This window comes from Paenibacillus spiritus (genome assembly GCF_008710135.1).
Lineage (GTDB): Bacteria > Bacillota > Bacilli > Paenibacillales > Paenibacillaceae > Paenibacillus_AQ > Paenibacillus_AQ glufosinatiresistens.
The window spans coordinates 1-109,940 of record NZ_VYKK01000004.1; the positions used below are offsets into that span (position 1 = coordinate 1).

General features: G+C 40.9%; 164 protein-coding genes and 2 tRNA genes (1 of these 166 running past the window's edge). 8 read left to right on the top strand and 158 right to left on the bottom strand.

Annotated elements, in window-relative coordinates; translation table 11 throughout:
* Window positions 1-64: 64 nt before the first annotated feature.
* From F4V43_RS01445 to ypeB, 11 genes are all read right to left on the bottom strand, one after another.
* Window positions 65-433: a 2Fe-2S iron-sulfur cluster-binding protein gene (locus F4V43_RS01445; RefSeq protein WP_150456468.1), complete on the bottom strand. Its 369-nt coding sequence runs from the start codon at window positions 431-433 to the stop codon at window positions 65-67.
* The gene (locus F4V43_RS01450) at window positions 430-1,050 is read right to left on the bottom strand and encodes a hypothetical protein (protein WP_150456469.1); all 621 of its coding nucleotides are present in this window, start codon (window positions 1,048-1,050) and stop codon (window positions 430-432) included. Before F4V43_RS01450 ends, F4V43_RS01445 begins: the two co-directional genes overlap by 4 nt.
* A gap of 120 nt (window positions 1,051-1,170) precedes the next feature.
* Window positions 1,171-1,446 (bottom strand): stage VI sporulation protein F, encoded by a 276-nt coding sequence (locus F4V43_RS01455; RefSeq protein WP_150456470.1) that lies wholly within the window; start codon window positions 1,444-1,446, stop codon window positions 1,171-1,173.
* 75 nt (window positions 1,447-1,521) lie between these two features.
* Window positions 1,522-2,562, bottom strand: a complete 1,041-nt coding sequence (locus F4V43_RS01460) for an NAD(P)H-dependent glycerol-3-phosphate dehydrogenase (RefSeq protein WP_150457029.1) — start codon at window positions 2,560-2,562, stop codon at window positions 1,522-1,524.
* A 28-nt stretch (window positions 2,563-2,590) separates the two neighbouring features.
* Window positions 2,591-3,208: a glycerol-3-phosphate 1-O-acyltransferase PlsY gene (gene plsY / locus F4V43_RS01465; RefSeq protein ID WP_150456471.1), complete on the bottom strand. Its 618-nt coding sequence runs from the start codon at window positions 3,206-3,208 to the stop codon at window positions 2,591-2,593.
* Window positions 3,209-3,220: 12 nt separating this feature from the next.
* On the bottom strand, window positions 3,221-4,543 hold the full coding sequence (der, locus tag F4V43_RS01470; protein ID WP_150456472.1) for a ribosome biogenesis GTPase Der: 1,323 nt from the start codon (window positions 4,541-4,543) through the stop codon (window positions 3,221-3,223).
* Between the two features lie 122 nt (window positions 4,544-4,665).
* Window positions 4,666-5,991 (bottom strand): 30S ribosomal protein S1, encoded by a 1,326-nt coding sequence (rpsA, locus tag F4V43_RS01475; protein ID WP_150456473.1) that lies wholly within the window; start codon window positions 5,989-5,991, stop codon window positions 4,666-4,668.
* Window positions 5,992-6,124: 133 nt separating this feature from the next.
* Window positions 6,125-6,712: a lysophospholipid acyltransferase family protein gene (locus F4V43_RS01480; protein WP_150456474.1), complete on the bottom strand. Its 588-nt coding sequence runs from the start codon at window positions 6,710-6,712 to the stop codon at window positions 6,125-6,127.
* Window positions 6,709-7,419 carry a (d)CMP kinase gene (gene cmk, locus F4V43_RS01485; protein WP_150456475.1) on the bottom strand — a complete coding sequence of 237 codons (711 nt, stop codon included), beginning with the start codon at window positions 7,417-7,419 and terminating at the stop codon, window positions 6,709-6,711. Before cmk ends, F4V43_RS01480 begins: the two co-directional genes overlap by 4 nt.
* A 128-nt stretch (window positions 7,420-7,547) precedes the next feature.
* Window positions 7,548-8,201 (bottom strand): flagellar brake protein, encoded by a 654-nt coding sequence (locus tag F4V43_RS01490; RefSeq protein ID WP_191089426.1) that lies wholly within the window; start codon window positions 8,199-8,201, stop codon window positions 7,548-7,550.
* 221 nt (window positions 8,202-8,422) lie between these two features.
* Window positions 8,423-9,775, bottom strand: a complete 1,353-nt coding sequence (gene ypeB / locus F4V43_RS01495) for a germination protein YpeB (RefSeq protein ID WP_150456477.1) — start codon at window positions 9,773-9,775, stop codon at window positions 8,423-8,425.
* A gap of 62 nt (window positions 9,776-9,837) precedes the next feature.
* Between ypeB and F4V43_RS19550 the strand changes: the two genes are divergently transcribed.
* Window positions 9,838-10,083 carry a hypothetical protein gene (locus F4V43_RS19550; protein ID WP_191089427.1) on the top strand — a complete coding sequence of 82 codons (246 nt, stop codon included), beginning with the start codon at window positions 9,838-9,840 and terminating at the stop codon, window positions 10,081-10,083.
* Here F4V43_RS19550 and prsW read toward each other — a convergent pair.
* The 3 genes from prsW to F4V43_RS01510 form a co-directional block, all read right to left on the bottom strand.
* A complete protein-coding gene (prsW, locus tag F4V43_RS01500) occupies window positions 10,073-10,768 on the bottom strand; it encodes a glutamic-type intramembrane protease PrsW (RefSeq protein ID WP_150456478.1) in 696 nt (231 codons plus the stop codon). The genes F4V43_RS19550 and prsW overlap by 11 nt on opposite strands.
* A 22-nt stretch (window positions 10,769-10,790) precedes the next feature.
* Window positions 10,791-11,405, bottom strand: a complete 615-nt coding sequence (locus F4V43_RS01505; protein WP_150456479.1) for a genetic competence negative regulator — start codon at window positions 11,403-11,405, stop codon at window positions 10,791-10,793.
* Window positions 11,406-11,591: 186 nt separating this feature from the next.
* The gene (locus F4V43_RS01510; RefSeq protein WP_150456480.1) at window positions 11,592-11,942 is read right to left on the bottom strand and encodes a hypothetical protein; all 351 of its coding nucleotides are present in this window, start codon (window positions 11,940-11,942) and stop codon (window positions 11,592-11,594) included.
* An 85-nt stretch (window positions 11,943-12,027) separates the two neighbouring features.
* Here F4V43_RS01510 and F4V43_RS01515 point away from each other — a divergent pair, with 85 nt between their 5' ends.
* Entirely contained in the window at window positions 12,028-12,954 is a 927-nt protein-coding gene (locus F4V43_RS01515; protein WP_411898439.1) for a polysaccharide deacetylase family protein, read from the top strand.
* An 88-nt stretch (window positions 12,955-13,042) separates the two neighbouring features.
* Here F4V43_RS01515 and F4V43_RS01520 read toward each other — a convergent pair whose 3' ends face one another.
* The 3 genes from F4V43_RS01520 to F4V43_RS01530 are packed head-to-tail and all read right to left on the bottom strand — an operon-like array spanning window position 13,043 to window position 14,969.
* Window positions 13,043-13,921: a metallophosphoesterase gene (locus tag F4V43_RS01520; protein ID WP_150456482.1), complete on the bottom strand. Its 879-nt coding sequence runs from the start codon at window positions 13,919-13,921 to the stop codon at window positions 13,043-13,045.
* Window positions 13,915-14,379, bottom strand: coding sequence for a hypothetical protein (locus tag F4V43_RS01525; RefSeq protein ID WP_150456483.1), 465 nt, complete (start codon window positions 14,377-14,379; stop codon window positions 13,915-13,917). The genes F4V43_RS01520 and F4V43_RS01525 overlap by 7 nt, the downstream gene beginning before the upstream one ends.
* Window positions 14,376-14,969 carry a CPBP family intramembrane glutamic endopeptidase gene (locus F4V43_RS01530; RefSeq protein ID WP_150456484.1) on the bottom strand — a complete coding sequence of 198 codons (594 nt, stop codon included), beginning with the start codon at window positions 14,967-14,969 and terminating at the stop codon, window positions 14,376-14,378. Before F4V43_RS01530 ends, F4V43_RS01525 begins: the two co-directional genes overlap by 4 nt.
* A gap of 56 nt (window positions 14,970-15,025) precedes the next feature.
* Between F4V43_RS01530 and F4V43_RS01535 the strand changes: the two genes are divergently transcribed.
* The 3 genes from F4V43_RS01535 to F4V43_RS01545 all read left to right on the top strand — a co-directional run bounded on the left by F4V43_RS01535 (window position 15,026) and on the right by F4V43_RS01545 (window position 19,563).
* Window positions 15,026-15,928: a hypothetical protein gene (locus F4V43_RS01535; RefSeq protein WP_150456485.1), complete on the top strand. Its 903-nt coding sequence runs from the start codon at window positions 15,026-15,028 to the stop codon at window positions 15,926-15,928.
* A gap of 548 nt (window positions 15,929-16,476) precedes the next feature.
* Window positions 16,477-18,069, top strand: a complete 1,593-nt coding sequence (gene serA / locus F4V43_RS01540) for a phosphoglycerate dehydrogenase (RefSeq protein ID WP_150456486.1) — start codon at window positions 16,477-16,479, stop codon at window positions 18,067-18,069.
* A 243-nt stretch (window positions 18,070-18,312) separates the two neighbouring features.
* Complete coding sequence (locus F4V43_RS01545; RefSeq protein WP_150456487.1) at window positions 18,313-19,563, top strand: methyl-accepting chemotaxis protein; 1,251 nt, start codon at window positions 18,313-18,315, stop codon at window positions 19,561-19,563.
* A 112-nt stretch (window positions 19,564-19,675) separates the two neighbouring features.
* Here F4V43_RS01545 and glpK read toward each other — a convergent pair whose 3' ends face one another.
* The 75 genes from glpK to F4V43_RS01890 form a co-directional block, all read right to left on the bottom strand.
* Window positions 19,676-21,172: a glycerol kinase GlpK gene (gene glpK, locus F4V43_RS01550; protein ID WP_223879741.1), complete on the bottom strand. Its 1,497-nt coding sequence runs from the start codon at window positions 21,170-21,172 to the stop codon at window positions 19,676-19,678.
* A 103-nt stretch (window positions 21,173-21,275) separates the two neighbouring features.
* Window positions 21,276-22,745, bottom strand: a complete 1,470-nt coding sequence (locus F4V43_RS01555) for an ATP-binding protein (RefSeq protein WP_150456489.1) — start codon at window positions 22,743-22,745, stop codon at window positions 21,276-21,278.
* Window positions 22,746-23,462 (bottom strand): response regulator transcription factor, encoded by a 717-nt coding sequence (locus tag F4V43_RS01560; protein ID WP_150456490.1) that lies wholly within the window; start codon window positions 23,460-23,462, stop codon window positions 22,746-22,748.
* Window positions 23,463-23,780: 318 nt separating this feature from the next.
* Window positions 23,781-24,530, bottom strand: a complete 750-nt coding sequence (locus tag F4V43_RS01565) for a pseudouridine synthase (protein WP_150456491.1) — start codon at window positions 24,528-24,530, stop codon at window positions 23,781-23,783.
* A 46-nt stretch (window positions 24,531-24,576) separates the two neighbouring features.
* A complete protein-coding gene (locus F4V43_RS01570) occupies window positions 24,577-24,894 on the bottom strand; it encodes an N-acetylmuramoyl-L-alanine amidase (RefSeq protein WP_223879742.1) in 318 nt (105 codons plus the stop codon).
* Between the two features lie 82 nt (window positions 24,895-24,976).
* Window positions 24,977-25,510 (bottom strand): spore maturation protein, encoded by a 534-nt coding sequence (locus F4V43_RS01575; protein WP_150456492.1) that lies wholly within the window; start codon window positions 25,508-25,510, stop codon window positions 24,977-24,979.
* Window positions 25,489-26,154 (bottom strand): nucleoside recognition domain-containing protein, encoded by a 666-nt coding sequence (locus F4V43_RS01580; RefSeq protein ID WP_150456493.1) that lies wholly within the window; start codon window positions 26,152-26,154, stop codon window positions 25,489-25,491. Before F4V43_RS01580 ends, F4V43_RS01575 begins: the two co-directional genes overlap by 22 nt.
* Window positions 26,151-27,392: a D-alanyl-D-alanine carboxypeptidase family protein gene (locus F4V43_RS01585; RefSeq protein WP_150456494.1), complete on the bottom strand. Its 1,242-nt coding sequence runs from the start codon at window positions 27,390-27,392 to the stop codon at window positions 26,151-26,153. Before F4V43_RS01585 ends, F4V43_RS01580 begins: the two co-directional genes overlap by 4 nt.
* 181 nt (window positions 27,393-27,573) lie before the next feature.
* Window positions 27,574-27,981, bottom strand: a complete 408-nt coding sequence (ytfJ, locus tag F4V43_RS01590) for a GerW family sporulation protein (RefSeq protein WP_223879743.1) — start codon at window positions 27,979-27,981, stop codon at window positions 27,574-27,576.
* Between the two features lie 41 nt (window positions 27,982-28,022).
* Window positions 28,023-29,510 carry a recombinase family protein gene (locus F4V43_RS01595; protein WP_150456496.1) on the bottom strand — a complete coding sequence of 496 codons (1,488 nt, stop codon included), beginning with the start codon at window positions 29,508-29,510 and terminating at the stop codon, window positions 28,023-28,025.
* Window positions 29,511-29,790: 280 nt separating this feature from the next.
* Window positions 29,791-30,351 carry a hypothetical protein gene (locus F4V43_RS01600; protein WP_150456497.1) on the bottom strand — a complete coding sequence of 187 codons (561 nt, stop codon included), beginning with the start codon at window positions 30,349-30,351 and terminating at the stop codon, window positions 29,791-29,793.
* On the bottom strand, window positions 30,342-30,518 hold the full coding sequence (locus tag F4V43_RS19555; protein WP_191089428.1) for a hypothetical protein: 177 nt from the start codon (window positions 30,516-30,518) through the stop codon (window positions 30,342-30,344). The genes F4V43_RS01600 and F4V43_RS19555 overlap by 10 nt, the downstream gene beginning before the upstream one ends.
* A 35-nt stretch (window positions 30,519-30,553) precedes the next feature.
* Window positions 30,554-30,814, bottom strand: coding sequence for a hypothetical protein (locus tag F4V43_RS01605; protein WP_150456498.1), 261 nt, complete (start codon window positions 30,812-30,814; stop codon window positions 30,554-30,556).
* Complete coding sequence (dnaE, locus tag F4V43_RS01610) at window positions 30,795-33,968, bottom strand: DNA polymerase III subunit alpha (protein WP_223879770.1); 3,174 nt, start codon at window positions 33,966-33,968, stop codon at window positions 30,795-30,797. Before dnaE ends, F4V43_RS01605 begins: the two co-directional genes overlap by 20 nt.
* 63 nt (window positions 33,969-34,031) lie before the next feature.
* The gene (locus tag F4V43_RS01615) at window positions 34,032-34,427 is read right to left on the bottom strand and encodes a hypothetical protein (protein WP_150456500.1); all 396 of its coding nucleotides are present in this window, start codon (window positions 34,425-34,427) and stop codon (window positions 34,032-34,034) included.
* A gap of 49 nt (window positions 34,428-34,476) precedes the next feature.
* Window positions 34,477-35,919, bottom strand: coding sequence for a zinc-ribbon domain-containing protein (locus F4V43_RS01620; RefSeq protein ID WP_191089429.1), 1,443 nt, complete (start codon window positions 35,917-35,919; stop codon window positions 34,477-34,479).
* 101 nt (window positions 35,920-36,020) lie between these two features.
* Window positions 36,021-36,215 (bottom strand): hypothetical protein, encoded by a 195-nt coding sequence (locus tag F4V43_RS01625; protein WP_150456502.1) that lies wholly within the window; start codon window positions 36,213-36,215, stop codon window positions 36,021-36,023.
* An 83-nt stretch (window positions 36,216-36,298) separates the two neighbouring features.
* Window positions 36,299-36,688 carry a hypothetical protein gene (locus tag F4V43_RS01630; RefSeq protein ID WP_223879771.1) on the bottom strand — a complete coding sequence of 130 codons (390 nt, stop codon included), beginning with the start codon at window positions 36,686-36,688 and terminating at the stop codon, window positions 36,299-36,301.
* A gap of 83 nt (window positions 36,689-36,771) precedes the next feature.
* The gene (locus F4V43_RS01635; protein WP_150456504.1) at window positions 36,772-37,269 is read right to left on the bottom strand and encodes an IDEAL domain-containing protein; all 498 of its coding nucleotides are present in this window, start codon (window positions 37,267-37,269) and stop codon (window positions 36,772-36,774) included.
* Between the two features lie 38 nt (window positions 37,270-37,307).
* On the bottom strand, window positions 37,308-38,057 hold the full coding sequence (locus F4V43_RS01640; protein WP_150456505.1) for a hypothetical protein: 750 nt from the start codon (window positions 38,055-38,057) through the stop codon (window positions 37,308-37,310).
* 166 nt (window positions 38,058-38,223) lie between these two features.
* On the bottom strand, window positions 38,224-39,675 hold the full coding sequence (locus tag F4V43_RS01645; RefSeq protein WP_150456506.1) for a glycosyl hydrolase: 1,452 nt from the start codon (window positions 39,673-39,675) through the stop codon (window positions 38,224-38,226).
* A 68-nt stretch (window positions 39,676-39,743) separates the two neighbouring features.
* Complete coding sequence (locus tag F4V43_RS01650) at window positions 39,744-39,932, bottom strand: hypothetical protein (RefSeq protein WP_150456507.1); 189 nt, start codon at window positions 39,930-39,932, stop codon at window positions 39,744-39,746.
* Window positions 39,922-40,275 carry a hypothetical protein gene (locus tag F4V43_RS01655; protein WP_150456508.1) on the bottom strand — a complete coding sequence of 118 codons (354 nt, stop codon included), beginning with the start codon at window positions 40,273-40,275 and terminating at the stop codon, window positions 39,922-39,924. The genes F4V43_RS01650 and F4V43_RS01655 overlap by 11 nt, the downstream gene beginning before the upstream one ends.
* A gap of 238 nt (window positions 40,276-40,513) precedes the next feature.
* Window positions 40,514-41,119 (bottom strand): hypothetical protein, encoded by a 606-nt coding sequence (locus F4V43_RS01660; protein WP_150456509.1) that lies wholly within the window; start codon window positions 41,117-41,119, stop codon window positions 40,514-40,516.
* 34 nt (window positions 41,120-41,153) lie between these two features.
* The gene (locus tag F4V43_RS01665) at window positions 41,154-41,369 is read right to left on the bottom strand and encodes a hypothetical protein (RefSeq protein ID WP_150456510.1); all 216 of its coding nucleotides are present in this window, start codon (window positions 41,367-41,369) and stop codon (window positions 41,154-41,156) included.
* Window positions 41,370-41,575: 206 nt separating this feature from the next.
* A complete protein-coding gene (locus F4V43_RS01670) occupies window positions 41,576-41,911 on the bottom strand; it encodes an AbrB/MazE/SpoVT family DNA-binding domain-containing protein (protein WP_150456511.1) in 336 nt (111 codons plus the stop codon).
* 55 nt (window positions 41,912-41,966) lie between these two features.
* Window positions 41,967-43,097 carry a hypothetical protein gene (locus F4V43_RS01675; protein WP_150456512.1) on the bottom strand — a complete coding sequence of 377 codons (1,131 nt, stop codon included), beginning with the start codon at window positions 43,095-43,097 and terminating at the stop codon, window positions 41,967-41,969.
* Between the two features lie 52 nt (window positions 43,098-43,149).
* Window positions 43,150-43,791 (bottom strand): sigma-70 family RNA polymerase sigma factor, encoded by a 642-nt coding sequence (locus F4V43_RS01680; RefSeq protein ID WP_150456513.1) that lies wholly within the window; start codon window positions 43,789-43,791, stop codon window positions 43,150-43,152.
* Between the two features lie 19 nt (window positions 43,792-43,810).
* Window positions 43,811-44,137 (bottom strand): hypothetical protein, encoded by a 327-nt coding sequence (locus F4V43_RS01685; protein ID WP_150456514.1) that lies wholly within the window; start codon window positions 44,135-44,137, stop codon window positions 43,811-43,813.
* A 30-nt stretch (window positions 44,138-44,167) separates the two neighbouring features.
* Entirely contained in the window at window positions 44,168-44,524 is a 357-nt protein-coding gene (locus tag F4V43_RS01690; RefSeq protein ID WP_150456515.1) for a hypothetical protein, read from the bottom strand.
* 39 nt (window positions 44,525-44,563) lie between these two features.
* Window positions 44,564-44,728 carry a hypothetical protein gene (locus tag F4V43_RS19560; protein WP_191089430.1) on the bottom strand — a complete coding sequence of 55 codons (165 nt, stop codon included), beginning with the start codon at window positions 44,726-44,728 and terminating at the stop codon, window positions 44,564-44,566.
* A gap of 373 nt (window positions 44,729-45,101) precedes the next feature.
* Entirely contained in the window at window positions 45,102-45,503 is a 402-nt protein-coding gene (locus F4V43_RS01695; protein WP_150456516.1) for a hypothetical protein, read from the bottom strand.
* The gene (locus F4V43_RS01700) at window positions 45,500-45,754 is read right to left on the bottom strand and encodes a hypothetical protein (RefSeq protein ID WP_150456517.1); all 255 of its coding nucleotides are present in this window, start codon (window positions 45,752-45,754) and stop codon (window positions 45,500-45,502) included. Before F4V43_RS01700 ends, F4V43_RS01695 begins: the two co-directional genes overlap by 4 nt.
* 29 nt (window positions 45,755-45,783) lie before the next feature.
* Window positions 45,784-46,104 carry a hypothetical protein gene (locus F4V43_RS01705; protein ID WP_150456518.1) on the bottom strand — a complete coding sequence of 107 codons (321 nt, stop codon included), beginning with the start codon at window positions 46,102-46,104 and terminating at the stop codon, window positions 45,784-45,786.
* 33 nt (window positions 46,105-46,137) lie between these two features.
* Complete coding sequence (locus tag F4V43_RS01710) at window positions 46,138-46,428, bottom strand: hypothetical protein (RefSeq protein ID WP_150456519.1); 291 nt, start codon at window positions 46,426-46,428, stop codon at window positions 46,138-46,140.
* Between the two features lie 149 nt (window positions 46,429-46,577).
* Complete coding sequence (locus F4V43_RS01715) at window positions 46,578-46,817, bottom strand: hypothetical protein (RefSeq protein ID WP_150456520.1); 240 nt, start codon at window positions 46,815-46,817, stop codon at window positions 46,578-46,580.
* 4 nt (window positions 46,818-46,821) lie between these two features.
* Window positions 46,822-47,190 carry a CPBP family intramembrane glutamic endopeptidase gene (locus tag F4V43_RS20060; RefSeq protein ID WP_150456521.1) on the bottom strand — a complete coding sequence of 123 codons (369 nt, stop codon included), beginning with the start codon at window positions 47,188-47,190 and terminating at the stop codon, window positions 46,822-46,824.
* Between the two features lie 235 nt (window positions 47,191-47,425).
* A complete protein-coding gene (gene thyX / locus F4V43_RS01725; RefSeq protein ID WP_150456522.1) occupies window positions 47,426-48,163 on the bottom strand; it encodes an FAD-dependent thymidylate synthase in 738 nt (245 codons plus the stop codon).
* A gap of 61 nt (window positions 48,164-48,224) precedes the next feature.
* Window positions 48,225-48,731, bottom strand: coding sequence for a dUTP diphosphatase (gene dut / locus F4V43_RS01730; RefSeq protein WP_223879744.1), 507 nt, complete (start codon window positions 48,729-48,731; stop codon window positions 48,225-48,227).
* 82 nt (window positions 48,732-48,813) lie between these two features.
* A complete protein-coding gene (locus F4V43_RS01735) occupies window positions 48,814-50,484 on the bottom strand; it encodes a ribonucleoside-diphosphate reductase subunit alpha (protein ID WP_150456523.1) in 1,671 nt (556 codons plus the stop codon).
* A gap of 6 nt (window positions 50,485-50,490) precedes the next feature.
* Window positions 50,491-51,636, bottom strand: coding sequence for a hypothetical protein (locus F4V43_RS01740; protein ID WP_150456524.1), 1,146 nt, complete (start codon window positions 51,634-51,636; stop codon window positions 50,491-50,493).
* 3 nt (window positions 51,637-51,639) lie between these two features.
* A complete protein-coding gene (locus F4V43_RS01745) occupies window positions 51,640-52,899 on the bottom strand; it encodes a ribonucleotide-diphosphate reductase subunit beta (RefSeq protein ID WP_150456525.1) in 1,260 nt (419 codons plus the stop codon).
* 59 nt (window positions 52,900-52,958) lie between these two features.
* Complete coding sequence (gene nrdG / locus F4V43_RS01750; protein WP_150456526.1) at window positions 52,959-53,462, bottom strand: anaerobic ribonucleoside-triphosphate reductase activating protein; 504 nt, start codon at window positions 53,460-53,462, stop codon at window positions 52,959-52,961.
* Complete coding sequence (locus F4V43_RS01755) at window positions 53,459-55,669, bottom strand: anaerobic ribonucleoside triphosphate reductase (protein ID WP_191089432.1); 2,211 nt, start codon at window positions 55,667-55,669, stop codon at window positions 53,459-53,461. The genes nrdG and F4V43_RS01755 overlap by 4 nt, the downstream gene beginning before the upstream one ends.
* A 368-nt stretch (window positions 55,670-56,037) precedes the next feature.
* Window positions 56,038-56,412 carry a hypothetical protein gene (locus F4V43_RS01760; protein ID WP_150456527.1) on the bottom strand — a complete coding sequence of 125 codons (375 nt, stop codon included), beginning with the start codon at window positions 56,410-56,412 and terminating at the stop codon, window positions 56,038-56,040.
* A 21-nt stretch (window positions 56,413-56,433) separates the two neighbouring features.
* On the bottom strand, window positions 56,434-56,664 hold the full coding sequence (locus F4V43_RS01765) for a hypothetical protein (RefSeq protein ID WP_150456528.1): 231 nt from the start codon (window positions 56,662-56,664) through the stop codon (window positions 56,434-56,436).
* Window positions 56,643-56,876 (bottom strand): hypothetical protein, encoded by a 234-nt coding sequence (locus F4V43_RS01770; RefSeq protein WP_150456529.1) that lies wholly within the window; start codon window positions 56,874-56,876, stop codon window positions 56,643-56,645. Before F4V43_RS01770 ends, F4V43_RS01765 begins: the two co-directional genes overlap by 22 nt.
* A gap of 50 nt (window positions 56,877-56,926) precedes the next feature.
* The gene (locus tag F4V43_RS01775; RefSeq protein WP_150456530.1) at window positions 56,927-57,136 is read right to left on the bottom strand and encodes a hypothetical protein; all 210 of its coding nucleotides are present in this window, start codon (window positions 57,134-57,136) and stop codon (window positions 56,927-56,929) included.
* A 398-nt stretch (window positions 57,137-57,534) separates the two neighbouring features.
* On the bottom strand, window positions 57,535-58,254 hold the full coding sequence (locus tag F4V43_RS01780) for a DNA-methyltransferase (RefSeq protein ID WP_150456531.1): 720 nt from the start codon (window positions 58,252-58,254) through the stop codon (window positions 57,535-57,537).
* Between the two features lie 85 nt (window positions 58,255-58,339).
* The gene (locus F4V43_RS01785) at window positions 58,340-58,615 is read right to left on the bottom strand and encodes a hypothetical protein (RefSeq protein ID WP_150456532.1); all 276 of its coding nucleotides are present in this window, start codon (window positions 58,613-58,615) and stop codon (window positions 58,340-58,342) included.
* Window positions 58,605-59,237 (bottom strand): HNH endonuclease, encoded by a 633-nt coding sequence (locus tag F4V43_RS01790; RefSeq protein ID WP_150456533.1) that lies wholly within the window; start codon window positions 59,235-59,237, stop codon window positions 58,605-58,607. The genes F4V43_RS01785 and F4V43_RS01790 overlap by 11 nt, the downstream gene beginning before the upstream one ends.
* 117 nt (window positions 59,238-59,354) lie before the next feature.
* Entirely contained in the window at window positions 59,355-59,726 is a 372-nt protein-coding gene (locus F4V43_RS01795; RefSeq protein ID WP_150456534.1) for a hypothetical protein, read from the bottom strand.
* A complete protein-coding gene (locus tag F4V43_RS19565; protein ID WP_191089433.1) occupies window positions 59,723-59,899 on the bottom strand; it encodes a hypothetical protein in 177 nt (58 codons plus the stop codon). Before F4V43_RS19565 ends, F4V43_RS01795 begins: the two co-directional genes overlap by 4 nt.
* Window positions 59,899-60,078, bottom strand: coding sequence for a hypothetical protein (locus F4V43_RS01800; protein WP_150456535.1), 180 nt, complete (start codon window positions 60,076-60,078; stop codon window positions 59,899-59,901). Before F4V43_RS01800 ends, F4V43_RS19565 begins: the two co-directional genes overlap by 1 nt.
* Window positions 60,079-60,112: 34 nt before the next feature.
* A complete protein-coding gene (locus tag F4V43_RS01805) occupies window positions 60,113-60,313 on the bottom strand; it encodes a hypothetical protein (RefSeq protein ID WP_150456536.1) in 201 nt (66 codons plus the stop codon).
* Window positions 60,313-60,492: a hypothetical protein gene (locus tag F4V43_RS01810; protein ID WP_150456537.1), complete on the bottom strand. Its 180-nt coding sequence runs from the start codon at window positions 60,490-60,492 to the stop codon at window positions 60,313-60,315. The genes F4V43_RS01805 and F4V43_RS01810 overlap by 1 nt, the downstream gene beginning before the upstream one ends.
* Before the next feature lie 11 nt (window positions 60,493-60,503).
* On the bottom strand, window positions 60,504-60,956 hold the full coding sequence (locus tag F4V43_RS01815) for a hypothetical protein (protein WP_150456538.1): 453 nt from the start codon (window positions 60,954-60,956) through the stop codon (window positions 60,504-60,506).
* Window positions 60,957-61,009: 53 nt separating this feature from the next.
* Complete coding sequence (locus F4V43_RS19570) at window positions 61,010-61,186, bottom strand: hypothetical protein (RefSeq protein WP_191089434.1); 177 nt, start codon at window positions 61,184-61,186, stop codon at window positions 61,010-61,012.
* Window positions 61,187-61,255: 69 nt separating this feature from the next.
* Window positions 61,256-61,543, bottom strand: a complete 288-nt coding sequence (locus F4V43_RS01820; RefSeq protein ID WP_150456539.1) for a hypothetical protein — start codon at window positions 61,541-61,543, stop codon at window positions 61,256-61,258.
* 87 nt (window positions 61,544-61,630) lie between these two features.
* Entirely contained in the window at window positions 61,631-61,942 is a 312-nt protein-coding gene (locus tag F4V43_RS01825; protein ID WP_150456540.1) for a hypothetical protein, read from the bottom strand.
* A gap of 36 nt (window positions 61,943-61,978) precedes the next feature.
* Window positions 61,979-62,779, bottom strand: coding sequence for a DNA-methyltransferase (locus tag F4V43_RS01830; protein ID WP_223879745.1), 801 nt, complete (start codon window positions 62,777-62,779; stop codon window positions 61,979-61,981).
* Between the two features lie 40 nt (window positions 62,780-62,819).
* Window positions 62,820-62,978 carry a hypothetical protein gene (locus F4V43_RS19575; RefSeq protein ID WP_191089435.1) on the bottom strand — a complete coding sequence of 53 codons (159 nt, stop codon included), beginning with the start codon at window positions 62,976-62,978 and terminating at the stop codon, window positions 62,820-62,822.
* Window positions 62,975-63,214, bottom strand: a complete 240-nt coding sequence (locus tag F4V43_RS19785; RefSeq protein WP_223879746.1) for a hypothetical protein — start codon at window positions 63,212-63,214, stop codon at window positions 62,975-62,977. The genes F4V43_RS19575 and F4V43_RS19785 overlap by 4 nt, the downstream gene beginning before the upstream one ends.
* 5 nt (window positions 63,215-63,219) lie before the next feature.
* Window positions 63,220-63,441 carry a hypothetical protein gene (locus tag F4V43_RS01835; protein WP_150456541.1) on the bottom strand — a complete coding sequence of 74 codons (222 nt, stop codon included), beginning with the start codon at window positions 63,439-63,441 and terminating at the stop codon, window positions 63,220-63,222.
* Between the two features lie 53 nt (window positions 63,442-63,494).
* Window positions 63,495-64,946 carry a DHH family phosphoesterase gene (locus F4V43_RS01840; protein WP_223879772.1) on the bottom strand — a complete coding sequence of 484 codons (1,452 nt, stop codon included), beginning with the start codon at window positions 64,944-64,946 and terminating at the stop codon, window positions 63,495-63,497.
* Window positions 64,912-65,139 (bottom strand): hypothetical protein, encoded by a 228-nt coding sequence (locus F4V43_RS01845; protein ID WP_150456543.1) that lies wholly within the window; start codon window positions 65,137-65,139, stop codon window positions 64,912-64,914. The genes F4V43_RS01840 and F4V43_RS01845 overlap by 35 nt, the downstream gene beginning before the upstream one ends.
* 400 nt (window positions 65,140-65,539) lie before the next feature.
* Complete coding sequence (locus F4V43_RS01850) at window positions 65,540-65,830, bottom strand: hypothetical protein (protein ID WP_150456544.1); 291 nt, start codon at window positions 65,828-65,830, stop codon at window positions 65,540-65,542.
* 48 nt (window positions 65,831-65,878) lie between these two features.
* The gene (locus F4V43_RS01855; RefSeq protein WP_150456545.1) at window positions 65,879-66,130 is read right to left on the bottom strand and encodes a hypothetical protein; all 252 of its coding nucleotides are present in this window, start codon (window positions 66,128-66,130) and stop codon (window positions 65,879-65,881) included.
* 31 nt (window positions 66,131-66,161) lie between these two features.
* Window positions 66,162-66,359: a hypothetical protein gene (locus F4V43_RS01860; RefSeq protein ID WP_150456546.1), complete on the bottom strand. Its 198-nt coding sequence runs from the start codon at window positions 66,357-66,359 to the stop codon at window positions 66,162-66,164.
* Window positions 66,360-66,407: 48 nt separating this feature from the next.
* Window positions 66,408-66,785, bottom strand: coding sequence for a hypothetical protein (locus F4V43_RS01865; RefSeq protein ID WP_150456547.1), 378 nt, complete (start codon window positions 66,783-66,785; stop codon window positions 66,408-66,410).
* A 51-nt stretch (window positions 66,786-66,836) separates the two neighbouring features.
* Window positions 66,837-67,094, bottom strand: a complete 258-nt coding sequence (locus F4V43_RS01870) for a hypothetical protein (RefSeq protein ID WP_150456548.1) — start codon at window positions 67,092-67,094, stop codon at window positions 66,837-66,839.
* Window positions 67,095-67,136: 42 nt separating this feature from the next.
* Complete coding sequence (locus F4V43_RS01875; protein WP_150456549.1) at window positions 67,137-67,445, bottom strand: hypothetical protein; 309 nt, start codon at window positions 67,443-67,445, stop codon at window positions 67,137-67,139.
* Window positions 67,436-67,642, bottom strand: coding sequence for a hypothetical protein (locus F4V43_RS01880; protein WP_150456550.1), 207 nt, complete (start codon window positions 67,640-67,642; stop codon window positions 67,436-67,438). Before F4V43_RS01880 ends, F4V43_RS01875 begins: the two co-directional genes overlap by 10 nt.
* Before the next feature lie 38 nt (window positions 67,643-67,680).
* Entirely contained in the window at window positions 67,681-68,043 is a 363-nt protein-coding gene (locus tag F4V43_RS01885; RefSeq protein ID WP_150456551.1) for a hypothetical protein, read from the bottom strand.
* A 90-nt stretch (window positions 68,044-68,133) separates the two neighbouring features.
* The gene (locus tag F4V43_RS01890) at window positions 68,134-68,403 is read right to left on the bottom strand and encodes a hypothetical protein (protein ID WP_150456552.1); all 270 of its coding nucleotides are present in this window, start codon (window positions 68,401-68,403) and stop codon (window positions 68,134-68,136) included.
* A 130-nt stretch (window positions 68,404-68,533) separates the two neighbouring features.
* Between F4V43_RS01890 and F4V43_RS01895 the strand changes: the two genes are divergently transcribed.
* Window positions 68,534-68,728: a hypothetical protein gene (locus tag F4V43_RS01895; RefSeq protein WP_150456553.1), complete on the top strand. Its 195-nt coding sequence runs from the start codon at window positions 68,534-68,536 to the stop codon at window positions 68,726-68,728.
* Between the two features lie 111 nt (window positions 68,729-68,839).
* On the opposite strand, the gene F4V43_RS01900 is transcribed toward F4V43_RS01895, so the two are convergent.
* From F4V43_RS01900 to F4V43_RS02045, 32 genes are all read right to left on the bottom strand, one after another.
* Window positions 68,840-69,919 (bottom strand): toprim domain-containing protein, encoded by a 1,080-nt coding sequence (locus F4V43_RS01900; RefSeq protein ID WP_223879747.1) that lies wholly within the window; start codon window positions 69,917-69,919, stop codon window positions 68,840-68,842.
* Between the two features lie 2 nt (window positions 69,920-69,921).
* Window positions 69,922-70,752 (bottom strand): hypothetical protein, encoded by an 831-nt coding sequence (locus F4V43_RS01905; RefSeq protein ID WP_150456554.1) that lies wholly within the window; start codon window positions 70,750-70,752, stop codon window positions 69,922-69,924.
* A 10-nt stretch (window positions 70,753-70,762) separates the two neighbouring features.
* Window positions 70,763-72,181, bottom strand: coding sequence for a replication protein (locus F4V43_RS01910; RefSeq protein ID WP_223879748.1), 1,419 nt, complete (start codon window positions 72,179-72,181; stop codon window positions 70,763-70,765).
* Between the two features lie 94 nt (window positions 72,182-72,275).
* Window positions 72,276-72,860 carry a hypothetical protein gene (locus F4V43_RS01915; protein ID WP_150456556.1) on the bottom strand — a complete coding sequence of 195 codons (585 nt, stop codon included), beginning with the start codon at window positions 72,858-72,860 and terminating at the stop codon, window positions 72,276-72,278.
* Between the two features lie 14 nt (window positions 72,861-72,874).
* Window positions 72,875-73,198 (bottom strand): hypothetical protein, encoded by a 324-nt coding sequence (locus F4V43_RS01920; RefSeq protein WP_150456557.1) that lies wholly within the window; start codon window positions 73,196-73,198, stop codon window positions 72,875-72,877.
* A gap of 109 nt (window positions 73,199-73,307) precedes the next feature.
* On the bottom strand, window positions 73,308-73,925 hold the full coding sequence (locus F4V43_RS01925) for a hypothetical protein (RefSeq protein WP_150456558.1): 618 nt from the start codon (window positions 73,923-73,925) through the stop codon (window positions 73,308-73,310).
* A 41-nt stretch (window positions 73,926-73,966) separates the two neighbouring features.
* Window positions 73,967-74,830: a hypothetical protein gene (locus F4V43_RS01930; RefSeq protein ID WP_191089436.1), complete on the bottom strand. Its 864-nt coding sequence runs from the start codon at window positions 74,828-74,830 to the stop codon at window positions 73,967-73,969.
* Between the two features lie 370 nt (window positions 74,831-75,200).
* Entirely contained in the window at window positions 75,201-75,344 is a 144-nt protein-coding gene (locus F4V43_RS19580) for a hypothetical protein (RefSeq protein ID WP_191089437.1), read from the bottom strand.
* Between the two features lie 265 nt (window positions 75,345-75,609).
* On the bottom strand, window positions 75,610-75,882 hold the full coding sequence (locus tag F4V43_RS01935; RefSeq protein ID WP_150456559.1) for a hypothetical protein: 273 nt from the start codon (window positions 75,880-75,882) through the stop codon (window positions 75,610-75,612).
* Window positions 75,883-75,892: 10 nt separating this feature from the next.
* Window positions 75,893-76,129 carry a hypothetical protein gene (locus tag F4V43_RS01940; RefSeq protein ID WP_150456560.1) on the bottom strand — a complete coding sequence of 79 codons (237 nt, stop codon included), beginning with the start codon at window positions 76,127-76,129 and terminating at the stop codon, window positions 75,893-75,895.
* Window positions 76,130-76,141: 12 nt separating this feature from the next.
* Window positions 76,142-76,543 (bottom strand): hypothetical protein, encoded by a 402-nt coding sequence (locus F4V43_RS01945; protein WP_150456561.1) that lies wholly within the window; start codon window positions 76,541-76,543, stop codon window positions 76,142-76,144.
* 434 nt (window positions 76,544-76,977) lie between these two features.
* Complete coding sequence (locus F4V43_RS01950) at window positions 76,978-77,301, bottom strand: hypothetical protein (protein WP_150456562.1); 324 nt, start codon at window positions 77,299-77,301, stop codon at window positions 76,978-76,980.
* 59 nt (window positions 77,302-77,360) lie between these two features.
* Entirely contained in the window at window positions 77,361-77,537 is a 177-nt protein-coding gene (locus tag F4V43_RS19585; RefSeq protein WP_191089438.1) for a hypothetical protein, read from the bottom strand.
* A gap of 11 nt (window positions 77,538-77,548) precedes the next feature.
* A complete protein-coding gene (locus tag F4V43_RS01955) occupies window positions 77,549-77,869 on the bottom strand; it encodes a hypothetical protein (RefSeq protein WP_150456563.1) in 321 nt (106 codons plus the stop codon).
* Window positions 77,870-78,271: 402 nt separating this feature from the next.
* Window positions 78,272-78,559: a hypothetical protein gene (locus tag F4V43_RS01960; RefSeq protein ID WP_150456564.1), complete on the bottom strand. Its 288-nt coding sequence runs from the start codon at window positions 78,557-78,559 to the stop codon at window positions 78,272-78,274.
* Window positions 78,560-78,593: 34 nt separating this feature from the next.
* Window positions 78,594-78,932, bottom strand: a complete 339-nt coding sequence (locus F4V43_RS01965; RefSeq protein WP_150456565.1) for a hypothetical protein — start codon at window positions 78,930-78,932, stop codon at window positions 78,594-78,596.
* A 380-nt stretch (window positions 78,933-79,312) separates the two neighbouring features.
* Complete coding sequence (locus tag F4V43_RS01970; RefSeq protein WP_150456566.1) at window positions 79,313-79,492, bottom strand: hypothetical protein; 180 nt, start codon at window positions 79,490-79,492, stop codon at window positions 79,313-79,315.
* Window positions 79,493-79,535: 43 nt separating this feature from the next.
* Window positions 79,536-80,027, bottom strand: coding sequence for a hypothetical protein (locus tag F4V43_RS01975; RefSeq protein WP_150456567.1), 492 nt, complete (start codon window positions 80,025-80,027; stop codon window positions 79,536-79,538).
* A 394-nt stretch (window positions 80,028-80,421) separates the two neighbouring features.
* On the bottom strand, window positions 80,422-80,691 hold the full coding sequence (locus F4V43_RS01980; RefSeq protein WP_150456568.1) for a hypothetical protein: 270 nt from the start codon (window positions 80,689-80,691) through the stop codon (window positions 80,422-80,424).
* A gap of 121 nt (window positions 80,692-80,812) precedes the next feature.
* Entirely contained in the window at window positions 80,813-81,049 is a 237-nt protein-coding gene (locus F4V43_RS01985; protein WP_150456569.1) for a hypothetical protein, read from the bottom strand.
* Window positions 81,050-81,126: 77 nt separating this feature from the next.
* On the bottom strand, window positions 81,127-82,440 hold the full coding sequence (locus F4V43_RS01990) for a hypothetical protein (protein ID WP_150456570.1): 1,314 nt from the start codon (window positions 82,438-82,440) through the stop codon (window positions 81,127-81,129).
* A 35-nt stretch (window positions 82,441-82,475) separates the two neighbouring features.
* A complete protein-coding gene (locus F4V43_RS01995) occupies window positions 82,476-82,931 on the bottom strand; it encodes a hypothetical protein (protein ID WP_150456571.1) in 456 nt (151 codons plus the stop codon).
* A gap of 103 nt (window positions 82,932-83,034) precedes the next feature.
* Window positions 83,035-83,553, bottom strand: coding sequence for a hypothetical protein (locus tag F4V43_RS02000; RefSeq protein WP_150456572.1), 519 nt, complete (start codon window positions 83,551-83,553; stop codon window positions 83,035-83,037).
* 194 nt (window positions 83,554-83,747) lie between these two features.
* Complete coding sequence (locus F4V43_RS02005; protein WP_223879749.1) at window positions 83,748-84,143, bottom strand: hypothetical protein; 396 nt, start codon at window positions 84,141-84,143, stop codon at window positions 83,748-83,750.
* 39 nt (window positions 84,144-84,182) lie between these two features.
* Window positions 84,183-84,860 (bottom strand): SLOG family protein, encoded by a 678-nt coding sequence (locus F4V43_RS02010; protein WP_150456574.1) that lies wholly within the window; start codon window positions 84,858-84,860, stop codon window positions 84,183-84,185.
* Window positions 84,861-84,885: 25 nt separating this feature from the next.
* Window positions 84,886-85,308 carry a hypothetical protein gene (locus F4V43_RS02015; RefSeq protein ID WP_150456575.1) on the bottom strand — a complete coding sequence of 141 codons (423 nt, stop codon included), beginning with the start codon at window positions 85,306-85,308 and terminating at the stop codon, window positions 84,886-84,888.
* 9 nt (window positions 85,309-85,317) lie between these two features.
* Window positions 85,318-85,599 carry a hypothetical protein gene (locus tag F4V43_RS02020; RefSeq protein ID WP_150456576.1) on the bottom strand — a complete coding sequence of 94 codons (282 nt, stop codon included), beginning with the start codon at window positions 85,597-85,599 and terminating at the stop codon, window positions 85,318-85,320.
* Between the two features lie 178 nt (window positions 85,600-85,777).
* Entirely contained in the window at window positions 85,778-86,290 is a 513-nt protein-coding gene (locus F4V43_RS02025) for a siphovirus Gp157 family protein (RefSeq protein WP_150456577.1), read from the bottom strand.
* A 16-nt stretch (window positions 86,291-86,306) separates the two neighbouring features.
* On the bottom strand, window positions 86,307-86,543 hold the full coding sequence (locus F4V43_RS02030) for a hypothetical protein (RefSeq protein WP_150456578.1): 237 nt from the start codon (window positions 86,541-86,543) through the stop codon (window positions 86,307-86,309).
* Between the two features lie 48 nt (window positions 86,544-86,591).
* Window positions 86,592-87,671: a hypothetical protein gene (locus F4V43_RS02035; RefSeq protein ID WP_150456579.1), complete on the bottom strand. Its 1,080-nt coding sequence runs from the start codon at window positions 87,669-87,671 to the stop codon at window positions 86,592-86,594.
* A gap of 37 nt (window positions 87,672-87,708) precedes the next feature.
* The gene (locus tag F4V43_RS02040; RefSeq protein WP_150456580.1) at window positions 87,709-87,888 is read right to left on the bottom strand and encodes a hypothetical protein; all 180 of its coding nucleotides are present in this window, start codon (window positions 87,886-87,888) and stop codon (window positions 87,709-87,711) included.
* A 16-nt stretch (window positions 87,889-87,904) separates the two neighbouring features.
* Window positions 87,905-88,138 (bottom strand): hypothetical protein, encoded by a 234-nt coding sequence (locus tag F4V43_RS02045; RefSeq protein ID WP_150456581.1) that lies wholly within the window; start codon window positions 88,136-88,138, stop codon window positions 87,905-87,907.
* Window positions 88,139-88,234: 96 nt separating this feature from the next.
* On the opposite strand from F4V43_RS02045, the gene F4V43_RS02050 reads away from it, so the two are divergent.
* A complete protein-coding gene (locus tag F4V43_RS02050) occupies window positions 88,235-88,525 on the top strand; it encodes a hypothetical protein (protein ID WP_150456582.1) in 291 nt (96 codons plus the stop codon).
* A gap of 20 nt (window positions 88,526-88,545) precedes the next feature.
* Here the strand turns inward: F4V43_RS02050 and F4V43_RS02055 are convergent, their stop codons facing one another.
* The 32 genes from F4V43_RS02055 to F4V43_RS02200 all read right to left on the bottom strand — a co-directional run bounded on the left by F4V43_RS02055 (window position 88,546) and on the right by F4V43_RS02200 (window position 107,990).
* Window positions 88,546-88,833, bottom strand: a complete 288-nt coding sequence (locus F4V43_RS02055; RefSeq protein WP_150456583.1) for a hypothetical protein — start codon at window positions 88,831-88,833, stop codon at window positions 88,546-88,548.
* A 21-nt stretch (window positions 88,834-88,854) separates the two neighbouring features.
* Entirely contained in the window at window positions 88,855-89,082 is a 228-nt protein-coding gene (locus F4V43_RS02060) for a hypothetical protein (protein ID WP_150456584.1), read from the bottom strand.
* Window positions 89,083-89,116: 34 nt separating this feature from the next.
* Entirely contained in the window at window positions 89,117-89,824 is a 708-nt protein-coding gene (locus F4V43_RS02065; RefSeq protein ID WP_223879750.1) for a hypothetical protein, read from the bottom strand.
* A 37-nt stretch (window positions 89,825-89,861) separates the two neighbouring features.
* The gene (locus F4V43_RS02070) at window positions 89,862-90,329 is read right to left on the bottom strand and encodes a hypothetical protein (protein WP_150456585.1); all 468 of its coding nucleotides are present in this window, start codon (window positions 90,327-90,329) and stop codon (window positions 89,862-89,864) included.
* Entirely contained in the window at window positions 90,330-90,521 is a 192-nt protein-coding gene (locus tag F4V43_RS02075) for a hypothetical protein (protein WP_150456586.1), read from the bottom strand.
* A 417-nt stretch (window positions 90,522-90,938) separates the two neighbouring features.
* The gene (locus tag F4V43_RS19950; protein WP_263406086.1) at window positions 90,939-91,067 is read right to left on the bottom strand and encodes a hypothetical protein; all 129 of its coding nucleotides are present in this window, start codon (window positions 91,065-91,067) and stop codon (window positions 90,939-90,941) included.
* Between the two features lie 546 nt (window positions 91,068-91,613).
* Window positions 91,614-91,901: a DUF4326 domain-containing protein gene (locus F4V43_RS02080; protein WP_150456587.1), complete on the bottom strand. Its 288-nt coding sequence runs from the start codon at window positions 91,899-91,901 to the stop codon at window positions 91,614-91,616.
* 407 nt (window positions 91,902-92,308) lie between these two features.
* A complete protein-coding gene (locus F4V43_RS02085) occupies window positions 92,309-92,608 on the bottom strand; it encodes a DUF4406 domain-containing protein (protein WP_150456588.1) in 300 nt (99 codons plus the stop codon).
* 100 nt (window positions 92,609-92,708) lie between these two features.
* Window positions 92,709-92,954 carry a hypothetical protein gene (locus F4V43_RS02090; RefSeq protein ID WP_150456589.1) on the bottom strand — a complete coding sequence of 82 codons (246 nt, stop codon included), beginning with the start codon at window positions 92,952-92,954 and terminating at the stop codon, window positions 92,709-92,711.
* A 39-nt stretch (window positions 92,955-92,993) separates the two neighbouring features.
* Complete coding sequence (locus tag F4V43_RS02095) at window positions 92,994-93,317, bottom strand: hypothetical protein (RefSeq protein WP_150456590.1); 324 nt, start codon at window positions 93,315-93,317, stop codon at window positions 92,994-92,996.
* Between the two features lie 231 nt (window positions 93,318-93,548).
* A complete protein-coding gene (locus F4V43_RS02100; RefSeq protein ID WP_150456591.1) occupies window positions 93,549-93,821 on the bottom strand; it encodes a hypothetical protein in 273 nt (90 codons plus the stop codon).
* A gap of 1 nt (window position 93,822) precedes the next feature.
* On the bottom strand, window positions 93,823-94,002 hold the full coding sequence (locus F4V43_RS02105; protein ID WP_150456592.1) for a hypothetical protein: 180 nt from the start codon (window positions 94,000-94,002) through the stop codon (window positions 93,823-93,825).
* 10 nt (window positions 94,003-94,012) lie between these two features.
* Window positions 94,013-94,279, bottom strand: a complete 267-nt coding sequence (locus F4V43_RS02110) for a hypothetical protein (protein WP_150456593.1) — start codon at window positions 94,277-94,279, stop codon at window positions 94,013-94,015.
* A 189-nt stretch (window positions 94,280-94,468) separates the two neighbouring features.
* Window positions 94,469-94,876 (bottom strand): hypothetical protein, encoded by a 408-nt coding sequence (locus F4V43_RS02115; RefSeq protein WP_150456594.1) that lies wholly within the window; start codon window positions 94,874-94,876, stop codon window positions 94,469-94,471.
* 273 nt (window positions 94,877-95,149) lie between these two features.
* Window positions 95,150-95,314: a hypothetical protein gene (locus tag F4V43_RS19590; RefSeq protein ID WP_191089439.1), complete on the bottom strand. Its 165-nt coding sequence runs from the start codon at window positions 95,312-95,314 to the stop codon at window positions 95,150-95,152.
* A gap of 20 nt (window positions 95,315-95,334) precedes the next feature.
* A complete protein-coding gene (locus F4V43_RS02120; protein ID WP_150456595.1) occupies window positions 95,335-95,874 on the bottom strand; it encodes an AAA family ATPase in 540 nt (179 codons plus the stop codon).
* A complete protein-coding gene (locus F4V43_RS02125) occupies window positions 95,874-96,422 on the bottom strand; it encodes a 3D domain-containing protein (protein ID WP_150456596.1) in 549 nt (182 codons plus the stop codon). Before F4V43_RS02125 ends, F4V43_RS02120 begins: the two co-directional genes overlap by 1 nt.
* A 229-nt stretch (window positions 96,423-96,651) precedes the next feature.
* On the bottom strand, window positions 96,652-97,791 hold the full coding sequence (locus tag F4V43_RS02130; RefSeq protein ID WP_150456597.1) for an AAA family ATPase: 1,140 nt from the start codon (window positions 97,789-97,791) through the stop codon (window positions 96,652-96,654).
* Window positions 97,792-98,646: a GIY-YIG nuclease family protein gene (locus F4V43_RS02135; RefSeq protein ID WP_191089440.1), complete on the bottom strand. Its 855-nt coding sequence runs from the start codon at window positions 98,644-98,646 to the stop codon at window positions 97,792-97,794. It abuts the gene before it with no gap.
* A 114-nt stretch (window positions 98,647-98,760) separates the two neighbouring features.
* Window positions 98,761-99,921, bottom strand: coding sequence for a hypothetical protein (locus tag F4V43_RS02140; protein WP_150456599.1), 1,161 nt, complete (start codon window positions 99,919-99,921; stop codon window positions 98,761-98,763).
* A gap of 178 nt (window positions 99,922-100,099) precedes the next feature.
* Window positions 100,100-100,173, bottom strand: a tRNA-Ile gene (locus F4V43_RS02145).
* A gap of 4 nt (window positions 100,174-100,177) precedes the next feature.
* A tRNA-Leu gene (locus tag F4V43_RS02150) sits at window positions 100,178-100,258 on the bottom strand.
* A gap of 117 nt (window positions 100,259-100,375) precedes the next feature.
* Window positions 100,376-100,762, bottom strand: coding sequence for a hypothetical protein (locus F4V43_RS02155; RefSeq protein ID WP_150456600.1), 387 nt, complete (start codon window positions 100,760-100,762; stop codon window positions 100,376-100,378).
* A 220-nt stretch (window positions 100,763-100,982) separates the two neighbouring features.
* On the bottom strand, window positions 100,983-101,339 hold the full coding sequence (locus tag F4V43_RS02160) for a hypothetical protein (protein ID WP_150456601.1): 357 nt from the start codon (window positions 101,337-101,339) through the stop codon (window positions 100,983-100,985).
* Between the two features lie 227 nt (window positions 101,340-101,566).
* A complete protein-coding gene (locus tag F4V43_RS20065; RefSeq protein ID WP_150456602.1) occupies window positions 101,567-102,109 on the bottom strand; it encodes an accessory gene regulator B family protein in 543 nt (180 codons plus the stop codon).
* Between the two features lie 15 nt (window positions 102,110-102,124).
* Window positions 102,125-102,796: a hypothetical protein gene (locus F4V43_RS02170; RefSeq protein ID WP_150456603.1), complete on the bottom strand. Its 672-nt coding sequence runs from the start codon at window positions 102,794-102,796 to the stop codon at window positions 102,125-102,127.
* Between the two features lie 144 nt (window positions 102,797-102,940).
* The gene (locus tag F4V43_RS02175; RefSeq protein WP_150456604.1) at window positions 102,941-103,936 is read right to left on the bottom strand and encodes a hypothetical protein; all 996 of its coding nucleotides are present in this window, start codon (window positions 103,934-103,936) and stop codon (window positions 102,941-102,943) included.
* A 2-nt stretch (window positions 103,937-103,938) separates the two neighbouring features.
* Window positions 103,939-105,267: a DNA sulfur modification protein DndB gene (locus F4V43_RS02180; RefSeq protein WP_150456605.1), complete on the bottom strand. Its 1,329-nt coding sequence runs from the start codon at window positions 105,265-105,267 to the stop codon at window positions 103,939-103,941.
* A 46-nt stretch (window positions 105,268-105,313) separates the two neighbouring features.
* Window positions 105,314-106,108: a hypothetical protein gene (locus tag F4V43_RS02185; RefSeq protein WP_150456606.1), complete on the bottom strand. Its 795-nt coding sequence runs from the start codon at window positions 106,106-106,108 to the stop codon at window positions 105,314-105,316.
* Entirely contained in the window at window positions 106,105-106,581 is a 477-nt protein-coding gene (locus F4V43_RS02190; protein ID WP_150456607.1) for a hypothetical protein, read from the bottom strand. The genes F4V43_RS02185 and F4V43_RS02190 overlap by 4 nt, the downstream gene beginning before the upstream one ends.
* A 135-nt stretch (window positions 106,582-106,716) precedes the next feature.
* Entirely contained in the window at window positions 106,717-107,268 is a 552-nt protein-coding gene (locus tag F4V43_RS02195; protein ID WP_150456608.1) for an acyltransferase, read from the bottom strand.
* Window positions 107,269-107,594: 326 nt separating this feature from the next.
* Window positions 107,595-107,990, bottom strand: coding sequence for a type II toxin-antitoxin system PemK/MazF family toxin (locus F4V43_RS02200; RefSeq protein WP_223879751.1), 396 nt, complete (start codon window positions 107,988-107,990; stop codon window positions 107,595-107,597).
* A gap of 214 nt (window positions 107,991-108,204) precedes the next feature.
* Between F4V43_RS02200 and F4V43_RS02205 the strand changes: the two genes are divergently transcribed.
* Complete coding sequence (locus F4V43_RS02205) at window positions 108,205-108,675, top strand: RsfA family transcriptional regulator (protein ID WP_411898440.1); 471 nt, start codon at window positions 108,205-108,207, stop codon at window positions 108,673-108,675.
* Window positions 108,676-108,855: 180 nt separating this feature from the next.
* Here F4V43_RS02205 and F4V43_RS02210 read toward each other — a convergent pair whose 3' ends face one another.
* On the bottom strand, window positions 108,856-109,170 hold the full coding sequence (locus F4V43_RS02210; protein WP_191089441.1) for a nucleotidyltransferase family protein: 315 nt from the start codon (window positions 109,168-109,170) through the stop codon (window positions 108,856-108,858).
* Between the two features lie 229 nt (window positions 109,171-109,399).
* Window positions 109,400-109,940, bottom strand: partial view of a hypothetical protein gene (locus F4V43_RS02215; RefSeq protein ID WP_150456611.1) — the 3' portion only. It continues 263 nt past the right edge of the window; the window shows 541 of its 804 coding nt (coding positions 264-804); its start codon lies beyond the right edge, outside the window; the stop codon is at window positions 109,400-109,402.

Here is a 109,940-nt window from a genome sequence, read left to right on the forward strand (position 1 = left end):
GAGGGGTCACTTTTTTCAAAGTGTCCTTCTTGTGGGTCACAGTTCAGAGGCGCGGGGCTCTTCTCTACCACAGACTCTCTTCTTCGCCCCTGCGGGCGGCTTCCAGCTTCCTCCGGACCGCCGCCTTGAGCGGGTCCTCGGGTACCTCCGCTTCCACGTCTCCCGCGATGCGGGCCTGACAGGCGAAGCGGTAGCCGCCGTCCAGGAGCGTCCCAAGCTTGCGCTTCTCCTGAACGGAGGGCTCCTGAAGCCCCTGCCCGCCGCCGGCGGTGACCCGCACCTTGCACATCAGGCAGCCGAGCTTGCCTCCGCAGCGTACCGGAGGCGCCACGCCGGCTCTCCGGCAGGCGTCCAGCAGCGTCGTGCCTGCGGGAACGGCAACCGTACGGTCTGCCGGCAGCAGACGGACGCTGCAGGATTGGACGTTTCTCATATGGCCACACTCCTTCTGTATTCCGACCAGGAACCCCCGAGCAGGAGGGCCATGACCTCGATATGCCTCAAGGTCAGCTGATTGCGGGCAATCAGCGTTCCAAGCTCTCTCAGATGCCGCGCCGGAGCCATTCTCATGGCTTCCGCGACCGCGCCGGCGCGGTCGCGCCGCCCCCGAAGCACATTGAAGATTAGTTCATGGGCAAGCGGCATCAGCCTGACCGGGATTCCGCCGGCGGCGCTCGCTACGGGAGCCCAGGCCTGCAGCACTCCGGCTTCCGTCCGGTAGCGCGATCCCTCCGCTCCGATCTCGAAGCCGCCGACGAGCTCCAGGGGAAAGCCCGCGAGCCGGTAGCGGCTCCTTACCGAGTAGCAGCCCCTGCTGTAATCCTCCTCGGGCTGGCTCTCCGCACAGCCGATCAGCGCCCGGTGCAGCACGGCAGCCTCCTCCGTATCCGCATACAAATCCAGATCGCGCGGCGGAGCCGCCAGCTCTACGCCCTGGAGCACCAGTCCTCCGCTCCCTCCCAGCAGCCAGCAGCTTCCGTCGCTTGCGCCCTGTGCCTCCAAAAGACCTGCCGCAGCAGCCAGCGCAGCCTCCCACCCGAAATCTCCCATCTTAATTCACGCTCCGCCTGTCCAGAATCGCGCCTCTAAATCCAGCCATATTATAACATAAAAGGCAGCAAAGCAGGCGCTTCACGCGCTGCATTCGCTGCCCTTCAGTTCGGGTGCACCTTACTTCTTCATCATCATCTTCATCAAGGTCTCCATGCTGCTGGGATTGGTCCCGCTCTTCTTGACCGCGTTCACAATCTCCTGCACGGTATTCTCGGTTACGGGCACTTTGGCCATGGCCGACACCTGTTTGATCAATTGGCGGAGCTGGGCTTCGCTCTGCAGCGTGCTCGGCTTGACCGTGCTGGCCAGCTTCTTGACCGCACCCTCCGTGATGTGCTTGCCTGCTTTTTTATTGATGGCACTCAGGGCGTCCTTGGAAAAATTTCGGCTCACTTCTCATCCCTCCTCCGTCAATCCCAACATATGAGATTCGGCGAAAAAAGGTGTTGGGCGAACCGCCCGCCCTCTCTAGGTATACCACTGTTCCCAGGTCTCCTGGGACATGGTCTCCATTTCGGCCTTGGGATCGCGGCCCATCAGCGCCTCGACGGCGCTGCGGGGACTTTTGTTCTGGAAGAGAACCTGGTAGATCTGGACGGTGATCGGCATCTGCACGTTCATCTGTTGGGACAGCGCATACGCCGCCTGGGTTGTCCGTATGCCTTCTACTACCATCCCCATGGATTCCAGCACTTCATCCAGCGGCTTGCCCTGTCCCAGCAGCGACCCGGCCCGCCAGTTACGGCTGTGCCGGCTCGTTGCCGTAACCACCAGGTCGCCGATTCCGGCGAGGCCGGCAAAGGTAAGCGGGTTCGCGCCCAGGCCGACCCCTACCCGGGAGATCTCGGCAAGACCGCGTGTCAGCAGCGCCGCCTTGGCGTTGTCTCCGAAGCCGAGACCGTCGGACAGACCCGCACCAAGCGCAATAATATTCTTGAGCGCCCCTGCCAGCTCCACTCCGACCAGATCGCGATTCGTATACACCCGGAAGTCGTTGTTGTTGAACAGCGACTGCGCCCGGAACGCTGCCGTCTCGTCCTGGGAAGCGACCACTACCGTAGTGGGGCAATGGCGAACCACTTCTTCCGCATGGCTCGGCCCGGAGAGCACGACAATCTGTCCTTCCGGGCAGCCCAGCTCCTCCGAGATCACCGTAGACATCCGCTTCATGGATTCCGTCTCAAATCCTTTGGTAGCATGGACACAGAGCATGTCAGGCTTCCAGAACGCCTTCAGATCGCGGGACACCTGCCGCATGGCCGAGGACGGGGCCACGATGACGACCGCCTCCACTCCGCTGACCGCTGCTCCCATATCAGTCGTAGCGATAAGATTGTCCGGAAGAAGGATTCCGGGAAGGTAGTGCTCGTTGCTGTGGCGCCGGTTGATTTCTTCCGCCTGATCGGCACTTCTCGTCCAGATCCGGACCTCGGAATGATTGGATGCCAGTACGGAAGCCAGCGCGGTTCCCCAGCTTCCCGCTACCAGCACAGCTACTTTGTCAGACACAGCTACTTTGTCAGACACGGCTACTTTGTCAGACAACGCGTTTGCCTCCTTTGCTCTTGGAGCCGATCTTGTTCTCCCTGCCTTCTGCGATCTTCACGATGTTCGTCCGGTGTCTCCAGAACGCAAAAGCGGCAATAATCAGACTGCTCCAGAGCACCGGATATGTAAACCCGAACACCAGCAGGAACACCGGTGTCAGGGCCACGAAGATCAGAGAGCCCAGCGATACATAGCGTGTGATAAATATGGAAGCGATGGCGATTACGCCGGCGATCAGCGCCGGCCAGAAGCAGAGGGTTGCCATAACGCCGATGGTCGTCGCAATTCCTTTGCCTCCGCGAAAATGAAAGTAGACCGGCCAGTTATGTCCGATAATGGCCGCAATACCGCAGGCGGCCGCCACCCAGCTCCCGGACCCTTCTGCCCAGAAACCGAGCCAGACGGCGGCAATTCCCTTCAGTACGTCCAGAGCCAGCACGGCAATGGCAGGCCCTTTGCCCAGAACGCGGAGCGTATTGGTCGCCCCCGCATTGCCGCTGCCGTACTGGCGGATATCGATTCCTTTCAGCAATCTGGCAAGCAGCACACTGAAGCTGACCGAGCCAAGCAGATAGCTCACCACAATAACCACGATGTCAAACGCCACGCTTCTTCTCCCCTAACTCTCGTCGGATTTACGCCGCGTAAAGATGCGGATCGGCGTTCCTTCAAAATTGAATGCCGCCCGGATCTTGTTCTCCAAATAACGCTCATACGAGAAATGCATCAGCGACGGGTCATTCACAAACACCACAATGGTCGGCGGTTTCACTGCAACCTGGGTTACATAGTTAATCCGCAGGCGGCGGCCTTTGTCCGTCGGCGGGGGATTGATGGCCACAGCGTCGGAGACCACATCGTTAAGCAGATGGGTTGCAATCCGCAGAGCATGCTGCTGGGCCGCGTGCTGAACCACCGGCAGAAGCTTCTGGAGCCGCTGCTTGGTGAGAGCGGACAGGAAGACAACGGGCGCATAAGTCATGAACAGGAAATGGTCGCGGATCTTGTTCTCGAAGTGCTGCATGGTCTTGTCGTCCTTCTCGACCACATCCCACTTGTTGACGACGAAGATCGAAGCTTTGCCTGCGTCATGGGCATAGCCCGCGATATGCTTGTCCTGGTCGATAATGCCTTCCTCGCCGTTGATGACCACCAGCACCACGTCGGCGCGTTCAATGGCCCGCATCGCTCTCATGACACTGTATTTCTCCGTGGTCTCGTAGACCTTGCCGCGCTTGCGCATTCCGGCCGTATCAATCAGCACATACCGCTGTCCATCCCGTTCGAACGGGGTATCGATCGCATCCCGCGTTGTACCGGCGACATCGCTCACAATAACCCGCTCTTCGCCCAGAATCGCGTTGACGAGCGAGGATTTCCCGACGTTCGGACGGCCGATCAGTGCTACGCGGATTACGTCGTCGTCATACTCCTCATCCTTGGGCTCGGGAAGCAGTTCCACTACCGCATCCAGCAGATCGCCGATCCCGGTGCCGTGGCTTCCGGAAATTCCGATCGGATCTCCGAAGCCGAGGCTGTAGAACTCATAGATATCTTCGGCGCGCTTCATGTTGTCCACCTTGTTGATCGCCAGCACGACGGGCTTTCCCGAACGGAAGAGCAATTGCGCCACTTCCTCGTCGGCGTTGGTCAGACCGCTCTTCGCATCGCACATGAATACAATGGTATCCGCTTCCTCAATCGCAAGTTCCGCCTGCGCCCGGATCGACTTCAGCATCGTATCCTCGCCGTCGATCTCGATTCCGCCGGTGTCGATGACGCTGAACGGCTTGCCGTTCCATTCCGCCACTCCATAAATCCGGTCCCGGGTAATCCCCGGCTTATCCTCTACAATAGCCAGCCGATCACCGATCAGCCGGTTAAAAATCGTCGATTTCCCGACGTTTGGCCTTCCTACAATGGCCACAACGGGTCTTGCCATGCCCATTCCTCCTATCGTCCTTACGTTACCCATCATAGCAAAAAAGCGCTGTACAGCACAATCGGCGAACCCCAGCTCCGGGGTTCGCCGATGAGTATACCCTTTAATTGAAACCAAAGAAATTATTTCTCTTTGAATTTGTCCAGCTTGTCGCCAAAACGCTCAGCCAGCGTGAAGCTCAGGCCCTGGTTGTTCATGGAGACGTTCGGGTTGTCCAGAATCTCCTTCGGAGTTCTGTCTCTGTCGCGGTCTCTGTTTCTTTCCGGCTTGCGCTCGCTTTGAGCAGGCGCTTCTTCGGTTTCCTTGATGCTCAGGCTCACGCGCTTCTCGCCCGGATTGAAGTCCAGAACCTTGACCTGCACTTCCTGTCCTTCTTTCAGCACTTCATGCGGAGTGCCGATATGTTTGTGGGAGATTTGCGAGATATGAACCAGACCTTCTACGCCCGGAAGCAGTTCGACAAATGCGCCGAAGTTCACGAGACGCTTCACTTCGCCGGTTACGATATCTCCAATATGGATTTTGTCGGAAGCCGTGTCCCAAGGACCTGGGGAAGCGGCCTTGATGCTCAGGCTGATCTTGCCCTTCTCCGGATCGACCTTCAGTACCTTCACGCGAACCTTGTCGCCTTCGGATACAACGTCGGATGGCTTGTCGACATGGTTCCAGGCAATTTCGGATACGTGAACCAGACCGTCAACGCCGCCGACATCGACGAACGCGCCGAACTGAGTCAGACGCTGTACCGTTCCTTCGATGACCTGTCCTTCGGACAGCTCGGACATGATGCGCTGTTTGTTGGCTTCGAATTCTTCTTCCAGTACATCCTTGGCGGACAGAATAACTTTGCCGTTCTCGCGGTCCAGTTCCTTCACCTTAACGCGAAGCGTGCGGCCCTTGTAATCGCTGAAATCTTCAACGAAGTGGCGTTCTACCATGGAAGCCGGGATAAAACCGCGGGCGCCGACATCAGCGACGAGACCGCCCTTGACCACGTCGGCCACGGTAACTTCGATAACGTCTTGAGCTTCGAAATGCTGCTCCAGATCGTCCCAGGACTTCTCGCTGTCGATGGCGCGCTTGGACAGCACAAGGCTCTCCTTGTTGTCGTTGATGCTGACCACTTTGCACTCCACTTCCTGACCGACTTCTACCGCGGAAGCGGCATTGTCCAGTTGAACCGAGGACAGTTCGCGAATCGGGATGACGCCGTCGTATTTATATCCAATGCTTACATAAGCTTGGTTGTCTTCGATTTTGACGATCGTTCCCTTCACGGTGTCGCCTTTTTTGACGGAGATGATCTGCTCCAGGTCCGCCTGGCTGGTCATTTCCTCTTGATTGCTTGCTGCGGCTTCTTCTGCGGCAACGCTGCCCGCGGTTTCGGTCGCTTCTGCGGAAGACTGGTTCAGCTCCGCTGCTTCTTGATTTCTTGTTTCTTCAGACATGTGATTACCCTCCTCGATTCAAAACCCCATTTATTTAAACCCGCACCAAACGCAGGGTTCAAAACAAAAACCTCGCGGCCCTAGCCCGCGTCTACCCTCTTGCCTAGTATGTTCCAAATAATTCCCGTTAATGCTATTTGCCGCTCGGCACTCCCGTCTTGAGCATTTCGCGGATCTTCGACATGATGACGTCGGTGACTTCCTCCAGCGAATCGCTGCTCGCGCCTTCAAAGGCCGAGAGATCAATCGGGGCGCCGTACACGACGGTCATCCGCCGAAAAGGCTTATAGCTTCCGATGATTGCTGCGGGCACAACGGCCGCTCCGCTGCGGAGCGCAAAGCTTGCCGCTCCCTTCTTCGCGGTTCCCGTATCGCTGTTGCGGGTGCCTTCCGGGAAAATGCCCATCACCTTGCCGCTGCGAAGCAGATTCAGCGAAGTCTTGATCGACTCCTTGCTGACGCCGCCCCGCTTGACCGGAAACGCGCCCAGCTGCCGGATCAGCCAGCCCAGAACCGGAACCTTGAACAGTTCCGCCTTGGCCATGTAGTTGACCTTGCGCTGAAGCGGAATCCCCATTGTCAGCGGATCCAGGTTGTTCGTATGATTGCCGCACAGCAGCACTCCGCCCTCCGCCGGCACATTCTCCCGGCCAATCGTTCGGAGCGGAAAGACAATGGCATAGATCAAACGAAGCAATCCCCGGCAAATCACATAGATCATAAATGGTTTCTCTCCCCGTCTACATAAGCTCTGCAGCGAGAAACGATCGCCTCCACAACCTGTCCGATATCCATCGATGTCGTATCCAGCAAAAAGCTGTCCTCCGCGCGCCGCAGCGGCGAAATCTCCCTGCTCTCGTCGAGCCGGTCCCGCTTCGCGATATCGTTCTCAAGCTGCTCCAGACTGATCTGTTCCTTCCCGCCCAGCTCTTTGAAGCGGCGGAGCGCCCGTTCCTCCACGCTTGCCGTCATGAAGATCTTCACTTCGGCGTCAGGCAGCACGGTCGTGCCGATATCCCGCCCGTCCATCACCACTCCCCGTCCGAGCGCCATTTCGCGCTGCAGCTGGCTGAGTCTGGTCCGGACCGGCTCCAGCTTCGCATACTGCGAGACCTGGCTGCTGACCTGGAGGCTTCGGATATGAGGGGTAACATCCTCACTGTTGATGTACACCTGCTGGCCTTCCGCTCCCGGCACTAATTCAATCACCAGATTGCGCATCGTTTGACGCACAAGCTCGTGATCGTCCGGGCCAATGCCTTCGCGGAGCATATACCAGGTAACTGCCCGATACATCGCTCCCGTATCGACATAGATATAGGAGAGCCTGCTTGCTACCATTCGGGCTACGGTACTCTTGCCTGCCCCGGCAGGTCCGTCGATGGCGACGTTGATTCTGTCTTGTGTGTGTGTCCCCTGCCTAGCCAACGGGGCATTCCTCCTCAACTCTTGCATCAGGTACCCTGAATCATCAAGAAAAAAGCAGGCATTGCCTGCGACTTATGAAATTATACCACAGATTGCGAACCAGTGCAAAATCGCATAGACGATTTTTCTCAACGATTGCGGAAATCAAACTGCCGCTCAAAGCAATAACGGATGATCTTCTGCCGCTCCCCGTCGCTGATCCGGCTGAACTTCAGCATCGCCAGGGTGCGACCGCTCTCCAGTGTCTTCATCCGCACCACTTCCGCGTCGAACGCCGCATGGTCGATGTTTCCGTTGCGGAAGGCAAGAAGAACCCAGCACTCCAGCTGATCCCCGACCTGCAGCGCCACCCCCGGGTCCGTCAGAAAAGAAGCGCCTCCTCCGCCGACGTCTTCGGTCCTTACCAGGAACCGGCGTCCGCTCTTGGTCTTCGCCGCTAGCTCCAGTTCCGCATTCACGCGGAGATAGCTGCGGCGCTGAATCTTCACGATGGAATCGGGCGAAGGCTTGCGGATGCGCACCATCCGGATGACATCCTCCTTGAACCCCAGCACATGGCTGTAAAAATAATTCTTGATGCCGCCTTCCGTCAGGTAGTAGACGGACAGCTCATCCCCCATATTCAGCCGTTTCAGCCGGCCGCTGCTCTCCTGAATCGGGATTTCGATCAGGAAGGCGTCTTCTTCCAGCTCCGCGATCCGCGACCGGTACTCGGCCTCCGATTCGGAGGCGTCGCCGGATGATACCTGAATATATAAGTTGTCGTTAATCTTGGGAAGCAAACCGTTCACCGCCGCTGTAAGATGATATTTAACTATCTGCGATTATAGCATGGGCTCCGCCGGCGGTGGAGAAAAACTTTCCAGCCTGCCCGCCCCCTCCGCCGGTCCGATTTCCTGCCGCCCCCCCGCCGCGGAAACGGCGGGAGGGCGCAGCAAAAACCGGCAGAGCATAGGCTCTGCCGGCGTTCTGCAGCCGGAGTCCGGCCGCCTGAAAAGGCGTCTCAAGCGCCCTGCGCTCCGGAAGCGGTGCGGATCTCCTCCACCGTCTCTTCGATTCCCGTATCGGCATTCAGGTAGATCCGGTACTGGGAGCCGTTGATTTTGCCGCCGAATTCATACGTCAGCACTTCTTCGCCGTTGTCGTTCTCGATCCAGGCCATCCGGTGGTACAGCTCACGGAAGTCCCCGTTCAGCTTCGCCCGGGCGGCCTCAAGATTAAGCTTCGGCTTCGGTATCTTGCGGTTGTCCTGGTGCTCGTTCACATAATCGCTGGCCTGGAAGCCCGTAACGTCCCCCGTATCAAGACCGGCGCGGACGGTGATCTTCTCGGGGTAGATCAGCGTGTCTCCGGACCGGGTCACAAAGGTGATGTTGCCCAGATTGTCGTACCTGTCTGCGCTGACCGCCGTCATATGCGGGTAGCCCTTGAGCTTCAGGAATTCCCCCGCCTTCTCGACCGCCCGGGCCAGAGGCACATTCGCCGGTCCCACTTCACGGCTGTCCGAATAGGAGATCAAGAGCCCCCCGTTCACCGTGAAATCCATGCTGATCGGGCCTTTCGGAGCTTCCACCTTCGCCGTATAGGATTCCCACTCGGTTCCCTGTCCGTTATGGACCACCGATACCGGAGTCTGCGCGCCTGAATCGCTGAATTTTAGCGCTTTGCGCTTGATGTCTTCAGCCGATACCGGCACCCCGTCCAGCTTGCGAACCGAGCGTTTGTCATACATGCTGGCGACCGAGGGTCCCCAGTCAAGTTCCGGATAGGCGCCGACCCGTTTGTCCACCGTTTTGAATCCGTCGATAATCGTATTGTCCTCCGCCTTGTTATTCGTGGCGAGAGCGGATTCCACATCCATCCAGCGCAGCCGGTTGGTGATAACTTTCTCCTGTACGCCCTGAAGCTCTTTGGAAATTTCCGCCGAACTCTGGTACAGAGCCTTCAGATTCTTCAGTTCTCCGTCCGTGATCGGCTTATCCTTGAAATCGCGGATGGCGGCTTTGTAAGAGAAATTCGAGATTTTGGACAAAAACTCTTCCGTCTTGCTGAACGGCAGCAGCGTGAGCGGAAGCTGATTGATCTCATTCTGCGCCTCGCTCGTCAGTCTCCATACATTGACCAGACCCTTGCGGTGCATACCGTCCGAAGCGGCGTGTACAGCCAGGGTGCTCCCCAGCTCGCCATGGAGCTGTTCCACGTGATAGGACAGATCGTGAAAGGCACGCTGATACTGGTTCTCGGCTTTCAGCAGAATCGCATTCTTTTCCTGGTTCTCCCGGTACCCCCAGACGAGAGCTCCTACAAACAGGAGAGCGGCCAGCGGAAAGAGAACGGCACTCATACGCTTGTACATAAGGCGGCAAGACTCCCTTCAATCGCTTGTTGCCGTTAGTTTGACTGAAAGAAGGAAGACTTATGCACCAAGATTCAATCCTGTTCTTCGATCAAAAAGCCGCTGGTGCAGCTGCACAGGCACTGCTTGAATCCGGTCTGGATGACGCCGCGTTCCCTGACGCCCCGCAGCACGTAGCTCTCGCCGCATTGTCTGCAAATAATTCGGACTTTGACACGCAAAAAAGACACCCCGTTTCAAGAGAGATTTCCGGTGCGTTCCGGAAAAATATTCCTGAATACAGTGTGTCCTATTCAGCTACAGGTTAACCTCTTCCTCCCGCTTGGCAAGCCGGAAGGGAGAACGATTGTTGGCTCGGGCAACCTTGCCCATACCGCCATACCAGAGAACGGCCATCATCGGCACCATGAACCAAATCCAGTAATTCGGCGTGGCGCCGATAATGAAATCGTAAATACCGTGCCACAGCCAGGGCAGCACGAAGGACAGGGCCAGAATTCGGCGGGTTCTTCCCGAGGGCGAGAACTTGGCCCTTCCCAGATGGTATCCCATAATGATGCCGAACATGGCATGTCCGGACACGGGCAGCAGCGCCCGGACCAGCATCGGGCCCAGTGCCGCATGATTATACAGAGCGTACAGCACATTCTCTACGGTCGCAAAGCCGAGGGAAATCGCCACCGCATAGACGATACCGTCATACGGCTCGTCAAATTCCATATGATTGTAGATCATATGATAAAGGACGAACCATTTCAGCCCCTCTTCCACCCCGGCCGAAATCAGAAACGATTCGGAGTAAAGGTCCAGAGGCAGCCCTTTCATAAGGCCGTTCTGAATAATCATGACCGGGAAGACAATAAGAAACCCCAGCAGAAATACCTTGGCGACAAGCTGCAGGGGCTCCTGATCGTATTTATCTTTCAGATAAAAATAGGTCAGCAAAGCAAGCCCCGGTGCGACTGCCGACATCATGACCGAAAACAATAGCACCGATAAGGCCTCCCTGCTGTAGTTATTGCTGGCGCTTGAAATGCTCGCACAACTGCTCTACGGCGTTGTCCGCCATAACCGTCTTGCCGTACTCCGCCAGCACCGATTGGGTGACCGGAGAAGAATCGCCGAATTCGGACAGAACAGCGACCAGAGCCGCCAGCTCCGCTTCCTCGAAATCCTTGGGATCGAAATACAAATACCATTTATCGTTGTACGAATACAGCGTACCCGCCGAAGTGATCCGGCCGATGAGCACATGGGCGGCTTCGATCAGAACCTCGAAATCGCGGAATGCATAGACAACGGAATCGCTCTGTTCAAGCGTAACTTCCATCTCATAAATCTCATCGGGCATTTCTTCTTCGCCGGAGGCGCCGTATGAGTGGTGATCATATTTGCCCCTTGTGACAATGACAACCATGCCTTGGGCGGGCAGAGCGAACACTTCAACGGCAAGAGGACCGGTTGCGTCAAAACCGAGCTCTGTGTAGGCCTGATCCATCATTTCCGTAAAGAGGTCGTGTACCTTCGGTACTTCCTGCCACATGTCTTCCTTCTGGATTCCCCGCTCGCTAAGGTCGTCAAAAGTGAGGAAAATCCGTATCTTATCTTGACTTAAGCGCTCAATTCTCATGACAGGATCCTCCCTTTGCAAGCTCAATTTATTCTAGTGTATGATGAGTCCCGAGTTATGAGCCAAAAATGGATACTATGTATGTATGTTATCATTTTGGGACGGCAAATGCACGTAAATAAAAAAAGAATCATTTCGGAGCCGCCCAACGCGTCTCCAAAATGATTCCGGAGTCTCCGAACGCGGTTATAAACCCGGTACGGTTGTATGCGTCTCTCGGAGAATCCGCTCCACGTCATGCTTGACTTCAGGATTGCTGCGAATGAAATCCTTCAGCATCTTGAGATTGGCTTCATGGGATTTCGGCTCCGATTCGTGCTTGGCGGCATTGACGCCTTGTACGGAATGATCTGTCCCTTTATCGCGGTTCGCTGTGCTCCCGAACCCGGTCAGGGCCATATCCACAATCTTGTCTTTGGCTCTTCCGGCAGCTTGTCCCTGGCCCAATGCGTTCATCAGCATCGGCCGCTTGCGGGACATCATCATGCTTGCCGTCGCACCCAGCACCAGACCGCAGAGAAATGACGAAGTCTTCACATTTCATGCCTCCTTGTATGGTAGAATCATGACTAGTGTTCGCGGAATGGAGAGCGGGCATACAGCCAAGTCAGACGAAAGCGAGATGAAAAAAGTGGGTAAACCGACAGCAGCATTCCTTCTCGCCGCCTTATTGCTGGCATCCTGTTCCAGCGAAGGCGGCTCTACTCCCGTCCAGACTCCGGGCGCTTCTTCCGGCCCCGCCCAGACGGCTGCGGCTTCTCCCTCCGCCGCCTTGCCGACGGCATCGACTTCTTCGGCCGTTCCCTCCGTCCTCCCTTCAACTTCGTCCGTGCCGGCGGCTTCGGGACTACCTTCTCCGTCGCCAAGCCAAGAGCCGGCTGGAGCGGAATCGCCGATTCCCATCCAATATCAGATGAACAGCAATTATGACATCAAGCCGGTCGACGGGAACGCGAACAAGAAGGTCGTGCTTCTGACCTTCGATGACGGCCCGAAAGAAGCGGCAATGATTAACACCATCTTCGATACGCTCGACAAACATCAGGCCAAGGCCATCTTCTTCGTCAACGGCTACCGGGTCAAGGAGCACCCGGAACTGCTGAAGCTGATCCAGGAACGCGGAGGCATCATCGGCAATCACAGCTGGGATCATATTGTGCTGAAGAAGAAGCCCTATGCCGAAGTGAAGAAGCAGATTGAAGACGTCCAGAAGATCGTTAAGGACGTCACAGGCGAGACTCCGGTCTTCTTCCGGCCGCCGCACGGAGCAGGGGGCGACGTCGGCAAGAAGGTCGCGGCCGAGAACGGCCTGCTCTACATGACCTGGTCCAACGGTTCGCTGGACTGGACGATGAAGGAGAAGGAAGCCGGGAAGCCGGACAAAATTGTCAAGAACGTAACCAACCAGCTCCACGCAGGCAGCAATATTTTGATGCATGAGCTGCCCTGGACGGTCGAGGCGCTCGACAAGCTGCTGACCACGCTGGAAGGCAAGGGCTACAGCTTCGTCGATCCCCGCAGCATCAAGACTCCTGCGGCAGCGAATTAAGGAATGTGCATATCACTTGTATTATTAAAGAAGCGGCCGTTCAAGGAGGTAATCCTTGGACGGCCGCTTTCACTTCCCTTTTGAATTTTCAAGACCGCTCGGTCCCCTGCCCTTGCACGTCTTCCGTGTCCGGCTGTCCGCTGCGCAGCGTCAGTAGATGAATCTCCGCCGGACTGCCCCAGCGGAACGGCAAATGGGCCGTACCGTAGCCGCGGCTGATGAACACCCGGGTTGCGCCGCTTCCGTCCGGCCGGTCCGGCCAGCGAAAGAGACCTGCCGAGTACCGGCGGTAGAACGCTTCTTTTACGTGCCTTCTGCCCAGGACCGGGAGCACGATCTGTCCCCCGTGCGTGTGTCCGCTCAGGACGAGATCCGCCGGCACCTTCTCTCTGCCTTCCAGCCAGATCGGATCATGCACCAGAATGATCCGGTTATCCGCGGCGCTTCCCGGCGGAAGATGCGGCGGCGGCGCGGCTGAACGCCCGACTCCCCGCTTCGGATAATCAATTCCGGTCAGCCAGAGGCGGGTATCGCGTCCTTCCGCCAGCACGATGTTCTCGTCCTTCAGCAGCCGGATGCCCGTCTTCCGAAGAACCTCTTCGAACTCCGAAGGCGTTACCTTGACGTCATGATTGCCGCTGACCGCATAGACAGGAGCAACGGAAGCCAGAAGCCGCATGTTGGCCTTCATCCGCTCCAACTTATTGTCAAGCTCTGTAAGATCGCCTCCGGCCAGCACCGCGGCCGCCCGGCCCCGAACCGGGGCAATCAGCCGCTCCGGCAGCCGGCGGCTGTGAATATCGGTGACGAGCAGCAGCTGCAAGCCGTCGAAAGAACGGTCCAGTTCTTCCAGCGTCAGCTCCTGCTCGATCAACCGGCCGCCATGCGCCAGCGCATACATCCATCCCAGCAGCGCAAGCCCCGCCAATGCCAGAATCAATACGGCCCAAGCCAGAACCGTTACCATAGTTCATTCAGCGGCGGAGCGCCCTTGACTCCCCAGAGCAGCAGCATCGCCAGCAGCGCCAAGAACAGAGCCTGCAGGGAATTGACAAATATTTTGCTGAGCCGCACCCGCTCAGACGAATGCTTGCTGGCGCGGGAGGGGGTGCTTCCCTCCGTCTTCGCGGCCCGGCCGCTTCTGCCGGCGGCGGAACGCCGGCTGCCGGCTGCCGCAGCGGAATGCTTGCTGACCCGGCTACCGACGGCCGGTTCCTTCGGCTTCCGGACAGCCGGCTTGGACTCCGCAGCGCTCCCCGCTTCCCGGGGCGCGCTCCGTTTGCTGCGCGACAGCGCAGCGGCGGCTCCTTTCGTGTCCGGGATGCGCCCGGACGCGCGGCGGGAGGCCGTTTTGGCAGCAGCTGCGGGCTTGTTCGCACTCTTGGCCTTGGCGCGCGATTTAACCCGGCTGAGTTCCTCGCTCATGACTCCCTCCTGTAACGAATCACCAGACCTGAGAACAGGTCGATGACAAAATGGCATACAATCGGGGCCCACAGGCTTCCCGACATCACATAAATATAGCCCAGACCATAGCTGCTGAGAAAGACCCAGCCCGTCGGCAGCCAGTGGCGCAGATAGCGGACATGGATGACTGCGAACAGAATACTGGTCCAGTAAATGCCGAAGCCGTGCTGAACGGCTCCCCGGAACAGCAGCTCCTCGCATACGGCCACAATCGCGGACAACAGCACGATATGCCATACCGGACGGCTCCTGAACAGCAGCTCGTTGATGCCTCCGTCATCCATCGTATTCTCGGGTACAACGCGGGTCAGCAGCAGATCGACAAGCAGCATGGCCAGGGCAAGACCAAGCCCCCACGCCAAAAAATCGTAACTGTTCGGAATTTGTAACAATTCCAGCGGGTTGCGCTTCTGTAATATGATCCAGATCAAACCGATAATAAAGGTGAGAGCCTGCGTGAAATACAGGTTCGCCAGCAAAAGCCGGTCAGTCAGCTCCTGAGGAGCCGCCTTTTTAATCTTGATGTCGCCGAATTTGAATTTTTTCATGCTAACCTGCCTGTCTTTATGAAGGTTGTAATTCCGAGTCTAAAGGAGCAAATGCCATGAGCCGCCGCAGTAACCGAAGTCAAATGCTGTATACCCTTGGATTCCTGTTCTTGCTCGTATCCGCGTTCGCCGTGTTCTTCACCGGCGTTAAAGTCGGAGCCGACAAGACCGAAGCCAAATATGTAACCAAGAACGCCGAAACGCAGTCGGCCGAGGGCGGCGCCTATTCGCAGCAGGAACTGGTCAATTACTATCATAACGTATTTTCGCCCTATCGGGAATTCAAGGCCGCTTGGAACGGACAGTTGAACCGCCTTTCAGGCAGCCTGACCAGCCGCGAACGGGCCTCCGTTCTCAAGACGATGGCAGAACTCGCCGACAAATCGTACAGCGAAGTGACCCGGGAGTCCCTCTTCTCCGACTCGCCGCTGCTGGAGCAGGGACAGCTTAATTCGCTCAAGAGCATCCGCCTGTTCGCCGAGGCAGCCAAGGCTGCCCGGGACGGAGGAGCGGCGTCCCAGTCTGCGGATGCCCTCGGCAAAGGGGAGCTCTCTGTGGGAGCCGTCAAATACGGGCTGCTCGGTCAGAAGAATTATTACGACGCGATGGTTGTATGGGGCGGGCGCAACAATGCCCAGATCCCAGGCAGCTACAAGGCTTCCCGCACCATCAGCCTCAAGGAATGGAGCAGCATGCCGCTGCTGCTCAAGAACGCCATCTCTGCGGACATGATGCTGAACCGCAAGCAGTTCGAGAGCTACGAGCCGCAGGACCTCAGCGCCAAGATCGACGACCTGATCCACTCGGGCGCGGCCCAGTCGCTGAGCGTATCGAGCGCGCAAAAAGCCTTCTCGCTGCTTGTATCGACAGGAGCGCTGCAGGAGAATGATTACAGCCGGGTGCGCGTCCATTATTACAGCAGCGAAGTGCTGCCTCAGCTTCCGTTCTTCTATGAATAATTCCGGGCTTTTTATTCTAGCACAGGATGCGCGCAAAACCTATTGACACACCTTGCGCAGCCATGTTACATTATGAAAAAATTAATGACCCAATCGATGACGGAACAGGAACACTGAAGGTCTTCAGAGAGCCGGCGGGTGGTGCAAGCCGGTAGGCGGACAGTCTTTCCCAGCGCTCCCGAGATATCGAGCCGAACGTTCAGTAGGCCCGGTCGGATCATCTCCGTTACCAGTGTTCCTGTAATCAGGATAATGAGGCTGCCGCTCTCTTCGGGCAGCGAATTAGGGTGGCACCACGACAACTCTCGTCCCTATACTACGGCCGTAGTATGGATTCGGGAGTTTTTTTGTTGGCTTCTTCCATGCCATCCCCTTCTCCCCGGCTTGCAGGAGCGTCTCTGCAGCTTTCTTCTCTGCTGCGATAACGCGGTTGTCCAATTGAATATCAACGCGTTGAAGAAGCGGTGACCTTGCGAAGTGTTGGTAATGCGGAGTGCCTCGCGGCCCTCCTCTTATACAGGCTTTTATATTAAGGAGGAAGAGAAATCATGTTTAAAGTTTTGGTATCGGACCCAATCAGCGATCTGGGCATTCAGCAGCTTATGGAAGCTGCCGATGTCACGGTAGACAAGAAGACAGGACTTAGCGAAGACGAACTTGTGGCCATTATCGGCGACTATGACGGACTGCTCGTCCGCAGCCAGACGACCGTCACGCCCAAAATTATCGAAGCGGGATCTAAGCTCAAGGTCATCGGCCGCGCCGGCGTAGGCGTGGACAATATCAATCTGGAAGCGGCCACCAAACAGGGCGTTGTCGTAATCAACGCGCCGGACGGCAACACGATTACAACATGCGAGCATGCTTTTGCCATGATGATGGCCCTGGCGCGGCATATTCCCCAGGCCTATGCGAAGACTGTCTCGGGCGTATGGGACCGCAAGAGCTTCCTCGGCGTGGAACTGCGCGGGAAGACGCTCGGCGTGCTCGGCATGGGCCGGATCGGAAGCGAAGTCGCCAAGCGGGCCAAAGCCTTCGGCATGAGCATCCTTGCCTTCGACCCCTTCCTGACCGAAGAGCGCGCCGAGAAAATGGAAGTGAAGCTGGCCACCGTTGACGATATCGTCCGCAATGCGGACTTTATCACCGTCCATACGCCGCTTACGCCGCAGACGCGCAACATGATCTCCCGTCCGCAGTTTGAAGTCATGAAGAAAGGCATGCGCATCGTGAACTGCGCCCGCGGCGGCGTCATCGACGAGCTGGCGCTGGTTGAAGCGATCGACAGCGGCATTGTAGCCGGCGCTGCTTTTGACGTCTTCGAGAAAGAGCCGCCGCAGGCGGATCACCCTTTCCTTACGCATCCGAAGATCATTGTCACTCCCCATCTCGGCGCTTCCACGGTTGAAGCCCAGGAGAATGTGGCCATCGACGTATCGGAACAGGTCCTGCATATCCTTCGGAACGAGCCGTTCATCAATGCGGTGAACATTCCGCCGGTTGCCCCAAGCGTCATGAACAAGCTTCAGCCTTACTTTAATCTTGGCGAGAAGCTGGGCAGCTTCGCCTCGCAGCTCGTCGATACCGCCATCCGCGAGATTGTCGTCAGCTATGCGGGCGACCTGTCGGATGTGGACACGCAGCCGCTGACGCGCTATATCGTCAAGGGCGTGCTGACCCGCTACTTCGGTTCGGACGCCAACATTGTCAACTCCATGCATCTGGCCAAAACGCGGGATGTCAACGTCGTCGTCACCACCTCTTCGAAGACGCAGGGCTTCACGAATCTCCTGACCGTTCTGCTGAAGACCGAGGAAGGCGAAGAGCGCGTGGTCGCCGGCACGCTGCTTCAAGGCTATGGCGAGCGAATTGTGCAGCTCGGCAAGTTCTCCGTGGACATTGCGCTGGAAGGCCATCAGATCGTGATCTCGCACAACGACAAACCGGGCATTATCGGCCATGTCGGCACCCTGCTCGGCCAGAACGACGTCAACATCGCTTCAATGCAGGTGGGACGCAGCACAGCCGGCGGCAATGCCATCATGCTGCTGACCGTGGACCGCGAAGTGCCGGAAGAAGTGCTGGCCCATCTCTCCTCGCTGCCGGAGATCAATAGCGCCAAGGAAATTGCGCTCGTCTGATTCCATTATCACTCATAGCGTAGAAAGCCGCCCCCGGGCGGCTTCTTTTATTAGAAAAGCCGTTCCCCCAAGTTCCGATACCGGCCCCACCCCTGCTTACGGACCTACGAAACCGGCAAGGACCCAAGCTTGTGCGGGGATAGACAAATTTCTACCCGAATCCTGTATTTTTTACAATGGACGGCAGGTCTGACGGCCTATATACTGAGTCTGAAAGGAAAAATTTACAGGGGGAATGATTGTATGAACTGGTTCCACAAACTGCCGCTTCGCGACCGGGTAATCGCAGGCTGCTATATGGTGGCCGCCTTGTTCGCGCTGCCGTTTCTGGCGGTCTTGATGATGACAGGGAATTGGCTCCTGGGCGTGCTTCTGGTCTTGGTGCTCGGGGCCCTGACGTACCCGTTGGCGCGCTTTATAGAGAGAACGCTTACATCTTCATTTAGTGACCTGGCTTCCGTCACGCACAGCATCTCCAAAGGCGATTTCACCAGCCGTGCCGACGAGAAGGGCTCCATGGGCGATATTAGCCGCGCTTTTAACAATATGATCGACAAGCTCACCGGCATTCTGAACGAAGCGTCCCAGATTACGCGCCGGGTGATGGATGCGAGCCGCGGCATCGAAGAGAAGAATTCGCAGCTTCAGACCGTCATGCAGCAGGTGTCCATGTCGGCCAATGAGCTGGCGCTTGGCACCAACGAAATTGCCGGAGACATTGCCGGCATGACCGAATCCATCAAGGACATTGAGACGAAGGTATCCGACTATGCCCGCTCTACCAAGGAAATGGACAAGCGCTCGCGCCAGACGCTGGAGCTTGTCGAGCAGGGAAGGCAGTCCATTGATATCCAGGCGGAGGGCATGCGCCGCAACCTGGAGGCCACCCGCCAAGTGGCCGGCACCATTGATTCCCTTGCCAAAAGCGCCCGCGATATTTCCAAGATGACCGGTACTATCTCGGAAATCGCCGAACAGACCAACCTGCTCTCGCTGAATGCATCCATCGAGGCGGCAAGAGCGGGCGAGCACGGGCGCGGCTTCGCCGTTGTTGCCGATGAAGTCCGCAAGCTTGCCGAAGAATCCACACATGCCACCAAGGAAGTATTCGGGCTGGTCCGGCGCATCGAGGAAGACATGAAACAGGCGATTTCCAATACCGCCATCAACGAGGAGATCGTCAATCTCCAGAACCAGAAGATCGTGGAGGCAGGCGAGATCTTTGCCCAGTTGGTCCAGAGCGTCCAATACATAACCGAACAGATTGCCGCCTTCTCCTCGGAGAGCGATCAGATGCTGGACAGCGCGCTGAAGATTTCGGCGGCCATCCAGAACATCTCCGCGATCACCCAGCAATCGGCCGCCGGCACCGAGGAAGTCTCGGCCAGCATGAATGACCAAATCCATGCCATCCAGGTCGTCGCCGAAGAGACCGAGAACATGACCCGCGCGGTGCTGCAGCTTCAGAAGACCATTCATATCTTCAAATTCTGACCGCCGTCCGCAAGCCGCACAAAGCCCGCATTCTACCCGGAAGCTCCTGCTGCCGGCCCGAATGCGGGCTTTGTTGTCCTGACAGGACGGTTAACATGTTCCTGCCGGTCCTCTACCGGCCGTGCTTCTCCCATCCGACTGTCCGCGCCACCGCGTCCTGCCAGACGGCATACCGCTCCTCCCGCTCGGCCTCCGGCATGGCGGGCTTGAACACGCGCTCGGAACGGTTGAACGCCTCCAGGCCCTCCCGCGTCCAGAAGCCGGCGGACAGACCGGCCAGCAGCGCAGCGCCCAGAGCCGTGGTCTCGGCATAGACGGTGCGCGTGACCTCGCTGCCGAGCAGGTCGGCCTGGAACTGCATCAGCAGGTCGTTCCGGACGGCTCCGCCGTCAACCCGCAGGCCCGTCAGAGGCATGCCGGCGTCTTTTTCCATCGCCCCGATAACATCGCGGGTCTGGCAGGCGAGCGATTCCAGCGTGGCCCGGACCAGATGGGCGGCTGTAGTACCGCGGGTAAGCCCGAAGATGGCTCCTCTGGCGTACATATCCCAGTAAGGCGCGCCCAGTCCGGTGAACGCGGGAACGACGACCACGCCTCCGGTATCGGGCACCTCCATTGCTTTCTCTTCCGAGGCCATCGGGTTGTCGATCAGCCCGAGGCCTTCCTCGAGCCACTGCACCGCCGCCCCGGCCATGAACACACTGCCCTCCAGGGCATAGTACAATTCCTCTCCCATGCCCCAGGCGATGGTAGTCAGCAGCCCGTGTTCGGAAGCGACAGGTTCCGTGCCGGTATTCATGAGGATGAAACAGCCGGTGCCGTATGTGTTCTTGGCACTGCCGGCCTCCAGGCAGGTATGGCCGAACAGGGCCGCCTGCTGGTCTCCGAGCACGGACAGAATCGGAATCTCGGCGCCGAACCACTCGGCCCGGGCTATCCCGAACAACCCTCCCGACATCCGCACTTCAGGCAGCACCGCAGCAGGCACCCGCAGCTCGCGCATCAGTTCCTCGTCCCACGCCCGGCGGTGAAGGTCGAACAGCATCGTCCGGGAGGCGTTGGTCACATCCGTGACATGCTCCGTTCCGCCGGTCAGCTTCCAGATCAGCCAGGAATCGACGGTTCCGGCGAGCAGCTCTCCGCGTTCCGCACGTTCTCTGGCTCCTTCGACGTGATCGAGAATCCAGGCAATCTTGGTCGCGCTGAAATACGCGTCAACCACCAGCCCGGTCTTGCGGGCGATCTCTCCTTCGAGGCCGCGCGCTTTCAGAGCTTCGCAGGCGCCGGAGGTGCGGCGGTCCTGCCAGACGACGGCCGGGTAGACCGGTTCCCCGGTCGTCCGGTCCCACACCAGCGCCGTCTCGCGCTGATTCGTGATGCCGATGGCGGCAATCTGCTGCCCCGTCGCGCCCGCTGCGGCTATTGCATCCCGGGCGGCAGCCACCTGGGACTCCCAGATTTGGTTCGGATCATGCTCCACCCAGCCCGGCTTCGGAAAAGACTGGGCAATGTCGTATTGTCCGATTCCGCGCATGACGGCTTCGCGGTCGAACAGAATGGCCCGGGAACTGGTCGTTCCCTGGTCAAGCGCCAGGATATAGTTGCTCATGCACATGGCTCCTTTTGTAAATACTCCCTGCCTGTTTGTTCCACGGTGAACAAGATTAATCGGTCCGTTTCAACAAAAAGCACCTCTCTTGCAAGAGGCGCTGTCAGGACTTGGCCGGATTTGGCTGGCTTTCGACAGGAAGACGGAGCGTGAACACCGTACCTTCCCCCAGCTTGCTTCCGGCGGTTATAGTGCCGCGGTGGGATTCCACAATATTCTTGACGATGGCCAGCCCAAGGCCGGTTCCGCCTGACTCCCCGCGGACACGCGCCTTGTCGGCCTTATAGAAGCGTTCAAAGATAAACGGCAAATCCTCCGGCGAAATGCCGACCCCCTCGTCGCGGATACAGACCTCGATTACGGTCCGGCTCTCTATCGTCCGTACTTCCGCCGACAGGGCAATCTTCCGGCCCTCCGGCGTATGCCGGAAGGCATTGTCGAGCAGATTGGTCAGCACCTGCTCCAGCTTGTCCTCATCGGCCGCCTCAAGATGCAGTCGGTCTGAACGGCGATGATAGGTCAGGATAATGCCGCGCTCCTTCGCTCTCACCGAGAACTTGCGGTACATCCGCTCCAGCAGTTCGTTCAAATCCACCGGTCGAAGCGCCAGATCGCTGTGGCCGGCATCCATCCGCGCCAGATCCAGAAGGTCCTTAACCAGCCGCCCCATCCGCAGCGACTCCTCGTGAATGACCTGGATCAGCTCGCTGCTCTCTTCCGGCGAGGAAGCCATGCCGTCGAGCAGCGCTTCGCTGTAGCCCTGCATCATGGAGAGCGGAGTCCGGATTTCGTGGGAGACATTTGCTACAAAATCGCGCCGCATCTTCTCCAGCCGGACTTCCTCCGTCACATCGCGCAGTACCGCCACGGCGCCTTGAAGGTCGTCTTCGACATGCAGCGGAGCCATATGGACGGACCAGACCCCCTGCCGGACATGAATATTCGACCGCTGGTCTCCCCCGTCGCTAAGTGTCTGGCGGAAGAGCGGCAGCAGCGGCGGCGGCACCTGGTGGCGCCGGCCCGCAGCCTGACCCTCCTCTTCCTCCGCAGCCTCCGGCTCTCCCCTGTCCCACTGCAGGTCGCTCCATTCATTAAGCAGCGCCTGGCCCGGCGGGTTCGTCAGGATGACGCATCCGTCGGTATCGAAGGTAATGACTGCATCCGTCATGCTGCGAAGAACGCTGGCCAGATGGCTCTTCTCATGATCGAGGCTGCGGATGGTCGTCTCCAGCTCCGCCGCCATATGGTTGAAGCTGGTGGCCAGCTCCCCGATCTCATCGCTGGTAACGAGCTTCAGCCGTGTCCCGTATTCGCCGCGCCGAATGGCGTTCGCCGCCTCGATTACCCGCTGCATCGGCTGCGTAATCTTCGTGAACAGAAACAGCGCAAAAAAAGTCGTCATCGAAAAACCGATCATGGCCGTATACATAAACAACCGCTTGATAGCCCCGGAGTTGGAAAAATTGCTGTCGATGTACGGTAGCAGAAACAATCCCAGCGTCATCAGAACGACCGCAACGAGACAAATAATCGTCACCCACAGCTTGCCGACGAGCGATCTCCAGAAGTTCACTTATTTAGGCACCTCTAGCTTGTACCCGACGCCCCAGACGGTCGTAATCATCGCCGCCGATTCGGGCGACACTTTGTTCAGCTTCTCGCGCAGGCGCTTGACGTGGGTGTCGACGGTCCGGAGATCGCCGAAAAATTCATAATTCCAGACATCCTTCAGCAGCTCTTCCCGGGAGAATACCTTGTCCGGCGAAACGGCCAGATAATGAAGCAGCTCGTATTCCTTCGGCGTCAGGCTGACTTCCTGGCCGCCGGCCGTTACCCGGTGCGCATCGTGTTCGATCACGAGCTGCGGAAAGACAATATTGTTGCTCGAATTGCTCTCCTTGGACAGGAAAGCCGTCGCCGACGAGCGGCGCATAATCGCCTTGACGCGGTAGATCACTTCGCGCGGGCTGAACGGTTTGACCACATAGTCATCGGCGCCCATCTCAAAGCCCTGCACCCGGTTGATCTCCTCGCCCTTGGCCGTCAGCATAAGCACAGGGGTCGATTTGACGCCGCGCAGCCGCGTAAGCACTTCCATGCCGTCGATGCCGGGCAGCATGACGTCCAGCAGAATCAGGCCGTAATCGGCGGAAGTCGCCTTGCGGAGAGCCGTTTCTCCGTCTTCGGCTTCGTCGATCTCGTAGCCTTCCTTCTCCAAATACATTTTGAGCAGCCGGCGAATCCGTTCTTCGTCATCGACGACCAGGATGCGATTCAAATGATCTGCCATCTTCACAACAACCCCTTCATCAAGTACAAACCCTATAAATAATCGACCGGAATCGATTCTTTTCGCTAAAATCCGAATTCAACAGCAGGCCATCCTTGTCAGGCCCACTCTCTCTATTGTACTATCCCTCTGCCGTGTACTGTCAACGGTTGAGTAACCTTTTGTGGAGCCAGGCTCCCATTCAGCCCTCCGCAGCACAGCAAAAAAGCCCCCTCCGCTCCTTCCGATAATCCTGTTCATAAAATATGGAAAGTGTGTGAACATCCTATGAACATTATATCGAATGGCAGGGGGCTTCTTTGTGAACTTTCTGTGACGTTAACGCGGTCTTTGACTCTTGCCGAGTCCGGACAGGGCGAGCTGCTTGAGTTCGTTGACTTCGTCCTTGGTCAAATGGCGGAACAGACCCCGCTTGAGATTGCCCAGCGGCAGCCCGCCGTAGGAGATCCGCTTCAGCCGGGTTACCGGATGATGAATAGCTTCGAACATCCGCCGTACCTGGCGGTTACGGCCTTCATGAATGGTAATGCTGATAACCGCTTCCTTCTTCTCTTCGTCGATATCCTTGTATTCCAACTCGGCGGGAGCGGTCATGCCGTCTTCCAGCTTGATGCCCTGTTTGAGCTTGTCCAGCGAAGTTCCGTGCGGAATTCCTTCTACGGTTGCCAGATAGGTCTTGGGCACATGATGCTTCGGGTGGGTCAGGAGGTTCGCGAACTCTCCGTCGTTCGTCAGCAGCAGCAATCCTTCGGTATCATAATCCAGCCGTCCGACCGGATACACCCTCTCCTGGATCCCTTTCAGGTAGTCGGTCACAATCTTGCGTCCTTTGTCGTCAGAGGCGCTGGTGATGACTCCCTTCGGCTTGTTGAACATAATATAAATCTTCTTCTCGTTCTTGATCGGCTTGCCTTGCACCGTAATCGTATCCACAGCCGGGTCAGCCTTCGTACCGAGCTCCCGGACGGTCTCCCCGTTGACTTCCACTTTGCCGGCCAGAATCAGTTCCTCGCATTTGCGTCTGGACGCAACGCCGGCCTGGGCCAGTATTTTCTGCAATCGCTCCATTGTCGACTAGTCACCTCAGCCTAATGATAACCATCGTTCGGAGAAATCACAAGCTTGCTCCACGGAAAAAACTTCCCGGACAGACGCCGTCATGGGACCGGACGGCGCCGGACGGAATCCGGTAGCGCCCCGACAGCTCGAGAATCAGCTTGCCGGCGGCGAACATCTGCTCAGGCGGCGCCCCGTCCCGGCCAGCAGAGCCGCCCGGTCCGAAGTCCCCTTCGAGACAGATGTGGATGGATTCCGGGTCGGTCAGAAGCGGCGCGGCATGGATTCCGCCGTCCCGGGCGACCCAGAAATCGAAGCCTTTGCCGTTGATGGACGGGCAGGCGGAGTGATGGATGACAAACCCCTGATAAGACAAATCGGCGCCCCCTTCCCACATGCTGCAATAGCATATGAGCCGGAAAGCGCCGGGGTGCCTGGTGCCTGCAAGGCAGGGGGAATTACCTGAAGGTCAGCAGGCAGACCGCGATGGCGGCGGCAAAGCCGACCAGATCGGAGAATAACCCGACCTTAAGGGCATACCGCCCGTTGCGGATGCCGACTGCGCCGAAATAGACGGTCAGCACATACAGCGTAGTATCGGTGCTGCCTTGGATGGTGGATGCGATCATGCCGATGAGGGAATCGGGACCGTGAACGCGGATCAGCTCGGTTGTGTACGCGAGCGAGCCCGTGCCCGTAAGCGGACGCAGCAGGCCGAGCGGGAGCACTTCGGGCGGAACGCCGACCGCCTCCAGCGCCGGCGATATGAGACCCATGAAGAAGTCCAGAGCGCCCGAAGCGCGGAAGACGCTGATCGCCACCAGCATGCCGATCAGCGGGGGGATAATGCCGATGGCCGTGCCGAATCCTTCCTTGGCTCCGGTTACGAAGGACTCGTAGACCGGAACCTTGCGCGTATAGGCGTAGAGGGGAATGAAAGCGACCAGGACCGGTATGGCCCAAGAAGAAATCAGGCTGAGGAACGCGTACACGGAACGTCCTCCTTCCCCTGTCCCCCGCCCGACGCAGGCGGTCCCGGAGGCCGCTTGCGCTGCCGGCGGACCAGACGCCTGCGGAAGTACCGGTCGGCGGCAACCGCAGCCAGCGTGGCCACAAAGGTCGCCATCAGCGTAGTGCCTACAATGCCGGCCGGGTCCTTCGATCCGTAGTTCAGCCGGATCGCGATCAGGGTGGCCGGAATGAGCGTGATGCTGGCGGTGTTCAGCGCAAGCAGGGTACACATTGCGGGCGTCGCCGTCTCCTTGTCGGGGTTCAGCGTCTGCAGCTCCTGCATCGCCTTGATGCCCATCGGCGTCGCCGCATTGCCGAGCCCGAGCAGATTCGCGCTCATATTGCTGAGAATGTATCCCATGGCCGGATGGTTCTTCGGCACGTCGGGGAACAGAAAGCGGACGAGCGGACCCATCGCCCGGGAAAGAACGCGGAGCAGCCCCCCCTCCTCCGCGATCTTCATCATGCCGAGCCAGAATCCCAGGATGCTGATGAGCCCGAAGCTGACGGTTACCCCGTTCTTGGCCCCGTCGAATACCGCCGCCGTAAAGGCGTCCATCCGGCCGTTGACGGCGGCAAAGACGAAGCCGATCACAATCATGCCGAGCCAGATGGCGTTGATCATCCGGCTTCGCCTCCTTCAGGGCGAACGGTCAGCAGAACCCGCAGCGCGTCGGCAAGCGCCGCGCTCCAGCTCTTGGCCGGATGCACGCCGGCGCTGCTGCTTCGGACGCTCCCGGAGGGCGGCGCCTCCGGCGGCAGCCGGTCCGGGTCGTAGACGGGGACCCGGCCAATCTCCCGGCCGCCGAGCGTCAGCACCAGTCTTCCGCGCAGACCGAAAGCCGTATCGGCGGAAGTGCCCTGGGCCGAAGCGGCCCCGGGGGCCGCGCTCCCTTCGCCCTGAACCTTCGCGCGCTTCCCGGCGCCGCTCTCCAGCACCAGTTGGGTCTTCAGTTTCTCGGCCTCGCCGGCTTTCAGCGGGTAGGCGAAGCCTGTTCCGGCAGCCAGCGCGTAGCCTTCCACCCGGGCCCCGCGCTCGACAATCCGCTTCAGCGGATACTGGCTGAAGCCAAAATCGAGCATCGCCATATGGTCGTTCCAGTCGTTGCCGTCGTTGAGCGTGACGGCGACAAGCTGCTGCCCGCTGCGGGTGGCGGAGCTTACGAGGCAGCGAAGCGCTTTTTTGGTATAGCCGGTCTTGACGCCGTCCGCGCCCTCATACAGCCGCAGCATCTTGTTCTTGTTGCTCCACTTGTAATCCCACGGTTCGTTCGGATTGTCGGCCGTCTTCACCCGGGTCTTCACAATCTCCTTGAATACGGGATTGTGGAGCGCATAGGCGGTCAGGACCGCCAGATCGTTCGCCGTGGAATAATGGCCTTCGGCATCCAGTCCGTGCGGATTGGCAAAATGGGTATGCTTCAGCCCGAGCAGCTCCGCCTTGGCATTCATCAAATGGACGAACCCTTCTTCCGAGCCGCCGACATGCTCGGCGATGGCCGTCGCCGCATCATTGCCGGAGCGCAGCATGAGACCGTACAGCATAGTCTCCAGCGTCATTTCTTCGCCTTGCCGAAGATAGATCGAGGACCCCTCCTTGGCATAAGCGTTCTTACCGACCTTGACGACGCTGTCCAGCTTGCCGTTCTCAATGGCGACAATGGCCGTCATAATCTTCGTCAGGCTTGCGATCAGCATCGGCTCGTCGCCGTTGTGGCTGTACAGAATCCGGCCCGACTCCACGTCGATCAGCGCCGCCGCCCGCGCCTGGGTCGAGACGCCCTCGGCAGAGACGGCTCCGGGCGGCAGAAGCAGCGCCAGAATGCCGAGCAGCGCCGCCCATTTGGTAATCCATCGGTTCATAGGCAATTTCGGCTCCTTTATGCTCCGGGTATGGTATAACCGCGATGGTACAAGTGTATGCCTGGTCCACTTTCCTTATGTCACCGGAACGCAGCAAAGCCGCTCCCTCTGCCGGTCTGGGCATGGGGAGCGGCTTTGCTGCCCTTAGAGGGAAGCGGGGAATCACTGCATCCAGATAGGCTCAGAGCGGATTGGCAGGCGTAAAGGAGACCTCGCCTTTGCCGCTTTGAGATGATCCGCCGTCCTTTTTCCCGCCTTCGGAGGAACCTTCCTGGAACATGCGCTGGATGCGGTCCATCAGGTTCGGAGCAGCGTCGATAATTTTCTCAAAGATGTGGGTCTGGTTGTCGAGCGGCACAATGCGCACTCCTTCGCGGCCCACCACGAGAAACGCAATCGGCCGGATCGAGACCCCGCCCCCGCTGCCTCCGCCGAAGGGAAGGAGCTTCACGCCGCCCGCCGGAGCGGATGCCGATGTCGTCTTCTCATCCTCTTCAACGCGGAAGTCGCTGCCCCCGGCCGCAAAGCCGAAGGCTACTTTACTGATCGGCAGAATGACGCTGCCGTGTGTAATACACAAATGAACCAAATAGCAAGGCTGTATTATCAGCCGTTATACGCATTAAACCCCTAAAGAAAATTTACGTAAACTGTAGGGTCTGAATCAAAGTCTAACTTTGTCCATGTTATCTTGTTAATTATGCTTTTGTATGCCCTATTCAATTCCTTGGAGTCTGTTTCGGATTCAATACATTCTAAAACTTCATTTACACTCACCAGCATGTCTTCATTCTTTGTGCTTAGTGAATTGTCTAAAGTAGTCTTAATTATTGAATATTCCTCTTCAAGTTTTTCTAATGTCTCATTTGCTCTACTTAGTCTTTCATCAAAAATTTTCTCAGTGTACTTTCCTCGTTCAAAAAAATCATAAATACGCTCAATGGCTCTTTCTTGCTCCCTGATTTCCTGTAATTTTAAATTGGCGATTTCAGATAAGTTGGATAGTTCAGATGAGCTTAGCCCATCTTTAATTGCTTTTTCTATTTGTTTTTTCTTTAATTTTATAGCTTCGACCACTGCCCTTTTGAGAACGTCTGAACGATCACCTAAGTTCACACACCGTTCTCCAAAGTGGTCCCGGTATGTACAAGATCGAAGCGTATCATATTCTCTTCCCGTTCTTTTTTGTATGGTTAGTGTTCTTCCGCACACTCCGCAAGTAACCAACCCGGAAAACGGATTTTTGCCTGAGCGACTAGCTTTTGGTTTTTTTGATTGCACAGTCATAATGAATGCAATCTTGTCATGTTCAAGTTGGGTTTTCACTGGTTTGTGGCAATTATTATAAACAATCCATTCTTCCTTTGGCTTGATGACCAAATCACCTGTTGCCGATATCTTTCTTTTTTTACCTACTATTATTTTTCCTAAGTGAACTTCATCAACAAGCAACCTTCTAACAATTGAAGGATTCCACATTCGGTCTCGTGGGGATTTAATACCCATTTTATTGAGTTCCCATGCTATATCTGTATTAGACCAACCGCTAAGACATTTCTCAATCATAAACCTATATATAGGAAGGTTTTCTTCGTTGGGTTCTGCCTTACCCGTTAATGGGTTACGAACATAGGGGAATGGTGGAACTCCGTTGCTCCACAATCCCTGCTTGGCGTTTCTTGCCTTACCCTGTCTGAAGCGTCTCGAAATTTGTTTATATTCCATCCGAGCCATCATGCCTTCAAACTCAGCCATCAGCATATCGGTATCGTTATTGTAGTCGTAAACTCTTTGAGGAGTAACAAGCAAAGTTTCGGATTTGGCAAGCAATTTACTTATTGTTGCTCTATCCACTTCATCACCGCGACTTAGACGGTCAATATGAATAGCAACAACAGCGTCATACATTCCCTGTTCAATGTCTTGCATGAGCTCTTGCATCTTAGGTCGAACAGATAAAGAATCGGAAGTTCCAACTTCTGCATATTCAACGTAAGCCCAATCATTCTGTTCACACATTGATACAAGTTCAAGTCTGTGCTTTTCAAGATCTTTTTCTTCATCACCACGGGACTTTCTTAGATAAATAGCCACATGTTTAATGACATATTGATTCAATCTCTTTACTCCTTCCTTGGTTAAGTTATGAATCTCACACAATATAGTATGATGAACAGATTATAATATAAAAAAAGCCAAATTGCTAATGCAATGAGGCTTTTTTAACTTCTCTTTTTCGTTTTGCGTCCAATAGAATTTTTACGAATTGCTTACAGTTTTCAATTGATGGGTCTCCTTCGATAATAAGTGTGCATAGACCTGGAATATGATACGTTTCAGTTTTATTTTGTAGTTCCATTAATTCACCTCAATTACACTTTTTCCATTAAATTTTGTTTTATACTTTACTTCTATATGTATTAATGGCCTCCGTAATAAAATCGCTTATGTGATAATGCCAATTGACTTTCTTCTTAAATCCCTTAATCTCAATACCAATCTCTTCGCATATAGCAATTGGAATACTACTCTTATTTATTTTTGCTTTATACTTGTGATCCTTAATTTGATTCTTAGCTATGTATTGATAATCAATAAATTCTTTAATTGGCACGAAGAACACTTTGTTCGTTGGTTCACGAAAATTCATTATGAATCCAGATATCACATTTTCATATGTAGTTGCTTCCAACAACTTATCTATTTGATGTTGCTTAATAATACTTTCATCGAAACTAAACCTGTCTTCTTTAGTAGATTTCAATTCCAACGTAAATAGATGTGATCGAGCAAACATCATACAATCGTAATCATTTTTGGTCACTCTTACTTTTTGTCGTAAATCAGGGGGAATATAAGTGTCTTTTATCCGGCTGAAGAATATCTTTTCGTTAGATTGCTTAATTGATTCTTGAAGATTGTCTTCAAATGTTTTTCCTGGGTTCTTTTTTACAACCATTGCTTCATTGTCTCCAGGCGTTCATTTAACGCCTTTGTCTCAAAATCAACAAGTTCATCATATTTATTCTTCTTAATAAATCCCTTACGGTTATATAATTCAATACGCTTAAGCATATATTTCTTTAACTCTTCGATTAAGACCATATCATGTCCGACCAGATTCAAAATATCTCTCCTTTATAATTATTTTTGAGTTTAATTTAGAATTGCATAATATCATCCAATGTGATTACTCTTGCTTCGACTGCCTTTTTGATACATTCTCTGTCATCGTGAACACACATACCATAGATATCTAAGATATCCCTATTAATAACATCTAGTGTTGTTACCGTTTCACCACAACCGGCACAAGTAGAATAATTTATCACCTCCTTTTCTTGGGGATCGGGGAAGCGATGGTTGTAATATGGAGATGTGAATCGGTCAAGATTGTGATCGTTATTGGTATTTTTGTTCATTGACCGTATCCTCCTTTGTTTTGTACTTCGTGTAGCGAGTAATCCAGAAATCTATTTGATCAGTAGGTTTGAATCCACTATTTCCGTCAGGAACCTGTCTTTGTTTCTTCATGAATTCTGTAATTTCGATCATGTCACCTTTTTCAATCTTGAGTGATTTGTCTTTTGTGTTAAACGTTTTCTTATCCATCTTGAACATTTGCTCTTTACCTGTGCGAAGGTTATACAGTTTGAGTTTTGGGCTGTACTTCGTATCTAGTTCAGTAACAACACACCATCCTGACTCAATGTTCGGATATGTGATATCTGCATAACCCATTAGCTCTTTTCGTAGCATAACTTCTTCATTAGGTAGTAAAGGTTCAACAGGGTTAGAACGTATATCTCGTTCAATGCTTTTGAGTTCTTCGATTCGTTTTAATTTTGTCTTTTCAACATATGTTTTCTTGTATTGCTGCTTTCCGTTTGAAAATTCTTCGTAAATTTTCAGCAGCAAACCATTATTCCCAAACTTGAAGAAGAAGTTTAATCTGATAAGTATGTCTAATTGCCTTGTGTTAACAGAAGTGTTTTGAGTAATATCAACTAATAAATCAACGAATGTTTCATATGTATTTTTGCTTATATCAAGCAATTCATCTGCAATTTTTGCATTCAGGTATTTTATTGATTCTAATCCTTTGTAAATTATATTGTCTTCTTGATTGTATGAATACGTTGCTTGCGACTTTCCAAATTGAATCGGTGAAATCTCTATACCTCTTGTTTTTGCGTAATTAATGATTGCCCCAGTTTTGTCGATATCATCCTTATTGATATTTAACATTACAGTAAGGAAAGCTAGTGGGTAATAGTAGCGTAGGTATGCGTTGCCATAACCAATGTGTGAATATGGATTGGAATGATTATCGGAGAATCCATAATGCTTTGCCGAATCAATGACCTGTAAAAATGGCTCTAAAACAGCTAAAGCAACCTCTTCGGTTTCGTTGTAATCTCTATTCATTTTATTAACAAAGCGTTTTCTTATTTCAGGAAGAAACTTTTCTGTACCCTCTTTTTTTGATAAACCGCGACGAACAGAATCGCTTTCAGCCATTGAAAAATCACAAAATTCAACTAGGAAGTTCATGATTTGTTCTTGGTATACAAGATAGCCCATTGTATTTTTCAGAAAATTATTAAGCGCTTCGTGTCCGTGATCCTTAAATATTCCATTAGCTAAGTCTTGGCGATATGAATCTCCAGATGGTCGTATTGCTCCGTTACCAATTGAAAATAACTCAATATAACTAAAGTCGGGATGTTGCTGCTTAATTTTATGTATTGTTTCTGGACTGAGCAAATCCTTCAAATATGCTTGCGCAGACGAACTTTCCCATTGAAATATTCCAAGCCCAGATTCTCTAATTGAGCTCCATACATTTTCATCGTTAACATCCATGTTATCAGGGACCAATCTTTCAATACCTGCCAACTTACACGTTTCATTGATAATTTCGTTATTATCAAGACCAAGAATATCGAGTTTAACATAATTAAGACCATCTAGTTCTTTCATATTTATCTGACTCACTGGGTATTTGCTTTCTTTCGTATAGCATAAACCGATATTATCATCAAGCTCTATAGGAGAAACTACATACCCAGATGGATGAGAACCGATGCTGACAATTACTCCTTGAACTAAATCAACGAATTTGAACAACTCTGGATACTTTTCTCTATACCTTGAATCAATATCGTCTTTCCTGTCATCGTTTTTGAATACTGCTTTTGCAATCTCATCGACAACGGACAGATCCATATTTAATGCTCTACCAACTTCTCTTATAGCACCCTTCAGCGCTACAGTATTGAATGTTATAATTTCAGAGAAATGGATACCAGGAATAGTTGCCACATAATCAATAACGTCTTGCCGCTTTGAGGGAGGCCAGTCTTGGTCTATATCCGCGAGTGAGATACGTTCTGGATTCAAAAATCGAAAGAAATTCAATTTATGCTTTATACTATCCATCTCAGTAATTTTTAGTAGATATGCTATTAGACTGCCGTTAACTGAACCGCGACCATATCCCTGATAAATTTCATTCTTATGCGCCCAATCAACTACATCTTTTTGAAGTAGCATATAATCAATTGCTCCAACTTTTTTATATGTATTGAACTCTTCTCTAATTCGTTCAAAATATTTTTGCTTCTTTTCTGGTGGAAATTTATTAACTCCTCTTTCGACCACTCCGATATTAATTTTTTCTTTAAATACTTTTTCAGGATCATCATACAATTTTGGATACTTGGGAGAATCGTCTAATATAAATGGTTCAATCATCCCCGCCATTACATTCGTATTGTGTATGGCCTCAAGGTAGGCACTCCTTGGAATTGCATTCTGTTCCTCAAACATCCTTGCAAGTTCGGGATACGTTTTAAACGTTAAATCAAAAGCGTCCTCATCGCCATACGTTGCACCTTTGGCCTTCATTAGTATTGTTCTAGCTTGGGCATGGGCTTGATTAAGTGCGTGAGTATCAGTTCCTGCAATCAATGGAATGCCTGTTTCTTTAGATAGGTCGTATAGTTTGCGATTAAATTCCACCTGCTCAGGATGTTTATGATACTGGAGTTCGAAAAACATCCGATGTTTATTCTTCACGAAGAAATCCATTAAAAGATTAAACATCTGAGTATTATTATTTTTAATGGCTCTCCAAAGAGGTGAAGCTAGACAAGCAGAAGTCATAATAATGTTTTCTGAAGTATTGAAGAGTTCATCAAAAGTAATACGTGGATTGTAATAATAATGACCATCTTCTTTATTGTTTGAGATAGAAGTTAGCCGATTCAACTCTTTTACCCCGTCCCAGTTGCGAGCAAGAAGCATATAATGATAATTATCTCGAACTAAGCCCCGCTCTTTGTCATTATGTTCGGTCAGATAAACCTCATTGGCATGGATGTACTTCATGCCCTTTTCTTCTATGTATTGTTTCTTTTTTACCCAGTTAAAAACATTTCCATGTTCTGAGAAACAAATTGTACTCATTCCCGCTTCTTCGGCTGCTTTTATATACTGTTCAAACTTGGTTACAGAGTCCATTGACATTGAACTAGACGGATTGCTAAGGTGACTGTGCAAATGGTATATCACATAATTATCTATTGGTATATCTCCTTTCTTCAAACTCAGTAAAATATTGAGTTTATCAAACTTTCACCTGTTTAGATCTTGCCATCGCTTACTACCTTCCATAACAACCCACTCTCCATTGTGCCACATATAAATCGTACTAAACTGTTTGTTGTCGTTCAAAATTACATATTCATTGTCAAAGTAATCCCAGTATAAACGGTAGAGTTTGCCTATGGTTATAGCATCAGAGCCATCTTCTCTAGTATCGGGTAATGCTCTCCAATGGGTTGCTTGTTTATCATCATCAACGACTAAAGTTTGATATTCTTTATTTAAATTGTTATACGCTCGCCTCCACAAGTTCGAGTTGGCTTCTTTCATTTTATCCAGGATTTCTTTAAGAATTTTCTTCTTTTCTGGTGTAAGCCCAGATATTTCCCCGGTTTCTTTTAACTTCTTTAGTTTGTCGGCACTCATAAAACACCTCTTTCATCAATATTTATAATTCATATGTATTTAACTATATTTATTCATTAGATGCTTTTGCTATGTATTTATCGTAATCTTCTTTGTACATCCACTTATATCCACCAGCGGTTTTTTGTTTGCCTCTACAAGCGTTGCATATTGACTGAGCATGTACTCCAGTCAATAGTGCTGCTGTTTGAATGCTCTTATGCTCCTCTAAAACTGAACTATCTAAATGAATTTGCACGACGCAACGCTCTGTTTCTCTAGACTTGTGTTCACACAGTCCTGCTTTATGTCCAATCTTTAAATATCTATATATCGTGGTACGATGTAGATTTGTTTTTTTAGACAAAATATCTATATCTTTAACTCCATTGTTCCATAAGTCGCAAACTGTACTTATCAGTGATTTACAAGCATCTATATGGCATTTTATCCAACTAACGATTTCTAGATCAATTAATTTCGCCAGAATGTTATGGTTCAAAATATTTGTTTTAATAAATTCCATATTTGATTTTGAGCAGTTTATTACGATATAGTTAGATATTTTATTATCCAAAGCCATTTTTTGCTTAAACTTATCATTTTCTATTTCTTCTTGTAGCGTTCTCGATCTGCTCGAAGATCTTTTAGTTTTTTGGGTATAATGTTGTTCTCCGTGCGCCTCAATAATACTATTTAATGAGGGAATGTAAAAATCGTATCTTCGTCCTTGGCTCCATTCAAATACTTGTTGAGTGCGAAACTCTAAGTTGATTTGCTTTAAAAGAGAAGATATGAATTTTTCCGGGTAACTTATGCCATCTGAACATATTGGACATGAAAGCCCCTGCCTCGCTACAGAGGCGATCATCTTGTTTTTGATTATTAAACCACAGGTCATACAGCAAAAATCTATTTTTCTTTTACTGTATTTTGTATACAAACCCCCATCAATTTTGTTATAAAGTAAGTTGTATAGCGCTTCATCCGTTGCTTTGATACTGTTTGTATGATTGGTGTTTTGAGAAGAACAAAAAGGACATCCTGTCATTCCTCCTATTCTACTTGCCATTCTAGCCTTATATTCTGAGCCACAATGTTTACATTTCCAGATAAATGATCTTTGACTTTTGGGAAATATATGTTTTAAATCCATCTCATTTTTATCACTGTACTCCTCCATTAAATATTGTAAATTATTTTGTAATAAATATTTCTCAGCACTCGATTCATAGGTTGCATATGATAAAAAAAATGAAGTGCAGTTTTTACATCTGTCATCTCCTCCCGTTTTGTTTCTACTATACATAACATCTCTGTACACTTTCTTTCCAAGATTTTTTCCGCAACCGTCACAAATTTTAGTAACACTTGCCCCACTCCCAGGTGGTAAGTGTTCTATTTTTACTGAAATTTGAACACCTTTTCTTATGATTGCATATCCCAGTCTTTTATAGTGAGATATATTACTCGCCCCTACGGTGACTAGAACTTCTTTCTCCAATATTGCCAATCCACTTTCTCCTCCTACGTCTAGGAGGCGATGCATCGCTTTCTTTACACTAGTGTACTCCATTGTTATTTTTGTTTATACACCTTGATGAAACCCTGTTTTTACTGACTCTTTCTTAGCGATCTCTTATGTTCGGCAAGTTCTTTACGCAACCGATTCATAGCTTCGCTATCCGTCTTATCTTTGCTATTTGCACATTCCACAAAATTCTTCATATCCTCTAGAGTATCAAAATTGATAATCGTAGGGCCAATTCCCTTAATCTTCGTAATCTTATCGTGGTTATTATTAACCATTGAAGACCTCCTTTCCTCATAAAAGTTAAATTTCGTCATGGTCGATTATTTATCATATTTTTATTTTTACACTTTTGCGTCTATCACATCTTCAATTCCTCATATCCACCTTCTGGAGTAGAATAATAAACGGCCTTTAGATTAAACTTAGCTATGTATTTTTGACACACAGGGCATGGTTTAGAAGTAACCATATTATTTCCTCTACTCCAACCAGCCACATATAAAACTGATCCTCTGATTTGTTCTTCTGTCAGTTTACATAGAGCCATTAGTTCGGCATGACATCCTTTATTCTCATACAGTGGATCAATCAGGCTTCCGACCTTATTGTTATTGATACCGGTATGAATAAGCCTTCCGCCTTTTATTACAGCAGCAAAATGTCTGTAGTTGTCTATCTCATTTTCTTTTGCTTTCTTTAAACAGTACTTCATCCACCTAGTATGTTTATTCTTACTCTTAACCCCAATTGTCTACTCCTTTCCGTATTGTGTTATTGTCTATAACTGAATTATACACCTAAGTAACCTATATGTATATAATTATTTTTGCGCTAATTTAGCATTTCTTTGTGGTTGTTTACCAATTCATCAAACCACTCTCTGTCACCTAATACTAACGTTAAGTCTATCAATTCCTTAATATCATCTTTGTTTAATTCGCTCTGGTCATTATGGTGGATCATTGTTTTAATATCTATTAATTCCAGAACCTTTTCTTTTGAAGTTGTTAATCGTAATTTGTCATCGTTCTTAACTGTTACGCTAAATTCTATATCCTCCATATCTGGATATTCCTTAGCAATCATAGACTTAATCTGATTGAAGCTGATGTACTTAATGACTGGCATATCGTATAGATTGAAGAGAGTGTAATTCACAACAAATTCCCACTGATTTTTAGGATCAAAATACCAAACATCCTCAACACTGCTATATCTAAATTTATTCCAATCCAAGCATAACTTCAATGAAATCGGTACTTGTTTATGTACCTGTGTAACATACTCTTTAATTATATGAAGTAGTTCTTCCTTTTCAATTACAATCATAGGCTTCCTCCTAAACAAAAATAGGGGCCGCAGCCCCTTTATTCATCTGCGATATGATCTGTTTTAAATGCACTTGAACGCCCCGCCAATGTCAAATGAACATGATTACCTGTCCGATTCTTACCCCAATAAATATCTTTTTCAGTAAGAGCTTTGAACTTAATTCCTTTTGCTCTAATCATCTTAATTGATGCTCTTTCGTACCAAAGTTTATGAAGCCTATCACGTTTGTATAGATACCGTTTTTGGCCCTCCCATCTATCTCCAAAGCATATTTCTCCCAATTGGTCAATAGTCGGATCTTTGATATTGTGGTACTGAAGAATCCTTTCTAGGCTTTCGATAAACAATTGGTAGCTTCTTGCGTCTACACATTCATTCATCATCTCTTTGATTAAGCCTTGAACAATACTAATATGTTTCTGAAGTTTTAAGAAGTTATTAACCATAATTGTCCCCGTCTCAGCATCCACATTACCCTTCAACAATTTAAAACGAATGATACAATGTGAACCGACATTCAAAGTTTTTTCAGTATATGGATTATATATCACGAAACAGTATTTCAAATGTACATTGCCGCATAAATCACATATCCCAGAAAATCCTTCGGCATCTTCAAAGAGAACATATTGAAACTTCCATTCATCCTTGGCTTCATCGAATATATTAGATTTACTATTACCGATCACTGTCTCAACAATTTGCGGGCTTGGTTCACAAAGCTTAATATTAGGGTCAATCTTAATTCTCCCTATTTTTTTCTTACCCTGTATAGCTTGTACCATTATCTTATCGCCCTTTCTGGAACATTCGTTCCTGTTGATAAGTATACTGGTATGCTACCATACATTCTCACAAAACTCAACATATGCACTTAATATTATTTCGCCCACAACATATTGTGTATATGCTGTGAGCATCATGTGTATAAGTTTGTAGTTATCCACAAAATCACTGGCTATATAGTTGATTCTGAGGAACGATTTCAGTCTTCTGAGATTTACTTGACCACTGGAGCGAAACTGAAGCATTTCCTGTTCCCTCATAATACTCAAGCAGGACGGGATACTTTTTACCGGCTTCAAGCACAGCCTTTCCTGAAGATGAAGAAGCCCCATTTTTCCAACGCTCAATAATTTTCTGATTGTTGATTGTGAGTCGAATGCCATCATCGGAACCACAAGCAAAAGTGTATTCTTCATTGTACAGAGGGACAATGTAACCCATCCATTTTACAGAAAAATTATCGGGGCCAAGTGTATTATTAACTTTTCCTCCACCCCAATTGAAGTTGATTATAGGATCAATTTGTGTAAACGAGAGTTTATCAAAGTTTACTCCTGAATAATATTCTCCTTTAAGTCCGTCGCCATTTGCTATTTTGTTTACCATATCAAGTTGCTGCCCAAGCTTGAGAACATAAGAGTCTTTATATGTATTAATAATTGCATTGTCTTTATTGTTGTCTGTCAGCATCTTACCCCAGGTCAGAAACCATGAATACTTGTTCTGCGAGGATTTAATAGTATCCGAGTTGGGTAATTCGCCATTCTCACCAATAGCAATTAACTTTCCTCCACCAACCTTTAGGAGTTTGTCATGATGGGACTGTTTGAAGTCATTGTTGTAGATATCGAGCGCAAGTACATCTGTGCTATCGTGTCCAACATAATATTTACTAATGTCCTCAGCATATTGATTTTCAGCGTTCGGACACCAAACCCAAATTAGATTGTTGAGTTTATGATAATTGGTGTACCGATCATACATGATATTCCAGAGTTTTTTATAGTTGCTCTTCTTCCCCCACCAGAACCAGTCACCGTTCATTTCATGATACGGTCTCCAGAGCACCGGAATATCAGCGTTTTGAATCTTCTTAAGGTAAACGGCTACACTGTCAATATCTGAAATTAGTTTGTTATACATGGCGCTTCCAACAGTTACAATTTGGTCAAATTCTGCTTGTGTAGTTTTGCGTTGTACGTTACTCCATGTATTAGTTGAGCCTGGGTATGGTGCGTGATAAGTGGCGGTTAACATTCCGCCTTTGGACTTGGCCCACGAAATACAAGCATCGGTAAGCCAACCACGGAAATTAGCTAGAGTCGTAGCATCTTGGCCTGTGATTCCCCCAAATTCCATTCCTTTTAGCATAGGTTCATATCCGGTTTTAGATGCAATTTGATTACTGAATAGTTTAGAATCTTCAAGGTATTCATGTTGCCCAGATATAATCGTTTTACCTTGAATAGAGTAGAGTTTTGATAATAGTGCAGATGTAGATGTTGTTGCATTTGGATTAACAGGTTTAGTGATTGTCTTTCTATATTTGTCTTTCCAGGCGGTATCATTCGATTTTTCATTTGCTTCGCTTAATAGTTCCCAAAATTCATTACTCATTTTTTATCTCCTTTATTATTTCTCGGGTAATCGCATGTTTCTTATGTATTCGACAAAGTTAATGAAATTCAGTTTTTATCAACTACTTCATATTCTCCTTCAAAGATGGCATACTTATCTTCTAATCCATATCGGACATAGGCAATTCCGATATCCAAATCAGAGTTATCAACAACTTCAAACTCTTGTCCAATTAGATGTTCAATTGATTTGCAATCTGCCTCTTGGGGCTTGTTTTGTGTTATCTTAATTCTCATTAATCCACCCTTTCCCGATCAACAGTCTTTCGGTTTCTTCAAAAGAATGCCTCGAAGCACCGTCTCTTGCTAAACGCCATGTGCTATCATCAACATTTTTATTTCTTAAATCTTCAACTACCTTATTCATCAGTTGTTTGGCATAACGGTTAATTTCGGTGTACTCAACAGTATTGCCCGGAATTGCCTCTCCTGTTTCTCTATCAAATCCGCTGCAAATTCTTCTGTCGTAAACTTCGGTTTGATAATAATATTCAAGCCATTTCTTGAATGCATACTCGTAATGTGGATCTGGAGTAAAAAATACTGAATCGTATTCTTTAAAGAATTGTTTTCTGTCCATTACCTTCTCCTCTCACACTAATATCAAGTATATAAATCTCTCCGATAGGAATGGCATTATTCATAATCGCCATCGATTAAAACACTCTTGACCCCATTTTTATCAATAATGGTCCCACTCCATGCACCATTATGCACATAAAACTTAGTGTTGTACGGCAGTGTTCTAATATCTGTTGGTGTACCACCATATTTTCTATACATTTTTTCTTGATAAATGTCGCATTTCATAAAATCCGTTAGACTTGTACGCTCTCTATGCTCATATATGTATTTTTAGCACTTTCAAAGTTTGTGACTAGTTCTTTTCTAACTTTAGGCGAGTATGTTCTTGATTCGATAGTTTCTATAATACCTTTAATTGATTTTTGCACTTCCCCAATTTCGTTTGCTAAACCCCGATGTTTCTTAGAGAAGTTCATCAAAGGAGTCACCATTTCAATAAAGTTTTTACACTTTCTCCTTGCAACTCTAACTTGCTTCAAATCTTCTGTTAGTTGTTTCTCTTCTTCCTCCTTTAAATCGCACATTTCAAAGGCATGTAGAATATCCTGAGTCTCCTTATCCAGTAATTTTAAATCCCGATTGGCTTCATCATAAAGTGCAATAGAACTATTGATTGCTTCTACAATTCTTCCTGTTGCCGACTCAGGGTTGAATTGTGAGTAACTAAATTTCATTTCTTTATACTTTCTCTTAATTTCTTTTAATTTGGCATTCTCATAAACATTCTCAAAAGAAGCACTAGCCTTATTTATTCGCTCTTTCGTTGATTCACTAATTCTTGTTTTGGTGCTCAATTCAATCAACAGATTTCTAAGTTCAAACACCTCTTCATTGGTCAAAAGCATTGCCTCCTTTCTTGATAAAAGCAGCCTTTCATGATAATTCTATTCCTTCTGATTCGCATATTGATTTGATAGACTCACTATCGCTAATTTCATCAATATAAAAATCATCAAGGTTATTGGAGTTATATTCTCTTAAATATATTTCTGCTTCATCTCTGTCAGCATAGCAGCTATCGATGGTGTGAATATCTCCGTATTGAGTTCCACGATATACCCTACATACCGCATATAATTTATCGATCACTTCTATTTGCTCCTTTCTAATAAAATGCATCTTTGATTAATATGTATCTCCATTTACTTCCTTGACACTTCTAATCAACCATAGTCCAGCAGCTAGAGTAAAACAAAGCCATCCACTTGCATTATTTGAACTAATAAGAATAGAAATGATTGTGAATATACACAGCCAACAAAATAATGCTCCTGAAAACAATACTTTCATATGTATTAGATCGCCTCTTTGCATTTATCTTTTCTGATATATATCTTACCGCTTGATTCTTCGAGTTTAAGAAAGTCGCCTTTTTGAATCCTCCACTTTGAACACAGATGAGCCGGTAAAGTGATTAATCCTCCCTTCCCTATTTTGATCCCCAAATTATTTTTACTTTTAACCATAGCAACATCTTCGTTTTTCGTGCCAAATCTAACACATTGACCTATTGATAAGTTAAGATTTCGTCTAAGTGCTGCTGGCATAATGACTCGGAAAAGTCCGTCATTACGTTGGCTCACTTTTGTTCTGTATGTTGACGATGCAGTGAGCAAATTTACTGTACTCATATGTATTGTTCGGGTTCCCTTTCTTCATAAAAAGTAAATTTATAATTCTTCTTAATTACTCGACCATCTCATTGATGATATTTTGCAATTCTTTAATGGCTCTTTTAGATAAACTCTGTTTATGGTTGGTTAGCCATGTCTCCATTTTCGATTTTATTGATTGTCTGTTCATGTCCTCATGAACAGGATCTTCAAAATACTCACTGTTTCTAATTGCATTTTTATATGTTTCATTTACAAATACAGGCCGGTACTTACCAGTACTATTTATTTTCGTAAATTCATCATGGTTACTTACAGGAATGGCGTTTTCTCCATACTCATCTTTAAAAGATTCGTATGCTTTATTTGAAATAGACTTATATACTTCACTATCAGATCCCCAAGCACTCGTTCCTGTAGTGGAAACATACGCTACGTCTGCCGCTCCATCTTTGATTAGTTTTAGTGTTTTGTCTGAATCAACTCCACTTAACATTGTCGAAGATAACCATTTAAGTTGAAATGAATCGGCAAGCTTTCTATCACGATCAATTTTGATATACTCGGGCTTGAAATCATAGCCTTGTGTATAATCGGCATAGCTACAGACGTACAGCCCATTAATGAAAACTTTTGTTTTGTAACGCTGTTCTTCTAGTATTCGGCCATATTTACTTTCAATCGTCTGACCTACCACCTGGAGATGTAAGTTTGATTCAACAATTTCCTCGTATTCATGTGGATTGATCCCTTCAACTGTAATGGTTAAATTGTTGTCAGGAACCTTTATCCAAGGATATTTTTTATCAATAAAGAAAGTGAGAATTTCCTCCCCTTTATATCTTCGCGACTTCACAAAACGCGCGTTCCAAACTTCCTTTAACCCGTAATTATAAAATGTAACTTTTTTGTTTAGACGAGTAAGAACCAGAGTTGCGATCTTATAGCCTTCGCCAAACTGTCCAATAGTGTTAGAGTCGTTGCGCTTAGTCGATGCACCAAGAAGCAATGTTTTAACATCGAGCACTGATGATTTGTTACCTATGTATAGCGTTTCGTTTGATTCATCGTAGTTAAAGAACATCGCATTGTCTTTCGTTATGGTCTCTTGATCAAGGGCATTTTGAAACAATTCTCTCACTGCGTCAACATGAGTCCAGGACGGAACATAATCCCTGGATAGACTCAACTCATATTTACTCAACTATCTCTCCTCCAACTTCCTATGAAATATTAGTTTTACTTTATTAATTTTCTTATATTTCAGATTCGAATTCCTTTTTTAATTTATTTATTCCTCTAATAAAAGCCTGGTGAACAGCCTGTCTTGAAATGTTTAGGTCTTGGCCGATTTCTTGGTACCCCTTGCCTTCGAAAAAGTATTTTGTTGAAACTTTACGTTCAATAGGAGTAAATTGTGAATCAACAATCTTGTGGAATTTATCAATAAGCTCGTTTCTTATTGTCATTTCCGTAACGGGAAGTTGGTTATCATCTGCAATGGTATCTGCTATTGCTATTTGTTTATTTCCTCTCAATCTAATTTGATTTTCCATGCTTACAGACTTATATTTACTTCTACATTGATAAGTTTGCGATGTTGCCGCGACCTTGAACTCTCTCCAAATACAGGCTCCAGCATATGAGTTAAATTTAATACCTTTGTCAAGCCTGTACGTATTGAACGCTTTAGTTAACCCCAGAAATCCCAAACTCCACAACTCTTCAACGGGCGTAGTAGACCCTCTTAATTTCCATCGACGAGCCAGAAGTTGCACTAAGGGGATATTGTTTTTGAAAATTAACTCTTTTAGTTCACTGTTGTTGGTTTCCATGTATCTTTTTATACTATCTTCATTATTAAAATCAGTACTCCGTCTAACGGACTTTATATTCATAAATTACTCCTATGTATTATTAATTATTTGATACGCTTGTCTCATCAAGAACCCACCTGTTCCACTCAAAACTGACCATTTCTATTTGATTCAGGGCATATTTTTCTCTTGCTCGATCTACTTTTTTTCTTGCTTCATAGAATTTATTTTTCCAGTATTCAAGTTCACTTTCGCGTTCTATTAATTTATCGTATAGTTCAGCTTCTTTGTTCTCTAACGTGAAATACTCTTGAAAAATCATATCTTCATTTCTACAACTTCTACACAATTCTTCATCTATGTATAATTTAACTTCATCAGATGGCTTGTATTGGTCGCAACCAATACAAAATTTTGTTTTCGTCATTCTATATTATCTCCTCTAAATACGGGGGCATCATCTCTCGGATGGCGCCTCCTTTGGGGTATCTGGGTAAAGGGTGGACCTGATTCGTTTATATACTTCCTCGGCTTGGTCCAAGTCGAAACTGGTTAAGTCGCCGCGCTGAATGATTTGGTATAGTCCCTCTACAGCCTCGGATGATTCTTCTTTCAACAGTTGTTCCCGGGCATCTGCGTGCTTCAACGCAGCCTCATAGGATTGTTTGTATATCTTGGCTTCTTGGAGCCAGTAAGAAAGCACATCTTCAACTGGATCTTCCTGCTGATACTCGCTTGATAAAAGTGAGCGTGTTTCTCTCATGACTTCTACCTTGTCCATATCCTTTTGCCAGTCTCGCTTGTCTTGGGTCATTGGGGGTTTACCTCCTTAAAATAATTTCAAGTATGCTCTTTACCAACAGTCTCTTTTATTAATCATTTTGTTGTAATCACCGTCATTGACTGTATATCTACCTTGCTTATGGTCGTCATGGATTTCACATACATCAAAGGATTCACCGATACGATCTGCATACCAGTAAGTTTGTTCCGTTGCCTTTCTGATGGTTACCTGCATTGGTTATATCCTCCTTGTTATAGGGGAGCCGATATGCGGCCCCCACTTCGCTGGGTCTATTCGGTCGATTCGTTGGCCTTACGGCCAAGTGCATTATCTATTCGTACTGCTCACTACTGCCCTACTAATTCCATTTTTTTACCGCAGCAAGACTGTAACTTACTAAATTCTCCGTAAGCCAGTATTTGACCGCAACACAAACACTTTTGAGCATTTCCCCATCTCTTGATGTAGTCTTGTATGAGTTCTTGCCTACGTATAAAGGCGCAGGTAGGGCATTCACTCTTGTATCCGATGTTATGTTTTTCGCAAATGAAACCGCCGTTCAACTTCTTGTCCACGTTGAGGCTCCTTCCTTCATAGTTTGCGTCAACTACTCCCTCATTGTCATCCACGCCGCCTCTGCCATCTGGCGGGGAGTGGCGGTGAGTAATAGCTTTATCCCTTCATAATCTAATGCTCCACTATCCCAATATCCGTCAGCACCTACAACCTTAGATAGTGCCTGAATGTACCAATAGAACTGCTTTTTGCACGCTACTTTCTCTATCTCTTGAGAGGCGGAAGGGTCGGTGCAGTAGTCAGGAGCATCGCCCCATGCTTCAGGCTCCGTCTTACGTTCTCCACCGAGTACAATCTCCGGATATCCCTCAGGATCTGTTAATTCAAAATAGCAGCGACCCAGCACATCCTTGTCATAGTGGTATACCGTGTACCCCATCAACTCCGCCAGCGCCCGGTTAAGTTGTTGGTCGGTCATGTCTTTAGCGTTCATTCCGTCTTCTCCCCTTTCAGAAGTTCCGTGATAGCAATGCGCGAATAATGCGCCTTTGCCTGAATGCCGCCGCGTGTGTTGAAATCTATCCACCGAAAGCTGTCTTCGGCTTGTACTAACGCCTCCCGTTGCCGGGCTATGGTCTGCTGAGCCTCGGCCAGAGCAGCCAGCAGATCTACTGACGTATAATGCGGCAATCTTCCAAAATCATGAAGAAAATCTTCGATCTCTTCTTTCCGTTCTGGTGTCATATTCTTCTCCTTTATAATAATATTTTCACTTATATGTACATGCCCTCTTCAAAGCCTTCAATAATACCATCTATTTGCATCCTGTTGAGAATGTCCTCTACCTTGTCTTTTACATTTGTCGCCAAGACATGTTCTGGGTCAATCTTTAAACAAAATTGATAATCATATGGTTGCATAAAGCTTTCATCGAGTATATCAATCTTTAGTGTTGTTAAGTCGATTGGAATCGTCATATTAAATGAGACATCGAATCCAATATTTTTGAAATAGTACAAAAAAGATTTATCGCGGTTAGTAAATCCATAATCAAGTAGAGTTTCTTGGGTAGTGGTTTTTTTGAGAGTAATCATTGTTTGTTGTTTCCCTTCAATGAATCTTACGGTTTAAACTACAATATAATAATATTCCTTTTCAAACTCTTCTTTTAATTCTTCTGAAACCTCATATGCGTCCTTATAGTTCTTTTCAATATCAATCACTTTATTATTCTTGTAGTCTATGTTTAGCTTCAAATTTCCATATTGGATTTCTAGTAATGGTTGAGCTTTCATAATCTTCCCAATAGCAACCGCTCTTAGAATTTTAAATTTAATATCTGCAAATGAATCACACTTTGAAGTGCTTGCGGGGCACAGTTTCATATATTTATAAATCACGCTCGTATTGATTTTCATTAAAATACTCCTCCATTTGAATGAACTTTTCCATTGGATACATATCATTCATTTTCTGATCGAACTTCCCTTGGTTATATGCTTCTTTGTAATATTCCATTTTAACTTTTTTAAGCAACCGAGAATAAAATATCTTCTTCGTGATTAAGTTAAATAGTTTGTTCACTTTTATTACTCCTTGTAATTGTTATTACATCTCCAAAGCGATAAATCGAAAATGGTATTTTTGTAACTCTTCTGTATTCTTCTAGCTCACATATTGATTCTTCATTAAGAGAAATTTCTTTGCCTTGCCATACATATGTATTATCGATTATGAAACTTGTTAGGCCAGAGCCACCAAACTGTGCTATTGCCAATACAGCTTTAGCTCCATCATTTAACTTCATCTTCTCACCCCTTAATAGATTGAACTAAGAGTGCTATATAGTTGAATGCCGCATGACTAAGAATTGGAATTAGAATGTTATAATTAGATTTGTGATAGTAATAAGACCATATCCACCCAAGAAAGAAATAAGGGATTATAAGTTGGAAGTTAAGATGTAGTGCTGAGAAGATTATAGAACTTATAATCGAAGCGGAAATCCATCTTAGTTTTTTAGTTAGCGCATTCAGCAACCACTTTCTACAGATCAATTCTTCCACTATAGGCGAAAATATTGCCGCGTATACGAACATGATTGGCGTTCTAGCAATACCATTGGCTTGATCGGAAGGTAATATGTATTGACTAATAAAAGCTAAAGAATTAAATCCCATGATTGAATAACAAATTGAGTAAAATAAATAATTACAATTATCTTTGTTCCTAATGGTTAATATATCGCCTCCTAACCAACAACTCTTTCTGATGTATAAGAAAATCAATATAACTGAAGGTACAATGTTCAATGCTTGAATCAGTTTATCATTCCCCCTAATAAAAAAGTACAGGTTTCTTAACCTGTACTTAGTGTATCATCAATGAATTGGTTTGTCTATTATTATTTTTGTTTTAATGAGAATTTTCGAAATATGGGGCTAACCATTCATCAACTTTCAAAATTTCATTTTTAATACCATCAGCCAATTGAGCAATTTCCTGTTGAGCGCCACTACCTGGTTTACGCTTACTATAGAAGTCGAGTAATGTACGAAGATTGCCGGTCATTACAATGTCTGTGGTCGCAGCGTTAGGAAGTACAGATCGACTATCCTCGCTTGGAACACCTAATTGCCGTAGTCTGTCATATGATTGTTGTATAGAAGCCATGATGTTATCGAACTCATTAGTTGCTTCATAACCTTTTTCTTTTACTGTCTCAGGAACAACATATCCAAAACCACCAGATTTGTCATTAGAACCAAATCTAACGTATCTTTGGGATTTTATACTGAAGGACAAATGTCTATGACGAGTCAATTGAGCCATCAATGCACGGCTAACACCTTCAATAGCAAAAGTATAATTTAAATGCTCAAGCGTTGACTGATGCCCTGAACCCGTAATGTGGCGGAATAAGCGATCTGCTTCAGTACCACTTTTACCGTCGGTAGCCTTGGAATCAAAGTATTTTTTACCTTCAAGACCAATAATCTCGGTAGGCTTATTGGGTGAATAGCAACAACGAATAGCGGTGTGCGAAATTACCTGCCCATCTTTTGGATGTCGTGACCATTGTTGAATTTCTCCAATAATTTCATTGTAAAATGATTCAGAAAGTTGAGTATGTGCTAGTAATTTTACGTTCAATTTTATTTGCTCCCTTAAATTTAATTTTAAAGGCGATGGATTAACCACCGCCAGATATGTATTATGCTTTTAAACCAGTTGAGCCTAGTCCATTCTCGCCTCGCTCTGTTTCAGACAGTTCTTCTTTTTCAATAAAAGTTACTTGTTCAATTTTCTTAATGACTCCTTGAGCTACACGCTCTCCTGCTTTAAACTCAATATCTTTATCGCCAAAATTCATTAGAAGTAGTTTAACCTCTCCGCGATAATCACAATCTATGGTTCCATTGAATGAGAATACGCGATATTTAAATGCATTGCCGCTACGTCCACGAACTTCCAACTCATATCCTTCAGGAATTTCAAATGATAATCCTGTACCTGCGATTGCAGAATTGTTATTGATAAGATAAATCTCTTCGCCATCATAAGACTTAAAAATTGAATTTGCAGGAATAATAATGTCTTCCGTTGTCGCAAGATCAAATCCTGCTGCTCCTACTGATTTATACTCTGGAATAGTCGCTAAATCATTGAGTTTTTTAACGCCTACTTTTAGATGAAATGGTTGTTTCATTTGCTCTGTCATATGTAATAAATTGCTCCCCTTTTTATGGTTATTTTCAGTTTTAAGAGGGCTTTTTATTGCCCTCTGTTTTGTAGTGTAAATATTACGCCTCGCAATTCGAACAAAGCTTATCTTTGCTAAACTGTTGTGCTGCATTGGTACTGTGCTGATAATATAATGTTTTAACCTTATTCTCCCATGCAAATAAATATAGTTCGTTAATTTCTTTCGCTGACATTTTTGGATTGACTGTGATGTTTAGAGACTGACTCTGATCTAAGAATAGTTGTCTAGTTGAGGCTTGATCTAGGATAACATATTGGTCAATTTCGCTAAACGTTTTGAACACTTCTTTTTCATGGTCACTCAAAAATTCAAGATGTTGTACAGATCCATCGTTATCTCGGATACTATTCCACGTTTCTTTCGTGTCCTTGTCATAAGTCTTCAGAACTTCTTTTAGATATGGATTTTGGATTGTTACTTTAATTTTAGCAATATCTTTAACATAACAATTTGACCAAATAGGTTCAATACTTTGCGAAACCTGACCCAGAATGAATGCAGAAGAGGTCGTGGGCGCAATGGCAGTTAATGTTGTGTTTCGTCTTCCGTAACCCTTCAATACATCGGGTTCGCCGTAGAGTTTTGCTAATTCTTTTGATGCTTCGTGCGATTTCTTTTGAATCAAACTGAAGATACGTGAATTTAACTTTGCTGCTTCCAGGCTTTCAAATGGAATCATTTTTGACTGAAGATAAGAATGCCACCCCAATGCTCCCACACCCAATGCACGATTAGCCTTTGCGAAATTATATGTCTTTTTCATAAAATAAAATGCTTGATTATCTTCTCTGTTTTTAGAGTCACGCATTTTCTCTAATTTGTTAATAAAATCAGTCATTACCGCATCCAAGAAGAATACCATTGTTTCAACCGCATCTGTATCTTTCCATTCATCATAATGAAGGATATTCATAGAAGATAAGTTACAAACAAATGACCATTCATCATTACTTGGCAAGGCGATCTCATTGCAAAGGTTCCCAGCATAAATCTTCAACCCTTTATCTTTATACACATCAACCGTATTGTTGTTTACCGTATCATCAAAGAAAATATATGGGTAACCAATTTCAACTCGTCTCTGAATTACTTTTGCCCATAGAGCACGTTTCTGGCTATCGCCCGAAATCATTTCCTCCATCCATTTATCCGTTACAATTACTCCATGTGTCAATTCTTGAATAGGGTCGCCTTCAGTTCCAATCTTCAAAAATTCTTCAATATCTGGATGATCAATAGGTAGATAGGGCGCAAATCTTCCTCTACGTGTCGAACCTTGTGATACAACATCCATAGTAGATTCAAACAACTTCATGAAATGAACAGCTCCAGATGATTCACCATTGTCTTTGATCGGTGCTCCTCGATGGCGAAGATTGCCAAAGTATCCCGATGTTCCTCCACCAAATTTACTCATCATTCCAACTTCAGATGTTGTGTATAAAATGTCTCCCATATTATCAGAAAGATTGGAACCAAAGCAACTAATAGGAAGACCCTTGTCAATTCCGAAGTTGGCCCATACTGGAGAGGAGAGTGAGTAATATCCCTTTTCCATATAGTCGTAAAATTTATCAGCAAATCCTTCAATACAAAGAATATTCTCAGCCGTATCTGCAATTGTACGAATGCGTTGTTCTGCCGTAACTCCTTCTGTCAGATATCCACGAGACAAGAAAGTTTTACTGTATTCATTTAGCCATTTCATTTTTAATTAATCCCCATCTCTATATGTGTTTAAAGATAAATCTTTCAAAGCATTATCAAGTATCTTATCAATGCTGCGATATTCCCGATAAGATATCCTTGTTAAAGGAATACCGTTACTTATTGCATAATTATTTTTTATTTTATCTCTTTCTAAAACCTTTTTAAATCCTTCTTCTCCTCCCCAAAATTCTATTTGCTCAAAATGGTGTTTCCCGTCATATTCTATCAAAGCTTTTAGTTTATTATCTGATCCATATAATCCAAAATCATATCTGAGAAACGAAGCAATTTTCAAGTCTGGAAATGTAACTTCTCTTTCAAAAACTATCCCCTTTTTGTTTAAATATTTTGATATCTTTTCCTCTCCTTTAGACACAGAACATTTGGGACATCTGTTTCCTCTCAAAAAATTGTTTGGTGTGGTTGAAAAAACACCACTACATTTAATATGTTTTACTCTTAATTTTGTTTTCGCATTAACATACTCATCCAAAAATATGTATTCATCTTCGACCTCATCAAAGACCTCTCTTACAAAATCCGTCTTTGATTTTCTTGTTATATCGTCATTGCATTTTTTACACCTGTTCCCAGACTTAAATCTCTGAGGTGAAACTTCATAAATGTTACCACAAACATTGTGCTTAATCTTTATTTTATTTCTGCTTCCTCGATATCGTTCTAGAAATGTATACTCATTTCCGACCAATTCATGGATGTCTTCTAAAAATTTCGCTTCGGACATAATAACTTTTCTTTTTTCAATAGCACAAATGGGACATCTTTGACCACCGTTTATAAATGCAGACGGACTAACTTTATACTCATTTCCACATTTGCCGTGTATGACTTTTAATGAGGTATGATTGTTAATGTAGTCTTCTAAAAAAATATACTCATCGCTAGTTAGTCTTTTTATTTCATTTAAAAATTCAGAATTAGTCCTTTTTATCCCTCCAAAGCATTTCGGACATCTTTTGCCTCCATAGAAGTTGGTCGGAGCTACGTCATACTTATGGCCGCATTTGTTGTGCATCACCTTAATTTTTTCTTTAGCTTTTTTATACTTTTCTAAAAAAACATATTCGTCTCCTACTAAATTGAAGACTTTTATTTTGAAATCTTCGTCTGTGAGCGCTGGTTTAGACATCTGCTAAAACAGATCTGATGCAGATATTGAACGGCTTCTCTTGGTATAGTTGACGGATCGTTTTGTAAAGAAGTCTACATGTTTTGATGCCACAATCTCTGCATTGAACCAATCAGTTTCTTCTAGTGATTTCTCGTTAACATCAAAGACAGGCTCATATCCGATACTTTTCAAGGAGTTATTAAGACGATCCTTAACGAATTCTTTGACAATTTCTTTTGGCAAGAAACTCAATTCCCCTGCTTCGTAAATCCAATCTATAACCTGACCTTCTGACTCATAAGCCTCAAGACATGCTTGATAGACCGCACTTTCTAATTGTTTGTCAAACCATTCAGGATGCTCCTTACGGATAATGTTGATAAGTTCAATTCCAAACAACCCATGAACCTGCTCCTCTTTTGAGGTAGCTTCAATCACATTAGACATTCCCTTGAAAATATTTTTATATTTATTGAAAGACATAATAATCAGAAACTGAGAGAACAGTGACACATGCTCAATAAATAAAGAAAATAGCAAGATGGATAAGGCATAATCTTTATCATTGCCAGTACGAGCCAATTTAGCGGATTTAGTAAGATACTCCACACGTTGACTAAGTGCAGGAATTTCTTTGATCTTCTCAAACTCTTCATTCAATCCCAGTATCTCAAGCAGATGTGAATATGCGTCATGATGCCTAACTTCACTTTCTGCGAATGTATGTCCTACCGCACCAACTTCTGGTTTAGGAAGACGATGATATATGTCACCCCAAAACGTCTTAACGGCGACCTCGACTTGTGCAATAGCAAGCATTACATTTTTAATTGCATTTCTCTCATTGTCATTGACACCAAATTTGAAGTCATGAATGTCGGACGTGTAATTGAATTCCGTATGAAGCCAGTAGGAATGTTGAATTGCTTCTTTGTATTCAATAAGTTCGGGATATTCATATGGCTTCAGATTTAAACGGTACTTAAAAATATCAGGTTTTCTTTCCTGAGTCCGTTTTTCACGGTAAAGAATATATGCCTTTGCAGTAAGTTTGTATTCTGAGTTTAGTAGGATCATTTCTACATAATCCTGTACATTTTCAACGGTTAATTCATCACATTCATTAAGATAAATTAATTCCAAAACGTCTTGAGTTAATTTTCTTGCTTCAGATGTATCAAATTCTCCTGTTTGTAATCCTGCCTTTTTAATAGCATTTGTGATTTTTTCTGCATCAAAATCCGCTTTTACCCCATTACGTTTTGTAATTAATTTAAACAACCCGTTCAATCTCCCCTTCTATTTTAAATTTCATAATTCCCTCCCACCCACCAAATCAACTATGATTCGTAAAGTACAACTTTGTTTTGTTTCATACTCTCTCGTATATTAATAATGCGTTGATTCCTAGAACCCCTATACTTGAGCGTTAAATCGCGCTCCTCAAGAACAAATCTTCCATCAACCAGCACATCGCACATTTCTAACAATCTATATTTACTGTCTTGCTTGCTCATCAATTGCTCAATAGTAAATCCCGTATAAGCCCAAATATTAATATTTGGTATTTCATTTTTTAACTTTACAACAAACTGAATAACCTCTTTAGCCGAGAAAAAGCAATCGCCGCCCGATAACGTTATCCCAGATAATAAGGGATTAGTTTTGATGTCATTAATAATCTCCCATTGTTTCTCTTCAGTAAACTCTCTCCCATATCCTTTGTCGTGGGTGTGTGGAGAGTGACACCCAGGACAGTTATGAAAGCAGCCACTGATAAAAATGACCGCTCTCAATCCTAACCCATCAACTATACTCTCCGGTATATATCCTGCTAAATTCATAAATGGCGAACGCGGTCGCGCTCTTCTGCTCTCTTAGCAGCATTAAATCTATTTAGATTACCGACTAAATAGCCCGTTACTCTGCGAATACGCGAGATGTTCTCTTCACTTGTTTCTCCACAAATAGGACATTGCTCATTAATCACTCCGTCAAAGTTGCATGTCATGCATTTATCGACCGGATGATTAATGCTGAAATACCCCATGTTCTTACTCAAAGCATATTGAACAATACACTTAAATGCTTCTTGATTATTTCTTGCATTACCATCAAGTTCTACGTATGAGATATGTCCAGCATTGGTCATTTTGTGGAAAGGAGCTTCTAGGTCTATTTTTTTATATGCAGGTATATTAAAATAAACTGGAACATGGAATGAATTAGTTAGATAATCTCTATCTGTAACTCCTTCAATTTTCCCATATTGTTTTTGTAGGATTTTTGCGAACTTACCAGCAAGGGATTCGGCTGGACTAGCGAAGCAAGTAATATTCATATCATATTCTTCAGACTTATTATCACAATAATCACGAATATATTGAATTAATTCTTGCCCAAAGTACCAAACCTCTTTGTCTTCGCCGTGATGTTTACCGAATAAAGCCTTTAGGCATTCTGCCAAGCCAACAAAGCCAATACTGATGGAACCCATTCTTAACAAATCTTTGATCTTTTGGTTTGGATGGAGATTATCCCCTCCAAGCCAAGATCCATTTTGCATCATAAAATCTGAAGCTTTTGCAGGTTGGTTGCCTTGAATATGATATCGATGAAGTAACCCATCGAGAGTGATATCTAGTACTTCGTTAAGTTTGTTCCAGAGTCCATCAGCATCGGCTTCTGAACGACCGTTTACGATACCGTATTCAATACCTAGTTTAGTGAGGTTGATTGAATTAAATGAAATATTCCCTCTTCCTGACTGATATGCTTTACCAAATCGATTGGAGATAACTCGGGTACGGCAACCCATTGTGGCAATTGCAGTATCTGGATCTTCTGGATTGTAATACTGGAGATTAAAATCGGCATCCACGTTCACGAAATTTGGAAACAAGCGCTTGCTTGAACATTCTATTGCTTTCACAAACAAGTCGTAATTCGGATCGCTTTCACTTTGATTGATTCCTTGTTTACACTGGAAGATTAACTGAGGAAAGATTGCTGTTTCCGAATGTCCAAGGCCATTCATTGAGGCATCTAGAACTGCATTAGATATCATCCTACCTTCTGTAGATGTACACAGTCCAAACGTAATCGATGTGAAAGGTACTTGCCCACCTGCACGCGATGCCATTGTATTTAGATTATGGATCATTGACTCTGCGGCCTGTTTAGTTTCAATCTCTGTTTCTTCCTTGGCATATGTATATGATTTAGGGAAAGTTTGAAGTAAATCAGGATTATCTAAATATAGTTCTCCTTCACCAACATTTGCATATGTTTCACCAAAGTACATTTGCCCTTTTCGAAAATGCTTCTTAAATGACTTTGTTACATATGGAGCCAAATCCCAATCAAACTTTGCTGCACCGCATCCGCCAAATTGACTATTCTGTTGGCATTGAAAAATAATAGCTACCTGTGCCATAGCAGTCATAATAGAGTTTGGAGTTCTAACTGATCCTTTGTCGCTCACTTGAAAGCCATTTGCAAGAAGTTTACTGAAAGGAATAAACAGACAGTTATGTGTACCAACAGCATAATGATCTAGGTCATGTACATATACATATCCATCATCAATTGCTTTAACTAAACGTTTTGGGAGAATAACATTACGGGCATACAACTTACTATATTCTGAACCAAATCGGTTCATTTTTCCGCTGTATGACTCGCCGTTTAGATTGGCGTTTTCTTTTGTTACTTCTTCATTCTCCCCAGAAATAATACCTTCACCAATCTTGAATAATTCTGATTGCTTTAGTCGTTCCTCTGTACGTTTTTGACGATAAGTTATGTATTCTTTAGCCACATCTTTTCTACTACTCATCATCAAATCTCTTTCAATTATATCCTGAATTTCTTCGACTGTGATTTGAGCTTTAAGTCTATTGATTTGCTGACTTACTTTATGAGCAATTCTCTCAGCAAGTTCGATATCAATTCCTTGCTCGGTCATTCTCATAGCCTTGATAATAGCATCCTTGATTTTAATTTCTTCAAAATCACTCACTGTTCCATCTCGTTTAATTACTTGCTGCAACGTTTGTATCGTCCCCTTATACTAAATCTTCTGCTGGAATTCCATCATTGATATCACATTCTTTGACCTGATCCCATAAAAGTCCACCATTCTCGCTGTCTCCACGTTTTAGGTAGTGACAATAGCCATTTTCTTGATAATGTTTGGTTTTATCAATATCCCAGAAAGGACAAATATGTTTATCATAACAGTAACATCCATGAGGTATATATCTTTCCGGATTCTCAAAAAATTTAGATTCTACTTTTTTAATAATTTTACTTCCTAAAAATTGATTGATAAAAGACTTGTTTTATGTGGTTTTTAAATCAATATATAGTGGTATTAAACATGATAGACCACTATATATAGTATTTCGTTGACTATATTTAGTCTTCTAAGCCCATATATTTTTGAAGGCTTTTGAAAAAGTCTTCGATTGGCTCCTCTTTTGCATTAGCAGTGATTTGTGGTGAATAATAGCAAGAAGATTCCTTTTTCTTATCAACTTCTTCAACACTCAACACCTCAATCTTCGACCCAGGACTAAGAATATAATGCTGCTTGAAGAATTTGTTCATTGCCAGTTCTACAGCATATGCCTTCATTGCATATTCGATAGATAGTTGGTCGGACTCAAACGCATCATCCTCAGCAAGCATCATGTAAATATCTTGCACATCTACTTGAACTGTAAACTTAACGATCTCGCTTGTTTCATTATGAAGTCCAAGGTATCGTTTAATAGATACGATATAATTCATTATACACATCCTAATATATTATTATTTTTGCCTTTTGTTTAACTCAAATGTCATGCTATCAAACGTTCTCCAAGCATCTTTCCAATATTTTTCATCGAGTTCATCAAACTTCTTAAATTCCTTTGTTCCTATGTATTCTTTGAGTTTCTTCTTAATATATGAATCCTCGAACAGCATATCTTCTTCATCTGTTCCAACTATATCTTTAAAGCACTCATACAAAGCATCTTCTAAATTAGCGTAAGCCCACATTCTATTTTAACAACACCTCCCCAATTACCAACTTGATATCCCATTGGAAGTGGGACGATAACCCAACTCTCAAGAATTTGGTCAAATTTTTCACCGTAACTCTTACAGAATGCACCGGTATTTTCATCATACCAACGTATAGAACCTCCAAATAGAGAATGTTCTAATGTTCCATATAGTCCAGTTTCCTTATTCTTGAGAATTGTCGTCATAATAATCACCCCCTTTAATTACTTTATATTATTATATTTGTTCTTGAAAGTCAACAAATTTCTGAGTTTATTATTAATCTTCCATCTTCATTGTAGTACGGGTCTGAAGTGGCTTTAAACACTCCGCATCCATTTGAATTATAAGTTTCAATGTTATCAAGTTGTCTAAAGAAATCATCTTTCTTTATACTAAATAGTTTACAGGGAATCCACTCATCATTAACTAACTTCATGAATGTTCTTATGACCGGCTCATTCATGTATTCTACCTCTCCTTGCTTGGAATGCTGTAAAGAGCAGCAAGTAGAAAAGCACTTCCAGCAATAATTGGATCAGGCTTATCAAAAAATAGAATTACAAATTCCAGTGACCAAAAAATGACCATGAACCATTGCCATACCTTATTAATATAGATCATTCCTCTCTATTAAGTAAATGGTACATTTCATTTTAATTATTCAAGCCAGGTTCAAGATTTTCTTGATTATTGTTTGTTCACCTAGCATAGTTTTGGCAAGGCTGTATACCAAATCTGAACTTTCGGATTTTATCATTACACTTTTTTCTTGTGAAGTGGTTCCGACAGTATAAATCACTTTAAATTTGTTTGCTTCTGGCATCTCTAACATCTTCTAATAAAATTTGACTTTTATTGAACTTATTTAATCAACAAATATTCATTTATTCTTGGTTCTATTATTTCTTCTATGTATTTTAGGTTTATTTCTGTAGCTACCCAACTTCTGTTATTGATTATTGCCGATTCAATTTCTGAGCCAGAACCCCCAAAAGGAATGAAAATTTTCGAATCGTAGTTACTCCCTAATTTAATAATTCTATTGCTCACTTCTAATGGTTTTTGTACACCAATTTTCGCCAACGCTGTAGCCTCTTTTTGCCTGACAATTGACACTTCCCAAACATTAGTGGGCATTGCTCCCTTGTCATTTGGAGTCCAAACTTTTGCTGGATTTTTATCTACATTGTGTTTATAGAGCGCTCTTGTGCCACTATATTCTTGTCTTACTTCATCAAAATTTCTAATATAGTTATCCGTCTTTGTAAACCAATAGAGTAGCTGGTGAACATTTTTACACTTTTTCTTTGTATTTCCTCCTCCATTTCTATAGAACCAGATAATTTCATCAACGAAGTTAAGATTCTCGTAAAGCATTTGAAACATATAACTTGCCATAGGTTGTTGATTGTAGATAAATAAATTCCCTTTTGGTGTCAAAACTCTAGAAAATTCTTTAATCCAGATTCTTAATAAATCTAAATATTCTTCATTACTATATTTATCCCATTTTGCTACAGCTCTGTTGTAAGGAGGATCGGCAATAATTAGATCAAATGTATTGTCAGGGACAGTACTCATATAATTTTCACATCTAAGATTATATATCGTTATAAATAATTCACATCCCTAATATTACTGAATAAAATGCGGTTTTCATCAAGTCTTATTCATTAATATATTCTAATGGGTTGTAACCACTCCATGTTTCGCCTAGATATTTACTAACCTCATTAACTGCATCGGGACTAATATCGAGTTTTTCAATATCTGACTCATCAAATGTTCCGAAGATCTCACTGTGTTTACCTAAAATTTCTCCAAAATACACTTCTTTACCAATAGCATCTTTAATTTCTTCCTCAGTAGCAACAAACAAACCCTCGACATCACCCATACGACCACAATCCCATCCAAACTTGTACAAATATTTATTTTCCATTATGTAATTCTCCTTTTCTCAAATGTAATTTATGGTCGCAATCCAACCACCTTTGTATTCTTATCAATTTTTCTTTACTAAAGAACGATTGTTTTCTGTACCACGTTTCAAAATCATGATTCCATTTACTTGAATTGCAGTTCAAACACGCTGGAACACAGTTACTCAGGTCATTTGCTCCATTGTCATCGACATGCTCCTTGTGAAGATCTGATTTTCTATACTCTTTTTTCCACCTTTTATAATGTTCAGACTCTGGCAGACCACAATAAGCGCAGCAATTGTGAAAATATATTTTACACTCCATCCACTCAGTTTCACTGATATCATGTTTCTTGTGCTTTCTTTTTTCTCTATACTCTTTTAGTTTTGATTTATTTGACTCATGCCATTTTTGATATGTTTCGCCATTTCTATATTTCTGATCATTTTTACGCTTTGTTGGACGGCAAACCTGCTTTGCTCTTTCAGTACGTTTATAAGCTCTATGTACTTCTGCATGTTCTTTTACCCACTTAGATGACTTCTGTTTTGTGCAAGTTTTACAATAAGGATTGTAGCCATCCACTCCATTGCTCTTATTTATATAAAAGTTATTTTTACTCATTAAAAACCATTCCAAACAGATATTACACTTCTTGTATATTTGGTCATCAATAATTTTATGATTTTGTTCATACTGTGTTTGTTTACTTATTTTTCTTCACCTATTTCTTTATGAAATCTCACTTTTAAGTGGTTATTCTATTCCGGCGTATTCTTTAATCTCAGTAATAGCAGCCATTATACCATCGGAATAATCTGGCTCATCTTTGGCATTTGCATCGTACATACTCAGTAGAATGTTTAAAATCTCATCAACATACCAATTGAATCGTTCGTTAACTCTGATTTCATATTCAGCGATAATAGCACTTGCATAGGCATTTGGCTTACTAAGTCCCGAAACTTCTTCATACACTCGTGGAACTTGGTCAAGCATAAACGAATAGTCATATAACACTCGTTGAATCTGGTCTAGGTTAAGAGTACCATCCTCTTTTGTACATATATCTTTCCATTCTTCATCCCAAACTTGTTGATGAGACCGATTTTCATATGGTTTAGTCATGCCTCCACCTCATACAATACCGAACATATCTCTCTGACCAATTCTGCCGTATCGCTCTTTGCTTCTTCACTATAGTTTTCATCATCCTTAACAGCATCAATCCAATCTTCAAGGTCATATTTAGCTGCTTCAAGAAGCTCTAAGATATTTTTCATTTGATCGACAATACCCACTAATATTCCTCCTCTACAGGTGGTTCAGGTTTGATTATATCTCTTACCGTTTCTAGTTCACTAATTCTTGCTTCCCATTCACATTTGACACGTTTGGATTCATTAGAGACCCTTACTAACTCTCTCCATCTATCAATCCTGTCATTAAGCATTGCAATGATTTCTTCTTTAGTGTCCATTTTCAAATCCTTTCCTAGTAAAATATATCGTTCCTCAAATTTCTAAAGAACTGATTGTCTCAATAACATCAACGTACATTCCAATTTCAGCATCAATACCTGCTACTCTTTCTAAAATATATTTGGAATGTTTAGCAACATCTCTGTCTTCAAGAGTAGATAATTCCCACCTCTTTTTTTCTTCCAGTTCAGTTATTCGAGCCTCGTACTTATCAATGGCTGCGTATTTATCCATTACGTGCCCACCTCATGAAGTGTCGATTCAATCTCTCCAATAAGCGATTTAGTATCTTCAATGGCGTTAGCATCAAAGCTCATGTCTTCATCAATAGCATCCATCCATTCTTGCAAATCGTCTTTAGCTGCCACTACCAGTCTGAGCAATTCTATTAATTGATCTACAATTCCCATCACTTAATCACCTCTTAAAACACCAGGATATAGAACATATACCCGAAGTAAGTAGTCCACACTAATCCACTTACCACAGAAAATAGTGTGATTCGTTTTGAATTTTCAACTATTGCCCGTCTAAGAATTAATTCATTTTCGTTCATTTTATTTATATTCTTTTTAAATGAGACAACAACAAACGATAAGACAAGGAATATGATTGCTCCAAGCGTAGGGACTTTATATACATCGTACCGGATTGCATTGATAAGATAGATTACTTCGGCTACTGCCAGAGCCACAGCAACAATCCATTGTAGACATCCGTTTTTAATAAACTCTTCATTGAGTTTTTCGTCATCAATTTTTTCTTGAGCTTTATCAATACTTAGTAACTCCAATCTTTTATTAGTCTCATAGAACATCGATCTTCCCAGGAGTCCTAAAAGGTTAATTACAAAAAACACTAGTGTCCAAAATATCATTTAAATGTCTCCTTATTATTTTTATTTTTGTAAATAACATTTTTCCATCCTAATCAGAATGATGTATTTAGCATCTTCTCCAGGTCTTCAATCACTTCTTGATTTTTATTAAATAATGCCGCTAGTCGGATACTCTGATGTTCAGAAGGGCGGTCTTCATCAATAATTCTGTTGATTTCTAGATTTTCATTTTCATACTTCTCAATTAACTCCAACAATTTATCGGCCATATTAAACCTCCTATTCAATTTGATAAAACCAATATGTCATAAAGACATTCTTTATAGAAATTTAATATATCAACTTTCTTCAATACCTTCGTTATTCAGTTCCTTGGCATAAGTGTGTATCCAACACTCGTAACATACTTCCTTGCCAATTAGTGCTTTTGGAAAAGGAAAAATTTTGCCCTCTTTATAAATATCTCTTGTCTTTTTGTTGCATACATCGCACTCATACCATACAATTTTGTCAGCGCTATAGTTTGGTGTAAACTCTACTTCCACCTCAAACTCTTTTTCACAACTTTCACATTCCCAATCAAATTTATTGTCATCTGGAAGCCCATCGCTTAAAGCATCAGACATATCATTCTCATATCCGCAGTATGGACACTTTACGGTATCGTAAATATTAATGCCTCCTTTCTTTATGAAACTTGTATTTGATCAAGATTATACTGGTTCATAAGTCGCTTCAAATATGTCAGGCTTGCAGGGATAAAACTCACCTGCAACCCCCTTTATAATCCAATCGCCAACATCCGCTCTCATAGTGCCTTCTAACGTTGGTATTTCAATAAATGTTAGACCATCTGGCTCTCCATTCGACTCCGTCCCCACTCTAACGAAGTGGTTATGAGCTGATACAAAATCAATAATTTCGAAATCGTTGTATTCTTTGTGAGTGCCATACTTGCATGGAATTTCTTTAATTACTTTAAATTGAATTGCCTCAATAACTACAGGCTTTTTACGAAACCTCATTGCTTACCTCCGCTTCTTGATAAAACGGTTCTTTTATCAGCACTCTACCTTCAAGTAAGGTTCTAGCCTTTCTTTGCAAATCACTATGTAATCTTCACTAATTTCAAATCCTATGTATTTTCTATTATTTAATAAAGCCATTTTTGCAACAGTACCACTTCCCATAAACGGATCCAGAACAACATCTCCTTCATTGCTCCAACTGATGATATGATCTTCTGCTAATTTCTCAGGGAAGATTGCTGGATGTTTGAAAGCTACTTTATCTAAAGTTGATTTTTGATGACCATTGGGAATTCTCCAGATATTGAATCTTACACCGAATTCCTTGAGAAGATTTTGTTTATTGTGTCTTACTTGCTCCCCATCTGTATTCCTATAGTGACCCTTTATGTGCTTTTTACCGTTGTACCATTTATTTTTTCTGTCTGAAATTAAATTGACTGTTCTGGGTTTCCCCTTAGATAAGATGAACATATACTCAAAAATTTGATAATAACGGTTTGTCTCAGGAAAACTTATACTATCTTTTTCATATATCATCGTGTCGTGCAGATTGAATCCAATTTCTTTGAAAAATAATGCTTGTTTAAATGATGTTCCTGTCTCACTACCTTTGTCCGTTTTATCTCCAACTACCCATACAACAATTCCTCCGTTCGCTGTTACTCTATATAATTCACGAGCAATCTCTTCAAAATCGAAGGAATATCCTTTGTAATTTCGCAAATCATCATACGGCGGCGAAGTGATTGTTAGCGGAATTGTATTACTAGGGATTTGCTTTAAACCTACTAAGCAATCCATAGAATAAATATTATTGTAATTTAAGGACAACTAATCTCTCCTCTCTATATTTTTTGATAAAAACTCAATTTCATCTTGTCGCTTCTCCTGATTCAACCTTCATCCACGCAGGAATCTCGTCGCTCACTTTGCCGCTTGCCACCTTGATCCACTTGACATCTTCTTCTGAATCTACTGTTGGACCAATATAGATATCCTTCTTTTCATTCATTTGCAATTCCTCATTCAAAATGTATGACATCCACGATGATATTTCTGTCCTTTGTACTTATAACGAGCGATAAATGTCTTAATAAGAATCAGATTATCATTCACGCGTTCCAAGACAATCACTCCCAAATCAGTCATCCATCTCAGTTTCCCTTTAACATTAGGAATGTTGGACACCTGTTTAACCAGGTATCCAACTTCAACATTACTTTCTAATGCTCTCATTCGAGCATGTTCGCTAACTTTGATTCTCATATGTATCACCGCTTATTTGCTACACGATCACGTTGCTTCTTATATTTTGTCAATGTAGCTCCCTTCTCTTCACTTGCTTTCGCTGGACGAATATACTGAAATGTCAGTCCATTCTTTGCACAATGGCGAATTGCTTCATTTTCAGCCTGAAGACGAACTTCTGGAAGATTGTCGATAATCACACTTACACCATTGTCACTTGTCGCTACGCCATAGAATTTAGTCATTATTTATTACTCCTTTAAATTTATTATTATATTTGTTGTCTAATCATATCTGTTTAAACTTCTCTTAAATCATCAATGAATAACTGCATAGTTTTAACTATTTTGAACTTTGGTTTATATTGCTTCCAATAGTTCATATTTAAAGTTCCAATTGCTTCAACTTCGGCAAATACAGGAACAGTATTAAAATAGTCTTCATTCGTTTTGAATTTCATTAACTGAATACTGTCACAATCAATCTTAACTGTATTCAATTGTTTCCCCATGAGTTTTTTATCTGAGACGAATAATCCCTTGAGAAGAAACTTTCCAGGTTTAAAGTCTTTACCGGAAATCCGGTAGAACTCGTTGAGATAGAGAATCATCTTTTCATTGATCTCTGAAACATCAAATTCCAAGTCATAATAAAGGGAATCGTCAGGAATGAAGTCTGCCAATTTTTCATTTAGTTCCTGTATTAATAACTCCAGTTTAGTCTTACTTAACTGAACTCCGCCAGCCCCACTATGACCAGCCACAAAAGTAGTATTATCGCAACTTTCCAATAACTCTAACATTGAAAAGTCTTCTAAACCACGAAAACTACCCGCGTATGTATCTTCGCCATCTCCATAACCTAAAACAATCGCAGGACAATTATAAGCACTAACCAGGTCGGCAGCCGCCAATCCATTAATTCCTTTACCAAGTTCGGGATTAACAATGACTACAACCTTATCGCCTTCATTAGCCAAAGTTTTATGGTATTTAATTGCTTCAGACTGAATTTCTTTCCGCTTCTCATTTCCTGATACAAGTCGCTTTGACAATTCAAGTATCTCTTCGTCGCTTCCCTCACACAACATGAAGTCAATAGCTAATTGAATATTGTCTGCTCTTGTTGCTGCTGTAACTGCCGGTGATACCCCGAACAAGAAATCTGTAGAACTAAGATTATTCACATCGAAGTTCATTAGCGTGAACAATTGTTTTAGCCCTCTATGATGCAGTCCCTTTAACGATTGCTTTGCAAAATATCTGTTTTCTAGTTCCATCATAGACATGACATCGGCCAATAGAGCAAGTCCGGGCAAATCGTCAAACTCGTTTGAGTAATATGTATTCATGCATTCATCAATCACTTGGCACACCTTATATGTCAACAGCCCACCACAAGCATTTTTATTTGGATATTCATCTCCCTCTTGTTGAGGGTTAACTAAGATTGCATATGGATTATTAACTGTAACTGTATGATGATCTATGATTAAGCAGTCCATTCCTCGTTCCGTTAATGTTTTCATGGACTCAATGTCATTTGAGGAACTGTCAACTGCGATGAAGAGTTTAGTCTGCGTTGGAATTTGGTCTAGCAAATTGTTAATGTTGTGACCTGTTGAACGTTCATTGCAGATATAATATACGTCATTAGTGAAATTTTTTAGATATTTATACATAATCACCAACGATGTTACTCCGTCAAAATCTGAACTAATCAGGATCTCCAGAGATTGTAATTGCCTCACGGTTACGAATTGCAAGAATGATTCGTTGTGCTAATGCGTCAATATTTTTGAGAAGATATGAGTTACAAATTACATTTGACAGTGGATTTAAAAACTGATCAATGTTTGTGATACCATTAAGTTTAGCTAGTTTTGTGTATGTATTATCATAATGGTCAAGGGGAATCTTTGGTGTTCGTTGCTTCCAATTCATTGTTTTTATCACAACCTTTATCGAATACTGATCTTACAATTCACCGGAATATCAATCTTATCGTATGTATCAATGGCCTTAAGAAACTTAAATGTCTGAGCCTTGCTTTCTCTTCCTGTTGTCTTGTTGATGATTCGGATACTAACTTTACGATTCATTCCGATCACTCTCCAAATTAAGATTCGATAACCTCAAATGATACGATGTGGTTAATATTGATACTCAGGTTGCCATTGGTTAGCCATGTTATTTGACGTGCTTCACGCTTCAAGAAGTATTGTCTTAATTCATCAATTACTTGCCCTTCCATCGTCCAGTTTTGACCATTAACCATTGTTACTTTCGCTTTTATATTTGTTCACCTCCTCAATATGATGAAAGATAAGTTTTATCAGTATTTTTACTTATTGATTAGATGGTCAGCAACTCGCGCTTTTGGAAGTCTCATAACTACAAAGGCACCAAAGTCAGACAATGCGCTCTCTCCTTTAATGGCATCCTCAGGGATTAAAACTTCGGTATTAATGCGGAAGTAACCCTTGTATTTACCTGATTTTGCTGGGGAATATGTTTTTAGTTGTCCAGAGAATGGAGCGAGTACTAAAATACTATCGTCATATTTATCTTTTATCTGTCCCGCTAATTCGGTAACCGTTTCTTTATTAACATCAAATATTACATCTCTACTCATTCAATCAAGTCTCCCTTATTTTTTTAAATAATCAATATATAGCTCCCTTTAATATTGTTCAACATATGTATGTTCTGGCTTAACACTCCACCATCTAGCTTCATCACCAGCCACAATCTGATACTCCCCATCATACATCTCTGCCAGACGACCACTATCATTCCAGACTGTAATAAAGAAATCCTCTTTATCTACGAAATCAATGTTTGTTTCTACTGCATATTCTTTGTCTTTTGTAAGACCCCAACTTTGATGATCTTCTGCAGTATATTTAACTACAGTGAATTCTTTTTGTAGCATTAATTATTTTCCTTTCCTCATAAAAGAATTTCTATCGTAAATCAAAATATTTAATATTGCCGAAGGTCGAATCCGTAGTAGAAAATATTCCTTGCGAATCCTTTCTGGCAAATTTGACTTCTGCCCAACCATAACCGCTCTTATCCAAATCAACAGCATATAAATGCCATGATTGCCCAAGTTTTAGTTCTTCTCTTCCTCGTTCTTCAAGCCTTTGCCATAAGTTCATTAGTTTCACCTTTCCTTATAAAAGTATGTATTTATCATGTTTTTGTTTTTAAGCACTCACAATAGGAAAATGAATTCCATTCACAACAAATGATCCTACCGAATAATAGTATCCACCATTCCCCGCATCTGCGGTCATTTCGGCTAGAGCGATTGGATTTTGATTATGTAACAAGGTAACTCTTACTTTATTAATGATAGTATCATCATCTGGGATATTAACCTGTTCTCCAATTTCGACTCTGGTAATAGCGGCATCCAGTTTAACATTACTAAATTGTCCATATGCTCCTGCACAACAATCATATTCACTTTCTTCAAGAGTAACGATTGTTCCATCGTCCAAAACGAGCTTGTTCTCATTCCATTCTACAATTCGCTTATAAAGCAAGTGCTTTTCAATATCCTTTAAATCGCCATAGTTCATTTTTAGTCTCCTTTTCAATTTATAAAATTTCTTCGTAAAACTCTTATTTGATTAAAACTCATATCCAAATCCATCTTTAGCTTTCTTGAATTCAGTTTCCAGTTTTAACTTCGTTTGAGTCAGTACATTGATTAAATCATCGATCCAATATGAGCTGAAAGAATCTATTTCAAACCAACATTCGTCATCTTCGGAATAAATGTTAATAACAACATGTCTATCTATCTCCCTTCCTCTTTTGGTAAATCTCACTCCAAACTGCGAACCACCAATATCTAGATCCGACTCTTCTAAATGTTCATTATCCAACTTCTATCTCTCCTCTTTTCACATAATGATAAAATTCTAATTTTATACCTCAACAACATCTTGCCACTTAGCCCAATAATCCCATTCAAGACCCGCTTCTTTAGGGGTTCTCAGTTTCATTTTTTCTTCGTCTATCACAACTACAACTTTCTTGAGAATTTCGTATTCATCAAAGTCATCAGAACTACTTACCAATTCAACATAACTGTCATCGGTTACTCCATCGCCCATTACCCTATCTTTCGCAAATTCGTAAATTCCCTCTGCTTCTTCTAGACTGTCAAATTCAGGACTTTCCCAATACTCTGTATGTATACGATATTTTTTGATTTCTTCCTCAGTTAGTCCCATTTGTACCATCTTCCTTCTTGTTTTTGATTCATATTTTTCACAACTGACTGTTTAATGTCATCGCTTGCTCCGTTCATTGATCCATAATCAAAGCCAGTAACAAACATCTGTTTCGCAACTTCCTTGCTATATTCAGGGATATTTTGCGCTTCAATGAGTATCATAAATTGCTCAATGCACTGTTCCTTGTAAGTCATTTATCTCTCTCCTTTCCCATAAAACACAAATTTCATTATCAACTTTGTCCTTCTAGTTTCTTAATTTGTTGTTCTTCATATTCAATCATTTTCTTAGCAATCTTCAATAATCGCTTACGATATTCTAGGTGCTTCGAATCATTCCCCCACCCGATAATATCCATTGAATTTTGATATGTGATAAACATTCTGGGGTCATCAGCATGATTTGATTTTGCTACAATTACGTTATTGCAATGATTCCCAATGCCAAATGAATTAACGTTGCTAATTTCAATTGAGTTTAGAGATCTTCGATATCCCCTCATTCCCTCACAAATTTTATCTACAAATTCCTTTGGGTTAGCTTTGATTTGGCTAAATTCATCATTCAGAACAGTAATTGTTGTCATGTACCCCATTATTATTCTCCTTTCTTATTTAACGGTAAATTTTTATTCATTATTTTTGCTTTAGTTAATTCCATTTTCAGATCATTTTGCGTTTATGTATTACTTATACCACTGCAACTTACACATTAACGGAAATCCGTATAATTCTTTTCCAATGTCGTTTATAATGTAGACTTCACCATTTAAGAAAGACACATAAGGATTCTCATCATAAAACTTTCTTTTGACTTCATACATCTTATTCAGCGTAATGTCCAAATTCACCCCCACGAACATTTTAAGTTGCTCAATGATAATCACAAAACTTGCCTCTTCTTCTTTATCTGTAAATTCTAATGATGATCCTTGAGTCTTGGTTTCGCTTTTCATGAGATTAACTCCTTTCCTTTACATAGATTATATTATTATATTTGCACTAATAAAGCAAGCACTTCTTTTTTATTATTGTGTGTATCTAAAATGTAAAATGGTAACACTATTAAATAGGGAGGTGAAAAAGATGTTCGTTGACTGGAACGGGGAAGATTGGATGAGAATTGTTCCTAAGTATGTAGTTGAAGAAGTACCGGCCATTGATGGTAGCACAGAATATAGAATTTGCCGACTAAACGATAAAAAATATTCAAGAGAGTCTTGGGGTAGTGCCATTCAAGCTCAAAATGCAAGATTATTGGGCGAGTATAGCTTTGATTAAAGAAAGAGGAGGCTTATGCCTCCTTCTTCACTTTTGATAAAAACTATATTTCCTCAGCTTTTAACAACTATATGTAGTAGTCATTAATGTAATATTTACTACATATAGTATTTAGCTTGGTATCTTGTATCGATTTTCGCTATATAAGCGGAAAAATACTACCTCACCCTTGTCACATGGACTATCTTTGTCCTGTAATAAGTTATTTTGATCCCATAGAGCATACACATTTCTTGTTTTGCCGAATTTGGAGGCTTGCTTAACTATATCCTCTTTTCGTTTATCTTTATCCAACGCAATAACAATATCTATTTCGTTCCCCAATTCACGAATCAAATTAACTTGCCACTCACTCAGGTCGTCTCCACTTATAGCTACACAATTTCGATAACCATATTGTGATGACATCCAGCAGCTCTTTTCGCCTTCAAATATGATGATTTCTTTTTTTTCTAGGATATAATAAACGGCTCTATGCCAGTTATAGAGTTCAACCATCTTATTGAAGTTGTAGAGGTACATGAACTTATAGATGTCTCGCGCTTCATAATCATCATGAATAGTTCGTCCTTTAACAGAGATAATCTCACCATAACGATTATGTATAGGGAAAATGATTCGCTGCGATTTAATATCGTATCCTATTTGAAATTCAACTTGAGTTAAATAGTCTACTCCCTCATCTAAATACTTCTGGTGAGGGAACATTACATATTGTTCAAGTATTTCTTCGTCGTATACCTCATTATCAATCTCAGGCAGCTCTCTTCGCTTTTTACGCTGCTTCTTAACCTCTTTGAGCCATTTCAAGTGGTTATGTGAAGGAGTTGAAATATGCGCGCTGTTTAGGAATTCAGAATAAGATAATTTCTCGCATATCCATCTTTTCGCCTTAAACAGACTTTTGTTTCTTTCGTCTTCTGAGTACAAATCAAAAACAATATAAGTAACGAGACCATAAATATCTAAGTCAGATTCGCCAAATGAACGAATCCGACTTGATAATGATTCATTAATATAGACCTGAACTGAGCGCTTGTTTGGTGAATTGAACTTTGATGGTAGTTGGGCTTCGTACCGATTATGTTTTTTCTGTATGTGTTCACATTCCATAAGTTCAAGCAGTTCACCAATCCGCTCTTCTTCCAATATTCTAATTTTTATTTCTTTTAAATCATTTCCATTCTGCAAATCTATCCCACCCTAATAGGTACGGTGAACTTCTCTGGAGTTACTACTCTATTCAAAATAACTGTGTGAATTAACTTGTAATCCATAGTTTCTTTTGCTAACTGTCCAAAGTGACTCTCTTTCATTAAATAAGATAACCGATAGCTATCATATACGCTGAATACCAATGTTTTGTCTGGTTTTTTCCATTTCGGATCATGTTTTACCTTTGGTCTCACTTTAAACTTCTCCCAAAAAACACTCTGCGCATAATTAACTTCGTCGATAGAGAAACGAGTTACTGATAATTCATAAAACGAATTCTTATTTTTACCTTTTGGATAATTATGATAACCGTCATCTAACATCCATATGGTTAACGAATTGTGATTTAATAATTTCAAAGTATCAATAATGTTTAGTTCATAATACTCATTTAAACAAGACATTGATTTGGTCGTGAATAAGTACTGATTTTGTCTATTTTTACTATCTTGCTCTTTACTTCTGTCCACGAAATATAGTTCATCATGGTTGCATAAGTTTTTGATTAATTGCAGCTTCGCATAAGCATAGTTTTTCTGATCTTCGCAATGAGATACGGATAACAAAGTTAAACTATTTTTCTTCTGAAGACACCCATCGCCTAGTATGCTTCCGATAACTAAGTCTTTTTGTAAATATGTAAGTTGGTTATGCTGCTCTCTCATTTGTGGAGTTACCCCAAATAATAACAACTTGTTTCTTACAGTTGTTGCTGCTACTCCATATATCTCAGCAATTCGATAAGATGATAATTGATCTATTACATAATGCTTATATAATTGCTCTTTCTCAATCTTAAATTCTCTCAATTAACCACTCCTAAAACTGTGAATTAGATTTCTTACCCATTTGAGAATAACAAACCTCTCTAAACGAATTAATTCCGTAGTTGACTTCATAAATGATCTGCTCGGATGTATCACCCGACCTATTTTTACATATGAATATAATTAAATATGTCTTATCTGGATCGAGTTTATATTCTTTTTTATGCCACTTTCCGTCAAAGTCGCTTTTTTCCCAATTATAACAAAACAACTCTTCTTTTTTCCCAGGGTATTCATCTGCAAACAATAATCTTCCCATCAATACAGTAGACGCCACCTCGACAATTTCAAGAGACTTGCCAATAGCACTCATATCTAAATATCTGTACTCTTTACCGATTTTCAACTGTACTGTTGCAAGCATCCCTACGTTATTAGCTTCTGGCTTGATGCAATCAAATATAGCCTGAGCGTCATTGCTGAATGCTTCCCATCTAGCCATTTCAGATGAAGAACTGGCTTTAAAAGTGTCTAAACCGGCATAGCCATATCCGAGTGGCCTCATCATCTGTATGCGGCTTATTACGTCTTCTGCCCTGTATTTTTTAAGATCATAAAACTTAATAATATCCTTTGGTTTTTGCTCAAGCCATTCCTTTGCGGCATTTAGTCTTTCAATTGTTTTTTCATCGAAATTCCCCTCAATTAGTTTCTCTCTATTAATCGGCTTATTTAGAACCTTAGAAGCTATGGTTGCCAAAGTAAGGTTTCTTGTCTTCCAGACATTCTCTTCGTTTGCATAAACCATCCCTTTTTCGTTGTTCTCCAGCAGGGCAAGGATGAATTTTTCCATAAATATTGAACTCTTACCAATGCCCGAACTGAGGATTAAGTAGATTAATTCACCTCTGCGCCAACCTTTAATCTTTTTACTTAGTCTTGGAGAATCGTGTAGAGGTAATCCCATCGCTTCCCCCTGATTCATTTTATCAATGGCTGTATCTAGATTATCTAATAAATCATATTCCACTACTTCTCCACAATTAATATGAGAGAAAATCTGGCTAGTCTTAAATTGAAAAAAGGACTGCATTTGCTTGAGCGTCATCTTAGTTAATTTAGTCACTAATTCCTTATTGCTAACATCAACTAAACTTTCAGATTGAAACTTTCGCAAACTTTCATATTTTTGAATTTCAGAAAAATGATATTCATCATTACCCTTATCTTTTTGGCACTCCTCCTTAACTTCTTCAATCGAGTTGTACCCCCCATATTGATTGTAGTAATCAAAGTAAGATTTCCTTCCCACTTCAACTGGTCGTGAGGTTAAGAATGAATATGTAGTAGTATCATCAAATGTTCTTATGCTATTCTCGTACATTTCTTTCCCTATGTAATAAAAATACCACCAAATTCCCTCAGTAAAAGTGTCTTTAGTGATTTCATGATTCCTGTATTTTTCGTACAATGGTGGAGTGCTCCATAAGTACCCCACAAAAAGAGACTCGTGGATTTTCGATGGTTTAACAAACTCTTCTATATATTCGATTTTTTAATCCCCCTTACAAGAATGCCGATATATCTAACTCATCGCGGTTTTTATTTTTATTTTTATTTTTAAGTGAATTGTCGCCCCTTGTGCTGATTGTCTGATCTTGCGTTGTTGATTTTAAAGTCTGTATCTCTCGTTCTTTTTTTCTTATTCGTCTATCATTTGCTTCATTCAGCTTATCAATCATAATACTAATCCCATAATTGATAGCCTTTGTATCTTTGCTTCCATCTAACTTATTAACAATGCACCATTTGATACTGTCTTCTGCCAATAAATAAGCGTCAAGCATAAGTGAGTAATCTGGCCCTGACCGCCACTGTCTAACCTTCTTGCCTTCTTTAACTAAGTAGCCCGCCCTCAGATCTTTCAATCTGTTAATGTTGCCTTTAGGAAGAATGATGATGTCATGCAGCTTAATAATATACTGATATAAAGCATCCCACTGTTCAACCTCAATCTTAGTTTCTTCCTTCTCTTTTAGATATTTTCCGTGGCAATATTCCTTATGATAGTACCGCTTATCATCTCTTATCATATCTGCTTTATGCCCATGTTGCTCGCAGATAGGACATTTCAACAAACGTTCAGCCAACAAGTTCACCTCCTTTATAAAGCATTCGCAATTTCAATATCCATCCTGTCGAGTAACGCTTGAATATTTTTACGATTGATCCTGGATACACTCAAATCATCCTCTATCTTCCCAATCATTTCTCGTAACTCTAAAAATGTTTCTCTGTTTGCTTCAAGTTCTAGCTCATAAGCCGATAAATCGCTTTCTGCTCTAATATATTCGCGTTCCGATTCCTTAATAATTTGTTCGACCATTTTACCTGCTTCAAATCCAATATGTATCTTTATTAGAGAAATCAAATCATCATTATCAATAATCAGTTCAGTGTGTCCATTTGGTAGCTGAATTAACTCCATGATTTCGCCTCTCTATGGTTAATGAAATACCTCTTTCATGAGGTTTTATACACTATATATTGATAATATAATAGATATAACTACTATATGTTGTATGCAAATCAGAAAATTATTTATTTCCATTCGCCTCTTCTTCATTTATCAGTACTTCTGCAAAAATGGGAGCTACAACTTCACAAAATGCAATTGCTTGACGATCTCCTATGTATTCAACATCTAGATATGCAAAATAATCTCCGCAAAACACCTCATTCAGATATGTACTGTTATAAAGTTGGCTATAAAAGTAATCCTGAGACATTTCGCCTTCAGATTCAAGACCGATCAGTTCGTCATAAGCATCCCTCATTTTAGTTGATAGATCAGAGTATTTATATTTATCCTCAGTCATATAATAATAGTCACGTTTCTTTTCTCGATAATATTCAAACAAATCTTTCTTAATTTGCTTTACCGTCTTTTCTACGTCTACCCTATCTGCTCGATCTCGATCATGGATCTTATCATACAAATAACCTTTGCCTTCACCATACTTGCAAATTCGAATAAGCAAATCTTTAAAGTTTTCATTTTCGTTCATTCGCCAACTATAATTAAAGTTTCCACAATCACTAATTACATTTAAATCACCATTATTAATTGTGATGGTTGCCCATTGGCATCGATGACTATCAATCCTTAGTCGATAAACCTCTGACACATCTTTAGTAACACTATATTTACTCAATAAACTTTTCTCCACTTCTTAATAAATTGAGGGTTTCATCGTTATTCAAAAGGATTTGTATCGTCCTCTTCTTCGTCTATGTATTCACTCATATCCTCTTCATCAAATACTTTATCGATCACTTCAGTAATCCAGTCGATAGTAAACTCAAAACTTGGATTTTTCTCTTGTTGTCGTCTAATTGCTTCAATAACCATTTTAAACAGTGAAAGGTCAACGCCTGTAAGTTGCTCTTCAAGTACATTTGCATCATTAAGGTCAAGTTGTCCACATTGCAAAATCATCTTTAAATATTGACCAGCATTGATGCTCCAACCTCGTTGAATGAATTTTCGTGAACGAACTACTGATGCAAGTGGATATTTGGAACCAACATATTTTAGTTCTTTTGTGAGGATGGATTCGAGTGCTTTTTGAGGAAGCACCAGTTCGTTTTTATGGGGGATATAGTAGCATGTACAGTGTGAAAAATCGTAATTCTCATGGATTTCTTCGGGTTTCCCATAAAATCTTATTACTAGTTGTACGCTATTTGATAGCGAGATAGCATTTGAGGATAGAAATACTGGTTTATATCCATCTTTATATTTATCTTTTGCTACTCCCGCACTTGGAACGAAAACGCGGATTCTTCCGTCTACATCCTGGACTTCAACTCCATATTTTCTCTTCGTACTTTTGTTGAACTTTTTAACGAAATACTCTGCAACAGTTTGACATGCTTCTTTAGTGGTAAAGTAGTAATCGTAATCATTCGGATCTTCGTTCTGAAGCAGTGACACAATCGCCCCACCAGTAATAAACGATTGTTCATTAATAAGTTTAGATATCTTTTCATCGTCAATTGAAGCGATGAATTTTCTATGTGCGTCTTGCAACTTTCTTTTAACCATTTTAGCGTTCAATTATCCCTTCACCTCATATGTATTATTATTTTTACTTATTAACGCTCTCATACAATCCACAAATACAATAACTAAAGAATTTATCTAATCGTTGCTTCGCCTCTTCTCCGCATCTGCAATTTTTAAATTCTTGCTCTTCACGATCATAATCTCCAAGCTCAATACCTAAACCGATCAGATGGTCTATGTCTTCTGGTCTCGCTGCAATCTATCCTGTTTTCATAATAGCACCTATTTTCATATTTGTATATAATTATTTTTGTTTTAATTAGTAGCATGAAATCGGGCTTTCATGTGCTTTTAGTGTTAAAAAAGTTCAGTTTTTATAAGGTTTTTAAAAGCTAATATCAAGTATTATACAACAAAATACTTATTCCTCGTCATCCGACAACATTACATTGATTCTTGACAATAAAACTCGACTAATTTGTATAGCTTCTTTACCTTTTTGGATGAAAACATAATCGCCATCGTAATCAATGTTAGTTACATTAAGGTTGTTCAACTCAATCATCTATACTCCTCCTTTCTGTAGCATAATTTCGTAACGTGTATTAATCCTCAAGCCGATTTACTGACTCCATTTCATTTCCGCAGCAGCGTTGTGTTTTGTCATGTGGGCCGAAAGGGAGAACATGGCCGCAAGACTTGCACTGTTAAGCATTTCCCCATCTACGAATAAAGTCGTTAACCATTAATTGCTTGTGTACATTAACTTCTGATTTCATATTCAATCGCTCCTTCGCTATATCCGCCTAGTATACACTTTCTTAATCAAATCAAGCCTTTATGAAATTATTAGCATCGTAACGTGCAGCTTCCAGGTTCGTTCCAACAAAATCCTTATCATAGACCGTGTAATTTCTTTCAAATTGAATATCTGACCATTTATATAGCAATATTGGTTCTGTAAAGCGTGCTACCCACTCTCCGTTACTGGTTACACTCCTGAAGACATGGTTCCCCTTTTTTGATCTTCTGTGTAAATAAAACTCACCAGTACTCTTCTCCATTACTAAATCAACTCTTATCGTATACATCACCCTCTCCATCCAGCGTTAACTACCTAATTATTACAGGCCACTTAGCCCAATTATCCATTGTTGTAGTCTTTACAACCTTGTCCTCTCCCGTTTCAATCCCATTTACAACTTTCTTATAAGTGACCTCACCAATAGCTAGATGAACAACCTTGCGAATATTTTTCCCATCAGAATAGTAATTTCCCGTAGCCAAATTCCCTCGCTTAAATCCAACACCTATTTCGAGATTCATTTTCCATCTCCGTTCTTTCTTCATGAAAGTAAACTTTCATTTATTTTTATTCTCATAATACTGTACAAGTGCTTTGAACTTTTCTAAGTTAACTCCAGCCAAGGCCTTTTCAATATCCTTGATATTCTCCTTCAACGATATATCATTGACTTCAAAATTACCGCTAATCATTTCATATTCTTTTTTTGTCAACAAGTCGCCCGGTTTTGCCTCGCCATCTCCCCACCAAGCCCACATAATCGTCTTGCCCTTGTGCTCACCTTCTAGAATCTTAAAACATACTTCTGATCCATCAATATAATTAACCTTCAGTCGTGTGTACTGAGGAAGTGTACCGAGTGGCAAATGAGCATCATAGTTATCTACTTCCCATACTTCTTCACCATCTTTCGACGTAAAAAGAGTCTGACCTTCTTTAATTTCATCATATGACTTCATTATTTTATTCCTCCTAATATTCTTAATAAAAGAAAGATTTCATCTTCTTATTCAAACAAAGCTTTGTATAACGCAACTTTGCCAGATAAATCTGAAGTAACTCTTATAAGATCTTGGTCCATTTTGCCTTATAAATATAAGCTAGAATTATCTCCATATCTTCAGGGGCGATACTAATTTTCATTTTGAACCTCCATTTCCATGTTGAAGCAAAGTTACATAAGCTTAATCATCAAGATAGGTTTCAGAAATTGTTTCATCATCAAGCTTCAATTCAATTACGGTATACGATTTTGATCCGTATGATACACTCTCTCTTCTTGTATTGATGCTCAGATTTTCTTTAATGTAATTTCTAATGAAAGACTTCAATTCCTGTGGACTCATAAATCACCACTCCTCAATTTCTTGATCAAAGGAAAATTTCATCAAATTCATTTTTGTATTGACTTTGTATTTTGACTAACTTTCCAAAACAGTTCATTAGCAACCTTGCCGCACTTTTCAAAGTGGCTTTTTGCCATTGATTTTAGTGTAATAGTGTAATCATCTTTTTTATCTTGGTCAAAAAACCATACCCAAGCAACATATCTATCATATTCAGATGCAATGATCTGAATTTTATCTATAAATTCATTCTTAACTCTTTTACCGTTCTCCATTATTACATTTGAGTTAGTCTGCTTGCATCCCTTTGATGAATAAATTAGTTCAGATCCATTTTCCCCAACAAGTATAGAGACTCTATGTACCATCATATTCTTTTCACCTCCATTCATTATGAAATGCCACTTTTATCGGTTGCTATTTTCTCATTCTAATCTTTTAAAGTGTTTAGCAATTTATCCAAAGTGTTGACATCTTCATCAATAATCCATTGTGCTCCAGTCATTGAATGAACCACAACTTTACCATCGTTTTTCTCATAGTAATGAGAGATATTTTGAACATTAACTCTCCAGTTTCTACCGTCTATATGTAACAACACAAACATGGTTACTCCCCCTATTTAAATATGTAATCTGTATGTCTTACAAACCAGTGTTCTCCCCCTGCAACGGACATAGCTTCCACGCCGTACTCCCCATCTTCTTCACTAAACCAATCCCATTCCACCACAACACACTCTTGATTAATTTCAAATTCGTGCGAGTTGGTGTTCGCAGTAATTATGATGTGTGTTCCTGGAATAACCTTAGAATAATCCCCAGTCAACCTACGAATTTCATCAACGCAATGTTGAAGCACGGCTTGCACTGCTGATTTATCTACTGCGGGGTTGTTAATAAATTTTTCTTCAATTTCATCCAGATACTTTTTATTCATACTCTGTTTTCTTCCTCTACTTAGAATTGGCGAATCGTAATATATTCTTTATTCCTACATTGAATACATTTTATAGCTAAACAAATTGGACTTTGGATCTCCAACGTCACCTTTTCAGTTGTTTCGGCGATAAATTGTAAGCCGTGCTCTTTCTCATAAGTAACAATGACCTCTTCTTTAAGTCCACACGAACAGGAATAATCAATGATTGTTTTAAGTTTTACCTTGGTAGTTCGATTATTATCCATTCTTGTCTCCAAGAAATACCCCTCTTTCTATTGTTCTTTTATCCGTTCCCAAAAGTCCGTCTAGTGTTTCTACACTCTCATCGACGTTCCACTGTGCTCCCTAATAAAAACAATTCTTAGTTGTTTATTTGTCATTTCTACTTATCTCCTATAGTTAATTATTTGCCAATGATTCTAAAGCTTCCCGCACCCTATTAACTTCACCATGTATGCGATATATTTCACCAGAAGCGTTGCGACAAAAAACAGGATTGTCATTGTCTAAACGAATCACCTCTACGGATTGATCTGTTGTTGAGAACTTTACTTTCACATTTGAAAAAGTAAACACATTATATGTAGTCAAACGAGCATTAAGGAAGCCGAATTCCGACTGACTATCCCCAATGTTTTTATCTATTGCACTTTGAACCAATAAATTATATTGTTCCTTCATATTCATCTAGCACTAACTCCTTTCTAACAAAAGTCATATTTCATCGAGTCTCAATTCTTAATTTTGTTTGTCTCTTTAGAATTCTTGCCATCATATTATGTCTTTTATCACAAAACCCTTTTGCCCATTCATCAGGATTTCCAAATTTGCTTACTGGCATTTGAATTCCGCTAAATTGAAATTGGAGCCACCCTTCAGGATTAATGTCGTTCTCAACAATGTATAAACGAATAGCATCAATCAAATTATCTGTTGAAGTTCTGTAAATCATGTCCTGGTCTAAATATTCTTGATGCGTATCAATTATTTCCTTCGCTTTTTGTTCAATTTCGAAATCGGAATAGGCTTTACCAGAGCTAACGTATTCAATTGTTAACAAGTCTCTGTCTCCTTTCTAAGTAAAATTCACATTTCAACAAAATAATCATTTCACGTCATGATCTCAAAGTCTTTATATCCGTTTTCAATCAGAAACTTAGTCATCGTTGCCTTACTATGCGTTGTAGCAATTGTAGAACACGGTTTATCTGACCCTAGCCAAGCTACAACCTTATTAGAAGAGTTGTAAAAGCGCGCTTCATACAATGTCCTGTATAATGCCTTTCGTCCAGGTGCAGACTTTGAAATCCCAGCGAAATATCTGCCCTTTTTCACTGACAGTAATTCTCCGAGGTTGCTTTCGCTTCCAAGATAGGATATCTTCTTTTCCATTCTTTTTTCCAACTCACATTCCTAATGAAAGATTGGTTTTATAAAAACTCATTCTTTGATAATCTCCCACACAACTTCATCCGATACACAATCGCTAAATAATGACTCTCTGTCATCATGATTTGCGTCTTCTTCTGCCATTTGTTCGAATGTATATCCCTCTGGATAGTGCTCTGGAATTAATTCATACTCGATAATCGATGTTCTCGTGATTTTTACCTTAACCATTTTTACTACCTCCTTTCTCTGATCCCATGAAAGGCTAATTTTATCAGAACCAATTAATTATTTCATGATTAATTTCAATCTTAATAATCGAACTATCAATCCTGTACTCTTTCATTTTTTTCTTCGACATGCTCCATGAAAGCCCAAGAGTATCACTCTTTTGAGAAGAATAAACTCTTTCAGCCTTAACGATATAAATTATCATCTTCTGATTATTTCTTTCATCAATGTAGTCCATAACAAACGCATAATATGGTTTGCACCCAAAAATATTCGAAGCATATTCTATGTTTTTCTTTTCCTTTTCTAAATCTTTTGACACTAAGAAACTAGGTTGTTTACCGCTTCTTGTTTTCACTGAGATCCCGATTAGTTCATTAGTTGCATTGTTTCTGCCTACGATATCTAGTCCAATTTGGTCTACATGTGCAACCGAAAATCCTTCTCTTGATAAATAGTACAGTACAAGGTATTCTCCATAATCACCTGTCACCTTTGAATGCCTTGCGCTTTTTTGCTCAGCATAATCATTCATATGGCAATCTCCTTATGAAAAACTCATCTGATTTGTTTACCCTCGTTATAACCTTCTTTGATCTCATCATGTAGAACTAATTTCAATGTCTGACCACTAACATGGTCTGTGATACTATGCATTCCGTTAATAAGTCTAATTGTCTCTTTTCATCTTTCCTTTTGTGTTCTATCTTATTCCCTTTCAACTAAAACAATCTCTCTCTCTAAAATAAATTCTACATCGAAATAAGAAATTCCTTCCTGCTTAATAATTATATATTATTATATTTGTTCTAATAAGTCAATCAATTCTCCCACTTTATTTTACTTATATCCACTTGAAGATACTCTACCAATTTTATTGTTAATTCGGATTTAACCAACGACATCAGCAGCTTCATTTTCCCCTCATATCATCTACACAAATACCCAACTCTAATTTCAGTTTTGTTCCATTCTGCATCGAACACTTTTATTCCTGCTGTGCGAAGATGTTTTCTTACAATCACTTGTTCTTGAGATACTTTATCCATTAGCATTTCCATATGACAAACAAATAACTCTCGAAATCGCATATTAGAATTGAAAGTGATATCCATGTTGTCTTGCAGAACGTCCAGCAGGAATGGGTAAATTACATGCCATTTTATCAACTCTAATTCTGCATCTACTGGCATTCTCATGTTTCTTCCTCCTAGAACTAACGTTCTTATATATTACCGCTTTGTGAATGAAAATTCAATGATTATCTCTAAATATAAATCTGTTATTAAAAAGGAGTAACCATATGGTTAACTCCTTTCTTTATGAAAGCCCAATTTCATTTGAATTCTTATCTGCCTTAGCTAAAGCAAATTGTCTTGCGAGAAATTCTAAATGCTCGAAAAGATACCCCTTACCAAATAAAAACGATAACTCTTTACAATATTCTTTGTCTCCAGTTATTAAGAAGAATTCTTTTGCTGTCCGAATATTGAACACAGTCTCTCTTGCAATTTCTAAGATATCTTCATCTGTTTCTTTAATGCCTGTCAACAGCATATAACAAATCCTCGTTTCACTAAGAAATGTTCATTCTATAAGAATTCAGCGATTAGAATTTTTACTCTAGATATTTGTCATCCATTAAAATTAAAACTTATCAATCCCAGAGAAATAGCTGTGTATCTGATTCGAGCAATTATGGCGTCGATATTAGTAGTGTACATCTCTTGAACTCTGGGATCTTCTCTTTTAATGTGATGCCATATAGAGTGTTTGCAGTTATCTGAAAAAACAATGATTATTTCTGCACGTTTCGATTCGCCTATCAGAATATTATGCGATTCTTTAAATGAATCATAAACTGAAACATTTAACCCACATTCACTTAAGGCTCTAACATAGGCGATCCTGCCTCCAACTAAGAGCACCGAGAAATCACCAACATATGTGTGATTGCTCTTCTTCTTGTTGTAATTTTTTTTCTCTGAGTTATTTGATGTGTTAGCATGTTTGTTGGACTGATAAATGGAGACAATTTTAACCTTCCTTGATCCCTCTTCAAGCGTTGCTTTTGCGGGGGTTAATAGTTCATAATCTTTGTCTTCATTTATAATTGAGTATTTGTTTCCATGTAGGTCAGTAAATAAAACAATATCTTCTTCTTTATCAATATACCCATATAACTCTACTACTTTTGACTCAAAGTTATTATTCAGAATTACTGATTTCTTAATTGTAGTTTTTCGGTTAAGTTTTTTTAGGAATTTTATGGTCATTTTTCTGATATCTGAAACCAAAAAGAAAACTAATCCTTTTTTTCTGTTCGCTCGAAATTCATTCTGTCTTTCTAAGTCACCGTTTAATTTTACTAATTTATGATTAATCACCGTGAGTTCTCTTATTTCAATGCTTTTCTTACTTATCTTTTTTCTCAGGTTATCAATATTCTCTATAAGATTTAATATCTTTTCTCTGTGTACATCCTTTAAAGAATTGATTTGATCCGAAAGAGATTTAATCTGAGCAAGATATTCACTGTCTCTACTTTCGTTATTAACTCTAATTGGTTCGCTCTGTAGCTTTCTTATTAAATCGTTTTGTTGCTGTATTTCTTTTTCTAATGAATTTACTCTCAAGGTAAAGTCTTCGTAAATTTTATTCACTTCTTGTACACGATTTCGCTCAAGAAATAGTTCCTCTTTTAAGCTTTTGATTGAATCATTAAGTCGCTTTATTTCTTTATCTTTTTTACAATTTTCAGAATGCAAAGCATTAACTTTACGCTGCATTTTTCTTATGCTCTTCTTATCTTCGTTTTCTACAAATTTCCGATGGTCAATCACTTCATTCATGTTTGGTTTTGCGTTTGATAGCAATTCTTTTTTGTGTTTTAAGTTTTCAGTTTTTTGTTCATATCTCTTTATAAAATCGTTGTCATTATATTTCATTAAAATCCTCCTCACTGATCGCTAGAAAGCAGTTATCATTTTTTGCTTAAATAATACTTTCGAATATCAGGAGGTGCATTGAAGGTGCCGAATATTTTTATTGATGATATATAGCGCGAAATGAATTCGCATTCTATGTCATCCCGTATTGTCAATTTGCCAAAAGCGACAATTCTAAATTTATTCTTACCTCTCTCATCTTCTGGAATAAACAGTGCGGGCTCTCCACTGACCAAATTATATAAATTGGCTTTATCGATCACTGTAGATCCAATATATATGGCAAGTTTTTTATCCCTTCTCCTCTCATCATCGTAGTTTCTCAAGGTGCTTTCTATAATGTAAGAATGCTTATCTAACTGATTTCTGATTGCCGTTTTGAAAAAATCTGTTCGATCTTTATATAAAGTTCCGTCAATTAGCAAATCAACATTGCCTAAGTCCATAACGCTAATATTCACAGAGACCTTTTCGGTGTTAATTTCATTCATTATTTTCTGTCCTCCTTGAATAATTAATTATATTCCAAGTGTGTTCCAACTGGAGCATATTTATACTCAAGGATTTTATTTCTTGATAAATTATGTATTCTACTTACTTTTCTTCATCTTCATACATCGACGCTAAACTTTCTTTTCGATCTTTTTCGCTCATTGTATTAAATTGAATAACATTGTTATTTTCCCTAATATTCTTTATTTCTCCTAGTTCTCTATATCGCTTCACCTCATCCATCAATCTGCTAACCAACATATCGTCATCATCTGGCGATGCAGGAATACTTAGTCTCGCTTTACCGTTAATGAATCGTTTGAGTGCAGCATGAACTTCATCTAGATCAACAGGTTCTTTGTATCCCTTATCGAATTCTTCTTGTGTCATTATTTCAGATTCATTCCCTTCCTCAATTTCAATAAGCTCACATGCCGAATCTATATATGTATCAAAACTCTGTAAGAATGTTGCTTCTGCTTCTGTCAATTCTACATCTTCATTGAGTCTGTCATGCAATTCGTTTGCTATATCAAAAAGTGAGTTCATCATTGAATCAAAACACTGATTATTAAAATCTTCTTTCTCTTTAATCGTCTGCTCTCTTTGGTGTTTGTTCATCTATAACATCTCCTTATTATTTTATTTTATTAATGAAACACGCATTTCATCTAGACTGTCTTCTAGAAATTTCTCCATCTAACACCTGTAAAAACTTGTGTAAATCGTCCTTCATAATGATGAGATGATCGATTCCGATCAACCTCAAGTCTAGATTTATTAATGATTTCATAGCGTCCAACCAATTTTTCATATTAACACTCCTTCATTATATTATAATTATATTTAGCAATATTAGTAGCCATATCAACAGCACAACTTCTACAGATTCCCGGTGTTGCGGTATTACTCCACAACTCTACTTCTCCACATAATTTGCACTCAAACTCAGTCATTGCACATCCACCAGCACCGCTTCTTGAATGTTGAATTGCATATGCCAATTTTTTTATATCTAAAGGAGATTCTTTTAGTTTAATTACTTCATCTAGTTTCAACATGACTCTTGTTTGTAATTTACGATCAGCATTTTTTAACTCCTGCCAAGAGATAGATTGATCGAAAACATCGACAAGAACACTTTCATACTCAGACATGTTTCCTTTTTTCAATTGTTGAATGCGGTTTATGTAAAAATCATCAAGACTCATTCTTAATTTTACCCCCAATGTTTTAATAAAACATGCCATTTATCCAAACATTCCATACAGCACATCTAACTCATAATCATATTGTGGTTTAAGTGTATATAGCGTCTTGCCATCTTTCCTAGCATATCTTACACAATTAGCTGTACCACCTTTTGCGCCATCCCAAGCCGCTATAACAATACGACTGTGATCAACCATATATTCATTGCGCTTCTGCATCTTAGACACATGGTATTCACCTATACTAACGCCATCCACTTTGTAAGCTGGTAACTCATCCACATATACAACTTCATCGGCCATATCAAGCATCTTCTTGTACCATGTCTGAGTTTCACGTTCATTCCATTTAGAAGCCTGATTCTTGAATGGTACAGCAACAATGTTTCTTATATTTGGATAATATACTTTCTTAAAACCGTTCACAGTCCAGAATGCTATTTGATCGAAGCCAATTGCTCCACCTGAAATGAACCGTTCAATTCCTTCATTTTCAATTAAATCAATCAATATAGGTTCAAGTTTATTCTTTATGTATTTTGATTGATCTCCTGTTAGACTATAACAATCACCAAGTTTGTTTGGTCTATGTCCAGTGAAGCACACGGACTTACGTTCAAGTTCTTCTTTAATTTTTGCCTGTCTTCGTCGCTCTTCTATTCGCTGTTTCATTTCCTCTTTGCCTTCAGGAGTATTTAATTTCGCGAAATCGACCACTAATACTTCTCCCTCCTTATACTTTCTACCACCATAAGCATTTATGGCATAGGCAAAATATTGGCATCACATCTTCAATCTTTTCATCTATCTCTTTAATCTTTCTTTCTTCACTAAAATCACCAAGCGTTAAATCTAATCTTAGACCTTCTATCATTCTGTCGATACACTCTTGAAATGTTATTAGTTTACCCTTGTAATCAAATTTATGGAATCCAGTATCAATTACATTTACTTCATCGTACATACGAAGTCGCTCATATAACCATAGTTTAAAAGTATAGTCCAGCGACCAGGTTTCTCTTGAGTCGAATCCATAAATCTCTCTTTGTTTACTCCACCCTTCTTCCCTGCTGTCTCCTGGACACCATCCTTGAGGAGTGTCTTCAAGTTTTATACCTAAATCATCAATGTATTTTCGCAATTCATTTAATCCTTTCTTAATCAAATAGACCTTTTATAGTCTATTTCTCAACTTTCTCTGACAGAATTGCATAGCTTCAAACAATGTATCGGTATCTGCTTCTACCGTTTCTGTACCAAATATTCTTTCATTCTCATTCAGACTGGGCTTTTCTTTGTAAACGAATATTTGGCTCCTAATAATTTCACCGTTCCCGACACCGCAGCTATCATCTGAGAAAATCATGATATTGTAATCACCAATTGGAATTATTAAGCTTGCCTCTGATCCTTCATTGCTAGAAGTAATCCTGCCTTTTAATTTAACACCGTCCATTAACTCCAACTCCCCATATTTTTAATAAAAGAACTCTTTCATCGACACTTCTGTTTCTTTTTTTGATTTTTATTTCGGATGAATATTCACACTTTAATGAGAAAAATGGTGGTAAACAACTCCACTGAAGTCATTATACCACCTTGTATTTAATATGTATATTATTATTTTTGTTTTATTAAGTAATTCGTAAATGTTTCTTATCGGTTACCAGTACTACTCCATCAATCAGTTTACCGGCTTTAACGTCTACAAGCAGTAACTTAGTATCTACCTTTGCTGGTTGTGGAATCTTATATGTATCAGGTATTTTGCTTTCGTCTAATACATTTAGCGAAGGGGGGTTCTTTTGCAATTTTACGGTAAACACACCTGTGTTAACTTTATCGGTATTGTTGAGTTCGAGAAACCCTTGCATATATTCTTTAAGCCACTTTTGTTTGTTCTCCAGGTACTTACGCTTTTTGTTTAATCGTGCCTCTTCTGCTTTATATGCCTCAATGTCTCCATTTAGATTGGTAATAAATTTGGCGATGTTATCGCATTTGTTGATCATTTCATCTTCGATTGACTCAAGGGTATCTTTGTACATTTCAATATCGTCTTCTGTCATTTCATCGTTACTTAGTGCTGCATCAACAAATTCATTGAGGAACTTATATTGCTCAGATAGTGAGTAAAGTGAAGGCATATGTATAATTTCTCCTTTAGTTGTTTTTCATGTATTTCCATAACAGGATTAGATATTTTACTTTTCGTTTTAATGGGATATTAACAACGCCTCTAATGTAAAAATTCGAAACCTCAACCCCAGTATTTGACTTAACCATTGCATCATCATTAGTTAATTCAAAACCTGCTCGATTTCTTGAGAAAATTAATAAATTTTCGCCATTAATAGTCACAATATTACTCTTATCCATCTTTTTAAAGCCTATCTTCAATATTCCATTCCCCTTTCTTTCGTGATGAAACTTCTGTTTTATCACCCTTTAGTATTCTTCAATATTCGCTTTTACAACTTCATAGTCCTTATACAGTTGAGGATCTTGGTCGGCGACAATGTTATAAAGGACACTAAAGTTATAATTACAATCTCTAAATACCCTTCCATCCCCGTTCCAATTCTCTCCCGTATAGGAATAGATATCATCCTCAATATCCTGATCCAATTCATTTTCAACATTAAAGTACCCTAATCCAGTCTCCGCATAATCACAACCATTACTCCAATCATTTCGGTTCTTCTCAAGATAATGGGCTAGTCTTAGGTATTTATTCTGTTTGACTATCGCGCTTAACAGATCATCCCAGGAATCATCAAGCTCCAAGTCATACTTAGCAAGAAGCAGCGCAAGTTTCTTGTTTTGTTCTTTTTCTTTCTCTATTTTCTCTTTTTTAACTCTCTCTTCTCTCATCTTGATGACTTGAGTATTCCAGATTTTTTTAATCTGTTCGATAACCGACTTCCTCAACTCTTCAAGTCTATTCTCAGAATATTGAGTCGGGATCTGTTTTTTAATTTCTGAAGGGAAATTGTAGTACATTTTAGTAGTATCTTTTGAGCGATTCGTTTTGTAACCATAGTAAGAAGAACTAATGCCAATTTGCTCTAAAATATCAAACACTTTCTTTTCTGTTGCTTGATTTATTTTTAGTTTTTCAACATTCTCAATATGTGTTTCTTTCTCAGATTCTGCAATAGCATTAATGAATAAAATCAAACTGTCTAACTGCGTAGTGTCTGTCTCATCAAAATATATGTATACGTAATGATAGTTCTTCTCAAAACGCATACCTTTTGCCATCCCTTTTTGTTCTATGTATTTATCAGTATCATACCCCTTCCATTCAACTCGGAGTATTGGTTTGCTATCCCACCATTCACTTTTCTCACTCAGCCTTGCGCTGAAGGTGGACAGATGCAATGGAGTAAACTTCTGAATTTTTGTTAGACCCGTTGATTCTTCTAGTTTCTTGAACTTTGAGGTAGTAATATCTTTCATTTTCTCAATCTCTTTTATAATCTCATTAAAGTTTTTCTCTAGTGTGTCAGACTCCCAAACACCCAAATAAGTCATCTCCATTTCTAATAAAATTTAGATTTTATTAACTTACAACAAACTTAAACGACTCTGTGTACTTTTTAGCAATAGTCCATTTTTCTTCATTCTTTTCATTTTTTGTTGGATTATCAATTAGATACTCATTGAAAAACCACCATATCCCCTTCATATCTTCAGCAGACATTTTCACTACATATTCTGTCTGATCTTTAAGAACTTGCACAGCAATCCCTCCTTCTTTAAGCTCTTTGTTCTCTCACAAATTTATGTATTTGAATAAGTTCTCTAAAATTCCTCTTCATCATTAACTCATCAACTTCATCCATAATCTGATACATGGCTTCTTGATGGTCAACTCTCATTGATGAAGGACAATCTAGTTGATCTGGTGTTGCAACATTGTATAACTCTTCACTCTCGGGACAGCATGATTCAAAGGTATTCCATAAACAATGGGTATTGTTACATTTCATTTAACCAAATTCCTCCTTTAAGTTTAAAAGAGTAAGCACAAATGATATAATTAGATGTAGAATTGCCTAAATAAGTGTACAAGAGGAGATGAGATTATGCGTTCAGTAGATGTCTTTCTTTATGATCCAACAAATAGGTTGTACTCTTTCCTGCAATTAATCTGGATAAGAATGCCATTTACCGAATATGAACTCGACATTGCTTCTTATGAGGAGTGGAGAAAAAGAGGTAATATGGTAAGATTTAAAAATTATGTAATTAAAGAATTTAAAGATAAAGGCATTTCTAAGGGCGAAACCATCAGTATCATCCAAAATGAATTCGAAGAAAGAGGGATTACATTTTCAGAATTGCCAAAGATTATTTATAAAATTTGGGATGAATGAATCCCCATAAAAGTTATATTTTACAATGACTCAAATTTCGCCTCAAACTCTTTTAATTGCCTTTCTAGAGTTTGGATAATTACATTTAATAGTTCCCAATTACCAAAATATCTAGATAAATCGGCATTAGTACCTGAACCATCTCTGAATTTAGAAATAGACAGACTATATAGACCGTCATCAAGCGCAGCCTGATTTCTATTCTCTCTTCGTTCTTCATAAAGTTTTTTCAGTACTTTGATTCCTTCTTGAGTTGTTTTAATTAGTTCTAGTAACTCTTCCCCTTGTTGCAATTGTTGAATATTCATTTATATACTCTCCTCTTAAAATTATGATTTCATCGCATTAATATTGTAGTATTTTCCATCGGTTCCAATTAGTCTATCCACTAGCGTTACTGTTAATTTCCTATTGTAACGTTCTGCTTTTTCTTCATCCTGGAATAATTCGTAATAGGAGTTTGCTACTTCTTCAGGATTATTCGCTACAATAAAATCATCGAAAGCTTCATACTCTGGATCAAAATCATTAGTAAATTCTACTTGGTATACCTTCATTCTAATCTCACCTTTTCTTGATCAAATCACGATTTCATGATCCAAAATGATCTAATTGATTATTCTCCAATATCTCAATCTCTCGTTCGCTAAATCCAATATCATTGAGTCTGAGAAGCATTTTGCTGACTTCTTTATTGCTCACCGACATTCCCCTCTCAACAAATCGAGGAAGTCTTACAATCGTTCCCACAATGTCTCTAGCTCTTCCTTCGTTGTAATAGATTTTATTCCCTCTTACGAATCTCCAATCACTCAAGCAAGCAACATTGCCATTCTTCCAATAGGTCATGTTGTGCTTGAAATCAAACTGGTTAATTACCTCTTCGGGCTTACCAATCCATTGAGTAATGATCTGGTATTTTCCGAGTGAGATTGCATTTTGAGTAATAGTCATATTGATGTCTTTGTACAATCCCCCACTCCTAATCTCACTTTTGTAAGATGCTTCATTCATAAAATACTCTCTCAACTTCATTGCTAACTCTTCAGACTCAACAAAAAAATCATAGTCTTTCGGTTCTTTCTCATGATAAAGACTGTAGATACAGCCTCCAGAAATGTAAGACTGAAGAAAGAAGTCGTATTGTAGGGATTGTGGAAGCAAATTTGTTAATTCGTCTTTTGCATAGAAAAGCCTAGTCGATATGTCGTTAATTTTTTCATTATGTATTTGTTCTTCAGTCTTATATGTTTCCTTTAATAAACCAAATTTAATCATCAATCGCTTAATGATATTCACTTAATACCTCCTTCATATTTTGGTTGAAATTCTTCTTTTATCGGAACATCATATGGCTAGTCCCATTTTCATCATCAATGTTCCAATTACCAAAACAAGTTTTTACCGTCTGTTCTTTCGAAATAACTATGTATAAATCGCCTAATTTACTAACATAAGAATCCTGGGCTTCATTTTTATATTCAGATTCACCAACCCAATCGACATAGAATTCATCCTTGGTTCCATCTTCATAAATTAGATCAACCGAACAAATATCTCTAGCGGACAATCGTTCGAAGAGATTATGCTTCCATTCCTCAACGTCAAAAGCATTATATTCTTTATTGGCTTCTCTGCTAATTGCTATTGAAAATAGTTCACAAGTTGTCATGTGCATAATACTGTTATAGTGCTTTGTAATATGTTTTTTTAAATCTCGTACTTGAAAATTGCCTATGTATTTTCCATCAATACTCAGAACTTCGCAATTCTCCAAAGCAAACTCAACACTTTTTATTTTCATCTATTCACTCTCCTTCTTATTTTTATTCTTTCTTGCATTTGCTAATCGTTTAGCAGCCGCTTTACGCTGTTCCTCGCTCATAACCCGTTTCTTATTACTCTTCGCTCGGAAGGACACCTGATTCCGATCTACAAGATAATATGTATTTCCTTCTTCATCTGTTTTATATTCTTGGAATCCCGCCTTTCTCATACGAGTCCTTTCCTTACTCGATGAACAAAAGATTTGGTATTGATTCGTTTCCTCCGTGTATACAAGCACATTCTCTCGTTCACATGGCTCCATATGTGTTAGTCCTCATTTCTGTATTCGCTTTTAAGTCTTCCTAAAATGTCATATACGGCAGCAATCCTTGCATATTGTAATTCGTTACCCTTCGATGTTCCCACACAAATTGGTTCCCCATACTTATAACAATCGTTAATATGCCATTCATAGGCTTCATTACAAACTTCATTGTTTTTGCAAATCATCAGATCGTATCCACTATCTTTTCAGTTTTTAATCACGGAGTATCTATAGCCATTGTCACATTCAATTAGGTCATTCGCTTCAATCAAAACATTTCCTCTCCTTCTACATACCACTTGAGATTTTACATTATCAAATTCAATCCTGGTATTCTTCAAGCAGCTCAATTGCAAACTCTAAATCAAACATTTGATGCTTTACTATGGTAATTGTTCTAGCTATGGATGTGTCATTTCTTTGTTCGTACTGTTCAACTTCTCCAGACATTCTTTTTCCTCCTCTTCAGTTCTATTAATTCTCAAACGAGTATACACGTGGCCGCAAATTTTACATATCTTTGCATGAGTATACCACTGTTTATCTTCGATCTTAATCAATTCATACTCGTGTTTATGATTACTTTTCTTGCCCATTTACCATCCCCCTTTCTGTTTAAAATGTCGATTTTATTCAAATTCTTTCTTAATGGCATCAAACAATTGTTTGCTAATTTCAATACGCCTTGACGTATTATAATCGTCTAGTTCCATATAATATTTTTCATTAGATTGTGTAACTATGACTTCACCATAATTGTTAGATAGACCGAGCGATAATACAAAATGCGTTTCTATAATATATAAGCCCTCCTTTCTTGACGAAGTTCTGATTTAGTTAACTTTCACACGCCTCTATAAACAAAATTTAACTTGCCATCATGATCGAAATATGGTTCAAGTCCAGTATAAATATGGATCTCCTCTGTTTGCTTAAGATGTTCTGCGACTATCTGGCTGATTTCATTTAACGTAAAGTGCAATTCCTTTTTCACTCTCATGGACATTCATCACTCTCTGGTGCCAAATTATCGGCAAGTTCAGCCAAGATATCACCATGACATGCTTTAGGCTTACAGAAACAGCACAATGTTTTACCTTTTAGCTCGTGTAGCCTATTAAGTAATTGAGGCTGCGCCTTAATCCACTCAGCGTATTTACGGATAACGTCGTCCCTGTCGCCATCCTTACCTATGACAAAAGGATTTCCCCAAATTGACCCGCGTCCGATATACACGTCATATGGAACTTTATGATACTTGTTCACCACTTTAGTTTCGCTCATATGTATCTTCTCCTAATTCCCATTCATCATTTTCACAAGCATCGCATCCAGGACAAGGACAGAAATCATCAACATCAACTGCATAACCAATTTGACCTGAACCGTTACAGAGATTCACAATATTCACTCCTCAATTAAATATGAACATACGGCGTGTCTGAAAAGTATTCTTTTTCAATATCAGAAAATTTCAACTTCTGATCGTGAGGCAACAATGAGATTATTTCAAGGATAGTTTCATATTTATGTATGGCTTTAATTTTACTTAAGCATTCTTCTTCAGTGTGGGCGTTAGAGTTAAATATATATAGTTCGTGATATAATCTATACTTGATTTCACCCAAATGGTAAATAAATTGTTCCACTGATGTCCTCCTTTCTCAGTAAATGATCCATTTCATAAGCCGTTACACTGGATACAGGTAATTTACAGCCTTACCTTTACTTTTGGCGTATTCAATTTCTCGCTTTGTGCTTGAACCAATATATCCATCTACATTAATCACAAAGATTTCATCTGCCAAATCAATTTTTCTAAAATGGATGTTATCGAGCATTTCTTTCTCCTGAGATGTTAACTCTATACCTTCAGCATGACCGAAAACTCCTACTGAGATCACGAGATTCCCCAACATAGTCAAGTTTTTGTTGACCACATTAAATTCTTCTTTGTACTTTGTAGAACCGCATAGCGTAATTACTTTCATATATTCTCCCTCTCTCCTACATTTACATGGATATTTATAGTGAATTCCTTCGCTACATTTGGGGCAAGCACCTATACTCATTCTACAATTCCTTTCTAACTTAATATTGAATAAAAACTTCCTTATTGTCGTTCAAATCATCCCAGGCAGCAATAAACTTCTCATATTGATCAATGGTTTCTTTGGCTCTTTGAATTCCACATCCATTATATTGATTATAAATAAAAACAGCTTTACTCTTTGATCCATATGAAAATTCGCTCCGTACTTCTGGATGGAGTAATTTCGCCCACTTCTCATCTTCGATTAAGAAATCATCATGTGTAGCTTTGCGTGAAAAAATCATTCTACTGCTCCTTTCCTCATCAAATATCAAATTTATGAGCTATTTTATTTCCCTCACTTCGGCTTCAATTTCTTCATCTTCCTCGATCACTTTAATTGTGATACCATCTTCAACTTTTTCATAATCCTTTGTATCAAATCCATCAACCTTAACTCGTACCTTTCCATAACCTTCAATAAATGTGTCATCACGACTTACCAGCCTTGAACGTTGGATGGCTAGATTTTCAGCATGAGCCTCTACAGTTTTGCAGTCAAAGAAATATTCACTGAAATTCTCCATCCACTCTTCATTGATAATATTCTCGTCAATCTCAACAATATATGTATTGGTTGTTACTACTTCGCATTTAAACTTTCTCAAATCACACTCTCCTTTTCTAAATGAAATCCTTATTTCATAGTCAATATTGACACATAACGCCCAGCAAGTACCTCATTGGTACACATCCCTTGTTCCACCGAAAATATGCAAACTTATCTTCTCTGCACTTAACATACTTTTCAATCAAATCTTCATCTGTTCTAGTGTTGAACATTGATGGATGCCCATTTTCTCCGCAAACCAAAATGTTATAAAATTGTTCTTGACCATTCATCCGTTCATCGCACCTCCTGCTTTCACATATGCATCAATCCGTTTCTGAAGTCTTTTCTTGCTCCGCTGCTTTTTAGTTCTGTTTTGTATCTCTTGTAGACGCTGAATCTCGCAACTGACGTGATCAGCGGCTAAGAAGTTTTTTCCATCTACTTTAGAACTACAAACCTGAGTATTTTTGTTATTTGTCTCTCCATAGTTAAATCTCATTTCTAACACTTCCGATTTGTGATCTTTCTTTTTAAAAATATTCCAAATGTTAATCCCCATATTAATCATTCTCCTCATTATTTTTATTTTTCACCTTATAGTATTCCTTGCCAGACATTTCCCAAGGAGTAGATTTGCCACATCTTAAGCATCTGCTCAATGTTTCTGATTCATATATTTCGCCACCACACTTTGAGCATGTATCAAACTCGGTTTGAAAGAAATCTTTTTCGATATTCATTTGGATAACCTCACATAGTCCTGTTATATAAATATCTCATTTCTTCCTCAAGCGATTCATAGCCATAAGTATTTTTTACATTCGGGAAAATAACTTTGCTAAAAGCAAAATCATTATGTTCAACCGTCAAAACAATTTTATGTTCCATATCATGCTTATTGTCCCCTGCCCCTTCAAACAAAAGGCTTATTGTAAATGCTGGTTGGCATTCATTAATTGAATATATTTCGTCAAAGATTTTGTCAACTTTCTCTTGAATACACTGAATAATGTCCACTGTTCAGCAACTCCCCATTAAGTTATAGTCCTCTCAATTCATCCACTAATTGCTGCACCTTCAGACCATATTCCTTTCGGCTAGTCAAAGATGCGGCAATAATGTTGTCTACGTCCCATTTATTTAACTCTATGTCGCTTAATATCTTTTCAGTTGGCGTCCCTGCTATGTATTTGATTGTGTTAATGTTCATTTGCTAAGATATTTGAGTTCTTCCCTAAGTCGTTTGACTTCCTTCTCAGCCGACTTAATCAGTGCTTTGGTATAAGAAATTTCTTCTCCCTTGAACTTATCATATGTATCACCAGGAAGAAGTTTTGCCACACCTTTTGACCCATCGTTGAAAATTGTAATTGTTGTTGTTCCGCTATAGATTACTTTATAACCAGCATGTTTAACCGTTTCCGATTTTTTACTATTAATTGATCCCTTTTCCGCTTTTCCTTTCGCTAATTCAAGTTCGCCTTCACGGCAAAAGAAGGTTCCTTCTGGAAAATTTACTGAATAGTGGTATCCGTCAATAGTGTTAGCAATCTTTCCAACAGACCCTTCTTCATTTAAAAATACAACTTCATCTCCAACTTTAAATTTTCCCATTAGCAATCTATCTCCTTTTCATCTTTAAATAACAGTTTCATCAAACCAGTATTTCGTGAATCTGAACTCTATTGTCATATTGCCTTTTGGTTAATTCATACAATACGCAATAATCGGGTGTTGAATAAACATGACCAGTTATCAAATAGTATCTGACATCATCTCCATTCGTAACCGTGAGATGTTTATTAATCAGGTTTTCAATATAATACGAACGCAGTTGTCTTGATGGTATTCCAACTATCTCTTTATTAGTTAAGTGATCAATTAATTTCATTCTTCATCCATCTTTTTTTCATACTGATCCATTGCACTTTCAATGTCTTCTAGAATATCTTTGGTTTTATCCCGAAGTTCAATCAATTCACTGTATGTCAAATCTCCACTCTTGGCATCCTCAAGCAATTCACTGTAACGGTCAATATTAATAGAAAACATAGTTTTTTACCTCCTATTAATTAATTGATTTGCTCATTTCTTTCTGTACGGATAATGTATTCGATAATATTTACGGCCTTGCTGAAGTCATAGTTAGGAACCTTGTAATCAAACTTTTTATTTCTAAACTTTACACCATCTTGAACAACGCGGCTGAGAATTTTTTCAACATCATCACCACGTTGTTGCATACGGCGCATTCGTGTTGATTTATCCACTTTAATGTAGATTGTGATGAATTCGATTTCTGGCATTTTTTCTTTCAAGTCCTTAATGCCATCTGGGTCGCAGACATAGACGTCTGTTTCTTCGATTTGTGATTTTGTGCTGAAGTAATGATTTTTCTCAATAAGTGAGTAAGCCGCAATATCACCGTTTCTTTTCATTTTTTCATATTCGCCTGATGTACAGAAGATATGCCCGTATTCACCTTCATAGCGCGGTGTACGAGTGGTATATGACTGTACAATATTGAACCCTCTTTTCCCAAGTTCTCTTGCAATCTCAGTCTTGCCAGCTCCCGAGTATGCCATTAATACAAAAATTTTACGCTTATTCATTAGTTTAATTCACCACTTCCCATTTTAATTATTTTTACTTTTACTCCCTTTTTGCGTCCAAACTTTCTTGCCTCCTTCAAATCTTCGATGAACAAATCCAGCTTGCGGCCTTTTATGGCCGACCCGGTATCTTCTACTCTTCTTTCACCTATATTATCTATGTATATAATTGTGCCGATTGGCAAAACTTTAGTATCTGCTGAAACGGTACGGCCTTCCTTTGTTCTTACACCGCTTGCGGTTAAAGCATACCCTTTATCGCCAGGAGTTTTCCCAGTTGACTCTTTGCCGTTTGTATAGGCAGAAATTTCGAACAGCATCCACTCTTCTCGATCTTCCTGATTCTTTCTCTGTGGTTTAACTTTCTCATCATGATCTTCTGCTTTTGATATGAAATTAGTCCTAAATTCTACCTTCTTGGCTACTTGAGATTTATATGTATTATTCGTGTTTTTCAGTTCTTCGACTACGCTCACGTTTAAAGTATGAGTAAAATCTATTGTAGGCTGCGCGAATAGTAGCAAAGAGAGGATAGCGCCCTTTAGCATCGGAACCTCCTGTATTTTAGAAAATAGCCCCACTTGTTACGGTGAGGCATGTTTATTTTTATTTATTTAGATATGTTCTCCAGCAAGACTAGCACTAACCTGTTCTTGCTGCTCCTTAGTCAGTTGATTCCAATTAGCAGCCATCTCATCGAGCGCTTCTTGAACCGTTTTTTCTTTCATTTTATATTCTCCCTTCTTGATAAACTCTGTCTTTTATCAACTCTATGTATTAGTTCGACACATTAAATTCAGTAATGAACTTTACTGCCTCGGCCAATGCGTTAACATCAGTTACGGTTGGATATGCAGTTGTTCCAAGAATCTTTTTGAATTCGGGAACAATAAATTGGGTTAGTTGTTCATTAGTGAATCGAGTTTTTTGTTCATTGATTTTTGCAATCAGATCTTCGGCAGAAAATACTTCTTCCGCATATTCCCTTGCCTTCTCATCTCTAATTGCCACTTCTTCTATTTTGATTTCTTCTAGACTCTTACCTACTTTGCCGATCTGTCCTTCCACAGCATCTTTAAACACCTTGAAGAAATTTTCTGCACTATAATCAACTTTCTCTGGCAGATTTGTGAAGCGTCCACCCGCTACACTGATATAATTAGAAGGTCTAAAGTACATTTTCACTTCTGTAGTATGGAAGTTTGAGGCAATATCTTTCCCCTTTTTTGTTTTCTCATTTTCTTCAATAATTTCTCCATCTTTATTTGTAACCTTGACCTCAGTGTGCAAGCAGCAAATTAGATCTGCTTGAGATTCAAATACCTTTTTACCAGTTGCGCTCATCATTAATTCTAGAGTGTTATATTTTACACCATCGATAGTCGTAACTTCTTTCTCTTTTGTCCAGCAAATATAGACAAAACCGATTCCCAACTTCGTTAAAATGTCAAACTGCTGAGAAAGCTCATTTTGGAGTAGAATATATCCATTTTCATTAGTGGATTGTGTAACATCTTGAAGGCTAGTGAATTTTTTACCATATTTTTTACTTGCCTTTTCAATAATGTAGTCAGTGCAACTATCGATACAACGATCAACAGTGTCAATACCAATTAATTTAGTTACAGGATTTGTTTTTGCTTCTTCTACCAAACCCTTTACAATTTCATTCTTAAAGTACTCCCACGGTTTCTCTTCCTCGTATAATGCAATAGTATTTCTCAAATGCCACGACTTCTCGCCAGGCTCAAATGCGATATGCAAATCCGCTTGAGGGTCGTTGGGATAGTGCAGTTCCGTTAGTTCTTTGTAGAGTCGAGTTTTACCACCTTTGTAACCAGAAGCAATAATCGTTTTATAAGATTGCAAGTCTACCTTTGGAATATTAGTGCGAACATTTTTACGAAATCCAGCCATTTATATATTCTCCTTTTTCCATCTTTGATTTTTAATAATTTTATTAATACAACTCGTACCCACATTAAACATCTTGGACAAATCAGTCATTGTTGTTCCATTAGAATATAATATCCTAATCTCATCAGCGCGTTTTTGAGTCATCTTTATTCTAGAATACTTCTCACAATCTATTGCTCCTCCAGTAACGCTCCTCCATGTTTTTCCGTCTCTAATACTGGCTATGACTTGACTTGAAACGTTAAACCTTCTTGCTATTAACGCTAATGGATGAGAGTCTTTTAACATCTTGATTATTTCCATAACGTCATTTGATGTTAATTTAGAACAGTGATTGTCTTCGCCTTTGGGCTGTGATTTACTCATATTCTGTCTGGCTTTAATGCTCATTACTCTGCCTTTATTAGCCTTACTAATCTTCATTCTTGTGTCATTAGAGTGTGTTTTCCCGAAGAATGAATTGTTTTTACCAGTACAGTCATAATGATTCAAACTCATTTTCTTTCTCGTTTCGTCACCATGTATAGTGCGACCATTCACATCAGCAACCAACTTATTATATCCACGATCAGAGTCACCCGTGTTTAAGGCATATATCCAAAGATTTTCACGATACATCAACTCATTCTTATTTTCTACTATTTCTAATAATTCTATATGAAATTTTTGTTCACCATATTTATTCCATGCGTATTGTAAGTGGTTATTTCGATGTCTGTTAGAATTGAGAGCTGCTTTATGAGTTCTCCATCTTACAGCAACATTTATTGAAGAACCGATATATATCTTCTCTCTTTTTAGTTCAAGTTCACCTACTCTTACAATAGCGTATATTCCACTAACGTTTAAATTCAATCGCCCTCCATTTCTGCTCCCTATGAATTTTATATTTAATCTGGACCATGCTCTTATAAAACATAGTCCAGATTACTAATGCTAAGATTGTTCTCTCTCTATTTAATCATTGAATTATTTTGAAAACGGATCGGCAAACGGATCGCTGTTCGCTGCTGACGCAAATGGATCATCAGTAAACGGGTTGTTTGTTGCCGGATTTCCGTTTTCAAAAGGGTTTGCGCTAGTAAGTGTTGCAGTCTTTTGGAACTCTTCCTCTGTTAGAAGTTCTCTCATTAGACTGTTTGCTACATATCCCGTAATCTCAAGTCCCTTTTTATCTCCGTTTGTGACTCGCTCTTTCCGAACTACACGTTGAGTATCATCTACATCTGCAAATGGATCGTCTGAGTCAAGTTCTTCAACTACGTCAACATAAGCAAATGTAGCACGATTATTATCTTGTCCTGTCACTTCAATAAAGTCATATGTATTAAGAGATGCAAATGCATCAGCAAGCGACTTCTTACCTTCTGCTACTTCCGTTTGATAAACAATAAGTTCTACATCTTTAGGATTGGAACGTTCCTTACCAAAGTCCAGGAACACTGCATTCACTTTTGTATCACCAGTGTCCTCTTCTTGATAGGTGCTTCTGATACCGATTTGCATATTGAAATAATTCACTTCACGGAAAGCAGGATTATTAAAGTCTGTTACATAATCAAATTCTACTCCAGCATGTTTTACTGTTTGGAATGTTCCGTCTTCCTGTTGAATCTGACCATTTACAATTGGACGAACCGAATTAATAGTGCGCTTTACAAAAGTTGTAGTTGTGCCATCGTCTTTAGTGAATTCTTCAATACTGTAGCTTCCACGAACCTCGTACCACTCATCCGCTTTAATAAGTTTGGCAAGTCGCTCACATTTGTCCCAATCGACTTCAATTGGATGATATGTATTATCCGGGAACTTCTCTTTATTGTTTCGATCTGCCCAATCAACAGTTACCGATTTTTTATGTGTACTGCTGTAAGGGTAAGCAAATTTTTGTTCCATCGCGGCCAGTTCAACACGTAGACGGTTACTAGGAGCAGTTTCAATCTCGAACTGAATTACTCGCCGTGGCTTACCTGTTGTCCTTGTTGTGGTTTGCTGTGCAATAGGCTGTTTAACCCAACTATCTGATTCGTCCTTCTTGCTTACCTGACTAACTTTACCAATGAATCGGAATGAACTTTTGAACTCTTTACCTTCGTGTTTTTTGTTAAGTTTAATTTTATAGTCTGCCATTTGTAATTTATAATCTCCCTTATTGTTTGTTATTTTCTTTTTTTATATCTTATGTAGTTAGTTGTTCGATTCAAAGGGAGGACTTCTCAGCTTATCGCCTATGCTTCTCACCACCTTTTTAGAATTGAGGTTGTAGCCTCTATATAATCGTGTCTGAGACACGTTATTTTAGGTTTAATACTCCCTACAGGACTCGAACCTGTGACCGCAGAGATATAAGCTCTGAACTCTAACCGACTGAGTTAAGGGAGCGAAGTACGGATGATCGGACTCGAACCGATACGCCTTGCGGCAGCGGATTTTAAATCCGCTATGTCTGCCATTCCATCACACCCGCAAATTCTTGATAAAAGTATTCTTTTATTATCCTCTATATATCTTTATATTACTATAATAACATCTTATTATATAAAGTCAATTATTATTTTTGCTCTAAAAGTAAGGAGTTTCCTCCCTACTTTCCGAATAAGTGAAGTCTAACACAATCCATAAAGCCCATCTCTTCATCCTTGCTATGTATAGACCACATATCTTCTGCGGTCCCGGTCCACTGGTTAGTCATGAAGTCGTTGAGTGGTTGTTGAAATAGCTGTTCAATAGTCGTTTTCTTTGATTCTTTGTATGACAAAAGGAAATTATCTTTGGTTTTAAAGGCATTCTCTCTCTTTTTGGCCCTAGTTATACTGAGGAAATATTGCAAATCTCTTCTTGTATCGAAATTCATAAAAAGCAATTCTTTTTGTTCTTCATTGCTAGGGAATAAAAAGCTGAGTTCACTCCAAAAAGCAGTAGCCGATAAACTAATATTCAAATGTTGAGATAATGATTCACTAACTTCCACTTTATATCTCCCCCGAGTTGGTAATATTTATTGTCTGTAGATAGTTTATTATTTAACGCCTTCTAAATCAACAGTCTTACCCCACCGGGTAAAATATATTGACTTAAGTCCATTTTTTCGCTTGCCATGAATAAAATGTATTTAATTGTCGCAAAATGTCGATGGATATTTTCTTTTATAGTTTATATATGTAATTATAATTGTTTTTTAAATTAATATATTAATCCTTCTTAAAGAATCTTTCAAAATATAGCTTCACATCTTTAAAACGCTTTTCAGCAATTGTTATAAATTCATTTTTTGTTCCTAACTCATGATCTATTTTATACTTGAATAGTTTAAATTTCTCATCCAGTTCGGGATGTGCATTTAGATTGGCTATCATTCCTTTGTCAGTTTTTATATAACCTTCTTCTTGGTTAAGCAGCATTAAGGTTTTGTCAACATTAACACAGTCCCTATAGTACTGCCCATCTTTAGTTATATAAACGAGAAATCCATCTTTTTCTTTTTTTGTGGATTCTGTTCTTACTCCAATCACGTCTTCTATATTAAGCCACTCGGCCTCTTTAGACATTGATTGACCATCCCACTGACAAACTTTAAAGCACCTCAACGGTAACACTCCTTCCTTTTATATATTTTGCCCATTGGACTTTATACAATGGGCAAAATATATGTATCATTTTATTTTATTCTGGTACTTCTTCACCATAAATGAAAATTAGGCTAGCAGTAGACGTTTCGGCAAATACGAATGCCGACATTACCACTCCGATAATTGTCATCAACTTACGAGTAATCTTATTCAAGAATTTTCACCTCCTTCTTAGGGTTTACGTTGATAAGCAATAAACTCTGAATAAATATTGCCAAAGTAATAGTGGAGTTATCAATGATCAGAGATAGAATTACAATAATTACTGACAGAATTTTAAATATGTAATGATATTTTTCTTTGACCCTTGTTTTTTTCAGAATCCTAGACGGTGCAAAACACACGCACAGAACAATACTAAATAGGGTTATTATTGTACTAAATCCAGAAATAACATAACTGAAGTTGCTTGCAATAAATAATGTAGACGTAGTGATTAAAACGCATGTATCTGCATTTTTTGAATGATACCCACCAGAAAACTTTCTTAATAAAGCAAAAGATATAATGGCTAACAAATAGTCTCTTCTTTGACCAAAGTAATTAGATAATATCAACAAAAATAGTATTGGTAACGTATTCGTAATTAAAACCTTTATGGTGAACTTCACTTTAGCAAAAGAGGGTAATTCTCTCTCATAATGTTTTTTTAGAAAACTAGCCACCTCGAATGAAAGGTGTTCTATCATTTCAAATACCTCCTACTAGTCCTTCTTTATACCACTTTTATAATCCTTTTTTTCATTGGCTTCCTCTATAAGCCAATAACCCATGATGCAAATTATCCAAAAAATAATCTCTAGAAAAAAATTATTAAATCTATATATACTAAACAACAAAATAAAACCAGCTAACACTATAACAAGAAAATAAAAACTTAGTTTATTAAATCTAATGCTGCTCTCACTCGTGAACCCACCAGTTGTATAATTCTTTCTTTTCACTCTTATGTATTGTCCGAGGAAAACAACAATTATCACACTTACTATTTGTATAAATCTAGATACTGTTTTATCTGCTTGTATTGCAGAAACTGATTCAAACGCCATAAATTCTTTTAATATATTAATGCCAACTAGCTCAACCAATCCAAGCGACATGTATCCGGTAAAGGCCAATTTTATTGAATCGATCATTGAAAGCTTAAAATAGAAAAGCAGGCATAAAAATAATAAAATAAAAGATAGTGATGGCGTCAAAGCCTTAATCATCTCATGGTGCTTTAGAGTAAATGCCCCTACAGACATTAAGAAAACGGTTAAAGTTATTTCTTTATATCTAAATTTCAAATCCACTTTAAATAAATTAAAAGAGAAAAAGATAATTGCAAATCCTTCTAACATAGACAAGCCAACATAGATAATCGCGTCAGCCAAACAACTCTCCCCCGTTCATTAAAGCAAATATAATTATTTATAAACTAATAATATCATTCATTTCTTAAATGTCAACACTTTATATGAAATTAATTTTACAACAAAAAAGATGAACCCATAATGGTTCATCTCACATGCTAATGCCTATTTTAGATACTGTTTCACTTCTGGATATAACATTGATATTGTATCGATATTTAGATACTCTTTCTCAATCCTAGTTGTTATTTTGTAATCAATGCCAAACTGTTTACATACCATTATAATCTCTTGCCGGTCGAATTTACCCGTTTGTTGAATCAGATCATACGCAAGTTTTATCATCCCAGATTTACGAATATTAGTTGGAGTCAAATAATCTTGCCCAAATAGTTTTGCTATAGAAGAAATACGGTTAGTGATTAATGTAGGAACTCCTACATCAGAAATCTTACTATTTAATGCAGCAGGTCTAAATACATAGGGACTATCCACTAATTTGATAATTGGATATCTCGAAGCTCCCTCTCCATTGTTTTTAGCATATTCCTCTTGTCTTGCGGCACCTAACAATAAGCCCATTAGTTTGTCGGAGACATTGACTTTACGAGTTACCAAAGGTCCTTTAGATGGTTTATTTCTAATTTCTAAGACATTGCTATGTGGATCTAAATCTTTCTTTAGAATATTTAACAATTCGGAATATTGTCTTCCCAGTATCCCCTCAAAGATGGCCTGAATTGAAGCGGAATCTTGAAAGTTGGCTATTTTACCTATGAGAGTAGCTATTTCTTTTTCTGTATAATATACTTTCTTACTTGTATCCACAAAACTGCCTACGAAATCATCTGTAGTAGTTGAGGCCAATGGGTTAATGTTATCATCTCTAAGATCTTGTTGTATGCCCCACTGTATGTACGAGCGTATTAAGCCCAGTGCAAAGGAACTTGAAGCAAAGCTTGAGGGAGCTAATAGTTTCATCAATCGGCTAGCCTCATTGATATTAAAATTATATAAGTCTTTTTCTAGCTGTTCTTCTAGGTCATTTGATACTTTAAATATCCTTAAGTGTGCATTCTTCATCTGTTCGGTTAAACCTTTTAAAAACCTGTTTTTTTGAGTTTCATTATAAATTATATCGTCATATATTCTATTCGACATCTTTATTCCTCCCCAAATGATGAGACTAATGTTTCAAAATAGTTAAGTACTTTTTTTCTAGTTGTATTAGCATTCATACGAGTGGATAAATGTCCTTCTTTGAGTAATTCGTTTAATTCTTCATTCCGAAAATCAATTTTATCAATGTACTTTTTTATTTCTTTCGTGTGAATATCATTATTAATTAAATACTTGGCTATTACAGTATAACCAATAAACATCAGGGGATGATTAATATTACTCTCCCTGTGAGAGTTAGGGTTCTCCAAAAATTCGTCCACATATGAACCGACCAAGTAATTGTAAAATTTGATCAGATATTCAGAAACCTCGGTCGCCTCCATTTTAGTTTGCGGGTTAAATACTTGATCTATTGCATACGACATAATATCAAACGTTGTCAATTGACCCGCAAGAGTTGAAATTGTTGAAGCAGAAGCAATTTTACCTTTCAGGTCAGACTTAAGTTGAAGATCTCTTACAACTTGATCTGATTTTCTGTTAGAGAGCAATTCTTTTCGTCGCTCTACTTTTACGGGGTTTATCGTGTTTATTTGACCAAAATATCTTTGAGCGGTTGGCGTATCATACGATCTGATAGTAACCCAGAGCTTTTGTTGAGTGTCTGGGTTAATTAGTGTAGTACGAATAGAGCCCTGGAGACGATGATAACCATCAAGAATGCTAATAACCGCACCCTCATTTACCGTTAGTGTCATTTTCTTCTCATTATAACTAAGTGGCTCCACTTCGTTACTATAAATATTGAGAGCAATAACATCTTGCAGATACGTACCATTCGTCATTTCTTCTGCAATATCTTTAACACTCTCTGGATTAACGTCTGGTGTGGGAACCACACCGTTTTGAGATTGAATATATTTCGCACTCCGTTGAGTATCATAATCGTATATAATCATCTGGCTATTTACCATTTTAACTAACATTGTGATTGGTAACTCAGTCATGTAATTTGTGTCATCTGATTTAATTACTCTCTCAAAAATAAGAGGCAATTCAAGCTTTTCTTCTTTGAAAATCTGTGAAATATTCCTCTTGGCAGTATCAACTTCATTATCTGTAAACCAGTGATCAGGGCTTACAGCGTCATTTTTAATGACCACGTAGATGGCTTCTGTGATTAAACAAAGTAGAGATAAACTTAAACTTGAAATGGGTTGTTTCCCACTTACAATATCGTCAAAAACTCCAAGTGCTACGCCAAGTTCTTTTAAATGTTTATTAACTTCATTTTTCTTTTTGCGTGATGCCTTGATTTCTTTAATTTGCTCTACGATTAAGGTTTCTAATTCTTCTCTTTCTCTTTTCATTACTTTCACCTCTATAATTTAATTATACTACATTACTTTTATATTATTAAATTTTGAGTTTATTTAATTCACTGCCTATGGCATTAAAAAATACCGATTGTGAAGGATTAGTATAAATGAATTTTTTACATATCTCTACTAGGGCACTATAATCAAAAGACTTTAATGCTCTGACAACTTCCGCTCTGTACTTTTTAAAGCATTCCTCACAAAACTTGTCCCCTTCAAATGATGGCGTAAACTGCCTGTAGCAATTATGTTCGATGCAAATCTTATCTTTAACAGAAACACTCTGTCCATAAGGAGAAAAACCAGCTTTACGCATAGCCACAGTCCAAGTAACATTAAACTTCTTCAAGGCATCCACTGTAGGCTTAAGCCTTAAACTTTCATATTCTTTGCTCGTTGGTACGTACCCAAGTTCCTTAATCGATTTTTTTAAATCATCTAGCGCAGCATCTAATGTAATATACCCGCCAACTATTTTTACATTCGCGGTCTTACACATATCTTCCCAGCCATAGTGTTTACTAATATAATCGCTGCTGGGAGAGTATCCTGATTTATCATATAATACCTTAGAAACTTCACCATGCTCTAATGCCAACAACTTCAAATTACTAATAGCATTAGTGCGATTTTTTTTTATTGTATATTGTTCTTTATCAAGTATCTCACATTCCTTCAAAAACTCCGAAAAATTGATATCATATGTTTTTTTTAATGTTTCCCAAACTGGTAGATCGCCTCGATTTCTATTGAACAGATCAACAGTTAAATATCCTCCTGCCCGCACAGCAACAGACTTCGCTTTTTCAATGATTGTTTTATTTAATATCATTGTTTCACCTTTCGTTCGTTTGTGTATAGATAACCCATACCCTTACTAGTTCTAATTATTCCCACTTTTTCTTGCAGGAAAACATCGTTCCTACATCCACTACAATATGTCTTTTCCATGCAATACTCAAGCTCTGTAACGTAGACTCTTCCGCAAACTTTGCAATCTATTTTTGCTCTTATTGGTCCATCATAAGCTTTAATTAAATTTGTTATACTTTCATTTTTTTCACTTTCAATTTGTTTATGTAGAGAAGAGAAATTATCCCATATCTCTACTCTTCCTGTACTTACTCGGAAGTTTGATACTGTTTCGGTATTTATTCCAAAATACTCTTCGCCAACAACTGTTACGTACCTTCTTCCCTCCTTAAAACATTGGATAAATTCATCTACTTGCTTAGAACTAAGATTAGCGGTTCCTTTAATCCCACTATGTAGTGTAAAGATCATAGTGAATAATTTATCGTCCATATAACACCTCATAATAAATTTACTATAATAATAATCTTTTGCAAGGGTAATTCAGCGGGCAAACAAGGGTAGAAAAACGCAAATAGACCTATACATATAGTCTTATAATATGTATAGGTCTATTTATCTTTCATATTATTCATCGTAACCGTGTGAAACGGAAAGCTCACTTCTTATTTTTTCTTTTTGATAATGTGTTTTTTGAGGCCAATAAGTATCATACACAGGTTTCGCCTGAAGGTTAGCTTGATGTTTGTTAATAAAATCTGTAGTAGAACCAATTACAGTAGCAGGGCACCCTGCCACTACGCTTCCACTTGGGATTGATTTCGTAACAACTGAACCAGCAGCAACAATAACATCGTCACCTATTGTTACATTGCATAAAATAATGCTTCCAAAACCAATAAAAACTCTGTTTCCTATTGTAACTTTTCCTATTTTTGACTTTCCAAAGTACAATTTTGTGCTTGCATCATGTGCCAATATGGAACTGTTCGTTATAGTTACGTCATCGCCAATTTCTATCAACCAAGCGTGTCCATAATCGATATGACTGTTGAAAAAGTTAAAGTTCTTTCCAACCTTCAAGCCATTCTCGATTAATAAATCCAGTTCCGATTTCGGATGTATTTTGTTCTTTATTCTTACACTTAACGACGAGAGGAAAGCTAAAATAAATTTCATCAATTTATACCCCTTCACCTATGTTCTCCATTAAGTACGGATATTATTTACAATATACCCCTTTTCTTCAACCGTGTCTATGGATTTTTAGTCTTATGTACCCAATTCAATTTTTTATCGAATATCCTATAGTTTGCTGCTAGAAAATTATTTAATGCTTCTGGGTTATCTGATGAAAGAACTGTGGGCCTCCACATCTCTTCTCCTGTAACCTCGTTTTTCCACTCTAATTTCTCTAAGACATATCTCCCCATATTTCTTCCTTTCTAATATTATTTTAACTAAAATAATATTAATATCGTTAGAATATACATTTACTAAATGTATTAGAATTTTATGTACTCATTAAGGCCAGTACTTACTAAATAAGCTTTATCCATATCTTGTTTCAATTCTCCAGGAAGAGATAGCAACTTATACTTAAGTTGTTTTTTAGGGATGGTAATAATTTGTTCAAAAAGAATAGTTGAGTCTTTAGCAATTCCAGTTTTTTCTGCCTTAATCTCCACATGTGTGGGAAGCCTCTTTTTTGTGGCGCTAGATGTGACTGGAACTACGAATACTAGAGGCGAATATTTATTGCCCATATCATTGCTAACTACGACAACAGGTCTTGTGCCTCCTTGAACTGAACTGTCTTTATCTGGCTCCCCCAGATCTGCAAGATATAAATCATACCTTCTGATTTCATTTTCTTTGCTAATCATTACATTTACACTCATATGCTTTCAACTCCTATTTATTATATATATTTGGTCTGTCATTATAGTATGAACCCTTACATATTATTATATACACATAATTATTTTTGTACATACGGAACGTTTGTTCTGTCAAGTATTTTTAACTACAGTGTTAAATATCCCTCTTCTGTGTGAATAATCACTTGACATCTTGGATATATATGTTAGTAATACTAATTTTGGAGGAATGAGTATGCAAAGACAGGATAGTTGGACAAATGAAGACGACTTGTTATTAGCCGACACCGTAATAAAACATATTGAGACCGGCAAAACACAATTAGAAGCGTTTGAAGCAGTAGCCAACATTCTTTCTCGCACAGCAGCCGCTTGTGGGTTTCGCTGGAACAGCAGTGTACGCAAAAGATGTGAAGAACGAATTCAGCAAGCGAAAATAACACGAAATAAAGACAAGTCAATAAAACAAAATCCTTCTGATAATTCGAATAAATCTAATCCCTCCTTCGATGAGGTAATTAACTACTTAAAATATATTAAACTTTATTTAGAGAATTCAAACAAAGAATTGTTATTTTTACGTCAAAAAGTTTCAGAAATCGACAGTGGTACGCCATCCATACTAAGACCAGAAGAAATAAATAAGCTAGTAACAGCAATGGAGAAAATAATACAACAAAATGAGAAAGAGATGCCAACGGGGTAGTTCCCGAAAGCATCTCTTCATATTTCATCTAGATTGTGACTTATTCAAGTCTCATTGACTGCCTAATGCTACAAGTGATAAGATTAGTTTGCGGTGATAATCGTTGGCCGTCGGCGCATAGCTGATCTCTTGGCGGAGAAATCAGCTATTTTTTATTTTAATTAAATTGTATTTATAAAGTTATTTGCTATATATCTCTACTGCTCCTGGTCTGATTCTATCAATGAAAGGTTCATTGAATTCATAGGTAACAGCATTAAAGTGAATCCTTTGATCAATTTCATACTTAATCTGAAAACCTTCACGGTTTATTGCTTCCCGCTCATCGTAATCATGAACTATAACAAGAATATCAATATCGCTATTAGGTTTCGCAGTTCCATTTACTTGAGAACCGAATAACAAGACTTGCTCGATACTTAAGTACCTTTTCAACAACTCTTCACTGAACAACTTTGCAGATCTTAATACATCCGGTGACACTTCTTTTTTCATCAGAACTCCACTCACCTTAAAAATTATCATTTTCAAATGTGATTTCCTGATTATCTAATTTTAGCTTGATTGTCTGTAGTTTTGACTCAAGCCAATCGTGTTTATACACTTTTCAAGCTCACCCTTTGCAATGTCTACAGCTTTTAAGACTATCTCAATCTCCAATGTATCCAACCTATTTTTGTCCATTATTTATCCACCCCTCTATCAAAATAAAATCCACATTTTATTACCTCTTATGGGGATCTTCCACTACTGATACTTTGCTCACATCAAATCCAAGCTCCTCAAGTCTCTTCTTTCCCTCTGCTGTAACAACATTAAGTTTAATCGTACTATAGTTATTATCCCCATAGAGTTCAGCTTGCATCTTGTCTCTGCTGTATGGGACTCGATAAAATTCCCTAAGAGAATATATGATAGGCTTTTCATTATCATCGTACGACACATGTACAGTACGTGAAGTGCACTTTACTATCACCCCAGCACCATTATATATATCATATCTCATTACACTCAAAGGAACGATATCGCCTACATTATATTTTGTAACTTTGTCTTTCTTAAGGTCTTTTTTTGCCCCCAAGATACTAGTCATAGCAAAACAATCCTCTTGTCCAAGAGAACCGGAATACCTATCTCCGTTATTCTTGATACGATACCCATAAATAGCAGAATCTAATATTTTGGTTACCAGCACGCTGAATATCTTAGTTGATCCGGGCCTCTTCACTTTCACAAGTTCACCTATTCTAATACCTAACTTATTA

Bases quoted from the DNA above. Each gene is read 5' to 3' on its own strand.
- F4V43_RS01445 (WP_150456468.1), bottom strand. From the start codon at position 433: ATGAGAAACGTCCAATCCTGCAGCGTCCGTCTGCTGCCGGCAGACCGT.
- F4V43_RS01450 (WP_150456469.1), bottom strand. From the start codon at position 1,050: ATGGGAGATTTCGGGTGGGAGGCTGCGCTGGCTGCTGCGGCAGGTCTT.
- der (WP_150456472.1), bottom strand. From the start codon at position 4,543: ATGGCAAGACCCGTTGTGGCCATTGTAGGAAGGCCAAACGTCGGGAAA.
- rpsA (WP_150456473.1), bottom strand. From the start codon at position 5,991: ATGTCTGAAGAAACAAGAAATCAAGAAGCAGCGGAGCTGAACCAGTCT.
- F4V43_RS01480 (WP_150456474.1), bottom strand. From the start codon at position 6,712: ATGATCTATGTGATTTGCCGGGGATTGCTTCGTTTGATCTATGCCATT.
- ypeB (WP_150456477.1), bottom strand. From the start codon at position 9,775: ATGTACAAGCGTATGAGTGCCGTTCTCTTTCCGCTGGCCGCTCTCCTG.
- F4V43_RS19550 (WP_191089427.1), top strand. From the start codon at position 9,838: ATGCACCAAGATTCAATCCTGTTCTTCGATCAAAAAGCCGCTGGTGCA.
- F4V43_RS01505 (WP_150456479.1), bottom strand. From the start codon at position 11,405: ATGAGAATTGAGCGCTTAAGTCAAGATAAGATACGGATTTTCCTCACT.
- F4V43_RS01515 (WP_411898439.1), top strand. From the start codon at position 12,028: ATGAAAAAAGTGGGTAAACCGACAGCAGCATTCCTTCTCGCCGCCTTA.
- F4V43_RS01520 (WP_150456482.1), bottom strand. From the start codon at position 13,921: ATGGTAACGGTTCTGGCTTGGGCCGTATTGATTCTGGCATTGGCGGGG.
- F4V43_RS01525 (WP_150456483.1), bottom strand. From the start codon at position 14,379: ATGAGCGAGGAACTCAGCCGGGTTAAATCGCGCGCCAAGGCCAAGAGT.
- F4V43_RS01530 (WP_150456484.1), bottom strand. From the start codon at position 14,969: ATGAAAAAATTCAAATTCGGCGACATCAAGATTAAAAAGGCGGCTCCT.
- F4V43_RS01535 (WP_150456485.1), top strand. From the start codon at position 15,026: ATGAGCCGCCGCAGTAACCGAAGTCAAATGCTGTATACCCTTGGATTC.
- serA (WP_150456486.1), top strand. From the start codon at position 16,477: ATGTTTAAAGTTTTGGTATCGGACCCAATCAGCGATCTGGGCATTCAG.
- F4V43_RS01545 (WP_150456487.1), top strand. From the start codon at position 18,313: ATGAACTGGTTCCACAAACTGCCGCTTCGCGACCGGGTAATCGCAGGC.
- glpK (WP_223879741.1), bottom strand. From the start codon at position 21,172: ATGAGCAACTATATCCTGGCGCTTGACCAGGGAACGACCAGTTCCCGG.
- F4V43_RS01560 (WP_150456490.1), bottom strand. From the start codon at position 23,462: ATGGCAGATCATTTGAATCGCATCCTGGTCGTCGATGACGAAGAACGG.
- F4V43_RS01565 (WP_150456491.1), bottom strand. From the start codon at position 24,530: ATGGAGCGATTGCAGAAAATACTGGCCCAGGCCGGCGTTGCGTCCAGA.
- F4V43_RS01580 (WP_150456493.1), bottom strand. From the start codon at position 26,154: ATGATCAACGCCATCTGGCTCGGCATGATTGTGATCGGCTTCGTCTTT.
- F4V43_RS01585 (WP_150456494.1), bottom strand. From the start codon at position 27,392: ATGAACCGATGGATTACCAAATGGGCGGCGCTGCTCGGCATTCTGGCG.
- F4V43_RS01600 (WP_150456497.1), bottom strand. From the start codon at position 30,351: ATGGTTGTAAAAAAGAACCCAGGAAAAACATTTGAAGACAATCTTCAA.
- F4V43_RS01605 (WP_150456498.1), bottom strand. From the start codon at position 30,814: ATGAACAAAAATACCAATAACGATCACAATCTTGACCGATTCACATCT.
- F4V43_RS01615 (WP_150456500.1), bottom strand. From the start codon at position 34,427: ATGAGTGCCGACAAACTAAAGAAGTTAAAAGAAACCGGGGAAATATCT.
- F4V43_RS01625 (WP_150456502.1), bottom strand. From the start codon at position 36,215: ATGGTTAATAATAACCACGATAAGATTACGAAGATTAAGGGAATTGGC.
- F4V43_RS01635 (WP_150456504.1), bottom strand. From the start codon at position 37,269: ATGATTGTAATTGAAAAGGAAGAACTACTTCATATAATTAAAGAGTAT.
- F4V43_RS01640 (WP_150456505.1), bottom strand. From the start codon at position 38,057: ATGGTACAAGCTATACAGGGTAAGAAAAAAATAGGGAGAATTAAGATT.
- F4V43_RS01645 (WP_150456506.1), bottom strand. From the start codon at position 39,675: ATGAGTAATGAATTTTGGGAACTATTAAGCGAAGCAAATGAAAAATCG.
- F4V43_RS01650 (WP_150456507.1), bottom strand. From the start codon at position 39,932: ATGAGAATTAAGATAACACAAAACAAGCCCCAAGAGGCAGATTGCAAA.
- F4V43_RS01655 (WP_150456508.1), bottom strand. From the start codon at position 40,275: ATGGACAGAAAACAATTCTTTAAAGAATACGATTCAGTATTTTTTACT.
- F4V43_RS01670 (WP_150456511.1), bottom strand. From the start codon at position 41,911: ATGAGTACAGTAAATTTGCTCACTGCATCGTCAACATACAGAACAAAA.
- F4V43_RS01680 (WP_150456513.1), bottom strand. From the start codon at position 43,791: ATGAATATAAAGTCCGTTAGACGGAGTACTGATTTTAATAATGAAGAT.
- F4V43_RS01685 (WP_150456514.1), bottom strand. From the start codon at position 44,137: ATGACGAAAACAAAATTTTGTATTGGTTGCGACCAATACAAGCCATCT.
- F4V43_RS01690 (WP_150456515.1), bottom strand. From the start codon at position 44,524: ATGACCCAAGACAAGCGAGACTGGCAAAAGGATATGGACAAGGTAGAA.
- F4V43_RS19560 (WP_191089430.1), bottom strand. From the start codon at position 44,728: ATGCAGGTAACCATCAGAAAGGCAACGGAACAAACTTACTGGTATGCA.
- F4V43_RS01695 (WP_150456516.1), bottom strand. From the start codon at position 45,503: ATGAACGCTAAAGACATGACCGACCAACAACTTAACCGGGCGCTGGCG.
- F4V43_RS01700 (WP_150456517.1), bottom strand. From the start codon at position 45,754: ATGACACCAGAACGGAAAGAAGAGATCGAAGATTTTCTTCATGATTTT.
- F4V43_RS01705 (WP_150456518.1), bottom strand. From the start codon at position 46,104: ATGATTACTCTCAAAAAAACCACTACCCAAGAAACTCTACTTGATTAT.
- F4V43_RS01710 (WP_150456519.1), bottom strand. From the start codon at position 46,428: ATGAAAATCAATACGAGCGTGATTTATAAATATATGAAACTGTGCCCC.
- F4V43_RS01715 (WP_150456520.1), bottom strand. From the start codon at position 46,817: ATGAAGTTAAATGATGGAGCTAAAGCTGTATTGGCAATAGCACAGTTT.
- F4V43_RS20060 (WP_150456521.1), bottom strand. From the start codon at position 47,190: ATGGGATTTAATTCTTTAGCTTTTATTAGTCAATACATATTACCTTCC.
- dut (WP_223879744.1), bottom strand. From the start codon at position 48,731: ATGACAGAGCAAATGAAACAACCATTTCATCTAAAAGTAGGCGTTAAA.
- F4V43_RS01735 (WP_150456523.1), bottom strand. From the start codon at position 50,484: ATGAAATGGCTAAATGAATACAGTAAAACTTTCTTGTCTCGTGGATAT.
- F4V43_RS01740 (WP_150456524.1), bottom strand. From the start codon at position 51,636: ATGTCTAAACCAGCGCTCACAGACGAAGATTTCAAAATAAAAGTCTTC.
- nrdG (WP_150456526.1), bottom strand. From the start codon at position 53,462: ATGAATTTAGCAGGATATATACCGGAGAGTATAGTTGATGGGTTAGGA.
- F4V43_RS01760 (WP_150456527.1), bottom strand. From the start codon at position 56,412: ATGAATTATATCGTATCTATTAAACGATACCTTGGACTTCATAATGAA.
- F4V43_RS01765 (WP_150456528.1), bottom strand. From the start codon at position 56,664: ATGTGGGCTTACGCTAATTTAGAAGATGCTTTGTATGAGTGCTTTAAA.
- F4V43_RS01770 (WP_150456529.1), bottom strand. From the start codon at position 56,876: ATGACGACAATTCTCAAGAATAAGGAAACTGGACTATATGGAACATTA.
- F4V43_RS01775 (WP_150456530.1), bottom strand. From the start codon at position 57,136: ATGAATGAGCCGGTCATAAGAACATTCATGAAGTTAGTTAATGATGAG.
- F4V43_RS01780 (WP_150456531.1), bottom strand. From the start codon at position 58,254: ATGAGTACTGTCCCTGACAATACATTTGATCTAATTATTGCCGATCCT.
- F4V43_RS01785 (WP_150456532.1), bottom strand. From the start codon at position 58,615: ATGGAAAATAAATATTTGTACAAGTTTGGATGGGATTGTGGTCGTATG.
- F4V43_RS01795 (WP_150456534.1), bottom strand. From the start codon at position 59,726: ATGACTAAACCATATGAAAATCGGTCTCATCAACAAGTTTGGGATGAA.
- F4V43_RS01800 (WP_150456535.1), bottom strand. From the start codon at position 60,078: ATGGACACTAAAGAAGAAATCATTGCAATGCTTAATGACAGGATTGAT.
- F4V43_RS01805 (WP_150456536.1), bottom strand. From the start codon at position 60,313: ATGGATAAATACGCAGCCATTGATAAGTACGAGGCTCGAATAACTGAA.
- F4V43_RS01815 (WP_150456538.1), bottom strand. From the start codon at position 60,956: ATGATATTTTGGACACTAGTGTTTTTTGTAATTAACCTTTTAGGACTC.
- F4V43_RS19570 (WP_191089434.1), bottom strand. From the start codon at position 61,186: ATGGCCGATAAATTGTTGGAGTTAATTGAGAAGTATGAAAATGAAAAT.
- F4V43_RS01820 (WP_150456539.1), bottom strand. From the start codon at position 61,543: ATGTCTGATGCTTTAAGCGATGGGCTTCCAGATGACAATAAATTTGAT.
- F4V43_RS01825 (WP_150456540.1), bottom strand. From the start codon at position 61,942: ATGAGGTTTCGTAAAAAGCCTGTAGTTATTGAGGCAATTCAATTTAAA.
- F4V43_RS19785 (WP_223879746.1), bottom strand. From the start codon at position 63,214: ATGAGAATCAAAGTTAGCGAACATGCTCGAATGAGAGCATTAGAAAGT.
- F4V43_RS01835 (WP_150456541.1), bottom strand. From the start codon at position 63,441: ATGACTAAATTCTATGGCGTAGCGACAAGTGACAATGGTGTAAGTGTG.
- F4V43_RS01845 (WP_150456543.1), bottom strand. From the start codon at position 65,139: ATGAATTGGAAGCAACGAACACCAAAGATTCCCCTTGACCATTATGAT.
- F4V43_RS01850 (WP_150456544.1), bottom strand. From the start codon at position 65,830: ATGAGTAGAGATGTAATATTTGATGTTAATAAAGAAACGGTTACCGAA.
- F4V43_RS01855 (WP_150456545.1), bottom strand. From the start codon at position 66,130: ATGCTACAAAAAGAATTCACTGTAGTTAAATATACTGCAGAAGATCAT.
- F4V43_RS01860 (WP_150456546.1), bottom strand. From the start codon at position 66,359: ATGAACTTATGGCAAAGGCTTGAAGAACGAGGAAGAGAAGAACTAAAA.
- F4V43_RS01865 (WP_150456547.1), bottom strand. From the start codon at position 66,785: ATGAACTATGGCGATTTAAAGGATATTGAAAAGCACTTGCTTTATAAG.
- F4V43_RS01875 (WP_150456549.1), bottom strand. From the start codon at position 67,445: ATGGGACTAACTGAGGAAGAAATCAAAAAATATCGTATACATACAGAG.
- F4V43_RS01880 (WP_150456550.1), bottom strand. From the start codon at position 67,642: ATGACTTACAAGGAACAGTGCATTGAGCAATTTATGATACTCATTGAA.
- F4V43_RS01885 (WP_150456551.1), bottom strand. From the start codon at position 68,043: ATGGGGTACATGACAACAATTACTGTTCTGAATGATGAATTTAGCCAA.
- F4V43_RS01890 (WP_150456552.1), bottom strand. From the start codon at position 68,403: ATGAAAAGCGAAACCAAGACTCAAGGATCATCATTAGAATTTACAGAT.
- F4V43_RS01895 (WP_150456553.1), top strand. From the start codon at position 68,534: ATGTTCGTTGACTGGAACGGGGAAGATTGGATGAGAATTGTTCCTAAG.
- F4V43_RS01920 (WP_150456557.1), bottom strand. From the start codon at position 73,198: ATGGAGTTAATTCAGCTACCAAATGGACACACTGAACTGATTATTGAT.
- F4V43_RS19580 (WP_191089437.1), bottom strand. From the start codon at position 75,344: ATGATTGAGTTGAACAACCTTAATGTAACTAACATTGATTACGATGGC.
- F4V43_RS01935 (WP_150456559.1), bottom strand. From the start codon at position 75,882: ATGGAGAGGGTGATGTATACGATAAGAGTTGATTTAGTAATGGAGAAG.
- F4V43_RS01940 (WP_150456560.1), bottom strand. From the start codon at position 76,129: ATGAAGAAAGAACGGAGATGGAAAATGAATCTCGAAATAGGTGTTGGA.
- F4V43_RS01945 (WP_150456561.1), bottom strand. From the start codon at position 76,543: ATGAAGTCATATGATGAAATTAAAGAAGGTCAGACTCTTTTTACGTCG.
- F4V43_RS01950 (WP_150456562.1), bottom strand. From the start codon at position 77,301: ATGATGGTACATAGAGTCTCTATACTTGTTGGGGAAAATGGATCTGAA.
- F4V43_RS19585 (WP_191089438.1), bottom strand. From the start codon at position 77,537: ATGTTTGTGTTGTTACATATAGACGGTAGAAACTGGAGAGTTAATGTT.
- F4V43_RS01955 (WP_150456563.1), bottom strand. From the start codon at position 77,869: ATGAATAAAAAGTATCTGGATGAAATTGAAGAAAAATTTATTAACAAC.
- F4V43_RS01960 (WP_150456564.1), bottom strand. From the start codon at position 78,559: ATGAATATGAAGGAACAATATAATTTATTGGTTCAAAGTGCAATAGAT.
- F4V43_RS01970 (WP_150456566.1), bottom strand. From the start codon at position 79,492: ATGGTTAAGGTAAAAATCACGAGAACATCGATTATCGAGTATGAATTA.
- F4V43_RS01975 (WP_150456567.1), bottom strand. From the start codon at position 80,027: ATGAATGATTATGCTGAGCAAAAAAGCGCAAGGCATTCAAAGGTGACA.
- F4V43_RS01980 (WP_150456568.1), bottom strand. From the start codon at position 80,691: ATGAGAATGCCAGTAGATGCAGAATTAGAGTTGATAAAATGGCATGTA.
- F4V43_RS01985 (WP_150456569.1), bottom strand. From the start codon at position 81,049: ATGCTGTTGACAGGCATTAAAGAAACAGATGAAGATATCTTAGAAATT.
- F4V43_RS01990 (WP_150456570.1), bottom strand. From the start codon at position 82,440: ATGAAATATAATGACAACGATTTTATAAAGAGATATGAACAAAAAACT.
- F4V43_RS01995 (WP_150456571.1), bottom strand. From the start codon at position 82,931: ATGAATGAAATTAACACCGAAAAGGTCTCTGTGAATATTAGCGTTATG.
- F4V43_RS02000 (WP_150456572.1), bottom strand. From the start codon at position 83,553: ATGAACAAACACCAAAGAGAGCAGACGATTAAAGAGAAAGAAGATTTT.
- F4V43_RS02005 (WP_223879749.1), bottom strand. From the start codon at position 84,143: ATGAGTCTTGATGATTTTTACATAAACCGCATTCAACAATTGAAAAAA.
- F4V43_RS02020 (WP_150456576.1), bottom strand. From the start codon at position 85,599: ATGGACGGTGTTAAATTAAAAGGCAGGATTACTTCTAGCAATGAAGGA.
- F4V43_RS02025 (WP_150456577.1), bottom strand. From the start codon at position 86,290: ATGCCTTCACTTTACTCACTATCTGAGCAATATAAGTTCCTCAATGAA.
- F4V43_RS02045 (WP_150456581.1), bottom strand. From the start codon at position 88,138: ATGAAATGTAACAATACCCATTGTTTATGGAATACCTTTGAATCATGC.
- F4V43_RS02050 (WP_150456582.1), top strand. From the start codon at position 88,235: ATGCGTTCAGTAGATGTCTTTCTTTATGATCCAACAAATAGGTTGTAC.
- F4V43_RS02055 (WP_150456583.1), bottom strand. From the start codon at position 88,833: ATGAATATTCAACAATTGCAACAAGGGGAAGAGTTACTAGAACTAATT.
- F4V43_RS02060 (WP_150456584.1), bottom strand. From the start codon at position 89,082: ATGAAGGTATACCAAGTAGAATTTACTAATGATTTTGATCCAGAGTAT.
- F4V43_RS02070 (WP_150456585.1), bottom strand. From the start codon at position 90,329: ATGAAAATAAAAAGTGTTGAGTTTGCTTTGGAGAATTGCGAAGTTCTG.
- F4V43_RS02075 (WP_150456586.1), bottom strand. From the start codon at position 90,521: ATGAGAAAGGCGGGATTCCAAGAATATAAAACAGATGAAGAAGGAAAT.
- F4V43_RS19950 (WP_263406086.1), bottom strand. From the start codon at position 91,067: ATGTCTGGAGAAGTTGAACAGTACGAACAAAGAAATGACACATCCATA.
- F4V43_RS02080 (WP_150456587.1), bottom strand. From the start codon at position 91,901: ATGAGCGAAACTAAAGTGGTGAACAAGTATCATAAAGTTCCATATGAC.
- F4V43_RS02085 (WP_150456588.1), bottom strand. From the start codon at position 92,608: ATGAAAGTAATTACGCTATGCGGTTCTACAAAGTACAAAGAAGAATTT.
- F4V43_RS02090 (WP_150456589.1), bottom strand. From the start codon at position 92,954: ATGATTTTTTCACGCAAAGCTACACATGATGATTTCTTAATCGAAGAT.
- F4V43_RS02100 (WP_150456591.1), bottom strand. From the start codon at position 93,821: ATGGGGATTAACATTTGGAATATTTTTAAAAAGAAAGATCACAAATCG.
- F4V43_RS02105 (WP_150456592.1), bottom strand. From the start codon at position 94,002: ATGAATATCGAAAAAGATTTCTTTCAAACCGAGTTTGATACATGCTCA.
- F4V43_RS02115 (WP_150456594.1), bottom strand. From the start codon at position 94,876: ATGGGAAAATTTAAAGTTGGAGATGAAGTTGTATTTTTAAATGAAGAA.
- F4V43_RS19590 (WP_191089439.1), bottom strand. From the start codon at position 95,314: ATGTTTTCTATTAATATTGACCGTTACAGTGAATTGCTTGAGGATGCC.
- F4V43_RS02120 (WP_150456595.1), bottom strand. From the start codon at position 95,874: ATGAATAAGCGTAAAATTTTTGTATTAATGGCATACTCGGGAGCTGGC.
- F4V43_RS02125 (WP_150456596.1), bottom strand. From the start codon at position 96,422: ATGCTAAAGGGCGCTATCCTCTCTTTGCTACTATTCGCGCAGCCTACA.
- F4V43_RS02130 (WP_150456597.1), bottom strand. From the start codon at position 97,791: ATGGCTGGATTTCGTAAAAATGTTCGCACTAATATTCCAAAGGTAGAC.
- F4V43_RS02140 (WP_150456599.1), bottom strand. From the start codon at position 99,921: ATGGCAGACTATAAAATTAAACTTAACAAAAAACACGAAGGTAAAGAG.
- F4V43_RS02160 (WP_150456601.1), bottom strand. From the start codon at position 101,339: ATGTCTAAAGAGGCCGAGTGGCTTAATATAGAAGACGTGATTGGAGTA.
- F4V43_RS20065 (WP_150456602.1), bottom strand. From the start codon at position 102,109: ATGATAGAACACCTTTCATTCGAGGTGGCTAGTTTTCTAAAAAAACAT.
- F4V43_RS02175 (WP_150456604.1), bottom strand. From the start codon at position 103,936: ATGTCGAATAGAATATATGACGATATAATTTATAATGAAACTCAAAAA.
- F4V43_RS02180 (WP_150456605.1), bottom strand. From the start codon at position 105,267: ATGAAAAGAGAAAGAGAAGAATTAGAAACCTTAATCGTAGAGCAAATT.
- F4V43_RS02185 (WP_150456606.1), bottom strand. From the start codon at position 106,108: ATGATATTAAATAAAACAATCATTGAAAAAGCGAAGTCTGTTGCTGTG.
- F4V43_RS02190 (WP_150456607.1), bottom strand. From the start codon at position 106,581: ATGGACGATAAATTATTCACTATGATCTTTACACTACATAGTGGGATT.
- F4V43_RS02195 (WP_150456608.1), bottom strand. From the start codon at position 107,268: ATGAAATTTATTTTAGCTTTCCTCTCGTCGTTAAGTGTAAGAATAAAG.
- F4V43_RS02200 (WP_223879751.1), bottom strand. From the start codon at position 107,990: ATGAGTGTAAATGTAATGATTAGCAAAGAAAATGAAATCAGAAGGTAT.
- F4V43_RS02205 (WP_411898440.1), top strand. From the start codon at position 108,205: ATGCAAAGACAGGATAGTTGGACAAATGAAGACGACTTGTTATTAGCC.
- F4V43_RS02210 (WP_191089441.1), bottom strand. From the start codon at position 109,170: ATGAAAAAAGAAGTGTCACCGGATGTATTAAGATCTGCAAAGTTGTTC.